Genomic DNA, 115,343 nt, shown 5'->3' on the forward strand with positions numbered 1-115,343 from the left:
TGTCAGCCAGGGTGTTTAGCCCCCGCTCCATTCCCCGGCGAGCTTCCTCATCAAAAGCAATAATCTTGCTCATATGCTTCTATTCCCTCCATCGCGACGCTATTGCGCCACGCGGTTAGATCTTTCGCCCAGCCTTGATGCCCGCGACGGACGAGGACGAGGCTCCGATCCTGTCTCGAAGTCTCGCCCCCTCACCAAGAGCTTGGTTTTATCACTCTCTAGGTTCGAGTGCTAAATATGATTCTGGCACTCTCCTAGGTCAAGTGCAAACTTTAGACACGAAACGGCGCAAAATATCCTAAGAGAGAAAACAGACAGCCTAAGCCAACAGCGACCGCAAAGATAAGGAATATCCCGCTAGTCAATCAAATAGATAGCAATATCGGAATCTCCGATTTGGTAGCCACCTTCTTTAGCATTTTTAACTATAGAAATCCCCGCAAGTTGTGCAGCTTCCTGCGCGGCAGCTTTATATTCGTCACCGTTATAAAGCACCGTAGAACCATCTAAACCGCGAGCCTTAGAATTGGTAGCCACCGGATTGGTAAAACCGCCAGATTGCAGCTTATCAGCGATTTCCTTTGCCCATCCGGAACGTTTGGAAGCGTTAAGTACCCGCACTCGCACTTTTTCCTTATTAGCCGCAGGAGCTGGGGACTGCGAATCATCAGAAGAACCCGGAGAAGCACTATCCTCAGGTTTAGCGATTTTCGTAGGAGCAGTAGTGGGAGTAGACACAGTTGCACTAGGAGCAGGAGAAGTTGTGGTAGTACTATCACTGATTTTGCCAGTAGTTTTCAAAAGCGCTACCCCACCCCAAGCCAACGCCGGTCCGAGAACTAACACGATTAAAATCGGCAAAAGGGCATGCCAACGTCTTACAGGACGTCGATGTGCACCCGATGGACCTATCTCGCTCATGGCATCAAATTCGTCTGGCGGAAACTCTTGTTTGCTCACATGCCTAACCTTAGCTGCATCATCACAATCGCCTCGCACCTGCCACGCCGATAAAGTAGATTTGTCCCTCATGGTTTATGTGCGTACACAGGGTAAAGTAGCAGCATGAGTAGCAACCTGGAAAACATTATGCACCCCTCCTGGGCCTCAGCCATGCAGCCAGCAGCCCCTAAAATTACCGAAATGGGTCAAATGCTGCGCAAAGAAGGTAACAATTATCTACCGGCTGGCGCGGATATTTTCCGCGCATTCACTTACCCGCTAGACCAGGTAAAAGTGCTAATCGTAGGGCAAGATCCGTACCCCACTCCTGGAAATGCGATGGGACTTTCGTTTTCGGTAAAACCAGGAGTACCCATTCCTAAATCATTAAATAACATCTTTCGGGAACTGCACGATGATTTAGGATGCGCCTATCCAACATCGGGAGATTTGCGCCCTTGGGCTGAGCGAGGAGTAATGCTGCTAAACAGGGTGCTGACGGTGATTCCTAATCAGGCTGGTTCCCACCAGGGACGCGGCTGGGAAGAGGTAACAGACCAGGCACTTTCGGCTCTGATAAAACGCAATCGTCCTCTGGTAGCCATCCTTTGGGGCAAACAGGCACAATCCTTAGCTCCCGCTCTTGGCGACACCCCCACCATTCAGTCCCCACACCCTTCGCCTCTATCCGCCTCCCGTGGATTCTTTGGTTCTCGACCATTTTCGCGCACCAATTCTTTGCTACAGCAAATGGGAGCTAGCCCTATTGACTGGCAACTTCCCTAACTCCTTATCCAAATCGTTACAATTCGCTGCGAACAAGATAGAGTAGCTCACGTGAGTTCGCACAAGAAGAATCCCGCGGTTTACTGCGGACGTATAGGGCACGCAATTAATCCCCCACGCCCCAGCAAGCTAAAGCGCTTTCTATCGGTGGCGGTTGTACTAGCAGTTTCCTTTGCCGTTACAGCCGCAACTCTCATCTATAGCGACCTCTCCAATCGAACATCTACGATAACCGTCGCTAAAGTCCTTAATCGAAACCCTCCAGATTCTTATAGCGGAAAACCTATTAACCTGCTGGTGATTGGCTCAGATACTAGAGATGGGAAGGAAAACAAAGAACTCGGAGGCGGCAACGACCCCACCGAACGTTCTGACACCACCATGCTTATGCATATTTCAGCTGACAGGTCGCGAGTAGAAGTAGTATCAATCCCCAGAGATCTGCTGGTTAATATCCCTCGATGCAAACTCGCAGACAATTCGCTATCCAAACCTCGAAAAGCTCAATTTAACTGGGCTTATTCCATAGGTTTTCAGGGAGGGAATCGCGCTACCGCAGTGGCTTGCACCTGGAAAACTGTTGAACAATTAACCGGTTTAAAAGTTGATGAATCCATCTTGGTAGACTTCAGCGGCTTCGCTTCCATGATTAACGCGCTTGGAGGGATAAACATCTATATCCCCACCGAGATTAAAGACCCCAACACTGGTTTAGATTTAAAACCTGGATGCAAGCATTTCGATGGAAAACAAGCATTGGAATATGCCAGGGTAAGGCATGGCGTTAAAGGTTCAGATGGTTCTGATTTACATCGAATCCAGCGTCAGCAGCAACTTATGGGAATAATGGCGCGCACGGCTTTGAACAAAAACATTCTCACTTCTTTAAATCAACTTTATGGTTTTCTAGGTAGTGGTTTAGCTTCCCTAACCGTATCGGAAGGCTTATCTTCAACTACCGAGTTGGGGGGATTAGGATGGTCGTTGCAGTCTATTAAGCCAGATAATTTGCGCTTCGTTACCCTACCAACCTATCCTGCTCCTTCAGACCCAAACCGAGTGGTAGTTAAAGAAAACGAAACCCGCCCTATTTGGGAGGCCTTTAAGAAAGACACCTCGCTGCCATCTGGTATCCAAGTTCGCGATGGGAATAACAAGGTCTACACTATTTCAGCAAATGAGACAGCTCCATCTAGCAAAGAACCTTCGAGTACGGCTACCGAATCGGCTTCCACTACTCCTAGCAAAAATCCTAGAAGCTCTAAATCTAGTTCAAGCGGTAAACAGGACAGTAAATCACCTAACATCGGTATTACTCCCGAAGAGTTAGCGCAACTACAACGAAAATGTGAAGCCGGAAATTAATAATTAAATCTGGATACCGATTAGGGAGAGAATACCTTGAGTCAGAATAATCCCCCACAGTCTTTTCCCCCGCCTAAAAGGTCACGCCGCCTCACGCAGTCAGATTCTCCGCCCTCCTATTCCCCGCAACAACGCCGGCCCCGTCCAGGGGTAGCTGGCAATCCCGCTGCCTTAGCGAAAAATGAAACCGGGCAAGATGACCGTTCTTTTCCTCCCTCTTTCAAACCTGTCTCGCGTCCCGCTATTTCTAAGCGTCTTAGAAATTCTGATTCCCAAAATGCTGCGCCCGCGTTCCCACCAGCGACAAAATTACCTACCCAAAATGCTTCGACCTCACGTTTTGCGGGTAGAAACACTCCGGTTCCCACCCGTATAATGAGCCAAAATAGCTTGTCGGAGGTCCCACAAAACCGCTCGGTTCCGGAAAAACGCGGTCAGTTAGAACCGATTCCCAGCCCGAAAAGACGCAAAACCAGGAGCTCTAGAATCGGAGCTAAAAGAATTATCGCAACAGTCGCCGTGTTGCTCCTAGTTTTCGTTATTACCTGGCCTTTTTACCTTTGCTACCTAGTGGATTCCCAGTTAAACCGGGTAGATGCCCTCTCGAATCGTTCTAGTGGCGAGGGCGAAACCTGGTTAATAGCCGGGTCTGATAAACGTTCAAACGGGGCTGATGGCGGCGTTAGTGATGCAACGAAAGGCGCACGTACTGATTCCATTATGCTGGTGCGCAAGGTGAACTCTACCGCCGAGGTAGTGTCTCTCCCCCGCGACAGCGCAGTTAATATTCCCGGACACGGTCTAAATAAATTGAATGCCTCCTATGCTTTTGGTGGTCCAAAATTGCTGGTAAAGACGGTGGAAGAGCTGAGCGGAGTAAAAATTGACCACTATCTTGAGGTCACTATGGGAGCGGTTACTCAGCTGGTAGATGCTGTGGGAGGCGTAGAGTTATGCCTTGATTATGACGTTGATGATCATGATTCTGGTTTAAAGTGGAAAAGCGGGTGTCATCAAGCAGATGGCGCTACCTCACTTGCGTTTTCCCGGATGCGACATCAAGACCCCAAGGGTGATATTGGCAGGGCAGAACGGCAGCGACAGGTGCTTTCTAAACTGTCAAGTTCTCTTGTTACTACTTCTACTTTTGTCAATCCCTTTAAGCAGCGCGACCTGGCTAATGTGGGTGCTCAGAACCTGACTACCGATAATGATTCCGGTTTGTGGGCATTGGGGAAGCTAATGCTCACGTATCGCAGTGCGACAAGTAATAACTTGACCGGAGCTCCCCCGATTTCCAAATTGGCTTATTACAAGGGAGGACATGGGGCGATGGTACAGCTCGACCCCAATAAATCCCCATCTTTTTGGAAATCCTTCCAACAGGGTACTTTACAGCCTAATCAATATCACCAGTTCAAATAGCGCTATTGGTTTTTTGCATCTTTAGGTTTCGAATAATACAAGGTAGTTACGATATCCTGAGCGTGATTGCCGAAATGCTTACCAAAAATAGTTACTCCCCCTTGGTTAGGAGAGCTAGGTTTACTAGCTATTTTTATAGATAAAAACGGGGATGAGTGTAAACGCAAATCGTTTAGAGTGCAGGCAGATATTTTCTTACCATTTACTGAGCTGTCTTCGTAATTGATTCTTAGATGGATTAGGGTTCCGTATTGGCTTAAGTTTGATTTCCACCAAGAGGGTGTCAATACCCCGCGGACGTCGGAGAAATTACCAGGCGCGGTCCATGTTCCCACTTCTACATCGTTGATTATAAACAAGATGTCACTTTTCCACTCATTATTAGAGCCAGGGTATTCGCTACATATCTCGATTGAAATATCAAGCATTTCCGGCCGGTGACTTGGCTCTAAAGGGTTTTGTAGACGGTACAATACAAACCCAGATGAAAACCAAAGCAGTTCAGCTCTTATTCGCTCGTTATAGGTGAAGCTACGAGGATCATCAATCACTCCTATGACATCATTTCGACTGGCTAGACCACAGGTTGGTTCAACTTGGAAATCTGAATAGTACCCAACTGGAGTCTTCTGGGTAACCCGTTCGAACGGTAGATATATTTTTGAAGGAAAAACTATTTCAGCGGAATCCACAGTCAAGTAAACTAGCTTTCGTCGCCGATCCCTATTGTTCGTATCATCTTTTACTTGAACCAATCCTGCTTGCCGTAATTGGCTTAGATGTCTAGATAGAGTTGTTTTACTAAGATGCAGACTTTTCGCTAACTCACTGGCAGTTGCCGGCTCCTGAGATAACTTTTTCAGGATGCTCAAGCGTGAATCAGAAGCTAGAGCCCGGTAGACCACCAGAGATTCATCGTCCAAACGAAGTTCCATATCCGACGCTCTCCAGGCTCTATGCGACTGATTATTAACTCTAGAGATTTTAACTGTACAGCTTGTTATTTGCGTTAATCTCGCGTAGTTTCTCCAAATCAAATTTGGGCTTACGGTCATAGGTTAGTAACCCATTTACTTCTTGCTCGACATCTGTTAGCTGGGTGTAGCAAAATCCCTGAACATCCTTGGAGGAATAAAGAGCCGAGATAAGTCTACGATAAGCCGATAGGAAATCTGAGTCGGAAGATACATTGAGGTAACTCCAATCCGAAGCCTGATCAGTGGCAAATCCGATACCACCACATTCCGTGATAAGAATGGGCTCCCCTTTGTAGTCGAATCCATTAGCATACACTGGACGTCCACTGATTAACTGTGAAACCAGCGTTTCTTTCGATTCTAGATTCTCGCGAAAATCCGTAAATTCGGAATCGACTACGCTTCTACCAAATCGATAATTGTGAATTGCGCAGATATCAGTGATGGTCTGATCCCATCCATCATTAGAACTAACTAAACGAGTGTTGTCGAGCGAGTGTAAAAAATGGTACAAACTCTGAGCCCAATGCTGCTGACTCTCGTCAGCATGAATATTCGGCACTCCCCAGCTTTCATTTAACGGAACCCACGCAACGATACACGGATGATTGCGGTCTCGCAGGTACGTTTCTTTCCAAGAATCAAGGATAGCAATTTGTGATTGTGTGGTAAACAGGGGGGTAGAAGAGCATTCTTCCCATACCAGATACCCCAGCTTGTCCGCCCAATAAAGAAACCGAGGATCTTCTAGTTTTTGATGTTTGCGACATCCGTTAAATCCCATCTGTTTGGCGAGAGTAATATCCTGTCGATAGTCTGCGTCGCTAGGCGCAGTCAGTAAACTCTTAGGCCAATATCCCTGGTCAAGGATAAGTTTTTGATAGTAAGGTTTATTGTTCAAATATATGATTCCATTTTCAGAATGAATTTTACGCATTCCAAAATAGCTTTTTATAAAATCTCGTTCACGTTGTGAATCAGAATCTATCAGGGTTAGTTCGACCGAAAACAGATTAGGATATTCCGGACTCCAAATGTACTCCTCAGGACCGTGGAATCCTGTCTTGAAAATATCAGACTGCACAATATCAACGGTTATCTTTAGCCTATTTTCGATACACCTGGTGCGAGTTTCTGTCACCAATAGGTCGCGGTAATAGATTCTTAAATCTATCCAGTTATTTTTATTCTGGTTTTTTAACCCAATAGAAAGCTCGACAGAGCCCTTATCCACATCAGGTTTCATCCCTAGGGATTCGATATGTTGATGTTCTACCACTTCCATCCATACCGTTTGCCAAATCCCACTGCTGCGGGTGTACCAAATTCCCTTAGAACAGGACTCCCAAAACTGCTTTCCCCTTGGTATCTCCTGATTTTCCAGCGGATCATAGACTCGTAGACAGAGACTTTGAGAGGTCTCTTCCTTAAGGAACGGAGTGATATTGACTGAAAATGGGGTTTCACCTCCAGTATGTTCCTTAACTAGTTGTCCGTTAAGAAACACCTTTGCTTGATAGTCAACTGCTCCAAAATGAAGAATCAAATTCTCTTGCGGAGATAACTCGGGAAGCTCAAATTCCCGTTTATACCAGATAATGTCATGTCGATCTTGACAGTTAATACCGCTTAGTTCACTCTCATACACAAAAGGTACATTTATTTTCCTATCAAAAGGCTGGTTTGAAAGATACCAGCGTTGCTGCAATCCTTTATCTTCGTCATCAAAGCAGAAGTTCCAAACACCATTTAGGTTTATCCAGTTTTCTCTTTCAAATTGCGGACGAGGGTATTCATTGCGTAAGTAGTTCAAGGGATTTCTCCTATTTATTTAATGCCGCTAGTCATATGCAGCGCTTCCATAAAATATTTCTGAGCAAAAATGAATATGCCTAGCATTGGTAGCAGGGCTACCAATGCTCCAGCAGTAGAGATTCCCGGATAGGTCTCATATTGTCCTTGCAATAGCTGTAACCCAGGGGTTATAGCCATACTCTCTACATCAGTAAGCACGATTGATGGCCATAAAAAGTCATTCCAAGCTGCCGTAAAAGTAAATAATGCCACTACTGTTAGCGCAGGTTTTAATAGCGGCATGATTACATGCCAATAAACTTGCAGATGATTTGCTCCATCTATCCTAGCGGCCTCATCGAGCTCATCAGGTATCGCTTTGGCAAACTGGTGAACAAGAAAAACGTTATATACGCCTGCTGCACCTGGCAATATCACGGCTAGAGGAGAATTCAACAGTCCTAAAGTGTCTACAATTTTATAATTGGGAATTAAGCTAAGGACGGACGGAAACATCATAGTCGATAGCAAGAATAAGAAAAGTACATCCCTACCTTTAAAATTAACTCGAGTATAACCGTAAGCAGCCAACGAAACTACTATTAATACCAAGAGAGTTTGACCCACTGAGATTATTAATGAATTGACGAACCAAGTTAATACAGGAGTCTGCTCATTGGAACCTAGTAGCTCGATATAGTTAGCAAGAGTAAATTTATTTGGAATCAGACTAAAACCACTAGAAATAATTTCATTTTTTGATTTAAATGAAGTAAAAAATGCCCAAACTACAGGAATAATCCATAGGACAGAAAGAGCTAGAAGCACAACTCCCGCGAAGAGTTTTTCAACGGTTTTAAACTTCATGATTTACCTACTTTTGACAGAGTCTTAAAATGATGAGCTCGACTGCGGAAACCAGGATAATAACTAGACCTAATATCGTTGCCATCGCTGATGCCATTCCTGCAACCGGCACTCCGGATCCAAACGCATTCTGTTGAATGCTCATAAGTAGAACCTTCGTGGATTCATTCGGACCACCATTTGTCAGCATTAGAGGTTGACCGTATACATTAAACTGCAGAACGGTGGTCGTGATAACTGTGAAAAGCATTGGTAGCTGGATACTGGGAAGTTGAATTTGGCGAAGTATACGTAGATTTGATGCTCCATCAATTCTAGCCGCATCAATTTGTTCTTGCGACACTCCACCTAGAGCAGCAATGTAAATTATCAGGTTTTGCCCTATACACCACCATACAGTAACTAATATCAATACAATCCAAGCGTAAGGCTGTGTTTGAGTAACATTAACATCAACACCAAACCATTGGGAGAGCGGGCCATAAGAACGACTTAACAAGAATGCAAAAATTAGCATGACAGCTGATACTGCAAACATGGAGGGAATATAGAAAACTGCTTGAAAAATCTTTTTTAATCTTTTTTGTGTTTGCAGCATAAACGCAAGCATCAGAGGAACTACTATGCAAAGCGGCACTGTAAATATAACGAAAACTAGCGTAGCGGATAGCCCCTTAACCAGTTGTTCGTGAAATATAGAATTACTATCGAATAGGAGCTCTTTATAGTTAGCAATTCCCGCCCAGCTGGGATTATCAAACAGAGACCAGTCAGTAAATGACGCGTAGATTCCATATAGGACCGGAATCAAAAAGAATAATATAAATAAAATGCTATGTGGTCCTACGAACAGAGCCGCCCATAGTCCATTAAGCATATTGCTCTTACACCTGCTTAGTTCGGATTTCATAAATATAAACCTATTTATCTATTGACCTGTTTTATTGCTTGTTTGTCGGGTGAGCTTACTTGAAGTCCACCCGACAAACAGGTATAAGCGTCATTTCTTCATCTTTTGCTCAGCAATTTTCTGTATTTGCTGCATTGTTTGTTTAATCTCGGCTTTACCGGTAATCATGTCCCATGCTCTCGCATCAATCTCGGTGTTTACGTAGCTGAGTCCAGGAGTATTGATTACCTGCACAGCTTTGGCAATTTTCTCCTGTTTTAGCAAGAAAGATTGCGGCATACTTGCATATTCCGGATTATCTAACATGGCTTTGGCCGAGGGATTGACCCCTGACTTAAGCATTTCTAGTTGGTTAGACTGCAACCATTCCATAAAAGCGACCATGCCCTTTTGTTTCTGTTCTGATCGTCCATTTTTATTTTTAACGATCACGTATTGGTCAGCGCCTGAACATTGAACCAGGTTCTCTGGATTCCACTGGGGAACGGTTGTTTCTCCCCAATCGAAGCTAGCATCTTTAACTGTGGAGAGTTGCCATGTACCCTCTGGCATAAAAATCAGCTTACCGTTCATGAATAGCTTGATTGCTTCTTTACCGTTTGGAACCATATAACCCACTTCATTAAGCTTTTTTAGCTCCTCAAAAACTTTGGTGGAAGTCTGGTTATCAACCGAGATGCTGCCGCTACCATCTGTCCATTTACCGCCCATTTGGAGATAAAGATTGTCGTAGTTTTGGAATGGCCAGGAGTTAGAGTATGAATAAATACCATCCGCTTTTGCGGCAGCACCAGCTTTTTCAATTTCTTCAAAAGTGGCAATACCGTCATCCATTGCCCCTGGTACATATTTTTTAACTAAATCCTTGTTGTAATACATAACCCAGGTTCCCATGGTTCCCGGAATGCCATATTGGGAGTTCTCAACCTGACCTGCTTTCCAGGCGGCAGGCAAGTAAGCATCATTTCTTAGTTTTGTACCTTTAATGAGCTCATCCCAAGTTTCCAAAATACCCTGACTCTGCCAGGAAGGAACTTCCTCGGAAGCCACCCAAGCTATATCAGGAACATCCTTTCCGCTACGAGCGGTAGTAGCTAGCTTCGCGTTAAAGGTGTCTTTCTTCATCGTTAGCATCTTTACTTTTACGCGCGGATTAGTCTTGTTATAAGCGTCGAAAGTAGTTTTTGCCGCCTTCGCATCGGGGCCAGTAACCTGACTCCATACAAGTATCTCTGAATCATTGCCTTTTGAGGTACTACCCCCACTGCTACATCCACTTAACCCGCCTACGGTTAGAGCTAGTGCACAAACTGTTGCAAGTTTCGCTATCTTTTTCATCATCACTCCTTAGTGATTAGGTTTTTCCAATGCCACGTTGCATTCACCGTCATTTTCGCATCAATCTGCTAAGAAATAACTCAGTTTCGAGCCATATTAGGTGCGATTTTTTGCAATTATCTTTCTTAAAACACACAGATTTAATACGATAGTTTGCTTTTCATACAACTAGATAGAAGATAATTCTTGATTCTGAGACAATCGGAAGCTAATCGTGACGGCGCGAAATCTCTACCGGAAATCCTTAGGTTTTAAGATATAGAAGATTTCCTACCTGTTATCATCACTGAAAACACCAAAGAGATCGTTTAAGTAGTCGAGATTTAGAAAATTTGGGGCTAATACCCATTCTGACATTAGCCCCAAATCTGCAGTACCTTAGAATCCCAAATCATTGGTATCTTCAAACACTACAAGCGTAGAAGAAAAAAATTTTTCCGGGGTTGATAGAAAGTATTCCTATCAACCCCGGAAAAGATAGAGAACGGGACTATATTTGCTGTTTATAGTCCTTCAATTTTATCTGGACCTGCCTGCCAAGCACTCCAGGCAGATTCAAGAATCTCCTTGACTCCGTATTCTGCTTTCCAATCCAAGTCAACGCGAATCCGGGTAGTATCCCCGATTAGCTGAGCAGGATCCCCGGCGCGGCGAGGCTGCTCATCGGCTTGGAAATCAATCCCGGTAACCTGTCGCAATCCCTCTACAATTTCTTTTACGGAAGTACCTTGCCCAGTCCCCACATTGAAAGTATGGTGTTCCATCTCTTGACCGGAAGCGACATAATCAAGAGCATGTAAATGTGCTTCAGCCAGGTCTTTTACGTGGATATAGTCGCGCACGCACGTACCATCAGGAGTGTCATAATCACTACCAAAGATAGCTGGGTGTTTGCCCTTTGCCAGGCGTTCAAGCACCATCGGGATTAGGTTAAGTCGGGCAGGATCGCCCAAATCGTCCCAGCCGGATCCAGCAACATTAAAGTAGCGCAAACCAATCCAACGCAGCCCCCAGGCGCGTTCACAGTCCGCCATCATCCATTCCCCAATCAATTTGGTTTCCCCATAGGGATTGATGGGTTTACCGGCAAGTTCTTCCGGCACCACTGGTACATCTGGCTGCCCATAGACTGCCGCTGAGGACGAGAAAATCATTTGCCGAACTCCGGCATCACGCATAGCGGACATCATATTGGCCAGTCCCCCAACGTTCTGCTGGTAGTACCACATGGGTTTTTCTACCGATTCCCCCACCTGTTTACGCGCAGCAAAATGGATAACTGCCGTGACGTCCTCGTCAATGAGAGTTTGGAATAAAACCTTACGAGCCCCGGAGCTGGCAACATCAAGTTGTACCAGTTTCGCGTCCCCAATCCGGGTAGGACTACCGTAGGAAAGGTCATCAACGACTACTACCTTTTCTCCGCGTTGCTGTAAGAGACGAACCACATGGGCGCCAATATAGCCGGCACCTCCCGTAACTAAAATACTCATAGCTACAGACTACCGCAGATGACGTTAGCCGTTACCGAAATACAAAAGTTTGCCACAAACGAGGAAAGATTATCCAGATTTCAGACTTTAAAGTTCGTTAATAATAAGTTAGAATATACTCAGGTTAGTTGGATTATACCTGCGGCAGGGCGGGAGGTGATTTCGGATGCGCGATGCCACGTCTAAGCGCCGTATTGCAGTACAGGCAGCCTTAGCCATACTGGCACTGCTAATCATCCTGGGAGCATTAATTATTTCCCCCACCACCTCAATTGCGGGATCGACCAAACCTACCTATGAACTAACCTTGACACCGGTGAACCCGCAACCTACTACCGCCACTACCACCACCGATTCCTCCTCCGAATACGAACCGGTAATGCCCGGTCCTTCACCTACCCCTACCTTTAACGGGCCGCGCATCATCCTTTCTCTCCGCCCGGTTCAACCCGGACCGTCCCCAGTTCCAACTTTTAACCCCACCCAATCCCCCTCCGACACGGTACAGCCAGTGGGGGTTGCTCAAGATTTACGACGCGCCTCTGCTTCGGGTTCCTTTGCCTGTGGGCTGCGCACCGATGGCACGGCACGCTGTTGGGGGGTTAATGAATCTGGTCAGCTAGGTATTCCAATCACGCGCCAACCCGCTATTATTCCGCAAACAATAGCGAATCAGCCAGTGAAGTTCACGCAGATTGCCACGGGCAGGGAGCACACCTGTGCTCTTGGCACCGACAGCTATGTTTACTGCTGGGGCGATAATGCTTATGGGCAACTAGGACAGGTTCGTCCCCGAAATGAACTTTCTGGTTCTTTTAATCCTCTCCGAGTTAGCTCCTTACCCGCAGATACGGCACAAATTTCTGTGGGAGGACGCCATACCTGCGCTCTTTCCAACTCCGGGGTACTGACCTGCTGGGGAGCTAATGACATGGCTCAGATTGGCAACAGTACCAACATCGGCAACCAGCTCAAACCAGTCGCGGTAATGACCGAAGTAAAAGAGGTCGCTACCGGCAATGACCACACCTGCGCCCTCAGGCAAGATTCCACCGTGTATTGCTGGGGGGTCAATTCCCGTTTTGATGCTCGCAATGATCTCCTAACTCTTGGCTATCAGCTGCGCCCCACTCGGGTATCAGATATGAAGTTCACCTCCCTGCGGGCAGCCGGTGATTACTCCTGCGCTATCGCCGAGAGTAAACGGCTTTATTGTTGGGGGGTCAATACTGATGGACAGGCTGGCAAACCCGGAAATGTCATGGCGAGAGGTGCGGTTTCACAGCCGGAACTGGTGAGTGCTCTACCCCAGGTCGGACAAGTTTACTTAGGGAATTACGGGGCTTGTGCCGTTACTACTGGCGGCAGCACCTACTGTTGGGGACGTAACGATTTTGGACAACTCGGGTCAAACATTCCTCTAACTTCCCGTGTAGGTCTAACTGACACTCAGCTCATTGGAGCTGCTCCTAGTGTCAGCGGATTAGATTCTTATATGAAACCGGGTGAGCGTTCCACCTTGTTTATGGGCAGCACTTTCACCTGTATGCTGAACAAACAAAACGATATGCGTTGTCTTGGCAACTGGGCGCAGGGTCAGTTAGCTGACGGTCGCCGTACAGACAGACTTTCGAACCAGCGTACCGCACAGCTAACCCCGGTTTATTCACGCCTTTAACTTTTAGTTGTGCAAAAAGTATTAAGCTATTTTCGCGCCCCTGGTCGCCTGGTTCGTATTATTAAGTTCTGCCTGGTTGGAGGAATGAACTATCTGGTGGATATTTCAATATTCAACCTGTTGATGCTAGGTGTTTTTTCTTCCCATCCCCTTACCTCCAAGATTCTAGCTGCCGGGGCGGCTACCGTTTTTTCTTGGATAGTGAATCGGTACTGGACGTTCCGCCATAAACGTACAAAAAATCCGCTACAAGAGTTCATGGGTTTCGTAGTAGTGAACGGTTTAGGGATGCTTCCCGCCGTTATCTGCTTGGGAGTAAGCCACTATCTACTAGGCTTTACCTCTCTGTTGGCAGACAATATCTCTGCCAACATTATCGGTCTGGTGCTAGGAACAATCCTGCGTTTTTTCCTTTACGAACATACTGTTTTTACCGGCAGCAGCGAATAGGTTCTTATTTTCTACCGTGATAACTCCTCTAGGTAGTTGGAACCACAAAACTATCAGGGTAATACCCAAAGTATCGGTATCCCAGACCAGGGAATACCAACTACATCTTGCAATCTTTAAGCGCGACCCTATCTGCATCTTTGTTCTGACATTTATTCATTGATGGTGGCAGATAGCACTCTAAAGCGCTAGGGTGGAATCATAAGTCTACTTGGCTTGACCGACCGCGCGGTCGGTAGATAACAACCTTTCATCAAAGGAGAATCACATGGCAGAATGTTGCTGCAAAAAACCTGTTACCGTAACCGTTACTGGTGCTGCCGGTAACATTGGCTACGCCCTCCTATTCCGTATTGCTTCTGGCGCTATGCTCGGCCCCAATCAGCCGGTAAAACTGAACCTGCTAGAAATCCCGCAAGCAGTTAAAGCTGCCGAGGGAACCGCAATGGAACTAAACGATGCCGCCTTCCCGCTACTTGCTGGGGTAGATATTTACGACGACGCTAATAAAGCTTTTGAGGGATGCTCCTATGGTTTGCTAGTTGGAGCACGTCCGCGCGGCAAAGGTATGGAACGCGCTGACCTTTTGGCCGCTAATGGCGGTATTTTCGGTCCGCAAGGCAAAGCTATTAACGACCATGCAGCTGATGACATTCGGGTATTAGTAGTAGGAAACCCGGCGAACACCAACGCCTATATTGCTTGCAAGTCCGCTCCGGACGTACCGGCAGAGCGTTTCACCGCTATGATGCGCCTAGATCACAACCGCGCTATCTCCCAGCTAGCCGAAAAGACCGGCGCGGCAGTCAAAGACATCAAGAAGATGATTGTGTGGGGTAATCACTCCGCTGACCAATACCCTGACCTCACCTTCGCTACTGTAGACGGCAAGCCGGCTCCGGAACTGGTTGATGAGGCTTGGTTGGACGACTACTTCGTACCTACCGTAGCTAAGCGGGGTGCTGCCATTATCGAGGCGCGGGGTGCTTCTTCGGCGGCTTCGGCGGCTTCGGCGGCTATCGACCATATGCATTCTTGGGCTTTGGGAACGCCAGAGGGCGACTGGACCACTATTGCCGGTCCTTCTCACGGCGAATACGGGGTTCCTGAAGGCCTCATCTACGGTATGCCCGTCATTTGCAAAGACGGACAGTACCAGGTAGTGGAAGGTCTGGAGCTCCCCGAAAAGACCAAGCAGCATATCGTAGCAAACGCGAAGGCAGCTGAAGAGGAAATCGCTACCGTTAAGGAACTGGGAATCCTCTAGACCTCTTTTTGCTTACCAAACCCTTTGAGGTCGGGTAGAGCCAAAATAGTGGGGGGTTGGGCAAAGTGCCCAACCCCCCACTATTATTTTTCAGGACAACTGATTAAGACCAGGAATAACCGCCCAGCTCCCGTCAGCTAGATTTTCTCCATTGGCGCTAGACGCAGCAGTAACCGTTTAGTTACGCCCCCCGAAAACTCCACTTTTGCGCTCTTGGAACGCCCGCTTCCCTCAATCGAAATCACAACGCCTTCCCCGAACTTGTCATGGCGGACACTATCTCCAGTACTCACTCCCACAGCTTTCCCAATTGAAGCATTTGCATCGGTACGTGCCCCCAGCTCGGTTCCCAACCGCTTCACCTTCCCCGTCTGCCTACGAGTAACCTTACCGATACCTCCCGCTCCAAAAGCCGGGGTACTAGCTTCGTCCTCTCGATACCTGGAAGCTCCTTGCTGTTTACCATAGTTGCTGCCGCGATTGCCATAACTACCGCTACGTCCTCGGGAAGTATTACCCCAACTATCACCCAAACCCCAGGCAGAACTGGCTGAGGAAAAATCAAACTGAGAATTGTTCTTAGTTAGCTGCTCCGGCTTATCTAGCAAATCGCTTGGCATATCTAGCAGGAACGGAGAAAGCGGCTGCCAGCGACTTTCACCCCACATTTGCCGGTTATGGGCAGCAGTCAAATACACTTTCTGCTGCGCACGGGTAATCGCCACATAGGCTAGGCGGCGCTCCTCCGCCATCTCAGCAGCTTCTCCCAAAGCCCGAGAATGTGGGAAAGTTCCTTCCTCCAATCCCGTCACAAACACCACCGGGAACTCTAGGCCCTTCGCCATATGTACGGTCATTAAAGTAACCTGTCCTCGCTGGTCACCGGGCAGTTGATCCGCATCGGCCACCAGGGCAATCCGCTCTAAGAAATCCACTAAAGTACCCTCAGGTTCGTCCTGACTGAATTGGGAAGCCACGTTATAGAACTCCGAGAGGTTATCCAGGCGTACCCCGTCCTGCGGATCTTTAGATGCTTGCAGCGAATCTAAATAACCGGAGCCGGTGAGCACTTTTTGTAAAATATCCTTTAATGGTTCGCCTTCTACATATGCCTTTCGGGCTTGAACCAGGCAATCCCAAAACTTGGCAATATTTGTGCATGCCCGCGCCGGTAAGCCGGTAACTTGCGTAGTTTTGGAAACAGTTTCGCTTAAACCAGACAGATTAGGGTCGAGGCTCAGCTCGGGATACTGCTCACCTAACTCTTGAAACCAAACCAAAGCGGCAGCCCTACCAGGAGAAATATCATAAATATTCGCTGCGGCTTGGAGAGCGTCCTGTGCCTTGTCTCCCAATGAACGTTTCGGAGTGTTAATCACCCGGAAGAAAGAAACCGTATCGTCGGGGTTAGCCACCAACTGCAGATAAGCGATAGCGTCTTTGATTTCTTTTCGTTCATAGAACTTGGTGCCCCCAATAATCCGGTAAGGAATACCGGCGTGGGTCAAAGTTTCTTCCAAGAGGCGCGAATGGGCGTTAATCCGGTAAAAAATCGCAATATCTCCATAGGTATATTTACCGCTAACCAGTTTATTGATTTCTTCAACCACACCGAGAGCTTCTTCGCGGTCACCGGAGGATACCCTGACCCCCACTTTTTCGCCCTCACCTGAGGCAGTCCAGAGTCTCTTCTTGTGTCGAGTCTTATTATGGGAAATAACTGCGTTCGCCGCCGCTAAAATATTTCCACTGGAACGATAATTTTGTTCCAGGTAGACGGTGGTAGCTCCGGGGAAATCTTTCTCGAACTCTTCAATATTACGGACGGTTGCTCCGCGAAAAGCATATATAGACTGGTCAGAGTCTCCTACTACGGTCAGTTCTGCCGGAGTTACTTGCCCGATAGCGCTGGCGCTATTAACGTCTTGAACAGCGTTATCTACGGCTGCTCCGGACACTCCTGCCAGTAGCTTCACCAGAATATATTGGGCATGGTTAGTATCTTGATACTCATCTACCAGGACGTGACGGAAACGGTGACAAAAACTCGCCTGTACCAGGGAATTCGTCTGAAACAACTGTACCGTACGCATGATTAAATCATCGAAATCTAGGGCATTTGCGGCTTTAAGGCGACGCTGATAGATGGGGTAAACTTTCGCTACCACTTCTGCATCAGCACCTAGACCAGCAGAACTAACATAAGTGTCCGGATCAATGAGCGAGTTTTTCAAATCAGAGATTCTTCCTTGAATCTTTTTCGCCGGAAAACGCTTGGGGTCTAATTGTGCTTCTTTCAAAATCATGGACACTAGACGGGTTGCATCCGCCTGGTCATAAATAGTGAACGAGGATTTTAGACCAGCAGCATCCGCATATCGCCGTAAGATTCGCACGCAGGCAGAGTGAAAAGTTGATACCCACATTTTCCCGGCTTGCTCTCCTACTAGGGAGCTGACCCGTTCGCGCATTTCTGCGGCTGCCTTGTTAGTAAATGTAATCGCTAATATCTGTTCTGGACGTGCGCGGTCAGTAGCCAACAAATAGGCGATACGTCGAGTGAGTACCCGCGTTTTTCCTGAGCCTGCTCCTGCCATTACTAACAGGGGGCGACCATAGTGCTCTACCGCTTGGCGTTGGGGTTCATTTAACCCGCTCACTATGTCTTCGGGGCTGGAGGCAGGGGCGGGCGTAGCGTTGCCAGCAGCAAAAACCCCGCCGGGTAGCACGGTTTGGGACGTGGGAGTATCAGCAGAAAAAAGGGCGTTAAAATCTATCATTAAACCTGGTTATCGGAGAAAAGTTATCTAGTTAGCAGACCGGCGCGACGTAGAACCTGGTTTTGTTCTTCCTCGCGGGCATTCCAGCCGACTGCTAGATATTTAAGGGACAAAGTGTCGATACAGAGAACCGATACCGATATTCCGGAATCAGTCTCGTAGGCTACCGCAACGATACGAACATCTTCTAGGGAGACGATATCTATCGCGTTCACTGGATGGGAGGTAAAGGGCACGATTCCCAGCAGCTCAGAAGCATAATCTAGCATGGAGCGCACAGTACCCTGCCCGTTTTGGTTGCGCGCCACTGATAGCATGACTCGCGCCTGTTCTGTATGTTCAGGGGCAGAATAGAAAGCTCGTTCTACCGCTGCCGGAAGCGCACTGCCAAGCGCTTTTTGTTCAAGTTGGGTGGTGAAACTACGCCCGCCATCCTTGGAGCCGTAAGCGTTAAAGGTAAATCCACTTTCAGTTTCCTCTACACACCCCAATACCAGACTGCCGTCATTTAGCTCGGTAATAGTAGCTTGCACTACGGTTTCACCAGCTAGTTTACCGGCCCACCAGGAAATTCCCTGATCGTCAGAGCAAACTGCGACCGCTCCTCGCCTGCCATCACTATCAGTAGCTATCGCCACATAGGCGAGCCTGCCAGTCCAAACTCCGTTACGAACCTGCAAACCGTGACCATAGGCGGTACGCCGGGAAACCCAGTTTTGATCACCATCAACCAAGGTAGTCAAATCCCGGTAACGCCAGGTATCGCCCTCGTCATCGGTGAAAGCTACTGCAATCCGATTCTTGGAGTCATCTTTAGCGGTGCGCGTAGTTACCGCAACGAAAACCCGCCCGGTAACCTGGGAAATAATAATCTGCGGGGATGTGAAACACTCACCCGAATCCGTATATGTTTCCTGGTCAAATAGGACTCGCGGTTCTTCCCAGCTGATACCGTGGTCACTGCTGCGGGTGTACCACACTTCGCAGCGTTGATTGGGGATACGTTTTTCGAAAGCGAGAATTAGTTTTCTGCCCGGAGTGCGGTCAATCGCGGGAGACCCGTAGACAGCATCGGCACTAGCTGCGCAAATATCCGCAGTTTTCACCCCATGTACCGGGATTTTACGATTCGGCTCGCTGACCGATTCTGTCTGTGACTGGGAGCTTGAGTTTTCTGTGTCCGAGGAAGCGTGGGAGGATTCTTCCTGGGGCACCGCGGAATCAGTATCAGCGGATTTAGGGGTTTCTCCAGCCCCACCCTCTGACGTAGTTTCTGTAGGTTTTTCCTGAGCGGACGCGGAATCTGCGCCACTAGAGGAGAACGAAGAAACAGGTTTTGATTCCACGTCACTGACGCTGTTATCTTCTAAAATCACTACCCCGGAGGATTCATACACTTTGCGTTCCTGCTCCGGTTTATTTGTATCTTTAGTGGCGCTCTCTAGAGCCAGAGGCAAGGAGGAATTGGGCTCGCCATCACGAGCCGAAGACCCTCGAAAGAGCCTTTTTAAGCGTTGCCAAAACCCAGCCACGTCCCTCTCCTTTTACCCCTCAGTTATGCCAGTCTGGCTAGTTCCTCTTCTATAATCTCAGAATCTAGTTTCTCAAACACGGGTTTAGGTTTAGAAACTGTGTTTCCAATCTTAACCTCATGTCTACCCCACTGCGGAACATCACCGTAATCACCCGTAATAATGGGATAGTTGAAATCTGAGCCATCTTCTCTAGTTTGGTCTAAATCAGTTACTTCTTCAATACGAGGCATGGGGGCAATCTGCCCTTGCCCGCCAAATACCCGGTCGATAGCATTGGCCGAGGACGGCAAGAACGGTGAAAACATCAGGTTCAGGTCGGCAATAACCTGTGCCAACACCCATAATATCGTGTGTAGGCGCTCCTGAGTATCCGGGGTTTTCAATTTGAAGGGCTCGGTAGATGCCACATATTGGTTAGCTAAAGCAACCAGCCGCATAATCTGCTGCAATGCTGCCTTTTGCCGATGGGTTTCAATTAGCTGTCCTACCGCAGCAAACCCGGCTTCAACCTGGTCTAAGAGCTGTTTATCCTCGGGTTGTAACTGTCCAGGCTGCGGAATCGCTCCCACTCGTTTATGGATCATCGAAGCCACGCGGTTAACCAAGTTCCCCCAGGCAGCAACCAATTCGTCATTGGTGCGGCGCACGAACTCTGCCCAGGTAAAGTCAGCATCCTGGTTTTCGGGACCAGCTGCGGAAATAAAATAGCGCAAGGCATCGGCCTGGTAGCGCGAAAGCATATCCCGCACATATATCACCACAGATTTAGAGGTAGAGAACTTTTTACCCTCCATAGTTAGAAATTCAGAAGAAACCACTTCGGTGGGCAGGTTGAGCCGCCCCATTTCACCGGGCTCGCCGCCGCGCTCGCCCTCGCCGTTATATCCGAGTAGCTCCGCTGGCCAAACCTGGGAGTGGAAAACGATATTGTCTTTGCCCATAAAGTAATAGGAACGCGCCTGCGGGTCATTCCACCATTCCCGCCAACGTTCTGGCTGACCGATGCGCCGCGCCCACTCGATACTGGCAGATAAATATCCCACCACTGCGTCAAACCACACATATAGGCGCTTGCTGGGTTGGTCTTCCCAACCGGGAACCGGTATCCCCCAGTCAATATCGCGGGTCATAGCGCGCGGCTTAATTTCCGCCAGAATATTTTTGGAAAAGCGGATTACGTTAGGTCGCCAAGTTCCCGAGGCTTCGCGTTCATCGAGCCATTTTCCGAGGGCGTCCGCGAGCGCGGGCAAATCCAGGAAATAGTGGGAGGTTTCCTCAAACTTGGGGGTTTCCCCATTGATTTTTGAAACCGGGTCAATCAAATCGATGGGATCGAGCTGTTTACCGCAGTTGTCACATTGATCTCCGCGGGCTCCGCCAGCTCCGCACAGCGGGCAGGTACCTTCGATATAGCGGTCAGGTAGCGCCCGGCCATTGGAGGGACTAATCGCGGCCATGGCTCGCTTTTCAATCAGGTAGCCATTGTCACGCACCTGCGCAAACATGGCTTTGGTAACGGCAATATGATTGCCGGTAGTGGTGCGGGTGAACAGGTCATAGGACAGCCCTAGATTCACCAAATCCTCTACGATTAGCCGGTTATTGCGGTCAGCGAGTTCTTGGGGTGAAATACCCTCTGCCTCTGCCTGCACCAAAATCGGGGTACCGTGTTCATCGGTTCCCGACACCATTAGCACCTCATGTCCCGCCATTCGCATATAGCGGCTGAAAACATCGGAGGGGACGCCAAAACCGGCTACGTGTCCAATATGACGCGGACCGTTGGCGTAAGGCCAAGCAACAGCGGATAAAACATGAGTCATACCTCTATCCTAATGCCCCATTGCCGGAAGCAAAATATACCTAAAGACCTGGCTATTTTCGCTCCGCAAGCGCCTGATTATAAAGTTCCTTGGAACTGAGCCCACTTTGGGCTGCTACCGCTTTAGCGGCGTCTTTTAGTCTTTCGCCGTCCTCTACCCGGTCAAGGATGAGCCTGACTGCTTCCGTAGGCGTCAAGGGAGTGCGCGGCGCGGCTCCTGCCACCACCAGCACGATTTCTCCGCGCACCTCTGTTGCTTTTTCTTTAAGTTCGCCAAGACTGCCCCGCCACACGTCCTCGTGCATCTTGGTGAGTTCCCGGCAGACCGCAGCGGAGCGTTTTTCCCCAAAAAGCTGGGCCAGTGCCTCCAAAGTTACTTCCAAACGTCGAGGAGATTCCAAGAAAATCATGGTGCGTTCCTCGCTAGAAAGCTCCTCTAACCGCCGCCTTAGGGCAGTTTGTTTGCGTGGCAAAAACCCTTCAAAGCAAAAACGATCCGTAGGCAACCCGGAGAGGGCGAGGGCAAGCAACGGCGCAGACGGGCCAGGCAGGACTGTCAGCGGCACCCCGCGCGCTATCGCCACCTGCACAATCACATATCCGGGGTCAGAAACCGTAGGCATTCCCGCGTCCGTTACCAACAGAACTCGCTGACCATTTGCGGCGCGGGAAACTATTTGTTCGGCTTTGCCCTGTTCATTGTGTTCATGACAGGAAATTAGGGGGGCGTGCCGAGTTACTCCCAGACGCTCGCGCAGCAGCCCAGTGCGGCGGGTATCTTCGGCTGCAATCAGGTCTGCCTGTTCAAAGGCGCTAATCAGGCGGGGGGTAGCATCGGCTAGATTACCAATTGGGGTGGCAGCTAAAACAATAGTGCCAGCGTTCCAGGATAAAGGTTGCACTCTCACAATTATGCCCTATCCGGTTAATATCTAGATATGCAAGCAATGCCCGGTCGTCCCGCTCCGCCCCCGCCAGTATCGGTGACAAAGGTTTTAGCTAACACCAACCGGGGACAAGATAAGAGTTCCAAAGCTCCCCTTTGGACTGCTATCACCTCACTGCCGGGACTTTACCTGCGAGGATGGCGTGGACAGCGAAAGAATGAAGAAATCGAGGCTCAGCGCGCCTGGATAGTTACGGTGATTGTTTGTGCAATAGGGGCAATTTTACGACTACTGCGTCTTGGTTCGACCCGCAAACTGATTTTCGATGAAACTTACTACGTTAAAGATGCCTATTCCCTGTGGCATTTTGGCTATGAAACTAACTGGCCTAAAGGGGCGGATACAAAGTTTATTGCCGGCGATTTTTCTACCCTTTCCGCAGATCCCGCTTTCGTAGTCCACCCTCCGCTGGGTAAATGGATTATCGGGCTGGGGATGAAGATTTTTGGCTGGTCTAATCCTTTCGGCTGGCGGATTGCGGCCGCTATTTGCGGGATAATAGTGGTTTATCTGACGTGTCGCCTAGCTTGGGCATTATTTAACTCTTGGATTTTGACCGGGATTGCCGGAATGTTTGTCGCTACTGATGGGGTAGCAATTTCGCTTTCTCGGGTGGGTTTGCTCGACGGAATTCTTGCCGCATTTTGCCTGGCTGGGGTACTTTGTGTGGTCTACGATCAGCAACAGGTACGCGAGCGTTTAAGCCGTAATCTTTTAGGCGCAAACCTAGGTAATGACCGGGTAGGGGTGCGCTGGTGGTTAGTGCTGGCGGGAGTTTGGTTAGGGTATGCGTGCGCGGTGAAATGGTCCGGGCTTTACCTGCTGGCAGTTTGCGGGCTTTTCGTTTTCGCTCGAGATTTATCTTTACGACTGTCTGCGCTGCGGTTAAACCCCCTGGCGCTATCTAAGGATTACCCGGCAGTTACCGGGAAAGGTCGCGCTTGGTTGGGAGCTATTGTACGCGGAGGGCTTCCCGCCTTTGGGCAATTAGTTGTGGTAGCTATTGCTGTATATTTTGCGAACTGGTGGAACTGGTTTGCTCACCCCAAGGCTTGGGGACATGGAAAAACCGCAGCCGCTACTGGTCATTCTTCCTGGTTAGACCCTATTTCTGATTACTTCACCTATATGAGTGAAGTGATGAAGTTCCACACTGGGGTAACCAGTAAACACCCCTACCAGTCCTATCCGTGGCAATGGCTGATTAATCAGCGCCCTACCTCGATGCTGTTTGAAAAACCGCATGGCGATAATGGGGATTTCACGGTGGAAGCCATGTCCTCGCTGGGTAACCCGATGCTGTGGTGGGTGGGAGTAATCGCCCTGGCAGTGATTATTTACTGTACCTTCGTTCGCCGCGACTGGCGTGCGGGAGTAATCCTGGTCGGCTACCTGGGACTATGGTCGCCCTGGCTCCTGTACTGGTATCGCACCATTTTCATGTTCTATATGGTGGTATTAACCCCATTTGTAGCCCTCGCGGTTACCTATATGATTGGTTTGCTACTCGGTCAGCTGCGCGCCCTTCCCCAACCGGTCTTAGCCGCCCGCGACCGTTTAGTTCCCCCTAAGCTTCGCACCCCAGATATCGCGGTTTCCATGGGGATTGCTCTGGTTATCGTGATTTTATTGGTCGCCGCTTTCTTCTACCCGGTAGTTAGCGGGATGCCGATTCCCTATTCACATTGGGGTTGGCGTATGTGGTTTAGCTCCTGGATTTAGTGCCCCTCACCTCGTCTGTTAAGCCTTTATCTCGACTGCTTAATAGGAGGAGGCCAGCTAAAACCCTAGGGCAAGATTGACAGGGCGATACCGTCTAAAATATCGGTTTCTGAAGTTATTATTTCTTGCAAACCGCTTCCGTCCGGTTCGATTTCCCCGTTTACCCGTTCGATAATTCGTGCCCACACCAGCGCACCTGCGCCGATAACATCGGCGCGTCCGGTGGGCATATACCCCAGGGCAGCGCGCACGGTAACCGGCTGATTCATCATCCAGTTACAGGAACTCAGCATTTGCGCGGGCGTTATCCGCGAGCCATGGATTTTTTCGGGCTGGTATTCTTCTAAGCCGAGGGCGTGGGCGGTAATGGTAGTGACCGTTCCGGCCACCCCAATCAGGGTGCGAGCGCGGTCTAACCCTAGTTTTTTATCTGCTTCATCTATCAGCTCATCAATGGCGGAAGTGGCTTTTATTAGGGCTTTCGCCATGCCGGGAGTCTGGCGGGGATCTAGGGAGCCATCCCCGCGTTTAGCCTCGGCAATCACCGGCGCCAGGTAGCGTTCAAATATACGCACCGAACCCATATTGGTGGAAATGGTGTCTATTACCTGCCCGCGTTGACCTAAAACAAACTCGGTAGACCCGCCCCCGATATCTACCAACAGTACCGGCTCGTCCTCGTCTTTAAAGGAGGAGGTAGCACCCGAAAAGGATAGGGTTGCTTCTTCGTCTCCGGAAACCACCTCGGGGATTACCCCTAGGCGTTCCTTAATCCCGGTGAAAAACTCCTCCCGATTTTTCGCGTCCCGGCTGGCGGAGGTGGCAACGAAACGAATCTTGTCCACCCCATATTTGGCGATAATCTGTGCGTATTCTTCTGTGGCGGTAAAGGTGCGTTCTAGGGCTGCCGGTGCGAACTGCCCGGTTTTATCGATCCCCTCCCCCAGGCGCACTATCCGCATTTCTCGAGATAAAACGGTCAGCGGCTCGCTGGGATTCTCCCGGCGAGCAATGATTAAACGAATCGAGTTGGTGCCACAATCAATACCTGCAACTAATGCCATAGCCCTATATTTTCACGGATTCAGATTCCTGACTAACAGGAGAGTTGAACGAAAACTATGGGTCGAAAGTATTTCTTGCCGAGATAGCGATGCCTAGACGCGCCCGATTATCGATGGGAAAACCTGCGACTATTCACAGTAGCAGTGGTCGCTGTCCCACAGGGCGGCTGCTTTCAGGTCAGCTAGCGCTAAGTCACCGATGGGGTTTACTTTTTTGCCGCAAGCGAGGGTTTGGGCAGCGAGGGCGTGGAGGCATTTGACCCGTTCGGGCATTCCGCCTGCGCTGATGCCTGCGATTTCTGAGACTTGCCCAATTCCAGTTTCTTCGCCTAGGGCGTTTCTAGCTTCGATATAGGAGACGTGAGCGCGGCGATACGCCTTAGCGACATCTTCATCCTCGGACAGTAATTGCTGATAGTCAGCCATTTTCCCGGAGGCTTCCAAGGTGGATAGGGCGCGCACCAAGCTGGGGAGGGTCAAATACAGGGTCGTAGGAAACGGAGAACCATCCTCTAGGCGCGGAGCGGTTGCCACTACCGCGGGCCGGCCGCATACGCAGCGCGCAGCGACTCCCACTACCCCCCGAGGAACCCTCCCTAACTGGGAAGATAAGGTTTCCAGGTCGGCAGGGGTGGCTTCGTCAAGTTCAAAACTCATTTCTTTTTTGCCGTTTCTTGTTGAGGGGTGGCTCCTGGGGCGGGTTGCGGACGAGTTTGAGTCGAGGATTCTTTAGAGGCTGTGCTTTGCCCCGCCATTTTCACCGAGTGGGTTACTTCTAAGTACCAGGGGCGAGCCGGCAGTTTCTCTAGTTTTGCTTCCTGGCGTGCCTGATAGTCTTTGCCGGGATCCACCACCGCATAGCGGGTTTCACCCGGTTTTACGTAACCGAGGCGCTCGCGCGCCTGCTGGGTTAGATAGTCTGAGTTATCCCACAACTCTAATTCTTTATGCAGTTCTCGGTTTTCTTGTTTCGCCGCCACCAGTTGTGCATGTACCTTGTTACGTTGTTCCAGCTGGCTTACCAGGTCAAACAAGGGCGCCCCCACCAGTAGCAAAAATATGGAGGCTACCACCAGGATGCTACCCACGGTTACCGAAAAGCGTGAACCTACTTTGACCCGCCGGTTTGCCGCTTTAACCATCGGGGAACGTCCCCGATTGCGCTTAGCGGTGCGCACCAAAGGAGAAACTGACCGGAAGGCAGAGCCCTGCTTGCGGGTATTCTCTCTTTGTACACTTTTAGGCGGTTGCGGAGACTTCACGCCTTCATTATTTCATCATTATTGACAAATAGCGCTCCGGCGTTCTGAGAGGTCAAGTATTCAGCGCGATTGCTATTGCTCCTTAGTGCGTCGCCGAACAATCGCCATTCCCGCAGCCCCGAGCGTTAAAGCTGCGAAAGCTGCAATACCTGCCAGGCTACCAGTAGTAACCAGTGAACCCCGATTCTGTCTGACCGCTGTAGTCGGTTTGTTGGGGTTCTTCTGCTTCCCATCAGCGACTGTTCCGCTGTCCGGCTGAGTCGGATTGTCAGAGGGAACTGTTCCCGGTTTCTCGGGGTCAGTGCCTGGCTTAGGATCATCCTTCTGATCAGCGGTAAATGTCCACTTCACAGCGCGGGTAGCCGCAAATGAATAATCATCACTAGCGGTAGCGGCAACTGTCACCGATTTACCGGGAGCCACCGTCTGATTTTGCGCGTCATAGCTCACGCCGACAGTGGTGGGAATCTGAAGATTTCCAGTGTCACTGGCAAATTCAGGGGTGGCGGGCACCGTGAATTTCCATTCGGTGGTGGCGCTTTCTCCCAGCTTGTAACCGGCTTTCGCTTTTAGGGTCACCACCACGGGGCCAGCCGGATAGCTATCAGCTAACGGGGCTCCATTAACCAGATATTCGATACCTTCAACCTGCGGTAAAGTAACTTTAGCGGTAACTTTGTCTCCTGCCAGGCTCAGGGCAAATCCTGGAACTTTACCTTCCACATATCCTTTATCGGTTTGCGGATCTTGACCCGGAGTTGGAGTATCAGGGTCACCGGTAGCAGTTCCCGGTTTCACGGGGATAACTTCCGTATCTACTGTGCGATCAATATAGGTGATAGTGGGGCTAACGAACATCGATGGTTGGGCGGGCGTTCCGGTAGATTCAGCAACTACCCGCACATAGTCCCCTTTAGAAACCCGTATAGCATTCGCATCATTGGCGGTGAAATTAAATTCGCCATCCGGGCGAATCTCTTTCTTTTCTAAAGTCAAAGAACGTTTTTCACTTCCATTAACCAGCAGTTTCACGGTGACTGTTCCGCCGGTAGCATCGCCTTGACGCAAGAATGGTTCCGCAGGTTTACCTGCCGCCGCATCCTTTACTTTGAAAGTAATATAACCGGTCTTGGGAGCCCGCCACGCCATTGCGGTTGCGCCCGCAGACGTCGGGGAATCAGAAAGCAAACCGTAGAGAGTGCTCCGGTCGGCGGGAGCTAGTTGGGCGCCGTTAATACCTGGCCCGTAATACTGGTCTACCTGCCAGTTCGGCCATGCAGGGTCAGCTTTATCGATATTTACCCATTTACCATTAGCGCCTGTCTGCTTTTGCCCAAACCAGACATTTCCCTGCACGTTATGGGTGTAGTCATCCAGCCAGCTATACACGTTATCTATCGACAGCGGGAACTCGCTGGTAACTTTGCCATCTAAAGAGGTAATCTTTAGTTTCATTCCCGCTGCCACCAGGGCGTCCTCTGCCTGAGCGTTACCGGCAGCATCAACTATTTGCGCTTTACCCTCAACAGTCAGGTTAGAGAGCACTTCCGCAATCGTGCTGGGACTCTTTTCCGTTGAGGGAACGTGAATAGTATTTCCAGCTTTATACGCACCATTCTTGCTGGGTACGGTTTCTCCGTCAGTTACCTGATAGGTGGTGCTAACCAGTTTTGCAATATCGGTAACGGTTGCTGGCGGGAGTGGTTTTTGATCGGTAGAGACTGCCCCAATATCAAATGGGTTGGCAGTGCGTCCAAAGAAATCAGTACCTAAAGCAAAGCCGTTATCGTCAACTATTTCTTTACCTTTCCCAATTGCTGGCGAGTTAGCGGCTAGTTTGTAACCATCAAATACCGTGGTCTTGGCATCCGCTTCGGCATAACTTAACCCGGGGAAATAGTGGGGGCGTGCTTTCATATCAGTGGCAGCATCACTGGGAGCTTTCCCCGGATCTGCCAGTACCGCGCTGCCTTTACTTACTTTTACGGGATTGCGGTCGCTAGCGGGATAGTTAGCGTAGTTGTAGTAAAGGTTATGGGAGTAAGTTACCTTGGCATTCCCATCAATATCTTTTGGATCCCAGGTGATATGTCCTAGGGGATTCCAAGATTCAGTGCGGGGTTGGGCACTCATATTGTAGAAAATATTATTTTCTACTTTCATCGTTCCTTGCTGAGCTTGCGCAGGGTGCAAAATCGAGGATCCTGCTTTCAAATAGAAAGTATTGTTGTAAACATGCGCATTCGGATACTTTCCGCTATAGCCTCCATCCCAAAAAGTTGGTGAAAGCGCCCCGAGGGAATCATTTTGCGCAATATTGAAACGGAAGGTGGAGTTTGCTGCCTGATCTCCGCAGAACATCACCGTTCCCCCAGAGTTATTGGCGGAATAGTTGTACTCGTAGACGGTACCGTCACCTGAGTCCGCATCCCAGGGCATTCCGTCACCGTTACCTTTATCGGCATTTTGGGTATTGAAACCCTCGTTGAAGCGGAATACGGCATCTTTTGATTTCCACGGCCAGATGGAGGCGGCTACGCGCCCTCCCGTCTTAGCAAATTTTCCGGGAGTATCTTTCGCAAAAAGATAATCGGTAGTGTTCATCTGGGTAGCAATCTCGGTGGCTACATTGCTTTCAACTACTGGCTTATACCCGTACATGGCGGTAATCGCGTCACCACCAATATTCTTAATATAGTTATTGCTGATTACCACATTTGTGGAACCATACTTGGTGATGACTTCACCAGGAATCTGTATACGACCATCAACGGCAACGCTGGCGTAAGCACTGTAAACAGCGGCTATCCCCCAGCGTCCGGAGTTTTCTACCCGGTTATTGATAATCTGTAAATCATTAAACCGGGGATATCCTTTTTCGGGTTTGTCCAAGGCAGGCTTAAATCCCGGAGTCTTACGTTCAGCCGCTGGTTTCATCTGGTCGCTGGCGATTAGGGAACTGAAATAAATCGCACCATTAACGCTGTGTTTATTGTAGATATTACCTTTCACATCATGGACGTAAAGGTTCTTTAGCACCACATGATCTAAGGTTCCCTGGTTTTGCGCAATCCCGGCAATCCCGGTGCGGTCAAGGGCGCAGTTATCGTTATAGGCGCACCCGTTTTCTTTTCCGCTGCCATCTTCGAGCCGTTTATTGGTGATTTCTAGGTCGCTAAGCTCGATATTTTCGGCGTCTTTTAGCATTACGGTAGAAGAAACCGCATCCTTAGCCAGATAATGCTGACTGTGTCCCAAGGTCAAACCATAGTCAAGTTTCCACTGTCCCTGACCATTGGCGGCAATTACCGGTTTATCGCCCTCGCCATATGCCGAAATCACCAGGGGCGCTCCATCACTATCTGCCTGGTAGGCACAGGTAGTGCCGTCATTAAACTTGAAGGCTTTATCGCCACTGATACACAGATGCTGGTTGTTAAAGACATCCCCGCGTTTTAACAGAATCTTGTCACCGGCGTGCAGCGTCAGTTTATTGACAGCCGCCAAGGTCTTAAGGGGTTTAGCCTCAGATTTTCCATCATTAGCGTCATTACCTGCTGCGCTCACGTAATAGGTAGTGGCAGGAATAATTTCCGCCTTCACCGGGGCAGCCACTGCCGGCAACTGAGACAGGGCAACCAAACTGGTGGCAAGCACTGTGATACCGGTAGCTTTAGCAAGTTTCTTCAGGTTCATCTTTCCCCTATCGCCTGCTGGGTAACCAGCTCTATTTACTGAAAGTGTCTTTAACGAAAGCAACTACGCTTTCTTGATTTATCACCGTTTCCATACCCTGAACCTGTCGAGCTAACAAGTCGTAATAAATCTGGGTACGAAGATCAACTTTGACGCTGGGTGAGATAATCTTCCACTTTTCTTCTTCCGAGGAAAGCTTAGCAATTTCTTCACCAAAATCCCAGGCGTTGGCCAAATAGTGATCTTTAACCTGCCGGTCGCTAACCCCCATCCCGGGGGCTTGTTCAGCATTAATATATTGGTCGCGCAGACCGCTGACGTATTTCGAAAGATAAACCGATAACTCTGGTTGCTCGCCCTCGAAAGCCGGATTCCTCGCGGCGGTTGCGGCCTCGCTAGGGGTGCTCCCTTCTCGCCAAGACTGCAGCACCTCTTCCCAGGTGGGGGTGTTCATTTGTCCCCCTAGCACCGCCTGTCTATAGGCAGCGTGCTGCCCTTCTAATAAATGTACAGCCAGGCAAGCAGCATATTCAGCCGGTTTGCTGGCGCTCGCGCAAAACTTTTTACTGGCACGCGAATACGCTTTTTGCAGTACCAGCTGTTTACGTTCGTTCTCGGAGTTAGCGCTGGGGGCAGCGTTTAGGCGAGTACATTTAGCTTGATTTTTTTGCCAAAAGTCAGCGCCAATAGAGTTTTCTCCGCTGGCGCAATCAGCTATTACCTGGGATTTAACCTCTGAGAGGGCGTATTTAAACTCGGCAGCGCTCACCTTTTGCCCGGCGATACTCACCCCTGGCAGTTGGGGTTTTTCATTTCTCGCTTCGGTATCTGAGCGAGATATCCACACAGCCCAGATAACAGTCCCCACCAGAGCGCAAACCGCTACCCCGATAAGTAAAGCGACATAAACCGCCCTCCCTCTAGGAAACCTAGACAGGCGTTGGCGCTGATTCTTTAATTGATTTTTGGCTAAAGCGGTTTTGCCGGCGCGCGATTTCATAGGCGCTTAAAGCGTAACGCTACCCCCGCACCCGCAAATAACGCGGCCGCAAACAGATACCCCCAGGGGGAAGCACCGGTGCGGGCAAGATTGCCTGCGGTAACGTCGCTAGCGGAGGATTGGGGCTGAGGGCGATTCTTCGACTTATCCATAGAACCTGGCGTACCCGGCGTAGTCGGGTGAGCCTTTCCGGGGTTACCGGTAGGGTTATCCGCTGGTTTATCACTAGCTTCCGGTTTTGGAGTCTCAGTACCTGGTTTCGGAGTGTTGCCACCGGGGTCTGGAGTCTCGCCCTCACCGGGTTTGCCGGGCTGGCTGGGATCTACTACCGGAGGTTTAGGTTTATCGCAATCCAACTTTTCCCGAGTCGGCGCAGTCCAGCTCCAGATTGTTTGCGCTCCAGCAGGAATGACATATCCCGCTTCCGCTTCGGCTTTGATCCGCAGAGTTTGTCCGTAATCATAGGTGAACGCCCCATTGGCTTGGGGGGATATTTCTTTACCATTTACAGTCACTGTATAGCGCACGCCCTCTTGTAGTTTTACCATTCCAGAGGGCTTTACGCTGCAGCTAACCGGGTCTTGAGCTGCGCCATCAACATTTGAGGAAGCCGCAGGGGTTACCAGTTTGGCTGCGGGGTCATAGTAGTTCAAAGCGGCGATTCTGCGCCCATTGGGAGCGGGAATTCCCGATTCTTTCAGCAAGAACTTGCCTAGCAGCAATTGCCCTTTATGGTTCAGGCTGCCCTGACCATCGACAATGTCACTATAGTTAGTGTTCTTTGCTTGCAGCTTTTGGAAGTATTGGTGGGCGGCAATTGCCGGTACTTCCTCGTCGGCAGCTATCTGTAACATCTCCGCGGCGTATTGGTCGGCCTCGGCGCTGGCTTCAGCAGGCGTAACTAGCACTACGCGGATTCCGTCTGCCTTGGCCTGGGCAACCAGCTGTTTGATATTGCTCTTAAAACTGTCAAGCGTTTCATAGGGCTGCCCGGCGGGATTTAGCGCATCGGGTACGAGGTATAGCACCTGTGGCTTATGACGTTTTACCTGGCTGTCATATGCGGCTAGCATTTTGGCGGTGGTCTGCCCCGGATAGGACGAATTCACTACGAAACGCGAGCGAGCGGCAAGCTGCAGCCCGCTAGGGTTAGCGTCACAACTTTTACCGTTACATTCCCAGCTCACCACTTCGTCAAAAACTTCGGTGGCGGATTTAGCGGAAATATCGCCCTCGCCCCCATAGATAGTATCCGAACCTAAAAATACCCAGGTGTTGGGGGTGCCCTTACCATTATGGATAAAGGGAGAAATCACCGAATTAACCGTAGGGGCACCGGCCTGTTTAGCTATTTGCTGTTCGCTCAATACCTGATTCGAAACCGCTGCGTAATCTAATACTCCGGAAAATGAGCTCTCGGGAGTGGGATTTGTCCCCACCCGCGCCGCGCACAAGGTTACATAATCTACCGAGAAGTTATTTAAGGTGAGGGCGTTAGCGCCGCCAACTCCCGTACCTTTCAACGGCAGTACTTTTACTCCATCAAGATAGTAGTCGGCAGTACCGTCAGTAATGTTTACGCTGACAGTATGGAATTTTCCGTCAGCGACGATGGGTTTTTGTAACGTGAAACCGTCAAGATTACCGGTTTTGAATTGACGCTGAACTTTAAACTTTCCACCCTCCGCAATATCGAGGCGCAGCTGCAGATTAGAGTCCTTATCAGCAAAGGAAATAAGGGTTCCGGTCTGGGTGGAGGTGGCTTTGAAACGCACCGTAAAGTTCTGTTTGTCAAAGAGTGCTACCTGAGCGGCTTCGTCATCTTTTATCTGCGGGGTGCAAGATTCACTGGTGGTCTGAGCGTGATTGAACACCAGGTTTGCCTGGTGTGGAGGTTGTTTGTTTAACGCTTCGGGTACGTTTTGCGTCACTGGCACCTCGGTTAGGGGACTTCCATAACGCTCTACGTATGCTTTGGAAGTATTGGCTAGCGTTGAATTTTCATTCCAGATATTCAACTGTTTTACCAGGAATTTCGCCCACTCGAGATAGCCTTGCGCACTGGGGTGTACTCCATCGGCTTGCATCCAGCCGTCAGAGTTATCTGGCGTGTGCTCAGCTTGCCAGAATTTTTGGACATCCAGCAGAATCACTTTCTTTTCTGCTGCCACCTCCCGGACAGTCTGCATCCACGTATCGAAAGAGGCGTGTCGCCCGTCAGTGGGATAGTTTTGGGTTTGCAACACCGGAATTGCACCGGAGGCGCGAATCTGATCGATAAAGTATTCGAGATTTTGTCGGTAAGTATTTTGTTCAACCCGTTCCTTGGCAGGGGCATTTACCGAATCGTTCATCCCCAAAGCCAAAAAGACTACGTCAGCGCCTTTATCAAGGACAGATTGTTGGAAAGCTTGACGCAAATACCGGGTAGTAGAGTTAGCCACCCCGGTATTCATTACTAAATCGTTAGTGCGTCCTATGCCATTAATGGGGGTCGAATGTAGATACGAGTTGAAATACTCGCTGAAGCGCCGCAAACCTTCACTGGTATTAGCGCCATGAGTTATGGAATCACCAGTAAATAGCCAGGAAATAGGGTTTTCTTGCGCCAGTTTGGCCTGTAGTTTTTCCCAATCAGCTAAGGACTCGTTAGCTGGGGAAGCGGTATTTTCCGGAGTATTGGCTTTAACCTGCGCCGGTACGGACAGTGCTGATGGGACTGTTTCAGCCCAGGCTGGGGCAGCAACCCCTACCCCGATACCAGACAAAAGCATCGCTAAAGTTACGCTAGCTGCCGCTAAAGACTTCTTCATCTTCATATATCCCCAGTATTCTTCGCTATCTGGCACTCGGGTACTTCATTCACGCAAAATGTTTATGCCCTAAAGCGTCTTTCCTGCGAGATTCGGTAACGAGTTATTCGGTCTTAGGCTTCCTTGCTTATTACTTTTCTAACTGTAACCTCACTTTGGGTGCAAACCCCAAAAGCGCATGATTACCCCACAATGCTATCAATACTTTTTACCCGAAGGAATGACCGATACCGGCACGCACCCCGGGGTAGACCAACAGGAAACAATCCCCCATACCGCGCCCGCTAAAGACGATAAACCAGGCTATTATTCTTGTTTCCCACAGGGAGAGACCGGTTGCACTCCGGGGGCGACCGCATTCCATTCCTGCCTGGTAATTTCCTTACCCACCGTCTTGCAAACCTGTTTGCGTGCCTCCGAAATGGAATGGGGGTACAAATTAGCCATCCCTTTATCCCCACCAATCAGGTAACCAGCGGGGGTATCCGCGATAGCGTAGGGAATCTGGTTTATCTGGACTGAAAGATAAAGATTCTTTTCCGGAGAATCAATACTCCAAACCCAAAGCTTTTTATCCGAGGAAATACCAAATAGATATTTTTCGTCCAGGGTAATATCCAGTTCATTGACGGAAGCCTGCAAACCTCGTATCTGCGCTACCAGCCGCGGTTTCCCCGGATCTTTTACATCATTAATCGTAATTCGTCCTCCGGATTCACCCACATATAAATATTGGCGTTTAGCGTCGTAATAGAAGGCAGAAGCCAAGGATTCGGTCTTGATAGTACCTACCCTTTTAGGGGTGGCATCCATAGTAAATATCGCTACAGAAGCATCCTCGGCAGCGGTAGCCAGCAGTCCCGTATTACCTAAAATCCGCATTAAATAATGCTGTCCTGGCAGTTCTCCGTACTGTTTCCAGCCGGTACCCTCCCAGTTAAGCAGGTAAACACCCAGCTCATCTGCTTTGGCGACCGCTGCGGTTTTATGGTCGCTAGACAGGCGGATTTCCCCCAAGAATTCATCACCAATTTTGGAAACAATAGGGCTTCCAGCACCGTCTTTACCTAATGGCCAAGTTAATAGTTCCCCAGATTGGGTACCGGTAACTAGAAACTGACCGTCCTCGGCTATCTCGGTGCGAGTAGCCGATTTTAATCCGGAGGGCATAACCGGATCTTTCATGCGCCGTAACCCATCTTTTTCGGTTTTGAAAAGGGCGGGAGTTTTTAAACGCCGAGAAACAAATACCCAGTTTTTTCGGTCAGTGTGAGAATCAATTAGATATCCGCCTTCATTAATAAGTGGCAGCACTGATTTGGGCCAATGCCGGAGCTGACCGTCTACGCTGCCAGTAATAATACGTCCTCCAACTTTGGTGGCAGCAGTGACTATTTCTCGTCCTGGCAGGGAGGTGAGTTTACGCCCGGAACGATCCCAAATGGTGGTGGTAGTATCCGAGCAGCCGACGATTATCTTATCTTCGTCATATTCCAGGGTGTTCACAAAAGAATAGAATCCGTCCAGGCTGGCTAGGCTGTCGTTGTTTCCTTTGGCTTGCCAACGGCGAACTTGACGGCTGGTGAGCGCCACCCCGAGTTCTTCTCCGTCCGGAGAGAACTTTATATCTAGGGCGGAGCCTTCGCCAACAGCAAGCTGTTTGCTGTTTTGACCATTCAGGTCACGCAGATAGATTTTCCCGGCTTGACCGCCGTAAGCGATTTGCTGCTGATCTGGTGAAATCGCAAGAGCGGTCACGGAGGTTGGGGTATCCAATTGGAATGAGGACGCGGGTTTGGGTTTATCAATCTGGTCTAGTTCCCACAAATTTACTTTTCCATTTAAAAAACCAAACCCTAAATACCGATTGGTTATAGCAACCGAGTAGGCTACGTCCTCTGCCCCAAATTCGGCGATTCGGCGGGGCTTGGCAGTTATATCCCATAGGGAGGCGGTTTTTTGCCCCCCGACTGCCAGTAGGTTTCTACCTGCTATTTCTTTTAGCGCTAGGGTAAAAAGCTGTCCTTTACTTGCCGAGAAAGTTTCGGGTTTTGTTTTTATGTCTCCGCCGCGCCAGAGGCTAACTATCCCTTTGGAATCGGCACGCGCGATTACTTCGCCGTCCGCGCTACCGGCAACTCGCACTGTCCCGCCCTCGCCGAAGATGCGTTCGGGGATGGGGACGGCGGTGGTTTCTATGAGGGCGGATCGGGCTTCTCTAGTGTTGGCGATATTTAGACCTGAGAGGGCGAATTGTGCCGCTAGATTGGTGTCAGAGGCTCCTAATTCCCGCGATATTAGCGCCATTTGCCGAGATTCTGCGTCTTTTTTGGAGGCGATTGCTTGTTTTTGATAGTGGGATGCTTGGAAAAATCCAGCTATGGTGGCTACTAATAGCACCCCGGCAACTGCGGCAATAATGGTAACCACTTGATTGCGGTGTCGCAGGGTTTTGATTCGTTTTTTCTGTTCTTCTTTTTGGCGGTTGGCTTCATGGCTGCAGGCAGCCAGGAATTGTTCTTCCTGATTAGTGAACGCAACCTCATCAGGGATTTCTCGGTTTTCCCAAGCATAATATAGGGAGGGGCGTAACGCCTCGGGCGAGTTGTCGGATTCTACCCACAGCTGGGAGGCAATCTGAATTTGGCGAACTAAACCTAGATTAATCCGCGACTCTTCAATCCACCCTTTTAGTTTTCCCCAGTTCGACAGCAGGGTGTCGTGGCTTATTTGGGTTGTGGCAGCATCAATTACTACTAAACGTTCACGACTTAAGCGTTCCAGGAGGTCAAGATAATCTTGCGGTATATCTTTGAGCGCGATTACCCGCCGGGTAACCTGTCGCTGCCCAACAGCGACCATTGATAGCAGCAAGGAACGGAGCTGTCGGCGTTCCTGGGTAGATAGTTTTTCGTAAAACTCATCGGCGAGTTTTTCTAAGCTCCCTGCTAATCCTCCTACTAATAGGTAATCACTAACGGTTAGCACCGAGTTGTTAGTGGATTTCCAAATCATTAGTAGCAGGTTTGATAGCTGGGGAAGCACGCTTGCTTCCTCGGAGGTAGATTCTTGAATTTGCCGCAGTAACAGCTCTTTTAGCTCGGGGGCAATTTTTCGTCCCGCATCGAGGGCGGGTCTAGAGATTATTTCTCCATATTCGAGGACGCTGGGTGGGGTAACTATCAGCGGATTGGAGAGGGCGGGGGCAAAGCGGGCATCTTGTAAAAGTACTTCTAAGGCATCTGAACGCACTCCCAGTACCAGGATTTGGGTTTTTGCCACTTCGTTCAGGATGTCTAATGCGACTTTGACTTGATCGGGGTGAGCATTAGTGAAGTCCTCAAGTTGGTCTACTATTAATAACGAATTTGCAGGTAGATTGGAGGCTTTGGAATCTAACAGTGTTTGTTGCTTTTCAATAACTTCCCCCATTGACAGTAGACAGGGGTAATACTTTGCTAAGCGCCCTGAGGATTCGCACGATTTACCTACTAGACCAGCTGAGAGGAGCGAGGTTTTCCCAGACCCAGAGGCTCCTAATACCACCACCAGTTTGTTTCGCTTGCTTTGTACCGAAATAATCGCATTTTCTAAATCTGTCAGAAGTTTATCGCGACCATAAAACACGCTTTCGGTAAGGGCATTGTAAGGTGATAGTCCCTGGTAGGGGCAGCCAATCCATCCCTGTTTCGAGTGGGAGAGGGTTTCTAGGGTACGCTGCCAAAACTCGGTGTCTTCACTCGGGGTTAGCAAATCAAGGTCTTGTACCAGTCGCATGAAGCTGCTACGCAAAGCGGGAGTGGGAAGATGTGCTCCCTGGAGCCAGCCCTGCAAAGTGCTGGGTGCTAGGTCTAGTCGTTTCGCAAGGTCGCGAATGGAATATCCTTTTTCACCCGCTGCCGACTTTGCCTGCCGGGCTTGATTCAAAATGGTTGCTAATTCCTGGGAAGAATATATTTCGAGCATCACTACACTTGTTACTAGTTTCCTACGGCGTCTATTGATTCTAGTTGATTCTGATTAATAAACAGCCGTATTTTTCTAGGGTTTTAGTCCTAGATATTTTTGCGGAGCGCAAAGTTCAATCAGGTTCGGTCATGTACGAACCTGGAGATAAAAATAGGACGCACAACGCTTCTACCTGCCCGTACATCATCTCACTTATCAGTCTGAACCAAAGGACACTAAGCGCAAAAAGTTGTTTATTCTAGCAAATATCCCCCCCCCCGACAGAGGGTGTCTAATTTCTAAGACTGGAGAGGAAAATGGTTTTCGACATAGCGGTATTGGATGAACAACCCGCGATTGCCTTGGGGATAAGTGAGGTGGTTTCTTCCCGAAACGACTTGCACTTTCTGGGAGGTTTTAGCACCGTAAGCGACTTCTTAGCTAAGTATCCCGAGCCCACCAACAAACAGAATCAGCAAATCACGGTAGTTTTAGCTACTCACTTATCGGACAACTCTAATCCCCTAGATAATCTAGATAGCCTTTGTACCCTGGGATTTCGGGTTATATCTTATCTGCAACCCGCAGAGAGCTCTTTAGCCTCTCAGATTGGGAAGCGCCAGTGCTGCAACCAGGCAATATATAAAACCGAGCCGCTAACCAGTTTAGTTAGCGTTTTACCCCATGATAGACAGTCTCCTCTTAACTCCTCGGAAAACAAGTTTTCCGATTCTGCGCGCCACCCGCACTCTAACCACCTAATCCTCAGCCCCAATGAGCGACGAGTTTTAGAACTATATGGAGCCAAGGGACTCCCCGCTAAAATAGTTGCCCGCCAACTGGGTCTAACCAGGAATACCGTAAATACTTACGTCCAACGGATTCGCCGCGCCTACGCCGCCCAAGGACGTGCCGCAACATCTCGTATGGATTTGTTTCACCGCTTCCACGAGGACTTTCCCGACTATGAAGATGCTGATGTAAATCTGGGCTAAACCAAAACATGAAAAAAAGGGGTGGGTCGAAAGAAATATCTTTCGACCCACCCCGGATGTTTTAAGCTAATCGCCTATCGGTTGTATAGGCATTGCAAACTAGGCTTTAAAACGCGGGAATGCGTTCCGCCCAGCATATACAGCAGCCTCGCCCAGCTCGTCCTCGATACGGAGTAGCTGATTGTACTTCGCTACCCGCTCGCTGCGTGCCGGAGCACCGGTCTTAATCTGACCAGAGTTAGTGGCTACCGCCAGGTCAGCGATAGTTACATCTTCGGTCTCGCCACTGCGGTGAGAAGTCATGGACTTATAACCGGCACGGTGAGCATCCTCAACCGCCTGTAGGGTTTCAGTCAAGCTGCCGATCTGGTTTACCTTAACCAGCAGAGCATTAGCTACGCCCTCTTTAATGCCACGAGCCAGACGCTCCGGGTTGGTTACGAACAGGTCATCGCCGACCAGCTGAACCTTGTCACCGATATGCTCGGTCAAAGCTTTCCAAGCATCCCATTCGTCCTCCGATAGCGGATCCTCGATAGAAACAATCGGGTACTTGGCGACTAATTCGTCGTAGTACTTCACCATGTAATCAGTGTCGCGAGGCTCGCCCTCGAACAGGTACTTGCCATCTTTGAAGAACTCGGAAGAAGCCACGTCCAGAGCCAAAGCCACATCTTTACCCGGCTCGTATCCGGCTTTCTTAATCGCCTCACAAATCAGGTCGAGAGCTTCCGCATTGGAGTCCAGGTTGGGGGCGAAACCGCCCTCGTCACCCAAACCAGTCGATAGACCGCGATCTTTAATAACGCCCTTCAAAGTGTGGTAGACCTCGGCGCCCATACGGAGAGCTTCCGCGAAAGAGTCAGCACCAATAGGGGCAATCATGAACTCTTGAATATCCACATTGGAGTCAGCGTGAGAACCACCGTTCAAAATGTTCATCATCGGAACCGGCAGCACGTGGGCATTAGGGCCACCCAGGTACTTGAAGAGGGACACCCCTGCTTCCTCCGCGGCGGCATGAGCAACAGCCAAAGAAACACCCAAAATAGCGTTAGCACCCAATTTGCCTTTGTTAGCAGTGCCATCCAGATCCATCATCATCTGGTCGATAGCGCGCTGATCAAAAGCATCTTCACCGATTAGCTCTGGGGCAATATCATCCATTACCGCATTAACTGCATCCTGGACACCTTTACCCAGGTAACGACCTTTATCGCCATCCCGACGTTCTACGGCTTCAAAAGCGCCGGTAGAAGCCCCGGAAGGAACGGAAGCGCGGGCAGAAGCCCCCGAATCCAACAGTACTTCCACCTCAACGGTGGGATTTCCCCGAGAATCAAGAATTTCACGGGCATTAATAGCAACGATTAGTGACACGGTCACGCTCCTTATAGATTTTGTTGATCACTTAACTACAGTCTACTGGAAGTAAAGGACGTCAGCAGGTTGCAAAAGTCCCTTTTTTAGGTGCTGACAGAAAACTTAGTTTCCACCTTGATTCGCCTGAGGAACCTGGTTACGCAAAGTCTGTTCGGCGTTAGCAATTCCTTGCAGATTAACTCCCGCTGTTACATCTGGCTCCACCACCGGTATCCCGGTTTGCCCCGCTAAAACCTGGGTTAGCACTTTGCTGGTTTTCATGCCCTGTGTCTGTTTACCAGCCTGTTCATAGGCAGCCGAGAACTTTGATTCCAGCCGCTTAAGTAGTTCGGGAGAAACAGCGCCCTGCTGGGCATCAACCGAAAACTTTTGCAAGCGCAAAAAATCAATCGTAGAGGCAGAAAAATCCCCATCTAGTAAAGCGCCTTGTTTTACCTGTCCCTCTACCCATTTGCGAATATCGCTCTCGGTATAACCAGCCTGGTTACTAAGTTCCTGCTTGGCAACTTTAACTACCGGCGCCGAGGACGCAAGATTAACCGGTAACACTTTTCCGCCCTCTAAAGCCGTCCAAACCGCTTGCGGATAAACGTCAGTTCCAAGGGCATTATTAACCTGTGAACGTAGCTGACTCACCTGGCTGACCTGCCCAGATTGTTGCGCAGCTGTCGGGCGCGCCGCGTTCAGTTCCGCAGCGACCTTATCTGCCGAAAAATCATCACCAGCTTTCCCAGAGCTAGCTCCACAAGCACTAAGCCCCATTCCCAGTAAAGCAACGCCAGCGCCTATGCCGACAGCTCGAATCAACTTGTTGTACATAAATCTATCCTTCTTCAGCAGATTCCTACTTTTAGCTTACCAATAGCGAGGACGTACCGGCATTTTCGGTGTCCTAGCGCCTATCCGAAAAGCTTTACCCAATTTCAGCACTGTTACCTGAAGCTTTCCCAAAAGGAGTAATCACATTGTCTAATAGTTTCTCTACCCACTGCGCTAAAGGTTCATCATGCAGCGCCCCCTGTCCCATTTTTTCTCCCTTAGGAGCTGGCACCAAAATCTGTCTAACTGCCGGTTTAATCACCGTTCCCGGATGCAGCCGCTTTATCCGCAGCATTTGTGAATCTGCTAGCTGCACGGGAGCCAAACGCACAAAACGTCCCTGTGCCACAATTTCTTTAATCCCTAGGGCGCGCGCAGCCATCCGCAGCCTAGCCACCCTAAACAGTAGCTGAACATTTGCGGGCGGCGCTCCGTAGCGGTCAGTCATTTCTTCTTTAACCGCCTTTAACTCACTTGGCTGGCGCACATTAGAGAGTTTTTGATACATCTCTAGGCGCAAACGTTCTGACTCCACATATTCGGGGGGAATATGGGCATCAATTGGCAGTTCAATCCGTACCTCAGATTCGTCCTCATTATCGTTAGGTTCATCTTTAAACCCTTGCACCGCCTCGGAAACCATCCGGATATACAGGTCAAAACCAACCCCGGCGATATGTCCGGACTGTTGTCCACCGAGCAGGTTTCCGGCTCCGCGAATCTCCAAATCCTTTTGGGCAACCGCTGTCCCCGCCCCTAAATCAGTATTAGCGGCTATGGTTTGCAGACGTTCTTGTGCGGTTTCAGTTAGCGGTTTATCGCCCGGATAGAAGAAATAGGCATAAGCGCGTTCCCGCCCGCGCCCTACTCGTCCTCGTAACTGGTGTAGTTGGGAAAGCCCCATCCGATGTGCCCCGGAAACAATCAAGGTATTAGCGTTGGAAATATCTAGCCCAGTTTCCACAATCGTGGTGCAAACTAGCACATCAGCCTGGTGGTTCCAGAAATCAACCATTACTTGTTCCAGTTGCTTTTCATGCATTTTGCCGTGCGCCACCACCACTCGCGCCTCCGGAACAAGCTCACTGATGTGGGCAGCTACGCGGTCGATGGATTCGACTCGATTGTGGACATAAAACACTTGCCCATCTCGCAAAAGTTCCCGCCGAATCGCTGCTTTCACCTGTTTATCATGGTGGATACCAACAAAAGTTAATACCGGATGGCGTTCTTCAGGCGGGGTTGAAAGGGTCGAAAGTTCGCGAATCCCAGTCACCGCCATTTCTAAGGTACGCGGAATCGGGGTGGCCGACATAGAGAGCACATCCACATTAGTGCGCAGGGCTTTCAAAGTTTCTTTATGTTCGACCCCGAAACGCTGCTCCTCGTCAATAATCACTAACCCCAGGTTCTTGAACGCTACTTCCCCAGTTATCAGGGAATGCGTGCCGATTACCATCTCAATTTCGCCATTGCGCAGCGCGGCTTTAACCTCCCGGGATTCTTTGGGGGTAGAAAAACGCGACAGCTGCCCCAGTCGGATAGGAAAGGGGGCGAAACGGTCACTAAAAGTCTCGAAATGTTGTTTTACTAGCAGCGTGGTCGGCACTAGCAAGGCAACCTGAAATCCTTCTTGGATAGCTTTGAAGGCCGCGCGTACCGCCACCTCGGTTTTCCCGAACCCTACATCCCCGCTGAGCAGCCTATCCATGGGAATCGGTTTTTCCATATCTGCTTTAACTTCATCGATGGTGGCCAGCTGATCAGGAGTTTCGTTATATTCAAATGCGTCCTCGAGTTCCTTTTGCCAGGGAGTATCGGGACCGAAAGCGTGTCCTTTGGTGGCCTGACGGGCAGCGTAGAGCCTAACAAGTTCCGCCGCGATTTCCCGGGTGGCTTTGCGGGCGCGATTCTTGGTTTTCGCCCAATCCGCTCCCCCCATTTTGTTAAGCTGCGGGGTATCCGAGTCGGCATAGCGGGAAACCAAATCCAGTGAGTCGGTGGGGACATAGAGCCTATCTGCGGCTTGTCCGCGCCGAGAGGGAGCATATTCGAGAACCAGATATTCACGAGTGACCGCATCTTGACCTTTACCGATAGTTCGTTTAATCATTTGCACGAACCGTCCCACCCCGTGTTGGGTGTGCACCACATAGTCTCCTGGTTTTAGGGATAAAGGATCGACTATGGTGCGCCTGGTGCGACTGGCAAGTTTGCGGGGAGCTTGCGCCGAGCGCGGGGCGCGTCCGGTCAGGTCAGCTTCGGTCAGTAACAGCAGTCGCGAAGATTTTAAGGTAAATCCACTGGCGATTCTGCCGGTAGTAACTTTGACACTGCCTTTTTCGGTTTCTAAGGACGTATCTAGGGTTTCTACTGTTTTAGCCCTTAGCCCCGCCTCGGTTAGGTTAGCGGCGAATCGGCTAGCCAAGCCGCGTCCTGAACAAGACAAAACCACCTGCCAACCGGCGTTTAGATATTGATTTAGGTCTTTTACTGCCTGGTCAATATGTCCGCGATAGCCTTTCGAGGCTCGTGCCCCCAGATCGCTTTGTCCACTATAGACATAGGTAGGACGGGTAGTTTCGCTCAAACCATCTGTTTGCGCAGCGGTGTCGATTTCTGTCTTGCCGGTTAGCTCTATTGCTTCTTCATCTGTAGGGTTAGCACTGTTTTCCTCCCCGGATTCGCTGGCTATTATTTCAGCACTGGGCAGTCCGGTTAGCTCCCACCAGCCTAAACCTTTCTCACGTGCCTCTTGGTTGAAATCGTTGAGGCTTTGCAGCGCCCGGGAAGCGTGGATAGGGATTTTTCCTCCGCCAGCGGCGGCTTGCCAAGCTGCTTGCTCGAATTCTTGGGAGGTTGCCAAAAGATCGGCGGCTCTGCGAGCTACTTTGCCCGGTTCGTCAATCACGATGGTGGTGTCCTTCGGGAGCAGTGAGGTCACAGTCTTTAACCCGCCGACCAGTACCGGAGCTAAGGATTCCATGCCTTGTACCGGGATTCCCTGACTGATTAGCTCTAACATATCGGCTACGCCCGGCAGGGAGGATTGCAGCTCGCTAGCGCGCTGCTTTACCTGGTCGGTTAATAGCAGTTCCCGGCAAGCGGGAGCCCACACTCCACTGGTGCTTTCTTCGATAGTTCGCTGGTCAGAGAGGGAAAAATAGTTTACTTCCTCTAGGGTGTCTCCGAAGAAATCTAGACGTTGCGGGTGGGGCTCACCGGGGACAAACACGTCGAGGATTCCTCCTCGCAGCGCGAATTGTCCACGGGAAGCAACTAAATCGGTTTTTTCATATCCCAGTTCCAGTAGCCTAGTTGCCAGCTCTTCTAGAGGATAGTCTTCGCCCTCGGATATTTTTAGGGGTTCAATTTCGGATAACCCGGCTATTACCGGTTGTAGTAATGCACGAATGGGGGCGGTGAGGACGCGAATTGCTTCTGCGCGTTCTCCCGGTTTTTCGGGGTGAACGAGACGGCGTAACACGGCGATTCGCTGCGCCATAGTGTCGGCGCGGGGAGACAGGCGTTCGTGGGGCAGAGTTTCCCAGGAAGGAAAACGGGCCACTTGCGGCATATATCCTGATATTTCTGCTTCTGCTTGTTCGGCTGCTCTCCCCGATGCGGTTACGTACAAGATTAGTCCCCGCGAGTTTGGCGTTTTGGTTTGCGCTGCGGCCGCGGCTAGAGCCGGTCTGAGTCCGGGGGGACAGTATAGAGATTTAGCGCTAGTGGGGTGGGAAAAGAACTCTTTAGCTACCGGTTCGTTAGCTATTTTTTCGACAATGGCTTGCAGACTCATCGTTCCTATCCTAGATGAGAGCGCTGCCGAGTTCCCTATCGCCTCTAATACGTACAGTTGAAACTGTTTACGACCGCACCTTCACAAATGGGATAGGACGTGTTTAGGAAGTGTAAACGTCGAAGTGGTTGCCCCGGGTACCGCGGTCATAGACCTTCCCAGGTCCTCCAAAGGGAGTGTTTATAACCGTGCCTTTCGGGGCATCATTGGCGAGCACGATATAGCCGTCCGCGTCAGCTACATAGCCGTTAGCATTAACGTGGCGACCGGGAATCCGCAGCCCCCCACCGGGGAGGACTTTTTGGGAATAATAGGTGAATTTGTATCCACCCCAGTGAACTACACCGGCTCTACGTAAGGCTGCCAGTGAGTATTGCGCGCTGGAAGCACTGGCTCCGCCGGTGTTTGCCCGGGTAGCAGTTTGGGGAGTTTCGCTGCTTACCGTGCTGTTATTATCGGTTTTTTCGGTTTTAGGGGATTCGTCTAAGACTTTAGCGCTAACTTTTTCAAAACCGTATTCTCCGCTTGCCTGGGCTACCGGGTTGGTATCGGTGATGGTTTGCGCTGTTGTTTCCGGTACTGGCTGTCCGGCCGGTAGCGAGGAGGCGTGAATAGCAACTGCACCGGAGGTGCCGAGTGCTCCCGCAATAACAGCGGTAGCCAGTCCCACTTGCCAGAGTAGATGTCGGAATGGTTTTTCCTTTTGGCTGTGACGTCCCACGATTTTCCCATTCAGTAGACAAATCACCTGACCGGTTCGACCAGGCGAAAATCAGTCTAAACCAATATGCAACCATTTCGCTACCAAATCGTTATATTCGTAGCGACTGCCACAGTTTTAAGCTATAAACCCCTACCTAAACTTTGTGCCCCGCCGGGATTCCGGCGGGGCACAAAGGTAAGCTAGTAAACGAATTCCCAGAAAAGAATTCGCTTGAAACTGTCAGTTAAACTTGGGTGCTCATCTTGGCAATCATCATCAAGAACTCCGCATTAGAATTGGTGCTCTTGAGTTTAGAAAGCACAAATTCGCTGGCTTGCTGCGGCTCTAAGGCGCTGAGCATTCTCCGCAGCTTCCAGGTAACTTGCAGTTCTTCCTTATTAAGCAGCAGTTCTTCGCGGCGAGTACCCGAGGCGTTCACATCGACCGCGGGGAATAGGCGTTTATCAGCCAGCTGGCGCGACAGGCGCAGCTCCATATTGCCGGTGCCTTTAAACTCTTCGAAAATAACTTCGTCCATCTTGGAGTTAGTTTCCACCAAGGCGGTAGCCAGAATGGTTAGCGAACCACCGTTTTCGACATTACGCGCTGCCCCAAAGAATTTCTTGGGTGGGTAAAGCGCAGAAGCGTCCACACCACCGGACAGGATTCGTCCCGAGGGCGGAGCCGCCAAGTTATAGGCACGCCCCAAGCGAGTAATCGAATCCAGCAGTACCACCACATCTTGACCCAGCTCCACCAGGCGTTTTGCCCGTTCAATTGCCAGTTCGGCTACCGAAGCATGATCAGAGGCAGGACGGTCAAAGGTTGAAGCAATAACCTCACCCTTTACCGTACGCTGCATATCGGTGACCTCTTCGGGTCGCTCATCAACCAGCACCACCATCAGGTGACATTCCGGATTATTAGTGGTAATCGCGTTGGCAATCTGCTGCAAAATAATAGTTTTACCGGCTTTAGGAGGAGAAACAATCAACCCGCGCTGCCCCTTACCAATCGGGGCAATCAGGTCAATAATCCGCTGGGTGGGATTCTTAGGATTGTTCTCTAGACGCAGCTGCTCATTCGGGTACAGCGGCACCAAATCTTTGAACTGAGTACGCGCCCTGGCGTCCTCGACACTCATTCCATTAACGGCATCCAAACGTACCAGGGCATTGTATTTTTGTCGCCGATTATTATCGCCCTCTTTCGGAGGACGAACCGCGCCCTGTACCGCATCGCCGGAACGCAATCCCCAACGGCGTACCTGCCCCAAGGTGACATAAACATCGTTAGGACCGGCTACATAGCCGGAAGTACGTACAAAGGCATGGTTACTTTGCACATCCAGAACCCCCGCGATTGGCAGCAATTCTTCATCATTTTCTTCGCTGTCCTCTTCGCGGTTATCAATTTTAACGCGACCAGCACGCTCGGTACGATTATTTTCATTCCAATTATCGTCACGATGCCGGTTGCGGTCACGGCGCCGGTTCCGTCGTCCGCGCCCCCGACCGTCACCACGGTCTTCATCATCAGCATTAGGTAAAGCAATTTCGTCTACTGAACGCGGTGCGTCCTCGCCAGATTGGGCAGACTTGTCTTGATTACGAGACTTGCGGTTGGCTTGCTGTGCCAAATCCTGTTTTAACTGTTCTTTCGCGTCTTCTTTTGCGTCTAAATCTTGACGCACAGCACCGTGACGGCGCGGTTTACGCCCTCGCATCTGTCTTGGCTGACCGGACAGTGTCTCTTTATTATCAGATGCCGATTCCCCTGATTGGGTAGCTCCAGCATTTGCAGACTGAGCGGATTGAGCCGCGGTAATTTTTTCGATTAGCTCATTTTTACGCAGCCTAGAAGTCCCACGAATCTGCAGTTTTGTTGCTAATGCTTTTAGCTGATCTAGTTTCATAGCACCAAGCTCATTAGCATTCTCGTTTGTGCTCACAAACTTTCCTTTTGAATGTAGGTATGACGCAAACGCGTCTGGATAATTTTTACCGAGAAAAATCGGCGTGAGTTTTGAAGACTAGAACTAAGCTTTTCAATCGGTATTCCGCTGATTGCTTTCGCCTTCGTGCATTTAGCCTACCAGGATTTTGCAGCAGTAGGTAACTGCGACACAGTGAGCCTGACCATTCCCCTATTTACAGGGATTTTAGTTATAGTTCCCGCACCCCGCGCGTATCTAACTCTAGGGTGCGCACTCTCCAACCCGCTTTCTCAGCTTGCGATTTCACCTGATCACTTACATTCGCTAGCACCAGCACGCAAGGGCCTGCCCCAGAAATAACCGCCGGTAACTGCTGAGCACGCAACCAATACATTAAATCAACCGAAGCGGGCATAGCGGCACGGCGATAGTTTTGATGTAAATAGTCCGTGGTGGCAGCCATTAACAGCTCAGGATGATTTTCCAGGGCGCACACCAGCAGCGCCGCGTTAGCCACATTTTTGGCGGCATCCACATGAGGAACTTGTTCCGGAAGCAAAGAGCGCGCCTGGGAAGTATCCAACTCGAAATCCGGGATAAACACGGTAGGTCGCAAATCGTATTGATTCTTGATTTTCAGTGCCCAGGTTTTTGGAAACTCACTTGCCAAAACCGGTTTACTCCCCTCAGATTCCCCTGTAATTTCTTCCTGTTCACCTGCCCCCATTTCTAAAAATGGGGAGCTAAGTTGCCGGGTAGTGGCAGTTTCCTCGCTAGAAGTACCCTCGATTCCGGATACGGTAATCCCCCCATAAATCGCCGGCGCCAAGTTATCGGGATGCCCCTCTAGATAGGTCGCAATTCGCAACATAGTATCGTTATCAAGCGCTTCCGGTTCGGCAATAATTGCCCGCACCAGGGCGAGACCACTAACGATTGCAGACGCTGATGAACCAAGACCGCGCGATTGGGGAATCTGATTTTCTTGCCACAGGGACACCCCCACTTGGGATGCCCCTACCGCATCTAGCCCCAAGCGGATAGCCCGCACTACCAGGTGATTTTCGTCCTCCGGCAGTTTGTCTTTGCCTTGACCCCGCACGTGCACCTGGGTGGCTCCGGCAGTAGCGCGAAAACGTACTCGATCGTGCAGGGAAAGCGCTAGTCCCATACAGTCATATCCCGGCCCCAGATTAGCCGAGGTAGCAGGAACTTTTACTTCCGCTTCGTCCTTAACAATCCGCATCTTGTTTGCTTCCGGTTACTTCAAGTCGAGGGCGGTGAGGGCGGCCTCCAGGGTGGGCGCGATTACCTGCGGGTTAATATCGCGATCGCCCAGAGCAGTCGCGGTATCTTTCAAACCGTTACCGGTAACCGTACATACAATTGTCGCATCCTCGGGTACTTTACCTGCGCCAGCAGCCCACAGCAGTCCCGCAACCGAGGCCGCGGAAGCTGGTTCCACAAAAATGCCGGTATCGGCTGCTAACCGTGCCTGGGCAGCTAAAATATCTTCATCACTGACCGCAGTAATAAAACCGTGGGAATCGTCCCGCGCTGCCGATGCATAATCCCAGGAAGCCGGGTTGCCGATTCGGATGGCGGTCGCCACGGTTTCCGGGTTGTCAATCGGGTGTCCAGCCACGAAAGGCGCAGCCCCTTTAGCCTGGATACCCCACATTTGCGGAACTTTACTGGCGCGCGCCTGCCCTAGTTTAGTTTCTTTTTCCAAGGAGGCGTCGGTGCGCCGACCAGCGTATTCGTTATATCCCATCCAGTAGGCGGAAATATTTCCGGCATTTCCAACCGGGAGAACATGAATATCGGGAGCATCCCCCAAGAAATCAACAATTTCAAAAGCCGCAGTTTTTTGTCCCTGCAGACGGTAGGGGTTAATCGAGTTCACTAAAGCCACCGGATAGGATTCGGTGAGCTGGCGGGTGATGGTCAGGCACTGGTCAAAGTTTCCATCCACTGCCACCAGTCGCGCCCCATGCACAATTGCTTGCGCAAGTTTTCCGGCAGCAATCTTCCCCGCAGGCAGGATTACCGCGCATTCCAGACCAGCCTTTGCCGAATAGGCAGCGGCCGAAGCCGAAGTATTGCCGGTAGAGGCACAAGCCACCATTTTTTGCCCACTAGAGAGCACCTTGGTAATGGCCATGGTCATACCGCGATCTTTAAAAGAGCCGGTAGGGTTCATTCCCTCGACCTTGATATAGACCCGCGCCCCCACCTCGTTAGACAAATCATCGGAATGAACCAGCGGAGTGCCGCCCTCTTGCAAGGTGACGATTGCTTCGTCCTCGCTAATGGGGAGCCAATCGCGATATTCGTTGATTATTCCCTGCCACAGATGCGCCATCTTGCTAGCCCTCCATACTGATTACTTGAATTACTCGGCTCACCGGCTCGGCGGCTTCCAAATCTTTCACCGTCAAGTCTATGTCTCCCGCACTAGCCCAGTCACTTGACAAAGAAACAATCGCTTTCCCGGATTTAGCGTCACTGCGCTGGCGCACCTGTTCTATAGAGATGCCGCGACGAGCAAAAATTCCTGCTACCTCGGCTAATACCCCGGTTACATCCTCGACTTGCAGCCGGATACTGTACTTGGAACTCACTTGTTCGGCCGGCATTTGCGGCAAATCTGCATACGCGGATTCACGCGGGGCGCTCCCCCCGGATACCAGGTGGAACGCGGCGGCCACCACATCGGAAAGCACGGCGGAAGCGGTCTGTACCCCGCCAGCACCTTGACCGTAGAACATTAGTCTGCCCGCGGCCTCGGCATCAATCACAATCGCGTTAAAGGCTCCCGCAATGCTCGCGAGCGGATTTTCTGGTTTCACCAATACCGGCTCTACCCGGCAGGATACACATTCGCGTCCTTGTTCATCTTGCGCCAGCTGGGCAATCGCCAGCAGTTTAATGGTGCGCCCCGATTCTTTGGCGTCGGCAATATCGTCCGCGGTAATACTACGAATCCCTTTCACCGCTACCTGATCTAGGGAAACCCGGGTGTGGAAAGCCAGCTGCGCAAGTAGGGCGCATTTGGCGGCAGCATCTAAGCCATCAATATCGGCGGTCGGATCCGCTTCGGCATATCCGAGTTCTTGGGCAGTAGTAAGCGCTTGCTCGAATGACCAGCCTTTCTTTTCCATCTGGTCAAGCATGTAGTTGGTGGTGCCATTAACGATGCCTTGCACCACTTGGACACGGTCTCCCGCTAAAGATTCACGCAGGCCATAAACCACCGGAATGGCGCCAGCAACTGCGGCCTCATAATAAAGGTCGGCTTCACGCTCGCGGGAGAGGTCGAACAGTTCCGGACCGTGTTGGGCGAGGAGGGCTTTATTCCCGGTGACCACAGATTTTCCAGCTTCGAGGGCGCGGGTAATGTAGGTGCGCGCTGGCTCAATCCCCCCGATTAGCTCGATTACCAGGTCTGCCTGGTCAATCAAGGGTTCCGCCTGGTCGGTAAGCAGGTCGCGGCTAATAAAATCGGGGCGCGGAGCCGCCAGATTATGTACACAAATACCGATAATCTCTAGGCTGGCTCCGCATCTAGCTTGATAATCAGCGGCGCGTTCTTGCAGTAAACGCACTACTTGCGCCCCCACAGTTCCGCACCCAAGGACCGCTATTTTTACCGCTTGCTTCATATTCACCCTCTTTTCAGCACTTTCGGCAGGGTTTTTACCCGCCGGGGTTTTCTACTCTAACGGTTATTGGTATTCGAGCGCTCCGAAGATTTATCACTGAGATAAACCGGGAATTCCGGTATCAAGTCGCAGTAGGTCATCCACGGTTTCTCGGGCAACGATATAGCGCGGAGCCGCTTTACGACTCAGCCCGACTACCCCGGGACGGGGAACCATATTATAGTTCGAGGCCATTGCCCGCCCATAGGCGCCGGTAGCCGGAATTACCAGTAAATCACCCGCGTGAATATCAGCGGGGAGGGCAATTTCGGGAACTAAAATGTCTCCAGATTCGCAATGCATTCCCACGATGCGGCAGCTAGCAGCGGGGGCATCAGAAAGGCGCGAAGCTAGGGTCGCCACATATCCGGCATCGTAGAGGGCGGGGCGAATATTGTCGCTCATACCCCCGTCTACGCTCACGTATTTGCGGATACTCCCGTCCTCTAGCTGCACATCCTTGACCGTTCCCACCTGGTACAGGCTGACGCATACCGGACCGGCTAGCCAGCGCCCCGGTTCAATCGAAATATGGGGAATGTCGGTGCCTGCCTGCTCGCAGGCTTTCTTTACCGAGGCCGCCAGGGAGCGCGCATATTCACTGGCGCTGGGCACGTCCTCGCCCTGATAGGAGATAGCTAGCCCCCCGCCCAGGTCAACTTCAGGGACAGCTTCCCCTAGTTTTTGCACCTGGGCGCGGAATGCCAGCAACCGGTCGGCTGCTACTTGGAAAGATGCTAAATCTTTGATTTGGGAGCCGATATGGGAATGCAGCCCCACTAGCTTTAAATTTGGGGCAGCAATAATCTTTTTGACTGCCTGGAGGGCGGCTCCTGAGGCCAGGGAGAGGCCGAATTTTTGGTCCTCGTGGGCAGTGGCGATAAAGCTATGTCCCCCGGCGTGCACCCCAGTGGTTACCCGCACCATCACCGGAGCGGTGGTGTTTTCGCTTTCGCAAAGAGACTGTAATAGGTCGATTTCGCCCAGGGAATCTACGATGATCCGCCCAATACCGCGGCGCAGCGCCAAGCGCAAAGATTCGAGGGATTTATTGTTGCCGTGTAGCCCGATTTTCTTAGGGTCAGCTCCCATCGCCGGATGGAGTGCTACCGAAAGTTCCCCCAGGCTGGCGGTATCTATCCCCATACCCGCCCTGGTGATGGCTTCCCCTAAAGCGGTGCACAGGAAGGCTTTGCCCGCATAGTTGACGCTGGCACCGGAAAACCCGTAGCCTTCCCAGAACTCTTCCGCCATTGCGCTGGAAATGGTTTCGGCGCGGGCAGCGAAATCATCCAGGTCAAACAGGTAGGAGGGGGTGGCGAAATTTTGCGCCAGGTCAGTTATTTTTTGTCCGGCAAAAGATAACTGTCCGTCCTCTTCTCGCCGGGTTCCCCACGGCCAGAGCACTGGATTTTCGGCAGGTTCAGGACAAGTGAGCATCGGGAAACCTTTCAAGGATTCAGATTGGTGGGCAACCGCGGTTACATTCGCTAAATTATTGCCAAGCTGACAACTCTTTCAAAACCGTCCATTAAGAAAGACAATCCCTATGGAGACGATATTATTTGCTGGTGGTACGCTCCCTTCCACCACTGCCGGTCAAACACTAATTCCAGCAACCGGGGCGGTCTCGCCTCTCTTCTTATCGGGTAGCGTTGTAAATCGTTTTAAGCATACGGATGCGCTGTTCAAGAGGTGCATCCTTAGGCACACAGATCTTTGCCCCTAGGTACTTCGCTCCCCCTCGTATTGCAGCCTTTGAACATCTAGAAATTTCTTCTTCACTCATGAGTGAGCTGGGTTCATCCGGTTGTGAAGGAAGGTGACCATCAATCCAGGCATACCCGTAAGCACATTCTTGAGAACCGGCACCTGAGAAAAATACTCCCGCAAGTACTCCAGACTGTCCGGCTTCTAGAATGTGCTCGTAAGGAGTTGCGGCACTTCTACCTTCTACGGCAGATCGACCCCAGTTAATGTGAATTTTGAGTCCCAGGGTTCGGCAAATCTCGATTTCTTCCTTAAGCGATAAAAAACCTTTTTCGGGTGGCTGCTCCTTAATGAAACGGTCACAGTGCTCCACCACGATCGTTGCTCCGCCCCAGTCCAGTTCTTTTAGTTCTTCAAGGGATGTGCGAAAAGCGCTTGCATCTGCTAGACGGGTAGGTGCGGAATGCACTTGCACCTTACTCACTGCGACATGCCCTAAATAATCGGAAAGCTCTCTGGCTACCTCGGAAATTTGCTTAGCCTGGGCAATAGCGAGGCCGCGTCCTTCTTCATCCGCACAGGCGAGACCGAATAAAGGATTTTTTCCAAGATTCTGCATCGTGCCGGGAATCGCGGTGATTGTGTTCGAATCCCATTGAGGACACAGTCGCTCTGCCAGCCAAGTAGCATTATCGGCAAGATCACCAGGATAAGGAATTTCAATTCCGTTTACCCAATCAAGTTGTCCAAGTAAGCGATAGTACTCATCTTGTTTATTTGTATCCGGCATGGAGGCATATGCACCGACTATGAATTTCTGACTCATAGTTATCTCTTTTCTTAAGGAAGCTACCTTGCTTCCAACTATAAAATTTGTCTGACAAGATGAAATATTAGTTGACAAGCATAGGAACAGCAACAGCGGTGGTGTCGTACACTTCAAATGGATTGTAGGCAAACAGGCAGTAGCGATCTTGCTAGCACCTTGTTTAGTTTCAGCACCTAGATAAGCTCCGCCCGCGGCAGCTAGCGGCGACTGCTGCATTCACACTGATTTTTAGGATTTTATTCCGGGTAGTTGCAACTTGAAGCCCCCAATTGGGGAACGTGTAAAAAATCTCGCGATTTTTTTACACGTTTTTTCGATATGTAAAACTGCTTTACATATTTGAGCGAACTAGCGTCTTGTTAGAGTTGGCGCAGATAGCCAAGCTCACGAGCTTCGCCAAATATGCGATTCTAACTGCTCGGCTTGGTCGCGTCTGACATAAATTACGGCAATAATATTGACTTCCTTAGTGTCATCATTGACCCAGAAGTAAATGTAATAGTTTTTAACTCGAATTTTACGGAAACCCATATCACGCCAAGGCTTCTCTTCGATTAGTTTCACCCGATAGGGCATGTATGACAGCGTGGATATTTCTTTTTGCAACAGTTCCAATAGTTTTTTCGCGATTTCAGGCTCTCGCAGGTCTACCGCAATATAGTCTCTGATAAGCCTCAGGTGTTGTCGCGCTTGGACGGTAACGCGGATTACATACTGCTCCATTAAAGATTTTTGCCCAATTCGTCGAATACTTCATCCATTCCGAAGGAGTCTCCCGATAACGCTTGGGAGTACCCCGTGCTCATGAGGGCGTTAAACCGTCTTTCATCCAAAGCGTCACGAGAGGGAAGCTCACTGGGGATAGTTACGGGAAAAGGAATCCCATTGTGCATGATGATTTGCCGATAAAACATATCAATCGCGGTCCCGCGAGAAACCCCCATAGTGTCCAAGATTTCTTCGGCCTTAGCCTTCACATTTTCCTGAATACGAACATTCACACTTGCGGTTTTCACTACTGCCACTCCCCTTCCTTACCTTTACCATCAAGATAAGTATATGTGTCGCATATTGCAACATTTATGCAGGGATTTTTAATCCTCAAAAGAAGATTTTCCAGGAAGTAATATAGCAACACAGTATTAAAATTCAATCCCGTATTTTCTGCTACTTTGTGACAAAGCGCGATAACTTTGGCTCTATTCATGCACAATCTCCATGATGTCTCTTACCCGGTTCTCTATCCGCATCGCGCGCGCTATCTTCCACAAAAGATGAATATCTTTGTTTCGATATTTCGCGTAACCCTGGATTGTTTTAACGTAAGTTTCCGGATCCATATTCTTTTTATGAGCGATAAAATCGCATACTATCCGCTCATAGCCATAGATTTTAACTGGATTGCCACAGCTGGTGGAGACGCAAGTAATGCCCATTTTGAAAATATCTGGGCTCACGTAGTTTATAGAAAGCCATCGGGGTGGATTATTTATCTTATAGCTGTTTTCTACCGTAATCTCGATGACATCTGGAATCTTATCTGTCTGCCCCAGCAAAAAGAGGGCAGTTTCGTAAGAAAAAACGGTTTTCTTAAACCTATGCTGAAGAATAAAGAGCTCGTCATACTCGCCCTCCGGGCGCCCGTACAGCCCCCGCGCCAAACGAATTAGACGTCCCTCCCTGACCATCCGCGTCAGGTAAACAGTGGGGACACCTTGCTCCCTGCACTGAGACGCCGTAATTACGCCTTTTCGTGCGTCAATACAGGCCAAGATTCTATCTTGATAATCCACACCAGCACTTGTTGCGTTCACACTGAAACTTTATAGTTTTTTCAGTGTAGATACAACAATAAGTTGCGATAGGGAGGCGCTGCTTGCAAGCCAGGGTTATCAGCAGCTAGCAGCTTCTCCGCCAAATTTGTGGTTTACCCCGGTCAGGGAGTGGTGCCGGCTTGGTAAAGGGTGAACAGATGGGCGGTGATTTTGGTTTCATCACCGGCAAAGTCCACCCCGTAGGCGGCCTCCACTGCCCGATCTAGCTGGGCGTGCGCCCGGGCTAACTCGGGATAGAGGAAATCATTATCCGGGTCATAAAGCTCCGCCAAGGTAGCCGGGGCATAGGCTTTCCGCTTTTCGAGGACGAGGGCGGCGGCCTCCTCAATTGCTCGCTTTTGCTCCGCGGTGGGGTCAGGCCAAATAAAGGTGTTATAAACCAAGGTGTTCGTATAGCGATAGTCGCTCTTTAACCGCCCGGCAACTGCCCGCATCCAGGCGTTATGGAACTGGGAGGTGAGGACACCGAAATGATATTTACTTCCAGTTGGCACGAAATAAAACTGATTGCCGGGGATCATACCGTTATCAACGAACCCAATAGGTACATACTTGCGGCGTTCAGAGGAAACCACTGGGAACCCAAGATAAGTTCCGTCCCGGAATTTTCCGCAGGGACGCAACAGGTGCGGACGATCTGCCAGCTTATAGGCGTCGCCTGTCGGGGTTTGCTGCTCACGCCAGGCTCGGCAAGCCTCAATATGTTTGCGCACTTCCGGCACTTTTTTCAGTTCCGCCCCGGTAATCTGCGGTAACCAGAGGCAATAGCGGTCGATGCCTTTTATAAATTCTGCCCCCATAGAGAAGGGGCGAATCCATTTTTCGGCTGCTGGTTCTTTGGCGAGCAGCTCGTCACGCTGCTGGGCGGAAAGCAATAGATTTTGTCCGTCAGTAGGCTGGAAGCCCTTTGCCATGTACGGCACATCAGAAAGCGGTTTCATCTGCTTGTCTACAAACACATCTGGGGCAGCAGTCAAATAGCCGTTAATATGTTCTACCTGGTAGCGGCGAGACTCCCCCTCTTTAGGATGCTCAAAAAGATATTTCGGATGCTCATCCTGATAAGAAAATCCAATAATCACCACATGCACATGGGCTTGATTCTCCGCTTCGTTCCCCCAAACGAAACTGCGGTGGGCAAAGTTAATGCGAATCCCGTCCTCAAACAGCGGTCGCCAAAGCGGGGTAACCTGCTGTCCTTGGCAAATACTGTTGGTAGACACGAAAGCCGCCCGAATCTGGGTGCCGCGCATATAGTCGGCAGCTTTCTGATACCAGCAGGCTACATAATCCAGTACCCCCCCCCGCTTACCAAATAAGTCCGCCCGATCTTGCTTTTGCTCCGGGGAGTGATTGGAGTAGCCAATAAACGGCGGGTTGCTGATTAAAAACGAGCACTTCTCGGCAGGAAGCAGCTGCTCCCAGTCCATGCGGATCGCATTCGCCAGCACAATATTGGATTCATCTTGCAGTGGTAAATCCGCTACTTCCCGCTGCAAAATCGCCGCCGTTTCCCCATTAGCCTGCAGCTCGGCAATCCACAGCGCAGTGCGCGCCACCGCGACCGCAAAATCATTGATTTCAATCCCGTAGAACTGTCCCAGATTCACTTTTATCTGGTTAGTCGCGGCGCCCTCTTGCTCGAATTCCCAAGCTTGTTGTCCTCGCTCTAGCTCCGCGATTACCTGGTTTTCCAGGCGGCGCACCTCGATATAGGTTTCGGTCAGGAAGTTTCCAGATCCGCAAGCGCTATCCAGCCAGGTAAAACTGGCTAAACGGTTTTGGAAAGCCCGCAGTTTCGCCCGCCGCGACCTATCGGAAATCCCCGGATCAGAAAGAATCCCCTCTAGCTCATTCTTTAGGACGTCAAGGAACAGTGGATCAATCACCCGATGGATATTTTCCGGGCTGGTGTAGTGCATTCCTCCACTGCGGCGAGTTTCCGGGTTCAAAGTCGACTCAAACACGCCCCCAAACACAGTGGGAGAAATCTGTGACCAGTCAGTTCCTTGCGAAACCTCGTTAAGTAAAAGGTCGCACAACTCCTCGGTAAAGTTCGGAATCTCTAAAGCTCGCCCGGTCTCTCCCGCCAACGAGGAACGAAAAACCGTAGCCCCGTCCCCGGCACTAGCCCCTGCCAGTGCGTCCTCTCCATCATCAAATCTCGTAGCAACACCAGTTCCAGCAGCAGAATCGCGGAACAGTCCCCCATTCACATAGGGGAAAACCGCCAGTTCTTCCTCCAGATAGGGATCTCGCTGTTCAAGTGGGGTATCTAGCACTTTGAACAGGCGTTGCAACGCTCCCCGGGTTTGGGAAGCGGTAAAACCCCGCAGGTAACGCAGCAGCGCGTCCTTACCAAATAGCCCCGCGTCCTCGGCAAAAAGACAGAACACTAGCCGCACACAAAGCACATTTAGGCAGTGCTGCGACCAGGCAGAATCTGGGTCTTGGTATTGCTCTAATAGGCCGCGATGCAGCTTGCCAATCAGCTGTCCGGCACGGATTGAGACTTGGCGTTCCTTTTCCGTGCGCGAATATGCCGGGTCAATCAAAAAATCGAGCAGATACGACTGTTCGGGCAGTTCCGTTAACGAAAACTCGATATAGTCACCGGCAGGGTCATCCTTGTTGAGGTCATGAAGACGGAAACACTCGAAGTTGCAAACAATAATAAAATCTGGGCGTTGCCGATTCGGCAGGGCATCCGCATAGCGTTTAGCCTGCTGGAACGGGGTAACCATTTGCCTTTGACGCAGCTCACCCCGATCTAGGTTCACTCCGGAAGATTTTTGTTCCACAATGGTGCGTGCCGAGGGAATCACCACATCAATAAATCCGCCCGCCCGCGTGCGCTGCTCGAAGCGACACTTGGTGGAAACCTCGCGCATCCCCAACACGTCTTGCAGCAAGGAAAGCCAAAAACTGTGGGTTTCGCCCTTTTCGTAGCCGTGACCTGCCCATTGCTGCACGAAAAGTTCCGCCGCCCGCCGCCGGCTACCTACTCCACTCACCACGGTTTCCTTTATTGCCTAACGTCACCGTCACCAGTCACGCTACCTCGCTTTCGTTACCCTGCCAGCCTACCCGCAATCCTCCGGTTTTTTAGCCGACTTTTCCTTTGCACTGGTTTTATAAAGGCGTTTGTAGGCATGGCGCAGCAGCTAGATTTTCCTCGCAGAGGTCTAGATTGTTTGTTCCGCGAGTGTCGTTTTGACTCCGAGGGTCGGGGTGTTGAGCAAAGCAAACTTATGCGTTATCACGCAAAGACATTTAGCTGTTCTGGGTGGGCGAAGATTCTTCGGTCATATGTAAATCAACCGCTACTAGACGGCGTTTGTAGGCGCGGCGCAGCGAATTACGCAAAGGCATAAAACCAATCAACACCACGGCAAGAATCGCCCAAGCTGCTGCAATCACCAGCCACAGCCCACCGCGAGCGCCCGCTACATCCACTACGGAACCACCAAGCCACGCACCACCAGAAATACCTAAAGTGAAGAAAGTATTTAGCCACGCCATCCCCTCGGTGAAACGAGCAGGAGGAACCACCTGAGACAAAATATTGGTGGCGTTAGTCATGGTGGGTGCATAAGTCGCACCGGTTAAAGCTAAACACAACCCCAAAATCCAGGGATTGAAGGCGAAAAAGAAAGTAGAAAAACCAATTGCCATTAAGGTGATTCCCCCCAAGAACAAGCGCAAGGCGCTAATCCCCCACTCTTTAGCCCCATAGATCACCGCAGAACTAAAAGAAGTCACCCCAAACATGGCCAGCAGTAGCCCTGAAATCTGGGCTACCCCTTGCTCGCGACAAAACGCGACCACCGTCAAATCCAGACCACCGAAAGTAAAACCGCAGAGCATAAAAATCAGCCCCAAAATCACCATGGCTGCCGATTTCATCAACGGTTTAGCGTCCTGGTCGCTTAAATCAGATTTAGCGGTCACCACTGGTTCAGTAGCGCGCTGCGATAAAAACCAGAACCCACCAATACCGGAAGTAAGCAAACAAGCCACAATCCCCGCCGCGGGGTGAACCACGGTGGCTAGCACCGTGGCGATAATCGGGCCGAAAATAAAAATCAGTTCATCAACAGCAGCCTCGAAAGCATAAGCCGTATTTAACTTACGCGACCCCGCGAGCAAATGCGTCCAGCGCGCCCTCACAAATGCCCCGAAAGAGCCGGTAGTAGCCCCCGATAACAGGGCAAATAGGTAGAGCGTCCAGCGCGGAGCATGAAATAACGCCGAGAGCATCAAAGCCAACAGTAAAACCAGGGAACAGGCAACCAGAGGGCGTAAAACTTTGGCTTGCCCGTAACGATCCACTAGCCGAGCCTGAATTGGGGATGCCGCCGCCATCGCGATAACCACTAAAGCATTGACCTGTCCGGCCAGTGAATATTCCCCGTAGAGGGTGGAAATCATTAGCAGGGTGGACAGCCCGGCCATCGCCATCGGGAAACGCGCTACCGCTCCAGCGAGCGAAAATCTAAGAGCGCCAGGGTAGGAAAAAATCTCCCGATAAGACTTGAACATATTCCCTAGCCTACTGTTTTAGCAGTTAGTAGTTAATTTACGAGGCGGTGAAAATGGTTACTTCCGCCCCTTCAGCTTTTACCGGCACGCCCTGCCCCCCTCTCCCTCTTAAAATGCGCATAACGCCGACTTGCGGAGCGGGGCTGGGTAATCACAAAACCCCACCAAGCCCGTTAAACTACCGTTATGGGGTTGTCGAATAATCGGCTTTGGAGACGCGGGTGCACCGCATTAGTGATGATCGGGATTATCTGCACCGTTACCCTCGGATATATCGGGCACCCCGTATTTGCTTGTCAAGTTTTCGCCCTAATGCTGCTGAGCTTAGGGGTTTACCGGCTGCTAGACCGTTCCCCCAAAGCCTGGTGTGCAGTACGCTCCTGGTGGCTTGACTGTATTGCCCTGTTTTCCCTGTCCATAGCCCTGTTTATTCTCGCCCCTTACGGCGGGATTATTATGCCGACCGGGCTTTAAGCGAGCGACCCCATCGGATCCCAGGCGGGCAACACTATCGGTGCTTCCTCAGAATCGAGGACCGCGCGATATTCTTCAGGCAGACGGTCACGGTGAACCGCGATTTCAAATACGTATTCGTCAAACCAGGAATCATTCATAGTATAGAATCCCTGGTCGGCGCGATCTTCACAGCCCCAAGAGTTTTCCACCCGCCAGCGGCGCGGAGCCCCATCCAGCATGTCCACCCCTACAAACAACATGGCGTGAGTCATTAGAGATTCATGGGAGAGCAAACGTTCTTCCTTGTCCATCCCAAAATCCACTCCATAAACCGCGCCATAGTCATAGAGATTCTTATCCCACAGTGACAGTTCCCTATCTGCCTGCTGCTCGGTGTCACAACCGAACCACACCGGTTTTCCGGCCTGCAATACCGTAGCCGCGCAATCTTTCATTACCTGGATGGGGACGTTCAGGTATCGTACCGGGTCAGCGCCCAGCACATTGCCCAGGCGATCGACGGTATAGGTCTTCCCATAGGGATTGGCTTCGCGCGGATCATTCACCAAACACACATAGTTACGCAGGTCATTGACGATATATTTATCGGCAAACTCTTGCGGGGTAACTTCTCCCAGCCGCTCGAACTTGTTGTCTTTATCGTTATATTGCCAAACAAACTTTTCCGGAGGAGTCCCCAGGTGGATATTAAGAATCCGGTGGACTCCTTTGAGCAGTCCCGCCTTTACCTCCCCGACAGTTTCCGGCTGGTTGTGCGCGGCTTTCCGCACCGCGAGGGCGCCCTCCCGCAAGTAACGCTCCAAAATCCGATCCATGTTTTTCGAGTTCGAGGAGGATTCAGTTTCCGGCATTGCCCACTTGGGCACTACCCCGTATTTGTCGACTAGCGCCACAAACATATTCCACTGGCCACCGTCCCCAATCGGGTCAGACAGCAGGTGAGCCACTGTACGGTCATCCAGGTCGCGATCTGCGAGGGCGATTTGGGATTCTAGGAAGTAGTTAGCTTTTTCTAGTTTGTCCCAATAGAACAGGTACGTCTGCGAGAACTCAAAATTTTCTACGTTTAGGCGTTTAATCATCGACGAACGCAGCAGGTTTAGACCGGCGAACAGCCAGCAGCGTCCCGATTTCTTTTGATTAGCGACCGGCCACGCATCTAGCTTGTGAGACATGGAACGGTCAGCGAACGCAACTACCTGGTGATTTTGTGCCACTTGATCAATATCGGTGCTGGTTACAGCATTTTGCATCAGTTTTCCGCGTGGGTCTGCCGCAAACTCTTTACGTAGCTCTAACAAGGTTTCGGCAGTTAATGCCCGGTTCCGTTCGCTCACTGTTCCTCCTATATTCGGGCGCTATGCGCCATTTTCTAGGGTGAAAACCATTTAGATAGCTACCAAAATGCTGCCCTAAATCCCGGTTTCACCTTTTCTTTCTTAGTTCCAAAATAGCCCATCGTCCCCGCTTAGTTAATTTAGAGTGTTCCATCTCCCGCAACTGGAGGTTGCGTGTCCTATGGCGACAGGTAGTAGCTTTCGATGAGGACGAGCGAGAGGTATCCTCGGAAAAATCCAGTTTGCCAAGCCTTTATTACAGGTAGCTTACTTTTCGTCCTCTAAATCCGATAATAATTGTTCAACCTGCGTAATCCATAACCTCCCAGAAATATCGGAGGGCATCCGCCAATCACCGCGCGGGCTAAGCCCCAGCCCGGCGCTCACCCCCGGCCCGCCGGGTACGCAAGTCCGTTTGAACTGGGAAGTAAAGAAGCGGCGCAAGAACTCGCGCAGCCAGCGCAAAATAGTTTCCAGGTCGTATTGGTGACGGTCTGATTCCGGCAGATCTGCCGGCCAAACCCCGTTATCTTTATCCCGCCAGGCTTGCCAGGCCACATAGGCAATATCGCGGGGAGTGCGCCCTAAAAGCAGATGATAGAGGAAGAACTCATGTAGCTCGTATGGGCCAATAGTGTCCTGGGTGGATTGCAGTTTTTCCCCGCCTCCCGGTATTAGTTCCGGGGAAATTTCTTGCGCCAAAATATCTTTCAGCACTTTGGTACAAGCCTCGCCGAACCGGTTTTCCCGGCAGGCCCAGCGAATCATAGTTTGCAACATAGTTTTCGGAATCCCGGGATTAACCGAATAATGCGACATATGGTCGCCCACCCCATAGGTGCACCACCCGAGAGCCGCCTCCGATAAATCTCCAGTACCAATCACCAGTCCACCCTGATGATTAGCAATCCGGAACAGATAATCGGCGCGCAACCCTGCCTGCACATTTTCAAAAGTAACATCATATTGGGCTTGCCCATCAGCAAAAGGATGCCCCATATCGGCGAGCATTTGCCGGGCAGCAGGGCGAATATCGATTTCCTCGCATTTGATACCTAAGGATTCACACAACCTATATGCGTGAGATTTTGTTCCTTCCGAGGTGGCAAAACCGGGCAGAGTATAGGCCAAAATTTGGGACTTTTCGAGACCGAGCCGGACGGCAACCTCGCTGCACACCAAAAGCGCCTGGGTGGAATCTAGACCGCCAGATACCCCCAACACCATTTTGGGGTTCCCGACTGCCTGTAAACGTTTTTTCAACCCGTAAACCTGAATCTCAAATGCTTCTTTACAGGCTTTATCTATATCCGCAAGCGAGGTAGGCGAGAACGGAAAGCGACTAGGGGCAGGAGTGAGGGCAGCACCCGCGTCCTCGCTGTCTAAAGGCAAAGTATCATCATGTTTCGCCCACGGGTCAAAGCTGACAGCCGAGCCAGGAGCGCCAACCCCCAAACGAATATCGACTGCCCAATACTTTCCAAGCTGACCTACCTGGGCGGGGGCAAACCCGCTTTCTCGCTGCCTACGATTGGCGAGGGCGGTCAGATCAATATCGGCGAGGGCGATTTGGGTATCAACCGGGAAAAGCTCAGTTTCACAAAGCTTACGTCCGTCCTGGTAGATAAAGGTTTGCCCATCCCAAGCCATATCTGAAGATGATTCCCCGTTTCCGGCTCCCACATAGGCATAGGCACAAATTCCGCTATGAGATGTCGCTTGCGCGAGCATCTCCCGCTGCGCACTTCTACCTAAACTTGCAGGATAGGCAGCCGGATTACAAATCACACTAGCTCCGCGCAAAGCCAAAGACATTGCGGGAGGATTAGCCGCATAGGCATCGCTTCCTACCTGCGCCGCCACTGCCAAGCCGGGCACGTCCTCGACATTAACAATTCCGTTTCCAACCGGAGCCTCACTAGCCCCTGGAATCTGGGGGGCATGCCAGCTCGCATCTGCAGGAAGGTGCGCCCCGGAAGTAAAGCAGCGATGCTCATCCATTTCTTCACACAGGAAAACTTTCGGGGTGATAGCAACCACTTTGCCGCGGGCAAGGAATAATGCGCAATCATAAACCCGTCCCTCCAGACGCAAAGGAGCACCCACCACGATTAACTGCGCGCAGTCGGAAGTCGCTTTTACCAGCAGCTCAACCCCTTTTTCTACCGCATCTAGCAAGCGTGTTGAAACCGCTAAATCACCGAGGGTATAGCCGGAAATACTCATTTCTGGAAAAACACATACACAGGCACCCTGCTGAGCAGCTTTTCGGGCAGCTGCTGCAATGACTGGTACGTTTCGATCCACTTCAGCGGGCAAGCTGGGGATGCTGATAGCAGCCAGGCGGGCAAAACCATGTGAATATGGGCTAGCAAAAGTCATATCCACATTATTACACCCACCGCATTTTGAGCCTGGCTAAACAGAGCGGTCTGCTCGCAAGAATGTAATCAGCATCAAAAATAACTGCGTAGATTTAGCACACTTACGGGTAAATGTGTAGAATCGTTGAAGTCCAGCCCCGATAGCTCAGTGGATAGAGCGTTCGCCTCCGGAGCGAAAGGCCGCAGGTTCGAATCCTGTTCGGGGCACCAAATATTTTCTGCGAAATTATTCCCCTATCTGCTAGTTGCCATCCCTACTTACTGCATAGCTAACTGCTTAAACTAGCTGAAAACTGCCAGTTGCTTGTCTTTTTCTTTCTAGGACGCGCGCAGAACCGGGCGTCGTGCGGGGAAAGGTTTTTCCTCCTGCCCAAAATCCGGAAAAACCCCAGGTTTTCCGGATTTAACGCCCGCCCAACCTACTCGGATAAAACCTTTCCCCGCACTCACTAAAGCACGTCGTCTAGTCAAAGCTCTGTGAACTCGAGACAGGACAAAACTTTGCCAAATGAGCCAACAGTCGATAGCGCGTTAGTCACGGTTATGTATTAATGATTTAGATTTTTTTAGGTCTAATTTTTTTGAGCCAGTTCTTCTTAAACTTCCCGATACCGCCGAAGAACTTATTGTAGGTTCCGCCATTTTCTTTCGCTCCATATTTTATGGCGGCTAGTTCGATAGTACATAGATAATCTGCTACTTGTTCCAGACGGTAATCGGTCATAGAAGTTTTCCGGCGTTGAACCGTATGTTTTGAGAGCATAGCCAATATTGCCTGATCCAAAGACTGGCTAACAACGTCTTGACCATTGTCGTAATAAACTTTAATAACATTGAAGGATTGAAAGTAGTCTAAATGTTCGCGTAAAAATTCTGTTATATCCCGTTTCATACGGGTTTCTAATTGCTCATCATCCACAATATCTTTACTTCGATATCGAAAAGTTACATAGGATACTGGCAAACGCCGAACTAATGTCGCAAAACAGGTAAGAATCCTCTTTCTCTGATGTATATCCAAGTATCGATATTGTCCATGTCCATTTAGCAAGGGTTCGGAATGAAATGGAATATTAGGTAAATCCGAAAATAAAAGCCGAGATTCATATTGGCTAATACACTGCTTAATGTCTTCTGCTTGCTCATGAAAAACAAGAGTCAATAAGTAATAGCGAGAATTTGCGTTTCGATCTCCGCTTTCATCCACGAAAATGCTTAGCTCGCGCATCATCGCACTCCTAGTTAAAAAGCCGGGGGACTCCCCCGGCACTTGGAGGTAGCTTACAGCCACCAATTTCATTTTATCTAAACTGGCATCATTAACACAATTAAACCACCAAATCGGCGGAAATTTCCTTTTAGAAACTTTTTATCCTGAGGTCGGGCGGGGAAAGGTTTTATCTGAGTAGGCTAGGCGCGCATTAACTGGCGTTCTCACTTAGAGTGGAAATAGCCTGGAAACTGCCAGATTTCCCTTTCGGCAAGTGTCCCTGACAAGGAGCAACAATGCGCAAGTTCGCTTTTTTGGATTTAGACGGAACCATAATCGACCACAACCAGGTGATTAGTTCTAAAGTAAAGGAAGCTATCACCACCGCCACTGCGAACGGACACAAAGTATTCATCGCCACCGGTCGTTCCTATCCGGAGCTTTACCCTTTTCTATTCTCTCTGCCGTTTTCTGGGCTGATAACCGCCAATGGAGCATACGTAGAAGTTGGAGAGCAGGTGTTAGCCAGTCATTCTATCGACCAGGACGGCATCTCCGAATGGATGGGTTATTTTCGCCGCTCTGGTGCTAGCTGGCTTTGGCAATGTCGAGACCACTTTTACCCCTCCGAAACATTCCTGGATTTTTTCCGCCTCTCCGGCAAATCAGAGCGCGCCGCCAGCGGTGACTGGTCTGCTTACCTCGAACAAATCATGCCCTATGTGACCAACGGAACTCCCAGCTCAGCAGAAAAATGCGTGTTCTACCTATCCCCGGAAGCGTCCTCTAGCGTTGAAGAAGCCCATAGCCTGTTTGGCGATCGCTATATGGTCATACCTGGCTCTGTTCAGGTACGAGCAGGTGAAATGGTGGAAGTAGGGGTAAAAGGGGTCAATAAAGGCAGCGCTATGCGGGAAGTCCTCCATCACTTTGGCGCAGACCCCTCTCAGGCGCTGGCGATTGGAGATTCCGCAAACGATTTCGAGATGATTCAGGAGGCAGGTACAGGTATCACCTTAGAGGGCGGGGTGAACAAGCTGTTAGAGATAGCGGACTGGGTTGCTCCCTCGATTGCAGAGGACGGGGTGGCGGTAGCCTTTGAACGTTTCGGACTGTTAAATCCGGCCTAAACATTTTCTACCGGATTTCGGCTATTGCCCATGCCTTAGCATCTTCTCTAACCTAGCTGCCCCCCTCCTTAGCTGTGACGGGTTCTATATTCGGCTTGAGGGCGCGCCCTATTTACTAAAAGAACTTGTATCCTCCAAGGTCAGCAAATGTAAAGCCTTTACCGGTAGAAACATTTACGCAGGTCACGTCGGCACCACCGAAAGTACACGCATATTTACCGAGCTGAGTATATTGACCTGTTCCCAGTGGCTGCAGATCGAAGCGTTTACCACTGTTATCCCGCTGACCAGATTTCACGTCTTGATATAGCGGAGTAGTGCCATTAACGCACGCTCCGATACCACTCGAAGAATCCCATACCCCCAACACCGAGAGCCGCAAATCCCCCTGTTTACATTTACCTACATTGCCAGCCGCATTAAAGTTACTGGCAGTAGCGCAAACCACTCCGCTGCCACTGGAAAGCGCCCCGGAAGCGTTCGCTGCTAAGGGAATCAGGGGTGGCGGGTTATCTTGGAGTTTCTCCGCAATCGTACACACCACAATGCCAGACTGGGAACGGAAAGTTACCCGATGCTTATCTCCATCTAACTGGGCAGGCGTAACCGGTTGTGCCGATAAAACCTTTTTTACCTGCTCGGTTTGAGCGGTAGGAATTGGGTCTGGTTCCTTGGCTAATACGGTTTGGGTGGGGTTGGTTTGAGTTCCCAAGGGAATAGCAGACGGCACTTCGCCAGTAACCAAACGAAAAATCTGCCAACTAACCAAACCGATTAGAGCCAAAACAACCAGACCATACAGCAGCCACCACGGAGAACGCCGGGTATTGGTAGAGGTCTCTTCTTGCACCGGTGGCTCTCCTGCTTGCTGGGGTGGGATGCTGATAGTTTCCTGAGCTAAGGTGGCGGTTTTAGGCGGCGTTGAAGTATTTGCTGGTAGCGCCCCATACACTGCGGTCGGAGTCCCATAAATATCGGTATCTATCCCCTGTAGGTTATCCCGATTACCACCCTGAGCTGGCGGGGCAGCGAGGGTTGGCGGGTTTGGGGAAAGCGACTTATTTGGGGAAAGGGATTCGCGCGGGGAAGTCTCAGAGGAATCGGTAAAGGAATTCTGGTTACTTTGGTTGAGTTGTTGCTGATAAACCGGGGGTGTATCGACCGGATTCAAAGAGGGATTCCCCGGGGTCTGCGGTATTTGCGCCCTATTTGCAGAGGGAGGAATAGCTGGTTGCGGCGGATTGTTTACGCTGCGAGGGGGAAAGCGGCGCGGAAGAGAACCACGACTATCACTGGATTCTTGCAATCCGTCATCTTGCTGGTTGTAGAGATTATTACCAAAGGGTTGATTATTCATACCAGCCACTCCTCATTTACGTCCGCACTGCGTCCTTTAGAGAGCAAAAACTGGTTGAAATGCTTGGCCCATTGGCGATGCTGACCCCGTTGATATTCTTGCAGCTGACGTAAATCCATTTCCCCGAGCTGCGGATAGGCAGTGCATATCGCCCTCAATACAGCGATAGTTTGCCGCACATCTACCAGGGCATCATGCAAGTTATCTTCCCCGCGCACCTGATAAAAATCCGCGAGCGCTCCTAGGGTTCGTTTCCCTTTCCGATACCTGTCCAATGCTCTATCTAGCACCAAAGGATCAATTACCGGCAAGAAATCTACCCGTTCCCCCAAGGTAGGTTGCCCCAAACGCACCAGATGATTATTAAGTAATGGCAAATCAAAGCAGGCATTGTAGATAACCACCGGGACTTGGGCGTGTGCGCAGGTCTCTAAAACTTTAGCTACTTCGATTACTACTTCATCTAGCGGTCGCCCATTTTCTTTAGCATATTCGGTGGAGATTCCGTGGACATCTTGAGCTTGCTTGGGGATAGGGATTCCCGGATCAGCTAGCCAGGTACGTTCCCTAGTTTGACCATTTCTCCATTCCACACAGGCAGCAGTTACTATGCGGTCAGTTGCGGTATTTACCCCAGTGGTTTCGGTATCGAACCCCATAAACGGCCCGTCAGTCCAGCTCACCGCTACTCCTTAGCTTAATCGCGCCTTGTGTCCCTGCTTTTCAAATAATACGTGTTATTTAACCGTGGAATGATAATTGGGGGCTTCCGCCGTCATTTGTACATCGTGAGGATGGGATTCGCGCAGCCCAGCTCCGGTAATTTTCACGAAACGACCACGTTTTTTCAAAGTGGCAATATCGGGAGAACCGGTATAGAACATTGATTGTCGCAGTCCCCCAATCAGCTGATAGAGTACCGCCGAGAGGGCACCGGAGAATGGGACTTGCCCCTCGATTCCCTCGGGAACGATTTGGGAGTCGCTGGTTACTTCCGCCTGGAAGTAACGATCTTTGGAATAGGATTTTCGCCCGCGCGAACTCATTGCCCCCAGCGAACCCATACCCCGGTAATGTTTGTACTGTTTACCATTGACGAACACCAGCTCACCTGGGGATTCTTCACATCCAGCTAGCAGTGAACCTAGCATTACCGTGTCCGCTCCTGCCACCATGGCTTTGGCGATATCGCCTGAGTATTGCAGACCACCATCGGCAATTAGCGGTACTCCCGCCTTTGAACAGGCCTGGGCAGCCAGGTTGATGGCGGTGATTTGAGGTACGCCCACCCCGGCGACTACCCGGGTGGTACAAATAGAACCGGGTCCTACCCCTACTTTTACCGCATCCGCGCCCGCATCGATTAGGGCTTGCGCGCCCTCGGCAGTAGCTACGTTTCCGCCGATAATGTCGATATTGGCGAAATCTGGGGAGGCTTTTAGTTTCTTAATCATCTCCAGGGCTAGCTTTGCACCCCCGTTGGCGGTATCAACTACCAGTACGTCTACTTCCGCCTCTGCGAGAGCCTCGGCACGTTCCCAAGTGTCTCCCCAATATCCGAGGGCGGCTCCCACCCTTAAACGTCCCTCTTTGTCTTTAGTGGAGTTGGGGTATTGTTCGGTTTTAACGAAATCTTTTACCGTAATCAGACCGGTCAGGCGACCTTCATCGTCTACTAGCGGGAGTTTCTCAATCTTTTTTTCAGCCAGTAATGCCCGAGCTTCGTCTCTAGGCATACCTTTGCGTCCGGTAGTTAGTGGCATCGGGGTCATTGCTTCGCGCACTGTAACCGTTCCCCATTTTTCTGCCGGTATAAAACGTAGGTCACGGTTGGTAATGATTCCTTGTAGGTGACAATTTTTATCGACTACCGGCAATCCGGATACCCGATAGTGTCCGCATTCCTTATCCAGTTCCAGCAAGGTCGCATCGGGGCTGATAGTCACCGGGTCGGTAATCATCCCTGATTCCGAACGTTTAACTTGACGCACCTGTGCAGCTTGCTCGGCAATCGGCAGGTTACGATGCACGATTCCGATTCCGCCTTGCCTAGCGATTGCGATTGCCATATTGGCTTCCGTCACGGTATCCATGGCGGCAGATATTACTGGCGTGTGCAGGGTGATTCGTTTAGTTAGCCTGCTGGAGGTATCTACCTCAGAGGGAACTACATCAGTGGTTTCGGGAAGCAGTAAAACATCGTCATAGGTGAGCCCTTCGAGGGCATCAAGGTGTTCGGTAATCACCTTTTTAAGATTAGCCCGAACAGCCAGGCTGTCGCTACTTTTGTCCGCTTTAGCGTCTTTTTTCCAGTGCTTTTACCCTTAGATGTGATTTGTCTAACCGCTAGGTGGTTCTTTACGTCTGTTCCCTTGATAGTTTTATCTCTGGTTTTGTCGCTTAGCGGCTTGGATTTATCGACAAGGGCGAGGGGGGAAGCGAGGCAAAAATGAAGAGATTTATCCTCAGCACACGCCTTCGCTATCAGCATATTTAAGAATCTACTTGGAGCCACATAGCCTATTCACGATTTATTAACCACTATTTCAGCAGATAATCCTGGCTTTTTCAGACAACGGTAAGCTACGTCCTCCATACTGAGGACAAGTGATATAGGCACGAGGTTAAGGAGTATTGATGGGTTACATCTCTAGGCTTCCCGGACCGGTAGCTGACCTGTGGGAATGGCAGTACCAAGGCGCTTGCAGGGATTTGGATACTGAACGTTTTTTCCATCCTGAGGGCGAACGCGGAGGAACTCGGCGTCGGCGCGACGAGGCTGCGAAAGCTATCTGCGCAAAATGCCCGGTAATTAACCAATGCCGAGAATACGCTTTAGCAGCTCATGAGCCTTACGGCGTTTGGGGTGGTTTAACCCAAGAGGAACGTCGCACCTTGATTCAAGAACAGCGCGAATTAACTCAAAGGCGAACCGCCTAATCAACCCTAACCCCAAATAAAGGGAGTCGGCGGGAAAATCCCGCCGACTCCCAGGGGTGTTCTCGAAATAGCTTATGAACTAGAGCAGTGAGCGAGCGAAAGCCACCAAGCTAATACCAAGGATTAGTAGCTATTGCCGACTCAACCAATCAACCTGTCCGGTTCCCTCCCCTTGTAGGGAACCGGACAGGTGTATTTAGCGTCCTAACTAGGCGGTAGCGTCCTCTCCAGAACCCTCGATATTCTCTAAAGCCACCACGCGGCCAGCCTCCAGGCGGGCAACCGCCACCCGGAACGGCGAGCAAGACACGTAATCCAAACCGGTCTTGTGGAAGAAATGAATCGATTCAGGATCGCCACCATGTTCACCACAAACACCCATCTTCAGCTGTGGCTTGGTAGAGCGACCGCGACTGACACCTTCCTTAACCAAACGACCCACACCATGAGTATCAATCGTTTCGAAAGGAGAAGTCCCAAATACGCCCTCTTCAATGTACTTGGGGAAGAATACGCCCTCACAATCGTCGCGAGAGAAACCCCAGGTAGTCTGAGTGAGGTCATTAGTTCCAAAGCTGAAGAAATCAGCCTCTTTAGCCATAGACTCGGCGGTAATCGCAGCGCGCGGAAGCTCAATCATACAACCAATCGGGATATCCAATTGCACGCCAGCTGACTGAGAAATCTCGTCAATAATCGCCTGAGCGCGGTCACGGATAATTCCCAGCTCTGTAATTGAGCCCACCAAAGGCACCATAATCTCCGGGCGCGGATCCAGACCCTGCTTCTTCAAATCTGCGGCAGCAGACACTAACGCATGAATCTGCATTTCAAACAGACCCGGCATCCACATACCCAAACGTACCCCGCGCAAACCCAGCATCGGGTTAGCTTCATGCATCTTCCGAACCGCGGTGAGCATCCGCTGGTCATCCGGGTTTACCTTGCCTTCAGCTTTTTGCAGAGCAACTTTAACCTCTAAGCCAGTCAAATCTGGCAGGAATTCGTGCAGCGGAGGATCAATCAAGCGAACCGTCATCGGCTTGCCGTCCATGACTTGCAGCATTTCCACAAAATCTTGCTGCTGACGCTGACCCAACTGAGTCAGAGCATCTTCCCGATCAGCCGAACCTGGCTCCGAAAGGATAGCGTGTTCAACCAGAGGACGGCGATCACCTAAGAACATATGCTCTGTACGGCAAAGCCCAATCCCTTTAGCTCCAAATTCTACTGCGAGCTGTGCGTCCTGCGGATTATCGGCATTCGCGCGTACCTGCAAGCGAGCACGTTTATCAGCCAGTTCCATCATCCGGTCTACGCAACGCACCAAATCCTGCAAATCAGCATCGTTGTCACAAGCCTCAAGACCCGCAGTTAGACCGCTCTCTAGATAAGTAGTTACTGGGGAGTCCTGAACCGGAACCGCGCCCTCGAATACTTCACCAGTCGCGCCGTCAATAGCAATCACGTCGCCCTCGTGGAAAGTCTTGCCATCAACGGTCAAAGTCCCGGCTTCGGCATCAATCTCTAGAGCTTCCGCGCCACAAACACAGGTCTTGCCCATACCACGAGCCACTACCGCGGCGTGGGAAGTCTTACCGCCACGCGCCGTAAGTACACCCTCGGCAGCGACCATACCGGCTAAATCATCAGGATTTGTTTCCCGCCGCACCAAAATACAGGATTTACCAGCATCCTTTGCAGCCTGTGCTTGCTCGTTATTAAAAGCAACTCCACCAACAGCAGCCCCCGGAGAAGCCGGCATACCGCGAGTTAGCCTGACCCGCACGGCATCATTATTGAACTGGGGGAACATCAACTGGGTAAGCTGTTCACCACTGACGCGCTCTAGCATCTGATCCTTGGTGATTAGACGTTCCTCGTTAAGTTGTACCGCAATCCGGAAAGCAGCAGCCGCTGTCCGCTTACCCACGCGGGTCTGCAACATCCACAGCTTGCCTTTCTCGATGGTGTACTCGATATCGCACATATCCTGGTAGTGGGTTTCCAGTTTGCGCATAATCTTGATTAGCTCATTGTAAACCGGCTCGTTTACCGTCTTGAGGTGGGAAAGAGGCTCGGTATTACGGATACCGGCAACCACGTCCTCGCCCTGCGCGTTCATCAAGAAATCTCCGTAAACACCTGATTTCCCAGTTGAAGGATCCCTGGTAAAGGCCACGCCGGTTCCGGAATCATCACCCATATTCCCAAAGACCATGGTGCAGATATTCACCGCTGTTCCCAGCGAATTCGGAATCCGTTCGCGGCGACGATAAATCGCTGCCCGCTCGGTATTCCAAGACCTAAATACGGCTTCAATCGCCATATCCATTTGGGTACGAGGATCTTGCGGGAAATCATTCCCGGTCTGTTCTTTAACGATTTGTTTGAACTGTGCTGTCAAATCTTGCAGGTTTTCGGCAGTCAAATCCACATCGGCCCGCGCGCCAACTTTTTCTTTCATGGAATCGAGCGCATCGGCAAATAAATCGCCGTCAATATCTAGCACTGTCTTGCCAAACATTTGCACCAGGCGGCGGTAAGAGTCCCAAGCGAAGCGATCGGAGCCTGACATCTTCGCCAGCCCTTGCACCGACTCGTCATTAAGTCCCACATTGAGGACGGTCTCCATCATTCCGGGCATCGAGAACTTCGCACCTGAACGCACTGAAACCAGCAGCGGCTCATCTTTGTCTCCGAGGGTGCGTCCTATTTGATCTTCTACCCCACGCAAAGCCTGAGTTACTTCCGGAACTAGGCTTTCAGGCACCTCGTTATGCTTGAGGTATGCCCGGCAAGCATCGGTAGTAATCGTAAAACCGGGGGGAACGGGCAAACCCAGATTGGTCATCTCTGCCAGGTTGGCACCTTTACCGCCCAGCAGGTCTTTCATACCTTTGTTGCCCTCGGCGAACATATAGACATATTTTGCCATAGGTTAATGGCCTCCATTTGTATTCCATTTGCGCTCTTTAAGCGATTCTTTCGTTTTTATCTTAGCAGCTAAAAAGCCCCGTCTAGTCCTTCGGTCCTCCATCTAGAACGACAACCCCAAATTGTGGTTATATTTACGAGGACGCGCGGGGAGTTTTCCTTTTTCTTAGGTATTTGTCTGGTAGATAACCCCGGTAATCGTACCTCTGCCAGCGGGGCAATAAATCCGAGGCTTCTAATCCTTTAAACTGGGGGTTATGTCAGTGTATCCCCCTAGGAGGCAGCGTCCGATTTCTCGCGCTCACCGCGCGCGGCGTCGCTCGGATTGGAATCTATTGATTCGCGCCTCCTCATTAGCGATTGCGCTGGCTATTACCTTTATTTTGATTCTCTCGGCAATGCCACGAGCCCCGAAAACCGCACAAGCGCAGCCGACTGCCCCTACTTTAAATTGGACCGCGGTTCCCTTACCTAGCAATGAGCAGCAAAAGAAAGAAACCCAGGTTCCTTTGAAAGTTAGTGGCGAGCTGGCTGGTGGGGAAACCTCAAAAGATGTCCCCCAGTCAGGTTCGGGTAAAACTTCGGTAGTGCCTGGCACATGGCCTGGCCGTGGCACTGGCAAAGTCTACTTTTATCGGGTAGAGGTCGAAAATGGGCTGCCCATTACTGGTGAAACGGCTGCGAAAAGCATTCACGCGATTTTGAATGATCCGCGCGGGTGGGGCGGAAAAGATGGGAGTGTTTCTTTTACCCGCACCGATGGTCAGGCAGATTTTCGGATTGTTATTGCTAGTCCCTCTCTCACGGATAGACTGTGCGCCCCTCTTACCACCAACGGGGTTTCAAATTGCCGAAACGGCAGTAATGTGGTGCTTAATGCTCACCGTTGGATTGGAGGAGCAAAAATGTGGTTTAACAAGGGTAAAACCTTGACTGACTACCGCATTTACGAAGTATCCCACGAGACCGGTCACTGGCTGGGTAACGGTCACCTGTTTTGCCCGAAACCCGGAGGTTTGGCTCCCGTAATGCAACAGCAAAGTTCAGATGGTGGAGATAACCTAGGTTGTATCCCTAACGGCTGGGCACACCCTTAATCTTTAGGACGCTTAGAGCGTTTTTAGCGCTCTTTCAGCCCGATTTCATGCGGGTATGAAAAGATTTAGGTATGAGCGTTTTACTATCCATTGGTTTTATTCTGTGTGGCGGGGCTTTGATTTTCCTGGCGACTCGCAGCGTTCGCAATTTAAGCTCCCGCGAGAGGGCGCGGAAAGTCCATTTTGAACGAGAGATTGGCAGTGTTGATAACCTGCTCGCCACCTCGCAAGCTGACCGCGATAAATTACGTCAGATGAGGGACTCGGGACGTCTCCAGCGCTGGGACGCGATTCGGGACGTGATGCGCGAAGAGGGCGTGCCCGAGGACGTTGCCACCGAATTTATTGACCGCCTCTAGTGCTCTCTGGTTTTTAGGTTTCAAGAGCGGTTTACCCCTAATCCCGGTCGAAAGTTTCACCGCAACTTGATTTTTGGTTTTACTGGAAAATTTTCCAGTAGTTTTCAAGTAGATTTTCCAGTAGCATATTTACGCAGGTAGCCAGGAAGATTATCGTGAGCTACTAGAAAAAGAAACTTTCCAGTAGCTTTCAAGTAGATTTTCCAGTAGCTAGAACGATGCCCCGGGCAAGGGAAGTTCGCATTTTTAGATTTAGGTAATCCGCGCTTCCTCGTCTATTTCAAACGCCAAGTTGCCCGCGGGTCGCGCACACTTTTACCTTGCCAAGAGACTAATCCCAGGTCTTTCAAATCTTTTAAAGCTGCTCGCGTTGTTGGTCTGGTAAGCAACGCAAACTGCGCGATATCACCGGTCCCTCCGGAGCCTCCAAGGGCTTGCAAAGCCGATAATACTGCTGTTGCACTGCGCGATAGTCCCGTCCTCTCCCCAGGAAGTCGCGGCTGATAACGCAAAGTTAAGACTACGTGCATAGGTTCTTGCCGGTATTCCGGATTAGATAATCCGGACTCATTCATCTGTGAAAAAATACGCTTAATCCCCTCCCCCAGCTCCTGGGCATACCCCAGGTCACAACAGGTGCGGGCAATCCTAGGATTTATTGCGTATCTGGCTATTTCTAGGGGCGCTTTAGCGACAAGCCTTCTATCTCGAAAGCTACCCGGGTTGCTAATTTCAATCCGATTATCAAATATCTCAACCCTGATTCCATCCCCCATCAGGTCATAGGCACGATGTATTACCGCATTAACTAAGCCTTCTAACCAGGCTCCTTGAGGAATCACCGGTATGTCAGCAAATTTACCGTCTTGCCCCAAGGCGCGACGTCGGGGTATTACCTCCTCAATCCACTGCACCGCCTGGTCAATCGCCTGAGGTATAGGCAGTTCAGTCCGCCTGTCAAAAATTATATTTTGGCTTTCTCCAGTCAAGCGTTCATTTCCTTGAAAACGACACACCCGGACATAGGCTCCCGGTAGGAGTGCAAGCGGAGAATCAGCGAACAGTAAATATGCTGCATTATTGATGCGTCCGTCTTTGTCGCAAAGCGAACGCGAACGAAGCAGGTGCTTTTTTCCGCGGCTAGCACCAGTAGCTTCTAGGAAAGGGACGATATTTTTCTGAGGTAAATCAGCGAAGGTGAGGTCGCGGACAGTTTCCGCTTCAAATTGCCTAGCTCCCCGGTCATACTGTAGACGGCGAATTTCATCCAAGCTCAGACGCAACGAACGGTCGCCACGGCGGAGGTAGCAACTATCGTCAGTGCCGCGATGCACCTGGTCACTAGGAGTTACTAAAAAAGCTAAAACAAATCTAGAAGCACCATCCTGGCTAGTAGTTGCTATTTCCTTTACTTCACAATCAATCGGCGGACTGCAGAACTGAGCACTGGGAGTCAGGCGCAGCTCGTTAATCTTTTTTGTGAACCGATTTAAATCCTGAATATTCCGGTCTTTAACTCCCACTATTGCCGTACCGCCCTCAGCATTGGCAAATGCAATGAGAGTGCGAGCCAACATTTTTGGGGAAACTTCTATCGCTTTACGTTCAAACCACTGATCTTCGTCCCGCAAACACAGCTGTCTAGTGCGTTCCTTTATATTGGAAGCAAGAATAGCGTCTATATTGTTCGGTGGCATACCTAGAGTATAAACCTGTCAAATAGATTTTACTGGAAAATTTTCCAGTAGTTTTCTAGTAGATTTTCCAGTAGCCTATTTGCGCAGGTAGCCAGGAAGATTATCGTGAGCTACTAGAAAAAGAAACTTTCCAGTAGCTTTCAAGTAGATTTTCCAGTAGCTAGAAAATCAGGTGGCAAACGCAGGTTAAGAGGTCACCCACTTCAACAGCCATACAGCTAGGAAATGCGATCCACCAAAGTATCAGCAAATTCTTCCAGCGCCGCCTTAACTTCTTTATCCTCCAAAGAAGCAATCGCTGCTTTCGCGTCCTCACACCAGGAAAAAGCCAATTGCCGCGTGCGCTCCAACACCGAATGTGCCCGCAACATTTGCACTACTCGTTCCAACGCCGCGTCCTCGCTAACCAAAGCGCCTCGGCTGAGCTCCCCTAAAATCTTTTGCCCGTCCTCATCGAGAACCCCGCGCGCCGCATCCTGCCTCAGCAACAAAATCGGCATAGTATCTACGCCCTCGCGCAAATCCGTTCCCGGAGTTTTCCCGGAATCTGCGCTGTCAGAAGATAGGTCGATAACATCATCGGCCAGCTGGAACGCAACCCCAATCTTTTCCCCGAACTGGACGACCGCTTCGACCACCTCGTTGGATGCCCCAGCAAGCTCCGCCCCAAAACGAGCAGACTGGGCAACTAAAGAACCTGTCTTGTCAGCTAAAACCTGAATATAGAAATCTACCGGATTTTGGTCATCGTCAGGACCAAAAGTTTCATTCAGCTGACCGCGACACAACCGATCGAAAGTTACCGCGTGCTGCAACACTGCTTCCGGCCCTAGACTAGCAACTACCTGGGAGGCGCGAGCAAAAACCAAATCCCCCGCCAAGACTGCGCGGTTATTACCCCAGATGCGCTGCACAGCGTTCACTCCGCGTCTGGTAGGAGCAGAGTCCATCACGTCATCATGGTACAAAGTTGCCAGGTGGGTAAGCTCAACCACCACGCAAGCACGCAGTACTTCCTCGCTAAAAGACTGCTTACCAAGGCAAGAGCACAATAGTACCAGCGCAGGACGCATCCGCTTGCCACCAGCCCGAGCCAGGTGTCCTACGATGTCGTCCAGGACTCCGCGATTATCTGACAGTACCGAATCTAGGCGAATCTCCACTTGGTTAAGACCATCAGATATTTGATCTTCAAGTTGGTCGATACGCTGCTGAGAAAAGTTACTCACGGGATAACAATAGCGGTGTTATGCAAAATATCTAGAACCGAGCCTGGCAAAAGCCCCAAGAGCACAGTCAAGAAAGCACAAATCCCAATCGCCACGTAGGTGATTTCTGCGTGTGGAGCAACGGTAGTATTCTCTGCCACCGAATCTAGGAACATGATTTTACCTAGACGGAAATAGTAGAAAGCAGTAATAGCCGAAGCAATCACAGCGCAGATAACCAGCGGGGCTGCGCCTCCTTGTATACCGGCGCTGAAAGCTAGGAACTTCCCCATGAAACCGGCAGTCAAGGGAATACCGGCAAAAGACAGTAAGAACAGCATCATGCAGCCAGCCAAAACCGGGTGAGTCTTACCGAAACCAGACCATCCCTTCATCGAATGCTGCTCTGCGGTAGCTACGCCGTCCTCATTAGTTACCCGAACCAGGTAAATAATCGCAAATGCTCCGATAGTGGCAATCCCGTAGGAAAGCAGATAGAACAAGACAGCGCCATTCGCATTTAACGCCCCCTTGGTGAAAGCAATCAAAATGAAACCAGCATGGGCAATCGAGGAGTAAGCCAACATCCGCTTGATATTGTCTTGCACCAAACCGAAGAATGTCCCTACCATCATGGTCAAAATAGCGACTGTCCATAGGAACGGCTTAAAGCTGCCCTCAACCTGAACCACCACGGTCGAAAAGAACCGTAGCATCGCTAGGAAGGCTGCCGCTTTGACCCCGGCAGCCATGAAACCGGTAACCGGGGTGGGTGCGCCTTGATAAACATCTGGCGTCCAAGCATGGAAGGGAGCCGCCCCGATTTTGAAGAGCAAACCTACCATCATCAAAGCCGCGCCGGTCAGCAGCAGGGCAGGTGAAGCAACCTGATAGGGAATCGCTAGCGCCAACTGGTCAAGTAGTAAAGAACCGGAGTATCCATAGAGCAAAGACATTCCCATCAGCATGAATCCAGAGGCAAAAGCTCCTAGAACAAAATACTTCAGGGCAGCCTCTTGACTGAGCAGGCGGCGGTAACGCGCCATAGCAGTCATGGCGTATAGCGGCAACGAAATAATTTCTAAGGCTACGAACAGAGTCAATATCGAGTTTGCCATGGGAAATAGCATCATGCCACCAAGAGAAAACAGGCTCAGGGGCAAGACTTCGCTGCGTTGATAACCGCGCCTTTCAGTTTGTTCTTCCTGGAAAGATCCCGGAATATCGGACGGTTGCCCCGCGAAAGCAGAAACCCGGCTGCCGGTGCGATCAATCATTGGTAGTAGCGCCAACAGCCCCACTATCAGCATCAACAGCTGCGAGAACATTGAGAACCCATCTACAATCAGTTCCCCGCGCACCAGACGCACACCACTTTGCAGATTGAAAGCTCCGAATGAAGGGGCAAACGCCAAGAGCGCAACCGCAACTACCGCGATTGACCAGCCGCATTGCACCCCCCAACGCTGTTTAGCCGGTACGAATGCCTCTAAAAGAATCCCGATAACTGCCCCGGAGAGCACGACCAGTACCGGAGCCATTAATGCCCAGTTAAAACCGAGATCGCTAATACTTTCAATCACGGCAGCATTGGTTAAAGTCACTGTCCGCTCCCTTCTACTTGCGAGGACGCATCCTGGGTAATAACCACCTGATTGGCTATTTGCGACATGGGATTAACCAGTGGCTGCGGATGCAGACCGATGATTAACATCAGCACTATTAGTGGTGCCGCAACTCCCCAGCGTTCCCGCTGATTCATGTCACTTATCGATTTGCGATGCGCAGGGGCTTTACCTGTGAAAATCTTTTGATAGGGCAAAAGGACGTAAACAGCACCTGCAACTACACCCACCAAGCAAAGAACCGATGCCCAATGATAAACCTTGAAAGTACCGATTAGTACCATTAGTTCCGGAACGAAACCGGACAAACCAGGCAGTGCGATTGCCGCCAAACCCGAGATTAGGAAAGTACCGGCAATCAACGGGGTAACTCGCTGCATACCGCCATAGGCTGCGATTTCTTGGCTATGCCCACGTTCGGTGAGGAATCCACCAATCAGGAACATACCGGCGATTGATAGACCATGTGCAACCATATACACCATGGCTCCTGCCAGCGCCACCGTATTACCTACATAAATAGCCATAACCATTAGTCCAAAGTGCGCCACTGAGGTGAAAGAAATCAGACGCATCAAATCTTTTTGCGCCAAAGCAGCCAGCGAACCCCAGATTACGGAAATTACCGCCAAGATAACGAAAACTAAGGCAGCCCGTCGAGACGCATTTGGGAAGATAGTTAGGCACAAGGTAATCATGCCGAAGGTACCTATCTTGTCCAAGATTCCTACCAACAAGGCGGAGGTTCCCGGACGGGCGTTCTGGGCGGTGTCGGCGAGCCAAGTGTGTACCGGCACCATCGGCGCCTTTACCGCAAAGGCGATAAAGAAAGTAATCATTAACGCCATTTCCACGCCGGGACTAGCTTGTAACTGTCCTGCTAGTTTTTCCAGCAGGAACAAATTAGCGTGCTGCTCATTAGAGGCAGCAGCCAGCGGAGAGTAAACATAGACTCCCACGATTCCGATAAGCATGACAAGTCCGCCGGCCAAGGAATAAAGCAGGAACTTCATAGCGGCTGCTTTTCGTTTTGCGCCATTACCGTAGCGTCCAATCAGGAAGTACATGGGCACAAGCATGGCTTCGAACGCCAGGTAGAACACGAACACGTCACGTGCTGCGAAAATCAGCATCATAAATGCCAAAGTGGCTAAAGTTAAACCCACGTAGCCGGCATCATCATAGCGACCTTTTCCGTCCTCTAAATCGCGTGCCGAAGCAATCAACACAATCAAAGTGAGCAACGCTGACAATACCAGCATCGCTAGTCCAAGACCGTTTACCCCCAGAGCCCATGAGACCCCGAGGGCGCGAATCCAACTGTGGGTTTCCGCAAACTGGTAGACGGAGGCTTTACCGTAGTCAAAATTCACAGCCAGGTAGATAGTACCTAACAAAACCAAGGCAGCTACTGACAATCCAATCTGGCGAGATGCAACCCGGGTAGGTTTAATCAGCCACAGCGTTAATGCCGCTAGCGCCGGTAACGCTACCAAAAGCGTTAGTACCGGGAAAGTTGAGTTCAGGATTGTGATTCCCATTTATGTTTTCCTCCTGCCCCTAAACCAATTGACTTGCGACCACTAGAATCAGGGCTAATAGTACGCCGCCCAGAATGTAGCTTGCGTAAGCGCGGATATACCCGTTTTGTACGTGGCTTACCGCGCGCCCAAATGCTTGTGCACACCAGGCAATCGCGCGCACTAGTCCATCAATCACGCCGCGGTCAGCCGCGCCTACACCGGTGGTCACGAGTTGGGCGGGTAACATCGCCACTGACTCGTTAATAGTGTCTTGGTATAGATCAACGCGAGCAGCTTCTACCAAAACGTTAGAAGCTGGTGCTACTTTCGGAACTTCACGGCGAACATACATTATGAATGCTAATGCCAGACCACAAAGTACCAGCAGCAAAGTGACTATTGAAATCAGATTGTGCGAGATAATCGGGTGATGGGATGCCATCATCGCCGCCTGAGTACCAGTAACCGGTTCTAACCAATCGTTGAATTTATCGGTGAATCCCAGCACCATCCCAATACCCAGCGAGAATACCGACAATACCAAAATCGGCCCGTTCATTAGCCAAGATGGCTCATGCGGGTGAACCTCACTGCCACCGTCAAGTTCGCTCGTCCACCGTTTTTCTCCATGGAAAATCATAAAGAAAAGCCGTGACATATAGAACGAGGTGATTCCGGCGCCAATCATCGCTACTAGCCCGAAAATCCAGGCTCCAGTAGTCCCGAATGCTATTTCGTTAAAAGCAGCGGCAATAATGGGTTCTTTGGAGAAGAAACCAGAGAATGGAGGTATCCCCAGGATGGCTAACCAGGCAATCCCGAAACAAATCCAGGAAATCTTCATTACCCCTCGCAGGGCTCCGAAGCGGCGCATATCAACCTGTTCGTTCATGGCGTGCATTACCGAACCGGCTCCTAGGAACAATTGAGCTTTAAAGAAACCGTGTACAAACAGGTGGAAGATTGCCAAGGTCCAGCCAATAGGACCAAGTCCTGCACCGAGCATCATGTAACCAATCTGAGACATGGTGGAGGCGGCTAGTACCTTCTTCATATCGTCTTTGGCGCAGCCCACGATTGCTCCGAACAGTAAGGTAATTGCCCCCACGATTGCCACACATAACTGCGCAGTAGGTGAAGCCATAAAAATGTCACCCGAACGCACAATCAGATAGACACCCGCGGTAACCATAGTGGCAGCGTGAATCAAAGCCGAAACCGGAGTGGGACCGGCCATAGCGTCTCCCAGCCAGGCTTGCAGCGGGAACTGTGCAGATTTACCACACGCGGCCAGCAGCAAGAATAAACCGATTGAGGTAGCCCAGCCAGCGGTCAGATTATCCGAGGGACCAGCTCCCAGAACGTCCACGAACCTCAGAGAGGAGAAGTTGGCGTACATAGACATCATGGCGAGCAGCAATCCCAGGTCACCGATACGGTTCATTACAAAAGCCTTCTTGGCGGCTACCGCATTGGCTATTTCGTGATTCCAGAAACCAATTAGCAGGTAAGAGGCGAGACCGACGCCTTCCCAACCAAAGAACAAAGCCACATAAGAATCTGAAAGCACCAGCGTCAGCATCGATGCCACGAAGAAGTTCAGGTAGGCGAAGAAACGACGCCGATTTGGGTCGTGTTCCATATAAGCAACGGAATAGACATGGATTAGAGAACCTACAAACGTCACCAGCAATACGAAAGTCATCGAAAGTGGGTCAAGTAAAAGATTCCAGGCAAGCTCAATCTGGTCTTTGCCACTGCCTGCCTTGAACCAGGTAAAAACAGGAGCCAGAATTGAGCGCTCAGCTGGGGCACTGCCAATCATCTGACAGAAGATAACAAAACCAATCAAGAACGAAGACCAAGAAGCGGCAACTGCCAACCAGTGACCCCATTTATCGGTTGCACGTCCACATACCAGCAATAGCCCCGAAACTACCAACGGAATCGCGACCATCAGCCAGGCGTAGGACGCAAACCCGGTAGCTGTTACCTTGCCTATTTCTTCGGTTGTGGCTAGCAATAACGAATTCATTATTCCTTTTACCCCCTAGCGTCCCATCAAACGCACTTCATCGACCGAGGTCGAACGGCGCGTCCTAAAAATAGAGACGATAATAGCCAAGCCAACAACCACTTCTGCTGCCGCTACCACCATGACGAAGAAGGCCATCACTTGCCCTTCGATGTTTTGATGCATATTTGAGAAAGTAACCAGCATCAGATTGCAGGAATTCAGCATCAGCTCTACCCCCATCAGCGCGATTACCGCCGAATGGCGTACCAGGACGATTACCGCACCAATAAAGAACAAAATAGCTGCCAATACGAGATATGAAGTCAAAGACATTATTTGCTGACCTCCCCTTGGGTGGTATCTGAGTCGGGTTCAACCGCAGGATTACCAGGATTGTTACCCTCAATTCTGACCGTGAACACCCGCGTCTGGGGAGCATTCAATCCGCTCGGGGCTTCCTGTCCGGACATGCCCCAGGCTCCGGATTTCGTGACTGCTTGCGAGGCGGCAATGGAGTGCACTCCTTCGCCCGGATTCCCACCGAGGTCGGCTCGAATCTTCTCAACTACGTGCGGCGCTGCTTCCCCTAGGGAACGGTTGGTATTACGCGCCCTCAGAGCCGGGGATACCGAGCTGATAATGGCACGCTCGTCCTCGCCGGAAATAGCGGGAACATCAGTAGCGTTACTGGTCTGGTAAACACCGGGCGCAGGCTCTTGACCGGGATGAATGCCGAGTTTATCGTAGTCATCCATTCGTGCTTGCGCCGTTTCCGGTTGCTTAAGCATCTTGTGAAGCCTATCCCCGTGGGTAAGCGAAACTGCCGCTACCACCGCAATTATCAGCAGACAGCCGATTATTTCCATAGTGTAAATATGCTCGGTGAACAGGCTCATCGCGATTTTAACCGGGTTGGAATCGGTAGCGCCCTGGACGGAGGCAGTAGCCATCTGCGGTACTTCGCCGTATTTTGGCAAGTATGCCTTAAGGAGCATTACCGCTACGATTAGCGCCCCGAGACCACCAGCTCCAATTGCGCTCCAGCGCAAGAAACGGCGAGTACGCAGGTAGTTATCAGAGGCGGCAACCCCCACCATCATAATGATGAACAGGATTAGGGTCATGACCGCACCGGTATAGACCACTACCTGCACCACCCCAATAAAGTAGGCTCCCTGCGAGGCGTACATCATTGCCAGGCAGAGCATTACCCCCACCATACATACCGCAGAGTGAACTGCGGTTCGGCAAAACAGCACGCCGAGCGCCAGCGCCACCATGATTACCGCTGCAACCCAAAAGAATACGGTTTGTCCCGTACTAAAATCTGTAGCTGCGGCTTGGGCTAGCAATGTCATTGCTGAACCTCCTTAACCCTCGACTGTGTAAGAGTCGGATCTTCTGGACGGTGCTCGCGAACCCAGTCACGTTGCGCCTGGGTCACGCCGGTCACCTTCCCTCGGTAATAGTCGCCATCGGTGGTTCCTTCCACCATGGGATGAGGAGCTGCGAGCATTCCCTCCTCAAGGGGAGCGAGAATCTGGCCTTTTTCGTAAATCATGTTTTCGCGATGGTAATCAGCCATCTCGAATTCATTACTCATGGTTAGTGCCCTGGTGGGACAAGCCTCCATGCATAACCCACAGAAAATGCAGCGCAAATAGTTAATTTGATAGACCTTGCCATAGCGTTCCCCGGGCGAATATTGCGCCTCGGGAGTATTGGCAGCGGCCTCTACATAGATGGCATCCGCAGGACAGGCCCAGGCGCACAGTTCACAGCCAATACATTTTTCTAATCCATCGGGATAACGATTCAGCTGGTGACGCCCATGGAAACGGGGTTGGATATGCGGAGCTTCGTAGGGATACTGCTCGGTGACCGTGGGACGGAAAAACGAACGGAAGGTAACCCCAAATCCGGCAACCGGTGCAAAGAATTCACCAACCGGACCTTTAGGATCGGGCTCAAAAATCATATCGTCCCTGGTGGGATTACGTTTACTCATCAGATTCTCCCCCTTTAGCAACCAGGTAATCTTCATCTGCGCCCACATTTGTTAAAGCACGGGGACTGGGAGGTAACGTTTGCCCCGGCATTGGCGGCACCGGATAGCCCCCAGCGAAAGCATCAAAGGGCGCACTGGCGGCATACTCTTTAAGCTCTTGTTGTTCTCGGGCTTTGTTATCTGCCTTAATCCCTGTTATCCAGATAAGAACGAGGGCGAATATAAAGATTGCTGCGATGGCAATCATTCTTTGCGAAATAGTGCCGATACCGTAGAGGCTGACTACTCGCATAACTACCACCACTACCATCCAGGCAATTGATACTGGCAGCAAAATCTTCCATCCCAGCATCATCAACTGGTCATAGCGAACCCGCAGCAAGGTACCACGCACCCAAATCATGAACCACATGACTGCCCATACTTTGATTCCAAACCATAGGAAAGGCCATAGTCCGCTGTTGAGTGCGCCCCCCAAGATTGCTTCCCCACCGGGGAAACGCCAACCACCCAGGAACAGCGTCACGCAAATCCCCGATACGTTAAACATATTGATGTATTCCGCCAGGTAGAACCAGGCGAACTTCATTGAGGAATACTCGGTCATATGCCCCGCTACGATTTCGCCTTCACATTCGGGCAGGTCGAAAGGTAGACGGTTTACCTCTCCCATCATCGAGATTATGTAGATTACGAAAGCGGGGAACAGGGCAATACACCACCACATAGGCGACTGAGCAGCCACAATCTCCGAAGTTTTCATCGAACCGGATACCACGAACACGGATACTAAAGACATTCCCATCGCTAGCTCGTAGCTGATTACCTGTGCAGCAGACCGGGTTGCACCATATAAAGGCAAATGTCCGTTAGAGGCCCAACCTGCAAGAATAATCCCGTAAATTCCCAGACCCGCGACAGCTAACATATAAAGCACAGCTACATCAGAGTCGGTTAGCTGCAAAGGTGTTGAGAAGTTACCGATATGCAGACTCGGACCGAAGGGAATCACCGCGTAGACACAGAACGCACAGGCAGCGGTAACGATTGGAGCCATTAGATAAAGAACTTTATCAACCTGTCGTTTGAAGATATCTTCTTTGGTCAAAAGCTTAATGGCATCGGCCAATGCCTGGAAAAGACCGAGCGGACCGTGAACATTAGGTCCTGGTCTGGTCTGAATACGACCTAGACCACGCCTTTCCACCCATAGCGCCATAATTACGCTGATAATCAACCAGAACACGATAAATACCGCCTTGATAAGCGTTATCCACCAAGTGTCATTACTGAAATCAGCGGCGCCAGTACTATTTGCGCTTAGCAGAATTGCTGTATTCACTGCTGTACCTCCGCAACGGGCTCCAATTCGACGAGGGCGCCACTGCTAACGCCCAAAGACTCATGTACGTGACAGTGAGCAGAACATTCTGGCACCCACACCACGCGCTGTGGCATATCGGTTAGCACCACCGGAAGCTGGATACTCCCCTGGGCTGTTTTCAGATTTACCGCCCCACCGGCACTGATACCAAACTCTTTCGCTGTTTCCGGACTGATACGCGCAAACGAAGCGCGCCCAGCTGCTTGCATATCTGCTGCCCCGCTCTGCAAAAGACCCTCGTCAATTAGGGGCTTATGGCAGGTAATAACAACTTCATTAGCTTGAGGAGCAAGTAAGTCAGCGGGCGTAATTGGCTCGAATGACACCCGAGAACCATTCCAATCAAGCAATTCGTTAGCTTCGGCGTAAATTGACTTCAGAGAGTCTATCCCCAGCTCGATTCCCATTACCTGTGCCAGTTTGTTTAGCACTTGCCAATCGGGCATATCTTGAGAAACCAGGGCTTGCCCGAAAGGCCGCAGCCGTCCTTCCCAGTTAATGAAAGTGCCAGGTTTTTCCGAAACCGGAGCTACCGGAAACACTACATCTGCTGCTTCAGCTGCGGGAGTTAAATTGATTTCCAAAGAAACCACAAAGGGGCATTGCTTTAGAGCTTTGTCCGCTAAATCCTGGTCTGGCAGGTCACGTAAATCCAATCCCCCCAACACCAGCGCGGACAGTTCTCCACTAGCAGCGGCCTGCAGGATTTGTTGGGTGTCGCGTCCCGGCTCAGCTGGTAGCTGCTCGCCCCAGACCGCAGCCAAATCATTGCGAGCTGCACTGTCATGTCCGTTCCGCCCAAAGGGAAGTAAACCAGGTAATAGACCAGCTTCCACCCCGCCACGCTCTCCGCTGCGGCGCGGAATCCACGCCAGACGTGCTCCGCTCCGAGCAGCTAAATCATTAACCGCACTGAGCAGACCAGGCACTATGCCGGCACGTTCACCGACAACGATTACTGCGCCCTCGTCCTTAAGACCCGCAAATACCGTACCGAAATCACCCTCGGCATCGGCTTTTACATTAGCAACTACTTCCGGTTCGGTTCCAGGAGCTGCAAATAGCACTGTAGCTGCGGTTTTTACCGAAGAGGGCGAAGCAAAAGGTGCTACAGTAGCCACTTTTACGCTGCCTTTTCTGACCCCTTTACGCAGCCGGAGAAATACCGCACCGCATTCGTCCTCGGGCTCAAAACCAACCAGGAGCACTTGACCAGCTTTTTCCAGGTCATCATAGGTAACCGGCATTCCAGCGCCCGCAAAATAGGCACCCAAGAAAGATTCTTCTTCTCTGCCAGCTGTGCGGGTACGCTGATCTATATCGTTAGTCCCGCACACTACCCGGGCAAACTTTGACCAGGCGTAGGCGTCCTCGAAAGTTAGCCGTCCTCCCGGTAAGAAACCAACTTTGCCCTTGCCAGCTGCGGATAATCCCTGGGCTGCACGTTCAAAAGCATCAAACCAGGAAGTTGGAACTAACTTGCCATCTTCACGTACCAGTGGAGTTTTAATCCGAGACGGTTGGAACTGCCACTCGTATCCGAAACGATCTTTATCGGTAATCCATTCCTCGTTTACCTGCAAATCCTTTTGCGCCATCCTGCGGGTAATCACCCCACGACGAATGTCGGTACGCAGCGCAGAACCGGAAGCGTCCTGTTCGGTTACTCCTGGCGTAGAAATCAAATCAAAAGGACGTGCCCGGAAACGGTAACGTTTCGAGGTTAATGCCCCTACCGGGCAAATCTGAATAATGTTGCCTGAGAAATAGGAACTGAAAAGTCTACCTGACTGATCTTGCTCATCTGCCCCTGCCCCCCGAGCAGCTAGAGAGGAAAGCGGAGCCGGTTTTCCATGCGAATCCGACAACGCCTGTGTTTCCGGGTCGAGGCGCAGCTGCGGTTTTGAACCGTCAGAATCGGAGATTCCCAGGGTTTCCTGGTCAAAGGCGCCAACATTTTCACCCATGAAATCGTGGTCGTCACACGGAGAAGAACCGCCGCCACGTCCTTGCAAAGCGATAAAAGAGTCACCAGCAATCTGGTTAGCGAATCGTACACAACGCTGACAGAGCACGCAGCGTTCCCGGTCGATTAGAATCTGACCGGTTAGTTCCACCGGTTTGGGCCACAGCCGCTTTTCATCTATAAACCGGCTGCGCAACGTACCGTGCGACATCGCTTGATTCTGTAGCGGACATTCCCCGCCTTTATCGCAAATCGGACAATCTAGGGGATGGTTAATCAACAGGAACTCGGTAATCCCATGCTGGGCTTTCTCCGCTACCTCCGAAGTGGCAGCAGTTTTGATTTCCATGCCCGCCATCGCGGTCATGGTGCAGGCTGGCTGGGGTTTGGGCATAGGACGAACCACCCCGTCACGCCCCGGCATTGCTACCTCTACTAGGCATTGCCGGCAAGCTCCGGCTGGATCTAGCAGTGGGTGGTCACAAAAACGGGGAATATGGATTCCCAGTTTTTCGGCTGCTCGAATTAGGAGTGTCCCCTTGGCGACCTCGATATCCTGACCGTCAATATTAATTTTGACTTGTTCACTCACAGGAGGCCTCCTTCGTTAAAAACCTCCGAGGCGGCGGGCGGAAATGCCTCCCACCAGGGAGTGGTATAGCCAGCTTCGAATTCTTTACGGAATTTCTCGATGCCGCTCCGAACCGGGGTAGCCGCGGCATCTCCCAGGGCGCAGAAGCTACGTCCCGCGATATTACCGGCGATATCGTAGAGTAAATCCACGTCCCCCTCTTGTCCTTTGCCGGCCTCTAAGCGGTGCATTATCTGCTTCATCCAATAGGTACCCTCACGGCACGGGGTGCATTTACCACAAGATTCATGCTGATAGAAGTCTGTCCAACGGCTAATTACCCTGACTACGGAAGTAGTTTCATCAAACACTTGCAGGGCGCGGGTTGCCAGCATCGATCCGGCGGCAGCTACGTCCTCGTAGGTCAAGGGAACATCTAGGTCAGCTTCGGTAAAAAGCGGAGTTGAGGAGCCACCGGGGGTATAGAACTTTAAGGTGTGCCCCTCACGAATCCCGCCGGAGTATTCCAGCAGCTCGCGCATGGTTATGCCGAAAGGAGCCTCATAAAGACCGGGGTGTTTAACATGTCCCGACAGGTTAAACATACCGTAACCCAGGGATTTATCTTTACCCATTGAGGCATACCAATCAACCGAATTTTGAAAAACGGTAGCCACCTGAGCCATGGTTTCCGCGTTATTGATAACGGTAGGACGGGCATAGAGCCCTTTAACCGCGGGAAATGGCGGTTTTAGCCGCGGGTGACCCCGCTTGCCCTCTAGGGAATCCAAAAGCGCGGTTTCTTCGCCGCAAATATAAGCACCAGCACCGGCATGGGCGATAAGTTTCAAATCTCCCAACAGCCCCGCATCTTCAGCTTCTTTAATTGCCACTAATAGGCGGTTATAGGCGTGAACTACTTCGCCGCGGATATAAATAAAAGCGTGCTTACAGCCAATGGCAAAACAGGTGATGGCGACCCCCTCGATTACTGCATGGGGGTTAGCCAAAATCATGGGGATATCTTTACAAGTGCCTGGCTCAGATTCATCGCAGTTCACGGTCAGGTAACGCGGACCGCCATCATCGGGAGGCAGGAATGACCACTTTAGACCAGTACCGAAACCGGCACCGCCGCGCCCTCTAACTCCGGCTTGCTTAACTGCTTCCACAATTTCCGCCGGTTCCAGGTGTTTAGCTTTTTCTAACCCGCGGTAGCCACCAGTTTTCCTATAAGCCGCTAGCGTCCAGCTTTCAGGCTCGCGGTACTGTTTGGTAACGATGGGGGTCAGCGGAACCCGGCGGATTTCAGACTTTAACTTTTCGCTCACTTGCCTGTCTCCTTGTGCTCAGCAGAGGAGTGTTTCTTGCCCACCGCATCTGTTCCGGCGGCATTTGCAGCCTTACCTGACTCGGTTTCATGAATCTGGGTTGCATCTGATTTTTCAAACTGTTCCGGATCGGGAGCTTCCATTCCGTTTTCTTCCGCAACTTTGAGTCCCCACAAACTGGCGGGACCGGCTGCCACGCCCTGATTTGCGGTCTGGGTATTGGGGAATCCAGCCAAAATGCGACTGGCTTCTTTAAAGGTAGGAGCCGTCTCGGATCCGCGCGTAGGACGAACCGGTTTGCCCGCTTTGATGTCACGTACCAATTGCACGGCGGATTGGGGAGTCTGATTATCGAAGAACTCCCAATTAACCATAACTACCGGAGCGTAGTCGCAGGCAGCATTACATTCTAGAGCTTCTAAAGTGATTTTACCGTCCGGGGTGGTTTCATCATTTCCGACCTCTAGCTCTTTTTCTAGGGTCTGCATAATAGTGTCTCCGCCGAGGACGGCGCAGAGGGCGTTAGTGCACACCCCTACGGTGTATTCACCGTTGGGATGGCGTTTGAATTGGGTGTAGAAAGTCGCAACCGCGCTGACTTCTGCCCGCTGGCAGTTCAAAATATCGGCAATTAATCCGATACCGTTGGCAGTTACATACCCGTCTATGCTTTGCACCAGGTGTAGCAGCGGAATCATCGCGCTACGCTCATGTCCCTTGGGATAGCGGGCAATGATTTCCGCAGCTTCGGCGCGGAATTTTTGCTCAATTTCAGGGTTGTAATAACTCATTAGCGATCTACACCTCCCAGTACGGGATCCACACTGGCTAGCGCCACAATCAAATCAGAAATCGTGCCACCTTGAGCCATTAGGGATAAGGATTGCAGGTTAGCGAAGCTGGGGTCACGGAAATGTGCTCGATAGGGACGAGTGCCTCCGTCAGAGACCACGTGTACCCCCATCACGCCTTTCGCGTGTTCTACTAATTGGGTTGCCTGACCGACTGGCGCTCTAAACCCTTCGGTTACCAGCTTAAAGTGCTGAATTAATGACTCCATGGAGCTGCCCATAATCTCTTTGATATGTTCAGGAGAGTTACCTTGGCCGTCAATACCTACGCTTAGCTGAGCCGGCCACTTAATTTGTGGATCGGAAATCATTACCGGGTCGCCCTCGGTTTCATCAAGGCGATCTAGTACCTGGTAGATAATCTTCAAGGACTCATAGCACTCGTCGAAGCGCACCACGGTTCGGTTGTAGGCATCGGATTGGTCGGCTACCGGAACATCGAAATCAAAGTTTTCGTATCCACAGTAGGGTTGCATCTTCCGCATATCCAGGGGATACCCGGCTGCCCTAACGGAAGGACCGGTCATAGACATTGCCATATGTGCAGATAAAGGCAAAACCGCTACATCGCAAAAACGCGCCTTGAAGATGGGGTTTTGTAAGGTCAAATCCTGTAGTTCGTTAATATCGCGCCGAGTCTTTGGTAATAGGTCGCGAATATATTCAGTGCACCCGGGAGGTAAATCCTGGGCGACGCCACCGGGACGAATATAGGCGTGATTCATACGCAGACCGGTTACTTGTTCAAAAATCCGCAGGATTTCTTCGCGCCCTCGGAACCCGATAGTCATCATGGTGGTGGCGCCGAGCTCGTTACCACCAGATGCGATAGCAACAATATGGGAAGCTATCCGGTTAAGTTCCATCATCAGGATACGAATTAGGTTTGCCCGCTCTGGAACCTCAGCGGTTTTTTTCAAAACTTTTTCGACTGCCAGGCAGTAGGCAGCTTCTTGGAAGAACGGAGCCACATAATCCATGCGGGTACAGTAGGTCACGCCCTGTGTCCAGGTACGGTATTCCATGTTCTTTTCGATACCGGTATGCAAATAACCGGTACCTACCCGCACGTCACGAACATATTCCCCGTCTAGCTCTACAATTAGGCGCAGCACCCCATGGGTAGAGGGGTGAACGGGCCCCAGGTTCATGACGATGCGCTCGTTGGCGAGCTTTTCGACTTCGGAAGCCATCTCTTCCCAATCGCCACCTTGCAAATCGTATTGCGGGGTGTCCTTGGTAATTAGATTATCGAGGGCGGATCCGGCTGCTCTTAGCAGCGGGCTGTTTTCGCTATCAGATACGTATTTCATTTAACTGTATGACCTCCGCGAATCGGCGGGCGGAACTGTAGCGCCCTTAAATTGCACCGGAATACCGCCTAGCGGATAATCCTTCCGCTGAGGATGACCTACCCAGTCATCGGGTAGAGCAGTTCTACTAAGCCCGGGATGACCGGTAAAGATAATCCCCATCAAATCCCAGGTTTCCCGTTCCCACCAGTCATTTCCGGGATAGGTGGCTACCACCGAGGGAATCCGAGGGTCAGATTCCGGACAGGTAACTTCCAAACGTAGTTGGCGGTTGTGGGTTGCCGAATAAAGCATATAGACGGCGTGCAGTTCTCGCCCTTTATCGTGCGGATAGTGCACCCCGTTCACCCCAAGACACAGCTCAAAACGCAGATCTTGATCGTCGCGCAGCCATCTGGCGACCTGCGGCAGGTGCTCGCGGGAGATAAAAATAGTCAGTTCATCATTATCGACTACCACCCGCTCGATTACCTGCGCTATTTCTAGCTCAGATTGTTCGATAAGCTCTTCTAAAATCTCTACGACCTCATCGAACCATGACCCATAGGGGCGGGGACTTTCAGCGGGCATTTGCCGTTGTAGTTCAATGTCTCCAAAACCGGTAGTGTCACCATCATCATGCACCCCGAATAGACCGTGACGAATACCCATATTAGAGCCAGCAGCAAAGCCACGCGGGGCGCTAACCTCAACTGCTACCGGCCCGTCCTCTACATCGGAATGCAGGACTACTGTCTTGTCGTCTTTACTCACGCCAACAGTCCTTTCATCTGGGAAGTAGGAGTCGCTGCCAAAGCTGCTTGCTCTGCTTTACGGGCAATCTCCAACCGTTCTTTTTGGGTGATGGGGGTGCGGTAATGAATCTGATCCCACAGCACCATAATTGCATGAATCAGGGCTTCTGGGCGGGGAGGGCATCCGGGCAGGTAAACATCTACGGGAACTACGTGGTCACAGCCTTGTACCACCGCATAGTTATTGAAAACCCCTCCTGAGGACGCGCAGGCACCCATAGAGATAACCCACTTGGGCTCGGGCATGGCATCGTAGCAGTTCCGAATAATCGGTGCCATCTTCCAGGAAACCCTACCCGAGACAATCATCAAATCAGCATGGCGGGGCGAGGCACGAAATACCTCCATCCCGAAACGGGAAATATCGAAACGAGGGGTTCCAGTGGCCATCATCTCGATAGCGCAGCAGGCTAGACCCATAGTTACCGGCCAGAGGCTGGCTTTACGGCTTAGACCCATGAATTTATCTAGGCTGGTAAGCGCGACTCCTGCCGGTATCTCATTATCAAAAGACATGCTTTACCTCTCTCTTAATAGTCCAGTCCGCCCCGGCGCCACTCATAAATGTAGGGCACCAGCACCAAAACGATGAACAACAGAATGTCGATTAGTACCGGAATGGCCATCACTTGACCAAAGTGACTTATCGATACGGCAAATGGATACAGGAACACCATTTCCACATCGAAGACGATAAACGTCATTGCGATTAAGTAATACTTAATCGGGAAACGTCCCCGCGCGTCCTCGTGAGCATTAGAGTCAATTCCGCATTCGTAAGTACCCAGCTTTACCTGGTTTTTACGTGCCGGTCCGAGGAGCGCGGACAGTACCAAACCGCCCACGGCCAGCACAATCGCTACCGCGCCCATTATTAACAGTGATGCCGATGGACTCATTTGGTCTCCACATCCTTCTTGTCTGCCCAGTCATCTCTGAACTGGCAACTGCCGTAGTTTCCGGTTCTTTTCCGGCTCAAATCTTCTATCTCAAAAATAATCCTCATGATGGTTTTACCACCTTAGTCAGAATTTGTAGCACCCGGTCGGAGGCTACTCCACTGCGACGTTCATAACCATCAGAAAGCATTTTATGGACAAAACGCATCAACGCCGGTTTGTCCAAACCATATTTGGTGCAGGCGTGCATAATTTTCGGGTTTTCGATTAGTCGCACGAATACGCGACCTAGACTGTAGTAGCCCCCATATTGATCTTGCAGGTCGCGAGGATATTCCTGGAGGGCAAGTTCGGCTTGAGCGCGCGAGGTACGACCTAGTGCCTGGATTAAAGCATCGGCTGCGCGCCGCCCGGCAAACATTGCCGGAGCGATGCCCTCTCCGTTGAATGGCGACACCATTCCGGCAGCATCCCCAACCAAAAGTAGCCCATTTTCGTAAGCCGGTTTACGATTAAATGCCATCGGCAAGGGCGCTGAACGCAGCGAACCAATCATCTTTTCTTCGCTGAGCCCCCACTGTTTCGGCAAGTTAGCTACCCAGCGATTAAATATCTGTTTATAGGGCAAATTGGTTGATTGTGCACCCGAAGATACCGAGCCTAGCCCCACGTTTACAATCCCGTCGCCCATCGGGAATAGCCATCCGTAACCGGGCAACAGGTTTGAATGACCGGGCTTACCGTCCCACAGTTCCAGATGGGACTCCATCATTTCTTCGTTACCGCGGGGGGAATAGAAATACGCCCGCGCCGCCACCGCCATAGGGCGATTATTGAGGGGAGTTCGTCCTTGCCGGGAGGCTAAACGAGCATTTGCTCCCGTGCAATCAACCACGTAGCGAGCACGGAATTCACGATTCTTTTTTTGCCGAGTTTGTGGCTCGCGCGCGATTGCGCTTACCCCGCAGGCGTAACCGTCAGCGTCTGTAAGTAGGTCTTGTACGGCGGTGTTTTCAATTAGCCGAGCACCGCAAGCGACCGCTTGCTGAATAAGTCGCTGGTCAAGCTCGGTTCGCTTGCAAGTAAGCCCATAGGAGGGAAGCGAAGATTTTTCAGGCCACGGTAGGGTAATTCGATGTCCCCCACCAATTACACTGAGCCCTCGATTGACCTGCCATCCCTCTTCAACCGGGTTAATCCCCATTGCCAAGATTTCTTTTACCGCTCCCGGGGTTAGACCGTCACCGCAGATTTTGTCCCGTGGGAACGCAGATTTTTCTAGGACGAGGACGTCTATACCGGCTTTAGCGAGGTGATAGGCAGTTGCAGCCCCGGCAGGACCAGCCCCTACGACCAGCACTTGACACTGATCTTTTGCAATCTTAGTTGCCATGCCGGTTTGCCCCCTCCCGCAGTGTAGGCGTCCTCTTGACTAGATGGACTTAAACAAGTTTAACCAGGTTTTAGGCACGCTGCGCGCACCCATACTAGGCTAACTTGCTTTCTTATCTGGTTGAAGTCAGAGCAATTTGTGCTGGCAGAATGAAAATCCCACTATTTTGTTCATTAGAATCCCGAATCGATTAAGCAAGTTCTTCCTTACCTAATTCTAACTGCGTGCCTAATCGCGGTGATTATCTTGACGGTTCTACACGTTTGCATAAAACCGCTATCCGCCCTATTTATAGGCTCGATGAATCGCCACCGCACCTAAAGTTAGATTGCGATACGAGACTTCACCCCAGCCGTTTTCCTGAATCAGCTTTCCCAAGGTTTCTTGATTTGGCCAATCCAAAATTGAGTCAAACAGGTAGGTGTAGGCATCCGAATCTGAAGAAATTAAACGACCCGCTACCGGCAGCACATTTCGCATATAAAGCTCATAAGCTTTGGCAATAAACGGCGACGGGGGGGTAGAAAACTCCATAATCGCGAGCTTTCCACCCGGTTTCGTAACCCGCGCCAGCTCTTGTAAAGCAAGCGCAGGATTATTCATATTCCTAAACCCAAAAGAGCAGGTAACGGTATCAAATTGTTCGTCAGAAAAGGGCAAATCATGGGCATCGCCAACTATAAAGTTGAGCTCCGGATGTCGCTTTTTGCCCTCCGCCACCATCCCGGGAGAAAAATCGCAACAAGTTACCTCGGCTCCCGCGCGATAAAAACTGAGTGAGGACGTGCCGGTACCCGCCGCAATATCTAAAATTTTCTGCCCTGGGCGCGCAGCCACAACTTTAGATAGGCAGCGTCGCCAAATCCGGTGTTGCCCAAAAGTCATAAAATCGTTTGTCAAGTCATAACGGGCGGCCACCTGGTCGAACATTCCGGAGACTTCGTCCGGTTGCTTATCTAAACCAGCCGCTAACTTTGAATAGTTGTTAGTCAAAATGATTCCTTCCAAATAGGACATTTGCCAGGTTAGTCAGAAATAGTCTCAGTTTCCACCTATTGATCTAATCCTTTAAGTTCCAGTCCCCGCCGCCTAGCCTTAACCTTTTGGAGAATCTTGCTGATTCGCGAGCGACGCCTAAAATCTATCACCGGCCAGCCGCGTTGAAATGCCCGCACCCGCAACCAAATATCAGGATTAATCGCCGAGGGTTTACCCACTAAAGTCAGCAGGGGCATATCATTATCGGAATCTGAATAGGCAAAACATTGAGTAAGGTCGTATCCACGTTCTTTAGCCAATGCTATTACTGTTTCTCGTTTACCTTGGGAATGCATTAGCTCAGATGCGAGCTGTGGTTGGTAAACACCGTCTTTAACCGCAATCTGGGTACCGATACCTCCGGTTAGCCCCAGGCGCTCGGCCAACATTTGCGGTAGCTCTGCGGGTGCGGCTGAAATCAACCAAATATCGTGACCGGCAGCCAAATGGCGTTTGATTAACCCTTGCGCCTGAGGGAACAGTTTTTTCTCTAATAAATCGCATACCTGCTCAGAGATTGCCATTATCTCTTGGCGTGAATGTCCCGCCATTACTCGCAAAGCTCGATTTTTTACCTGTTCAATACGATTTTGATCTTCCCCTAGCACAACGTACATGAAAGCGTGACGTGCTGCGAAGAACAGGTCGGATACCCCAAAGAATCGGTGGCGGAACAACTCGCGGGTGAGTATCCAAGAGCTGGCTCCCCGAATTACGGTTTCGTCTACATCAAAGAAGGCTGCTACTCTCGGTTTCGCTTTCACGTCTCTACCCTACCTATTTGGCGGCGCTCCTCGCACCCAGTCTTATGCAAGATTGGTTTGTTAGAGTGGTGTCTATGCAGAAGCTGACCACGATTCATTTAATGCGCCACGGGGAAGTGGATAATCCTGACGGGGTTCTTTATGGACGTTTACCCGGTTACCATCTAACCGACTTGGGCAAGCAAATGGCGCAGATGAGCGCGGAATATCTATTGGAAAAAGGGGCTTATTTAGAAGCGATTGTTTCTTCTCCCCTAGAGCGAGCAGTAGAGTCAGCAACTCCGGCTTCCCAACTGTTTGATTTACCGATTAGCACCGACAAGCGTCTGCTCGAATCTATGAATATGTTTGAGGGCGAAGTGGTCAATGGCAACCGCGCCGCCCTGTTTCACCCGCGGTACTGGCCTCGTTACCGTAATGTGCTGCGTCCGTCCTGGTGTGAGCCTTATGCGGTTCAAGCCAGTAGGGTTAGGGAGGCGGTGCGTTCAGCTTTACATTCGCCGATTAAGGATTCTTCCCGCTTGGGACACTCGGATGATGGTTCGCAAATCCGGGAAATCTTACTGGTATCTCACCAGCTTCCTATCTGGGCTTTTCGCCTTTTTGTGGAGGGTCGCCCGCTTGCGCATCTGCCTAACCGGCGTCAATGCTCCCTCGCTTCTCTGACTTCTCTAACGTTCCTTGGTAATACCTTGATTTCTTTGGATTACTGTGAACCGGCAGCGCCTTTGCTCGCTCGCGCCAGCGATATGGTGCCTGGCACTTCGGCTGCCGCTTTAAATCAAGGTAACTAGACCCTGCCTAGCTGGATATTATCTTTATCGGGCTGCACCTTAGGAATGTAGCCCGGTTGAAGCGGTAGAGCTTTATTCCGGGGAGGACGCTTCTTCCGGAGGGTTGCTGCCCGAACCGGTCTCGCCCTCGTCACCTTCCGGCGCGGGGGATATATCCCCACTCGCAATGTTATCTTCAATGCTACCGGTGGATTTTTGGTCGTTAGCAGCAGGGGGTTGGTTTTTCGTGGCACGTTTTTTTGCTTCTTCTTCCGCCTCGCGTGCCAGACGTTCCCGCCGCATTTTTGCCTCAATCGAGAACAGGAAATCGGGGTTATCATCAGGAGCTTGCGGTATCTCCGGTTCGCGCGATTCGGAACGCTCGACGCCACCCCGGAAGATTTCTAGCGGATTTTTAGGGATTTCGACTCTCCCATCAGAGGTTTCGGCTTTACTAGCCCAGGAAATGACAATCCAGGCTAAGGGACCGAGTAGCGGTAACAGAATAATTATTAGCAACCAGAATGCCCGTGGCAGCCTCCCAGGTAAATCTGTTTTAGCTGTGCGTAAGCAGTCCACCAGCGCATACACGGCTAGCAGAATTTGTACCAGGGTAATAACTACCGCAACCATGTTCTCAAGCCTAGCAACAACCGAGCTTTTAGCCACCTATAGCCCCAGATAGACCCATCCTAAACCAATCGCCACCCCATAGATTAAGGTGATTTGCCCCACTTGTTTCAGGGTTTTTATTAGTTCTTTTCCGCTAGCTCCGCGCAACACTGTTGCCATTGCCAGACTCATCAAAATCGCCATTACCACCCCGAACACTATTGCAATCCAGCGAAGATTAAATGAGACTACCCCCAAAATCAGTGCCCCATAAAGGTAGATAGCGAACAGGTATCTTGAGGACTTATCTCCCAACTTCACCGCTAGCGTATTTTTTCCGCTTTGGCGGTCGCCAGCAATATCGCGAAGATTGTTTACTAATAGCAATGCGCAAGAAAGCAACCCAATCCCGCTGGCCGCCGTCCAGGTACGCCAAGGAAGAGAGTCGGTTTGCACCCAAATAGTGCCCTCGGTCGCTAATAAACCAAAGAAAACGAATACCATGAGTTCCGAAATCCCAGGCAGATAGCCGTAAGGATGTTTGCCACCGGTATAGAACCAGGCTGCTAGCACCGCCAAGGCTCCGAGCAGAATCAACAGGTAGCTTCCTGACCAAATACACAGCCCCAAACCAGATATTGCCGCCAAAAAATAGCAGCTGATAGCGGCGGCTAGTACCGCTTTGGGGGTAGCTAAGCCCTGCCCGGTAAGGCGGGTAGGACCAACCCGTTTCCCGCTCGAGTCAGTTCCGCGAATCCCATCGGAATAATCATTAGAGAAGTTCACTCCCACCTGGAAAGATAACGCGACCAGTAGGGCGAGCAGAGATTTACCTATCGAGGCTTGCTGCAAACCAATAGCCGCCCCTATTCCCATTACTACCGGCGCTAAGGACGCGGGCAGAGTTTTAGGACGGGCAGCTTCAATCCATTGCGAACCAGTAGCCATGGATTACTAGATTCCTTTCTTTAAATTCCGATTTAAGTCTCGTATATTCACGCACCCAACGTTAGTGCGCGTCCTTTGCACAGGTGGCTGTCCCCTTTTGGGGCTATCTAATCCAGGCTTCCCCGGCTGCTACCCGGCGCGCCGCCAAGTCCCGACAGGCACCGCGATCTGGGTTTCCTTTCAGGTCGAGCGGGATTTTGTCTACCAGAACGAGGGCGCGCGGAGCGTGTGCCCGGTCGAGCTGCCCGGTAACCAGCGAACGTACCAGCATAGCTAAATCTGTAGAAGGTTCTGATTCGTCCTCGGTCGGAATAGTTGATTTATGAGGGTAATCGCCTCGGTCACCGCGTTGCGTATCTGCCGGTATCTTTGCCGCCGCAATCTCCATTTCCTCCATATCACCGTCCAAGTCCTCAGGTAATCCCACTGAGGCTGCTTGCCCACTATTGGCGGTGGGGAAATATATTTCTCCCTGTTCCGTAGGGTTCGCTGTACCCCGAGCTACCTCGTAGATTCCCGCTGGTAACTGTCCAGTCTCGGCGGCAGCAACCACATCGACATCGGCTCCCCTGATTTTGGCTGCCATGGCAGCCATTGCTGCCTCTAGGGGGGTTAGCTGCGCAGAGGAATCTTCTTCCCCTTCAGCGGGTAGACCCGCTAATTTTCGAACCTTCTCGGAATCAACCTTGACTTTTGGTTGCTGAGAGAACAGAGGGGAGTTTTCGGATTTAACTTCCAGATTATGCTGGGGATTTAGGAGCTGGCGAGCAACATCAGCTGCCGGTTCGATTACGGCGGTCACCAAGGAACCCCATTTGGAATCGGGAACCCCAACTACCACCACCTGTTCGACTTGCGGCAAATCGCGAATAACTCGCTCTACTAGGGAAGCTTGGATACGTATGCCCGCACTAGAGATTACATCCCGTAACCGCCCATCAACTTCCAGACGAGGCCCGCGCATATGACCGGCATCTTTAGAGCGAAGCCAACGTTTGCGTCCTCGGGAAACAAAATCAACCTCGCCCGGTGTACCCAGGTAGCCGAGCATCATGCATATCCCGGAAAGCCAAATCCTATCCCCGATAGTTGCGACATGAACTCCCGCGACTGGCTGTCCCTCCAGGACGCATATCCCGCATGATTCAGGAATTCCGTAGGCTTTAACAATCTCAATACCGGCTTCTTTAGCCGCCCGCGCCAGGAGGTCGTGGCTGGTTAAACCGGTAACCATCAGAGAAGATACTGCCTGAAGGTCAGCGCGCTCAGCCGGAGGAATTTCTAATAGCTCCCCCAACTGGGTTTTTGTAATCTGCATATAGATGGGTGCTTCATCCCGACTAGAACGGTCTTTCGCTCTTTCTACCGCACGAAGTATCTCTTTGACGCTGGCAGGTCGGGTTTTGGCTGCAATAATTGGCGGGATACCCACCGCGATAGCGCGCGCAAGAGTCATAATCCCGTCAATTTCAGTTGCCGGGGTGGCTAATATCCATCTACCTGGTCTACCTACCGCCGCATTAACCGCATCAGCCATAGTTTTAATAGCAAGTTGCGAGTAGCAGATAACCGAGCCGGCGGCGGGCGCTGATAAAGCTAATACCGCTGATTCAGGCAGCGCTTTACGCCGAGTCTCATATTCTTGAAGTTCAGCCGGAAATGCCGTGTTTTGCGGGAATGGGAACAGAATCTGTCTTACCTTGACGGAGGCGCGGTGAGGGTTTTGGGAAGTAACGGCGGAGGAGCTTTCTTTGCTTCCTATAAGTTTGGCTAGCGCCGAAAGTAGCGTTGAGACATCCGCCGGGGAATCACCTATCGGCAGGTAATGAAAAGGAGAAAGGATTTCCATTGCGACTTCCTGAAAGTAAAGTTGTATCGACAGTTATTCTAGCCTGTTATTAACTTAGAGTTCTTAAAGCAGCGTAGCCAAATAACTAGCTAAAACTGCCACATGGAAACAAAATATGGTTCGTGCCACATTATAAAAGATTAGGTTTCTTTTATTTTTCAGGTATACTGAAGAGAGCCGGTCGCTCCGGCTATTTTAGGGGAACGTGTGTCAAGATAACCCCCTAAACTACAACCTAGAGTCGGTTTCACATATGCGCAGGAGGGAGCGCGTGAAACCGACTCTAGGCATTTATAGGCTGCCGCGGCAACCATGCCCTCAGCACCGGAAAACCCCAGGTAACACCGTGAGCTAATCCAATAGCTGGGAAGCTATCAGCTCTAAGACTTGCGAGGAACCTCCAGATACCCGCACGTCAGCCAGAGAATCAGCGGCAGTAGCTCCGCGATTAATCACCGCCACTTTCGCTCCAGTCCCCCAGGCTTCCCGCAACACCCACAGCCCAGTTAAAACAGCCAAGGAAGTTCCCACCGCCAGCACCACATCGGCTTCCCGCGCCGCTGCAAAAGAACGCTCTATCGCCTCGCCGGGTAGGGATTCTCCGAAAAAGACGATTCCGGGTTTAATAGTCCCGCCACAGCGCGGACAGGAAAGCAGGTTAAACTGGCAGGCACGCGCCGCCTGCTCATCGGCCGCCGCCAGGACTGCCACATTTTTGGGGTCAGGGTCATCCTTTACATCCGGATTAAGTTTACGCAGCTGGCGGTCAATATACTCACGTGAAAACACTGCTTTGCAGCCTAGACATTGCACTTCCTCGAAACTGCCATGCAGCAGCTGCACATTCTTACAACCTGCTTTGCGGTCTAAGCCATCTACGTTTTGGGTGGCGATACAATTAACCAGCCCCGCGTCCTCTAGGCGTGCTAAAGCCCGATGTCCGGGAGTAGGCTGCAGCCGCGCCACAGTTTTCCAGGTTTCCTGGTTGCGGCGCCACACCCATTTGCGCCAATAAAGCTCGCCTAAAAACTGATCCATATCTACGGTAGGCATTCCCGACGAACCGGTGCCACGATAATCCGGAATCCCCGCATCGGTGGACATCCCTGCCCCCGCAACCACAATTGTTTTCTTGCCCGCCATCAAATCGGCAATGGCCAGGGCTCCTGCTTTTTCATCAGTAATGAACTCGCTCACGTTTTGCCTCCCGCCCTCAGATTACCCCGTTTAGAGGACGAACACCTCGGACGAAGCCGATTAACAGCTTTTAGAAACTTTCGGTTTAGTTTCTAGCTACATATAGCAGGTATTTTGCAGGTCTTATAGGAGAGTTAATCCCCCAGCTTCCTAAGTATGGGAGTATCGGACAGAACCCGAAACTTTCAACTATTTTCAATTCAGCAACCTATTTGGCTTCTCAGCCCGCTACAATTAGGGAAGATTCTTTATTGAAATGACCTAGTAATGAAGGGACGGATACCGCCGTGCGACCCGTACACATTCTGATTCTGTTACTCGTGTTGATTATCATTTTTGGAGCTTCCAAACTGCCTGATATTGCCCGCAATATCGGCAAATCTGCAAAAGTTCTCAAGTCGGAACTTTCTGACCTCAGCGAAGATAGCAGTAACAAGCAGGTAGCGGCAGAACCTCAAAACCCGCAAATCCCCGCCGCACCCCCCGCTAGCTCTCCTGGTGCAGCTTCCCCCTCGTCCTCTCAAACCCCGAATGAACAAACGGAAATAGCTAATCCACCGGAAAACAAATAGCCCCCCTCGCCCTCTATGCCGGGACAAAAAAAGACTAATCCACAAGCCCGTATGCGGGTAAGCGAACACCTGCTGGAACTGCGTAAACGCTTACTTCTAGCGCTATTAGGTATCTTTGTAGCCTCAATCGGAGGGTGGTTTTTAGTTACCCCCACCTTGAATTGGATGCAAGAGCCATTGCGTTCCGTCAGCGAACAGGCACCGCAACTAAACTTCCAAACTATCGGTGCCGCATTTGATTTGCGGATTCAGGTTTCCCTGTGGCTGGGAGTATTGATTTCTGCGCCCTGGTGGATTTTTCAAATAGGAGCGTTTATCTCTCCGGGGCTGAAGCGAAAAGAAAAAATCTATATCGTAGCTTTCGGTTTAACTGGTCTTTTACTTTTCAGTGGGGGCGCTTTATCTGGTATTTGGATTATCCCCAAGGCGGTAGCAATCCTTAATTCTTTCACCCCAGAGGGCGCGGTAATGCTGCTGCGGGCGGATTCCTATATCACCTTCTTTATGCGAATGGTTTTAGCGTTCGGGCTTTCTTGCCTGGCTCCCGAAATCTTGGTGGCGCTGAACTTTGCGGGAGTAATGAAAGCTAAAAGTATGTTGAAAGGTTGGCGGTGGGCAGTGGTACTGGCCGCTGTTTTTTCGGCAATCGCCAATCCCCTACCTACCGCCTGGCCAATGATTGTGCAAATGTCGGCGCTGATTGGGCTTTATCTTTTGGCAGTAGGCATATCTGCGTTCAATGATTGGATACGGGGCGGTGGCAGCCTAACTAGGCTCTTCAACAAAAAGCGGAAAAAGTAAGCTGTCAGGCATGAGTATTACCGACCCGAAAGCCAGATGCAGTGCATTTCCTCCGGTTACTACCGAGGATAAGCTGATTGCTGATTTTACCCAAACGCTGCGAGTTCATTCTCGGGTGTTAGTAGGTTCCGGAGACGACTGCGCGGTACTGAAACACCCCGATGGGAACAGTGTAGTTTCTACCGATGTATTGGTAGAGGGAGTGCATTTTCGCCGTGATTGGATGAGCCTGGAACAAATCGGCAGGCGTGCTGCCGCCCAAAACGCTGCCGACATTGCGGCTATGGGGGCATCGGCCCACAGTGCTGTGGCCGCAGTTACGATTCCTAAAGATATGGGTAAAGCAGATATACACTCCCTGGCGACCGGTTTGGCTTGCGGGCTGGAAAGCTATGGATACGCCCTAGTTGGAGGGGATTTGTCTTCCGGGCCTTGTCTGCAAGTAGCGGTTACGGTTATTGGAGATTTGCAAGGACGCGCCCCGCTTTTACGCTCCGGAGCTAAAGCGGGCGACCTGGTTTATTTCGCGGGTAACCTAGGCGATTCTGCCGCCGGATTAGCCTTGCTGGAACGCTTTGGAAACCCAGATTCGGTTAAATCCGTCCTCCCTGAGGAGTTAGTCCAACTCGCGCAAGAAGTTATTTCCCGCTACCAGGTTCCGGTAATTCCCTCCTGTCTAGCTGCCCAATTAGCTGCTAGCGGAGCGCACGCCCTTATGGACATTTCCGATGGTCTCAGCCGTGACGGCGCTAAAATCGCTGCTGCTTCCGGGGTGGTTATCAATTTGCAGACCGCTAAGTTAGCTAAATATGCGCAGCGACTGGCGGGACTGGCTCAGGTTCTTAATAGGGATAGTTGGGATTGGGTACTGGGAGGCGGCGAAGATCACGGGTTGCTGTGCAGTGCTCCTCCCGGTTTTTCAGTTCCCGGTTTTACCCCTATTGGCGAGGTGGTAGCCTTGCCCGGAACTGGAAAGTCTCTAGGCAGTACCAACGGATTTGAATCCCTAGATATCGACGATACTAGCTTTTGTGCGAAGAACGGCGACATTGGTAGCAAAAATGGTGGAGCGTTCCTATTAGTGGATGGGAAAAGCAGCTATCAGAGCGGATGGGATCATTTTGCTTCCGAAAATAAAGCTAGCTAAGACGTGGTGGCTCCGACCGGCATCGATCCGGTGACCTTTCGATTTTCAGTCGAACGCTCTCCCAACTGAGCTACAGAGCCTAGGGTCGATAAGACCTGCGACCCAGACGGGACTTGAACCCGCGACCTCCGCCGTGACAGGGCGGCGCGCTAACCAACTGCGCCACTGGGCCATATTCTTTTATGTTTCCACCTTCCGGCAGATCGTACCCCCAACGGGATTCGAACCCGTGCCGCCGCCGTGAAAGGGCGGTGTCCTAGGCCTCTAGACGATGGGGGCCTCGCGGCCTGGTCCAAAGACCTCGGCTCAGACTTGAATAACTTTACCGGGCAAAGGCAAGCAAAGGCAAAGCGATTTCCTATGAAGCCTCTCACAACTGCGACCTACCCTCTATTTTACTCTTCAAGAACTGCATTTTTTAGCCGCAAACCGTAATCTAGAGGTATGCAGCTGCACCCTTGGGAGGCTTCCCCGTCTGACGAAACTGTCGAGCAAGTATTCGACTGGCTAACCAGTCTGGCCGGTATGGGGATAGGGGTAGTCGCCGGGATTATCTTGGCGCTAATCACTACCGCAATTTTGAAACTACTCGCCAGGCGCGAGCCACTCACTAAACTGATTCTCGACCGCGCCACCCGCGCCTTTTACCTGACGATGATTATCCTCGGTGCCTATTTGGGCTGGAAATACACTACCTCGGGTCTAAATATCGAGAGTTCGACTGGCATTGGGCGGTTTAGCCATGGACTGCTGATAGCGGTTATTTTGGTATTAACGTTCCTCACTACGCGCATCTGCTATCTGATAGAGGACGTGGCGGTCAAAGCTAACCAAGATAAGCCTTCTCGCAACCGCTCTAAGATGCTTACTCAGGCGCAAGTTATTCGCCGGGTTTTACAAGCAGTTGTAGTGGTAGTGGGAATTGCTAGCGCTATTTTGACTTTCCCCTCAGCTCAGGTGGCAATGAGCTCTATGTTAGCTTCTGCCGGTGTCGCCTCGATTGTGGCTACCTTGGCTGCTCAATCTACTTTGGCTAACGTGTTTGCTGGTTTACAGCTCGCCCTATCGGATGCTCTGCGGGTAGGGGACAAAGTTCAGGTTCCGGGGTTAGACGGCACTAAAGAACTGGGGACAGTAGAGGAAATTACGCTTACCTACGTGGTGTTGAGCCTCTATGATGAGCGGCGAATGATTGTTCCCTCTACGCATTTCACCCAACAGAAATTTGAGAATTGGACACGCAAACATAGTCAGCAGTTAGGGATAGTGGAACTGCAATTGGATTATTCCGCGCCTATCGATTCGATTCGCGCTCAAGTTGATTTATTGCTTTCCGGCACCGAACTTTGGGATGGTCGCAGCGCTAGCGTCGAAGTCTCTGATATGAGCCCCGATTGCCAGACAGTCCGGATTTCTGTTTCCGCTGCCGACAGCTCTAACCTTTGGATACTTCGCTGTTACCTGCGAGAACAATTAATTCAATGGTTAGTGAAAGAAGTCCCCTGGGCGCTAGTTTCCCGCCGAATTCAACCGCAAGAGGTTCGTTACCTGAGCCGTGAACGTTCCGATGAAGAAGTACACCGCCTGGCACGTAAGTTGGCTGGCGAAAACAATCCACAGAAAGGTTAAGATTCCAAATGAGTAACTTTGATCCTCACACCGCGAGCGAGGCCGATTGGCGTCAGCGTCTAGACGCAAACGAGTATCACGTTTTGCGCGAAGCAGGTACTGAGCGCCCCGGAACCGGAGAGTATCTCCATGAAAATCGGGAAGGAATTTATCGTTGCCGAGCCTGTGGGGCACAGCTCTTTAGCTCCACCACCAAGTTTGATTCTCATTGTGGTTGGCCCGCATTTTTCCGACCCGAGGACGCAGCAGTCACCTATCACCAGGATTCTTCGCATGGGATGATTAGAACCGAGGTGCGGTGCGCTAACTGTGAAAGCCACCTGGGGCACGTATTCGAGGACGCTCCCGATATGCCTGGGGGGCAGCGCTATTGCATTAACTCTATCTGCCTAGACTTCAAGGCGGACGATAATGCGGATTATCAGCGCTAATCTGCAACATGGCACTCCTGCTAAGGGCGTAGAGCCGAGCCAGGATTGTTGGCGCGATTTGGCTAAGCAGTTTGCTTCTTACCAAGCTGACGCTATTTGCCTGCAAGAAGTTGATTTTTATCAGCTACACACTGGTTTTACTAACCAAACTCGCGCCCTTGCCCATGCTTTAAGTCAGGAAACTGGGACTAGCTGGCATTATCGTTTTTTAGGGTTTTTTGCCGGTCAGGTAGTTTTAGGGGTGCGCTTGCCGGTTGCGCTTCCCAAATCTGTAAAGACAAATCTATTTAACCCTTTTCGCGCTGACCGTCCTTTGGTTGGTGGATACGGGCTGGGGATTCTCACCCCGCATCCGGTGCGCCGCTGGGTGAGTGCAAAACTGGGAGCAGCTCCGCCTCGCATCACTATTAACGGCTGGGATATGCGCAACTGGAGTTTTTATGGGGGACAAACCCGCAACCTATTAGGGGCAGAGGTTTTAACTAAGCAGGGTAGCTTCCTGCTGGGTTGCACGCACCTGGAGTTAGGGTCTGTTACTGCGGCAAATCAGCTAGGTCGCTCTTGGCAGGGTTTATGTGCTTTAGCTGGTAGCGCTACCCCAGTGCTAGCTGGGGATTTCAATTTACGTAATGATGCGGTACGTGATATGTTTCCCTATTTAACTATCGCTGATGCTTTGACTTATCCTGCGAACCAACCCAGTTTTCAAATAGATCACGTTCTAGCACCCCCTCACTGTCAGGTTGTATCAGCCGAAAATATTAAAATGCCGATTTCTGATCACCGCGCCCTATTCGTGGATTTGAATCCATAGACACCTTCACGCAACTTAATTAGCAGGTGAAGGCTGGTTTTACAGCATTCGTGGCATAAGGAGTGCAGCTGATAGTTTTTTCATTACTAGCGATAACCTTGGACACTTCCTGCAGGGAAGTGTTAAACCGGAAAGGTACAACCAACGATTTACGAAGAGAAATCACGATTAATACAGGAGAAGATTATGGGTTGGATTGGTGCAATTATTGCTGGCGGTATTATTGGCGCTTTAGCTCGGCTATTTATGAAGGGCGAGCAAAACATGGGGATGCTAATCACCATTATTATCGGTATGGTTTCTGCGGGGCTGTCTGATTGGCTGCTCGTTAAACTAATTGGTGATGGTCATTCGGTAATTAGCTTCATTGTTGCGATTGTAATCGCGGTGGCTCTGATTTCCTTGTACTTGGGTCTGCGGGGACGCCCCAAGAATGGCTAGTCTTTGAGCCTTAGCGTTTGACACGCTGATAAGGATTTTAATCGAGGGCGGATTCGGTAAATTAGTTGCCGAATCCGCCCTCTTTTCCTGCTGGTTATCCCCAGTTATCCCCAGGATTAGGGTAAATACCCCAACTAACAATCTCGCAGCCTAAAGAGCTGCGGCAACACACAAAACCGCCCATACCCTCAAGGTTTACTTGAGGGTGAGCAATAATAATTTGACAGAACCCTTATAGATAAACTCAAGGAAAAAGTTATCCACAGATTTTATCCACAGGGTTGTTAGCTTATTTAATAACCGCTGCAAAAGCTGTGGAATAAACTTGTTAATAGATAATCCGCTACTCGTTGAGAGTACGTCCAGTTAAAGTTTCATAAATCTCTTGATAGCGATTAGCTGTCTGCTGCACCACAGATTCCGGAATCTCCGGGGGAGTTTGCAACTTGTACGGCTGCCAATGACATTCTTCAGAATCCACCCAGTCACGTAACATTTGGGAATCTAGTTGCGGGTTGGGTTTACCCACCTGGTAGCTATCGGCATTCCAAAACCGCGAAGAATCGGGAGTGAGAACCTCGTCTCCTAACACCACCGCCTCTCCGCCATAAGGCAGAGCTGAACCGAACTCAAACTTGGTGGAGCCTAAAATAACTCCCCGATCCCAGGCGATTTTAGCGGCTCGGTCATAAAGGTCTAGGGAATACTCGATTATTTTATCTACCCGTCCACTACCAACCAGGGACTGTAATGCTTCCCAAGAAACATTGTTATCGTGCCTACCCATCTGAGTTTTAGCTACCGGGTTAAACACTGGTTTGTCTAGTTTTTGATCGCGCTGTAAGCCCTCCGGCATACGCACCCCAGCGATTGTGCCTTTTTCTTGATATTCGCGCCATGCCTGCCCTACTAGGTAGCCGGATACGTGACATTCCAAAGGGTACATATCGAGATGACGGCAAATCATGGCACGACCCGCTACCATCTCGGGCACTGAGGAAGTAGACAGAAAATGATTTGGGATACAGTCCCCTAGCTGTTCTAACCACCAGGTCGTTAGCTGGGTTAGAGCAAGACCTTTTCCGGGAATTTCCGTAGGGAAAACCTGACCATAGGCGCTAAAACGGTCAGTAGCAACTATTAGAACCGTTTCTGAATCATAAGTTGATTGTCCCGCAGGGTAATAGATTTCTCGTTCTTTACCAGAAAACAGATGACGCCATCCACGCAGCGCCGGAGTGTTACTTGACGACATATTTATCATTCTTACATGTTTTATTTAGCTATGTGAGAGTGGGGGTTAAATGTTGAAAAGCCGTGTGGTTAAATAAGTATCGACCTTAACTATCAGGTACTGCCCAATTCGAGAGGTTACAACTTTGCATCAGCATTCTCCGACCACCGGCTCTACTCGTACCCGGCTAATAATCGCAGCTGCGATAACTTTTGGGGTGCTAGCCGCCCAGCTAGTCGGGGCAGTTTTATCTCATTCTTTGGCTTTAGCTGCCGACACCGGTCATGTGGCAATCGATTCTGTGGGGCTCTTACTGGCTGCTTTTACCGCCACTTTAATGACCCGCCCTAGTACGGACGCTCTAACCTATGGTTATGCCCGGTTAGAAGCAATTGCTGGCGGAATCCAGGCGGGCATGATTATCATCATTTGCGCTGTCATCGGATATGAGGGGATTGCGCATTTAATCACCCCTATTCCGGTTGATGGCACCCAGATGGCAGCCTGGGCAGTGGCGGGTCTGCTGGGAAACTTGCTTTCGATGCTGGTAATGGCGGGACGTCACCGGGATAACTTAAACATTCGCGCAGCCTTTTTAGAGGTGACCGTAGATGCTATTTCCTCGGTTGGGGTAATTGCTGGAGGGATAGTTACTCGTTTAACTGGGATTAACCGCTTTGATGCCGTTATTTCTCTGTTAATCGCTGCCGCCATGTTGCCCCGCGGCTATAAACTGCTCAAAGATGCAGGGGAGATTTTGCTTGACCGCGCCCCCAAGGAACTAAACGTAGCCGAGATTCGCCAACATATTTTGCGGGTAGACCATGTTACCGGACTTCACGACCTGCACGTATGGCCCCTAAATTCCCACACTGTATTACTGTCAGCCCATATCATCATAGCTAAACAGTGTTATAAAGACGGACACGCCCTCGAGGTATTACACCAGGTAGAAACCTGTATGAAAACTCATTTCCCACGAAAAATCGAACACTGCACTTTTCAAATCGAACCCGAAGGGCACGCTGCCCATGAACTTTTAAAGCATTAACCCCCAAAGGGTTAATCCCCCAAGCAAAGAGACTCCCCCCAAATCGGGGCTATTTGAAATCTGTCAAATTCTCAGGAACTCAACAGTATTACGGTTGCACATCCAGTTACCAAGGGCAATGGCAGCTCTGTCAGTTTTCTTCACCGCAAGATCGTATACCACCGCTCTGTCACCGGTTGATTGGGTTACTAAGGTCGTGGTCACAGTTGAGGGCGTGTTTTCCTGGTTACAGTACACCGTTAGAGCCTGCGACATTAGCTCACCTGTCAGGTGGTGGATGGCAATGGTTTGAAAATAAATTGTTTGACGTTTCCGTCTTGGACTTCTTTGGCGCTTACTCCATAAACATCGTGGATGAGTTCAGGAGTGAGAATATCCTCGGGGATACCTTGGGTGTGCAGGCGTCCATTTTTAAGAATAATTGCCTGGTCGCAGTAGCGGGTTACCAGGTTAAGGTCATGCAAAATTATGACGGCTGTATCGCTAACTTTCTTAATGATGCTAAGAATTTGGTGTTGGTACTTTACGTCTAGGTGATTGGTGGGTTCGTCTAGAAGCGTACATTTGCACTGTTGGGCGAGGGAGCGAGCAATTAGTACCCGTTGACGTTCGCCACCGGAAAGGGTATCCACGTAGCGGTCTTGTGCATAGCTCATTCCAACAGCGTGGAGAGCTTCTTGACAAATTTTTCGATCTGCTGCGCTATATCCTTGGATGTCTTTACGATGCGGGGATCGTCCCAGGAGAACAATATCGAGCACGCGGGTTCTTTCCATGTCATGCTCAAATTGGGAAACGACTGCGATACGCCGGGCAACCTGACCGGGACGCATTTGGTTTAAAGGTTGCCCACTGAGGAGAATTCTCCCCTCCGATAGTTTTTGTGCAGCGAACATAGCTCTCATGAGGGTAGTTTTCCCGGAACCATTAGGACCAGCGATACCTAAAATTTTACCTTGAGATACCTCGAAGGAGACCCCGTCAAGAACTTTGGTGTCACCGAAATGAACGCTAGCTTTTTCTATCGTAAGGGGAGAATCATTCATTCGTTTACTTTCCTAGTTTCTTGAGCTGATCAGCAAGTTCAAATGTTCCATAAATCGCGGTGGGGGAAGCATAAGCTACTGCGGATTCCGCGTAGATAATGTTGCCGTTTTTAACCGCTTTCATGTCCTTGAAACCAGGAATCTTTTCAAGTCGTTGCATTGAACTATCTTTGGTGGCGCCCCCCATTCCGGTGAGCAAGATGATTACATCAGGGTCTGATTTAACAAATGCTTCTGGAGCAATGGCGCCTTGGTGCGGATGATAGTTCGGGTCGATAGCGCTGACGAGGTTAAGGGTCTTATTTATTTCCCCCATGACTCCTTTGTTTCCGTAACTAAATAGTTCGGGACCTTCTCCGTAGTAGTAGGCGTAGGAAACTTTGCGTTCTTTACCGATTTTCTCATTACTAACTTGCTCTAGTTTCTCTTTAAGTTCCTTGACTGTGGCATCCGCTTTTTCGGAGGTGCCCATGATTTTGCCTAGCTGAGTAATCTCCGCCAAAGTAGTATTGAACGATTCATCGGATTGTTGATCTGTATAGAAGTAGTTACACTCGGTAGCATCTACAACGGCAGGGATTCCCTTTTCTGCTACAGCTTTCGGAGCGGTGGTTTCGGAACTGAATCCGCCACCATAAGCAAGATCAGGTTTCAATTTCATGAGTGCTTCCATAGAAATGGATTCCGTTGATAGCACTTTGATTCCGTCTGCTTTTTTACCTATCCAGGAGGGCGGCTCTTCACCCCATTCATTTGCGCGGCCAACAATGGATTTTTCTGCTCCGGCAGCAAATAGGTACGCCAAACCGGTGACTCCCATCGAAACAACTTTCTTAGGAGGGGTAGTAAACTTCGTTTCCACCCCACAGTTTTTAACTGTAATAGGTTGGTCAGAAGCAGCGCTGGACGATTCTTTTGTCCCGGAGCAGCCAGTGAGGGCGGCAGCTACAAGGCTTACACCCAGCAGGCCAGCCGCAATTCGTTTCTTGATCATCCTTTTCTTCCTTTCTATTTGGAATATTTCTTGATGAGAGCCATTAGCATAGGGGTCCCTACCAGGGCTGTTAGTATCCCGATAGGTAGTTCCGCTGGTCTTATAGCCACGCGGGTACAGGTGTCGGCAATGACGACGAGAAGTCCACCTCCCAGGGCAGAGATAGGTAACGCAGCTCGAGTGGTGGAACCTACCAGTTGTTTCGCGGCATGAGGGACAACTAGGCCCACGAATCCGATGGCGCCGGTAAGGGAGACAAGTACCGCTATAGTGAGAGCCACTATGAGGAATAGGAGGTTTCGATAGAGGCGAGGACTGGTACCCAGTGAGATTGCGGCATCGTCTCCCAGGTTAAGGATGTCAACCCGTCTTCCCCAGATGGAGAAGCAAATTAATGCAATAGTTACTACGCTGCCGGCGATGAAGGAGTCATGCCAGGTGGCGTTAGATATTGATCCGAGCATCCAGAACATTACCGATTTGGTTCCAGCCGCGTTTTTAGCCATTAGAGTTATCAGGCTGGTTACTGCCGAGAAAAAGTAAGTTACCGCCATACCTGCAAAAATAATGCGTGTCGGAGTGATTTTTCCTCCGGCAGAAGCTAGCAGGGTGACGAGCAGGATGGAGGCTACTGCTCCCAGGAAGGCACCGAACGTGATTCCCAATGCAGATAAGATATTGCTGGTTGTACCGAAAACTATGACGGCTGCTGCGCCGGTGGAGGCCCCGGAGGAAATACCTAGAATATAGGGATCGCCCAATGGGTTTCGCAGTAGCGATTGGGTTATTAGGCCGCATATACCCAGGCCGGCACCAACGATTGCTCCCAAAACAGCGCGGGGAAATCTCACCTGGCCGATAATCTGAGTGTCAACGTCAGTGTCAGTAGTTCTTCTCAGAGTGGCACCGATACCTTCAAGTGCTGCCGATAATGAAATATCCGTAGCACCCACAATTACAGCCACTATTATTGAGCAGACTAGTGCTAACGCTAAGATAATTCCGAGAATTAGGCGTTGCTTTCGATTCGTCAACATGGAGAACCTGTTGCTTTCATTTTTATTTCAGATGCTTTTTGGCTCAGATAGCTCCACAGCTTGCGTTCGTGGGCTATCCGCTTGCTGGGATCACATGCCCCCTCATGTCCGCCTTTGCTGGAATAACGCCAGTACGTTACTTCTCCTCCCAAATTATTTACCCGTTCGACTAGGGCATCTGCATGAGAAATAGCGGTGACTGCATCGTGGCAGTAGCCAATAATCAGCCAAGATGTGTTGCTTAAAATTTGGGGTGTGGTATCACAGGCTAAGGGATCTTCTTCTTTCATAAAGTTATCCCAATCAGCGGTTTGAGGATCCCCGTACTCGTCTAACCATTTACGACCTAAGGTTGTTTTCGGCAGGTCTTTCGTGCTGCTAATCGGGACGCGGCATATTACTTGGGATACCAGTTCTGGGTGGTGGATAGTGGTAATCGCTGCCAGCAGTGCTCCATGAGACATGCCGTGTACGAATGTAGTCTCGGGGGTACAAATATCTTGACGATGCAATTCACGAATAGAAGAGGCTATATCCTCCCTGACTTTGCGTCTTCCTGCTTTAACCCCGGCTTGGTGCCAAGCTTTCCCGTATTCACCGCCTCCTCGGGAGTGAATAACGGCAACGCTGTAACCACGGGTTAACCATTTTGAGTAAATGTCTGGACTGTAAAAACTGTGATTGTTCCTCCCGAATCCTCCGTAGATAAATACGATTGTCGGCTGTTTTCCCGCTAACGTTCCGAAGCAGTCTATAGGGATTCGGGTTCCGTCCTCACTATGGGCCCAAATCTGTCTGCAGGTAAATGCGTTGTCATTTCGGGAGGTGTCATTCTTAGCGAAAGTTAGTTCTCCAGTTTTCCGATCAAGTCGGTAAAGGCGGGGAGCGTTAATAAAGGAGGAGCCTTGTAAATAGAGCTCTTGGTCGAGCATTTTTATTGGTTTAATGTGCTGTCCTAGTGGGAATGATTTTCCAGATTTGTGGGTGATGACATCAAAAGTTTTGGTGTCGCAAACCA

The 115,343-nt window shown here is 50.7% G+C and carries 91 protein-coding genes and 4 tRNA genes (2 of these 95 cut by a window edge); 23 read left to right on the top strand and 72 right to left on the bottom strand.

Annotation, left to right across the window (positions count from 1 at the left end; translation table 11 throughout):
- Positions 1-73, bottom strand: partial view of a chaperonin GroEL gene (gene groL, locus QZT94_RS02335; protein WP_072510641.1) — the 5' portion only. Its footprint begins 1,559 nt before the window's first position; only the first 73 of its 1,632 coding nucleotides appear in the window; the start codon lies at positions 71-73; its stop codon lies beyond the left edge, outside the window.
- Positions 74-357: 284 nt separating this feature from the next.
- On the bottom strand, positions 358-960 hold the full coding sequence (locus tag QZT94_RS02340) for a LytR C-terminal domain-containing protein (protein WP_072510640.1): 603 nt from the start codon (positions 958-960) through the stop codon (positions 358-360).
- Between the two features lie 105 nt (positions 961-1,065).
- On the opposite strand from QZT94_RS02340, the gene QZT94_RS02345 reads away from it, so the two are divergent.
- The 3 genes from QZT94_RS02345 to QZT94_RS02355 are packed head-to-tail and all read left to right on the top strand — an operon-like array spanning position 1,066 to position 4,518.
- Complete coding sequence (locus tag QZT94_RS02345) at positions 1,066-1,728, top strand: uracil-DNA glycosylase (protein ID WP_072510639.1); 663 nt, start codon at positions 1,066-1,068, stop codon at positions 1,726-1,728.
- A 51-nt stretch (positions 1,729-1,779) separates the two neighbouring features.
- Complete coding sequence (locus QZT94_RS02350) at positions 1,780-3,093, top strand: LCP family protein (protein WP_270626198.1); 1,314 nt, start codon at positions 1,780-1,782, stop codon at positions 3,091-3,093.
- A 36-nt stretch (positions 3,094-3,129) separates the two neighbouring features.
- Complete coding sequence (locus tag QZT94_RS02355) at positions 3,130-4,518, top strand: LCP family protein (protein WP_296760705.1); 1,389 nt, start codon at positions 3,130-3,132, stop codon at positions 4,516-4,518.
- 2 nt (positions 4,519-4,520) lie between these two features.
- On the opposite strand, the gene QZT94_RS02360 is transcribed toward QZT94_RS02355, so the two are convergent.
- The 6 genes from QZT94_RS02360 to galE form a co-directional block, all read right to left on the bottom strand.
- Entirely contained in the window at positions 4,521-5,453 is a 933-nt protein-coding gene (locus tag QZT94_RS02360; protein ID WP_072510637.1) for an ArsR family transcriptional regulator, read from the bottom strand.
- A gap of 49 nt (positions 5,454-5,502) precedes the next feature.
- Positions 5,503-7,308: a glycoside hydrolase family 2 gene (locus tag QZT94_RS02365; RefSeq protein ID WP_072510636.1), complete on the bottom strand. Its 1,806-nt coding sequence runs from the start codon at positions 7,306-7,308 to the stop codon at positions 5,503-5,505.
- Positions 7,309-7,322: 14 nt separating this feature from the next.
- The gene (locus tag QZT94_RS02370; RefSeq protein WP_072510635.1) at positions 7,323-8,156 is read right to left on the bottom strand and encodes a carbohydrate ABC transporter permease; all 834 of its coding nucleotides are present in this window, start codon (positions 8,154-8,156) and stop codon (positions 7,323-7,325) included.
- 7 nt (positions 8,157-8,163) lie between these two features.
- Positions 8,164-9,033, bottom strand: a complete 870-nt coding sequence (locus QZT94_RS02375) for a sugar ABC transporter permease (RefSeq protein ID WP_270626196.1) — start codon at positions 9,031-9,033, stop codon at positions 8,164-8,166.
- Between the two features lie 123 nt (positions 9,034-9,156).
- Positions 9,157-10,407: an extracellular solute-binding protein gene (locus tag QZT94_RS02380; RefSeq protein ID WP_296760701.1), complete on the bottom strand. Its 1,251-nt coding sequence runs from the start codon at positions 10,405-10,407 to the stop codon at positions 9,157-9,159.
- A gap of 500 nt (positions 10,408-10,907) precedes the next feature.
- Positions 10,908-11,897, bottom strand: a complete 990-nt coding sequence (gene galE, locus QZT94_RS02385; RefSeq protein WP_270626194.1) for a UDP-glucose 4-epimerase GalE — start codon at positions 11,895-11,897, stop codon at positions 10,908-10,910.
- Between the two features lie 166 nt (positions 11,898-12,063).
- On the opposite strand from galE, the gene QZT94_RS02390 reads away from it, so the two are divergent.
- The 3 genes from QZT94_RS02390 to QZT94_RS02400 all read left to right on the top strand — a co-directional run bounded on the left by QZT94_RS02390 (position 12,064) and on the right by QZT94_RS02400 (position 15,292).
- The gene (locus QZT94_RS02390; RefSeq protein WP_296760699.1) at positions 12,064-13,575 is read left to right on the top strand and encodes a hypothetical protein; all 1,512 of its coding nucleotides are present in this window, start codon (positions 12,064-12,066) and stop codon (positions 13,573-13,575) included.
- A 9-nt stretch (positions 13,576-13,584) separates the two neighbouring features.
- Entirely contained in the window at positions 13,585-14,025 is a 441-nt protein-coding gene (locus QZT94_RS02395; RefSeq protein WP_296760698.1) for a GtrA family protein, read from the top strand.
- Positions 14,026-14,293: 268 nt separating this feature from the next.
- Positions 14,294-15,292, top strand: coding sequence for a malate dehydrogenase (locus tag QZT94_RS02400; protein WP_296760696.1), 999 nt, complete (start codon positions 14,294-14,296; stop codon positions 15,290-15,292).
- A 137-nt stretch (positions 15,293-15,429) separates the two neighbouring features.
- Here QZT94_RS02400 and QZT94_RS02405 read toward each other — a convergent pair whose 3' ends face one another.
- The 4 genes from QZT94_RS02405 to rsmI are packed head-to-tail and all read right to left on the bottom strand — an operon-like array spanning position 15,430 to position 22,337.
- Entirely contained in the window at positions 15,430-18,072 is a 2,643-nt protein-coding gene (locus QZT94_RS02405) for a UvrD-helicase domain-containing protein (RefSeq protein WP_296760695.1), read from the bottom strand.
- A gap of 23 nt (positions 18,073-18,095) precedes the next feature.
- Positions 18,096-19,604: a sialidase family protein gene (locus QZT94_RS02410; RefSeq protein WP_270626189.1), complete on the bottom strand. Its 1,509-nt coding sequence runs from the start codon at positions 19,602-19,604 to the stop codon at positions 18,096-18,098.
- Between the two features lie 23 nt (positions 19,605-19,627).
- On the bottom strand, positions 19,628-21,430 hold the full coding sequence (gene metG / locus QZT94_RS02415) for a methionine--tRNA ligase (RefSeq protein WP_296760692.1): 1,803 nt from the start codon (positions 21,428-21,430) through the stop codon (positions 19,628-19,630).
- A 52-nt stretch (positions 21,431-21,482) separates the two neighbouring features.
- Positions 21,483-22,337, bottom strand: a complete 855-nt coding sequence (gene rsmI, locus QZT94_RS02420) for a 16S rRNA (cytidine(1402)-2'-O)-methyltransferase (protein ID WP_296760691.1) — start codon at positions 22,335-22,337, stop codon at positions 21,483-21,485.
- 30 nt (positions 22,338-22,367) lie between these two features.
- On the opposite strand from rsmI, the gene QZT94_RS02425 reads away from it, so the two are divergent.
- Entirely contained in the window at positions 22,368-24,098 is a 1,731-nt protein-coding gene (locus tag QZT94_RS02425) for a phospholipid carrier-dependent glycosyltransferase (RefSeq protein ID WP_296760690.1), read from the top strand.
- A gap of 65 nt (positions 24,099-24,163) precedes the next feature.
- On the opposite strand, the gene QZT94_RS02430 is transcribed toward QZT94_RS02425, so the two are convergent.
- The 7 genes from QZT94_RS02430 to QZT94_RS02460 all read right to left on the bottom strand — a co-directional run bounded on the left by QZT94_RS02430 (position 24,164) and on the right by QZT94_RS02460 (position 37,899).
- Entirely contained in the window at positions 24,164-25,162 is a 999-nt protein-coding gene (locus QZT94_RS02430; protein ID WP_296760689.1) for a Ppx/GppA phosphatase family protein, read from the bottom strand.
- Positions 25,163-25,291: 129 nt separating this feature from the next.
- On the bottom strand, positions 25,292-25,819 hold the full coding sequence (locus QZT94_RS02435; RefSeq protein WP_024059538.1) for a DUF501 domain-containing protein: 528 nt from the start codon (positions 25,817-25,819) through the stop codon (positions 25,292-25,294).
- Positions 25,816-26,424: a septum formation initiator family protein gene (locus QZT94_RS02440; RefSeq protein WP_238128424.1), complete on the bottom strand. Its 609-nt coding sequence runs from the start codon at positions 26,422-26,424 to the stop codon at positions 25,816-25,818. Before QZT94_RS02440 ends, QZT94_RS02435 begins: the two co-directional genes overlap by 4 nt.
- A 72-nt stretch (positions 26,425-26,496) precedes the next feature.
- Complete coding sequence (locus QZT94_RS02445) at positions 26,497-30,120, bottom strand: right-handed parallel beta-helix repeat-containing protein (RefSeq protein ID WP_296760685.1); 3,624 nt, start codon at positions 30,118-30,120, stop codon at positions 26,497-26,499.
- Positions 30,121-30,151: 31 nt separating this feature from the next.
- The gene (locus QZT94_RS02450; protein WP_296760684.1) at positions 30,152-31,120 is read right to left on the bottom strand and encodes a hypothetical protein; all 969 of its coding nucleotides are present in this window, start codon (positions 31,118-31,120) and stop codon (positions 30,152-30,154) included.
- Positions 31,117-33,969: a GDSL-type esterase/lipase family protein gene (locus QZT94_RS02455; RefSeq protein WP_296760682.1), complete on the bottom strand. Its 2,853-nt coding sequence runs from the start codon at positions 33,967-33,969 to the stop codon at positions 31,117-31,119. The genes QZT94_RS02450 and QZT94_RS02455 overlap by 4 nt, the downstream gene beginning before the upstream one ends.
- Positions 33,970-34,239: 270 nt before the next feature.
- Positions 34,240-37,899, bottom strand: coding sequence for a hypothetical protein (locus tag QZT94_RS02460; protein ID WP_296760681.1), 3,660 nt, complete (start codon positions 37,897-37,899; stop codon positions 34,240-34,242).
- 299 nt (positions 37,900-38,198) lie between these two features.
- Between QZT94_RS02460 and QZT94_RS02465 the strand changes: the two genes are divergently transcribed.
- Complete coding sequence (locus tag QZT94_RS02465; RefSeq protein ID WP_296760680.1) at positions 38,199-38,876, top strand: sigma factor-like helix-turn-helix DNA-binding protein; 678 nt, start codon at positions 38,199-38,201, stop codon at positions 38,874-38,876.
- A 99-nt stretch (positions 38,877-38,975) separates the two neighbouring features.
- Here QZT94_RS02465 and eno read toward each other — a convergent pair whose 3' ends face one another.
- The 15 genes from eno to QZT94_RS02540 all read right to left on the bottom strand — a co-directional run bounded on the left by eno (position 38,976) and on the right by QZT94_RS02540 (position 60,139).
- Positions 38,976-40,256, bottom strand: a complete 1,281-nt coding sequence (gene eno / locus QZT94_RS02470; RefSeq protein ID WP_270626177.1) for a phosphopyruvate hydratase — start codon at positions 40,254-40,256, stop codon at positions 38,976-38,978.
- A 105-nt stretch (positions 40,257-40,361) separates the two neighbouring features.
- Positions 40,362-41,078, bottom strand: coding sequence for a hypothetical protein (locus QZT94_RS02475; RefSeq protein WP_270626176.1), 717 nt, complete (start codon positions 41,076-41,078; stop codon positions 40,362-40,364).
- Between the two features lie 94 nt (positions 41,079-41,172).
- Entirely contained in the window at positions 41,173-44,880 is a 3,708-nt protein-coding gene (gene mfd, locus QZT94_RS02480) for a transcription-repair coupling factor (RefSeq protein ID WP_296760677.1), read from the bottom strand.
- Positions 44,881-44,983: 103 nt separating this feature from the next.
- On the bottom strand, positions 44,984-45,601 hold the full coding sequence (locus tag QZT94_RS02485; RefSeq protein ID WP_296760676.1) for a hypothetical protein: 618 nt from the start codon (positions 45,599-45,601) through the stop codon (positions 44,984-44,986).
- A 226-nt stretch (positions 45,602-45,827) separates the two neighbouring features.
- A complete protein-coding gene (gene rho, locus QZT94_RS02490; RefSeq protein ID WP_296760674.1) occupies positions 45,828-47,534 on the bottom strand; it encodes a transcription termination factor Rho in 1,707 nt (568 codons plus the stop codon).
- Positions 47,535-47,748: 214 nt separating this feature from the next.
- On the bottom strand, positions 47,749-48,765 hold the full coding sequence (thrB, locus tag QZT94_RS02495) for a homoserine kinase (protein WP_296760672.1): 1,017 nt from the start codon (positions 48,763-48,765) through the stop codon (positions 47,749-47,751).
- 15 nt (positions 48,766-48,780) lie between these two features.
- Positions 48,781-49,884, bottom strand: a complete 1,104-nt coding sequence (gene thrC / locus QZT94_RS02500; protein WP_296760671.1) for a threonine synthase — start codon at positions 49,882-49,884, stop codon at positions 48,781-48,783.
- Between the two features lie 4 nt (positions 49,885-49,888).
- On the bottom strand, positions 49,889-51,184 hold the full coding sequence (locus QZT94_RS02505; RefSeq protein ID WP_296760669.1) for a homoserine dehydrogenase: 1,296 nt from the start codon (positions 51,182-51,184) through the stop codon (positions 49,889-49,891).
- Between the two features lie 93 nt (positions 51,185-51,277).
- Positions 51,278-52,663 carry a diaminopimelate decarboxylase gene (gene lysA / locus QZT94_RS02510; protein ID WP_296760667.1) on the bottom strand — a complete coding sequence of 462 codons (1,386 nt, stop codon included), beginning with the start codon at positions 52,661-52,663 and terminating at the stop codon, positions 51,278-51,280.
- Between the two features lie 202 nt (positions 52,664-52,865).
- Positions 52,866-53,759 (bottom strand): DUF4862 family protein, encoded by an 894-nt coding sequence (locus tag QZT94_RS02515; RefSeq protein WP_296760666.1) that lies wholly within the window; start codon positions 53,757-53,759, stop codon positions 52,866-52,868.
- A gap of 387 nt (positions 53,760-54,146) precedes the next feature.
- The gene (locus tag QZT94_RS02520; RefSeq protein WP_278620029.1) at positions 54,147-54,485 is read right to left on the bottom strand and encodes a type II toxin-antitoxin system RelE/ParE family toxin; all 339 of its coding nucleotides are present in this window, start codon (positions 54,483-54,485) and stop codon (positions 54,147-54,149) included.
- Positions 54,485-54,787, bottom strand: a complete 303-nt coding sequence (locus tag QZT94_RS02525; protein WP_278620028.1) for a type II toxin-antitoxin system RelB/DinJ family antitoxin — start codon at positions 54,785-54,787, stop codon at positions 54,485-54,487. Before QZT94_RS02525 ends, QZT94_RS02520 begins: the two co-directional genes overlap by 1 nt.
- A 174-nt stretch (positions 54,788-54,961) precedes the next feature.
- Positions 54,962-55,576 (bottom strand): type IV toxin-antitoxin system AbiEi family antitoxin domain-containing protein, encoded by a 615-nt coding sequence (locus QZT94_RS02530; protein WP_278620027.1) that lies wholly within the window; start codon positions 55,574-55,576, stop codon positions 54,962-54,964.
- Between the two features lie 122 nt (positions 55,577-55,698).
- Positions 55,699-58,611: a DNA methyltransferase gene (locus tag QZT94_RS02535; RefSeq protein WP_296760661.1), complete on the bottom strand. Its 2,913-nt coding sequence runs from the start codon at positions 58,609-58,611 to the stop codon at positions 55,699-55,701.
- A 259-nt stretch (positions 58,612-58,870) separates the two neighbouring features.
- Positions 58,871-60,139, bottom strand: a complete 1,269-nt coding sequence (locus tag QZT94_RS02540) for an MFS transporter (RefSeq protein WP_296760660.1) — start codon at positions 60,137-60,139, stop codon at positions 58,871-58,873.
- Between the two features lie 234 nt (positions 60,140-60,373).
- Here QZT94_RS02540 and QZT94_RS02545 point away from each other — a divergent pair, with 234 nt between their 5' ends.
- Positions 60,374-60,613, top strand: coding sequence for a hypothetical protein (locus QZT94_RS02545; protein WP_296760658.1), 240 nt, complete (start codon positions 60,374-60,376; stop codon positions 60,611-60,613).
- Here the strand turns inward: QZT94_RS02545 and QZT94_RS02550 are convergent.
- A complete protein-coding gene (locus tag QZT94_RS02550) occupies positions 60,610-61,953 on the bottom strand; it encodes a C1 family peptidase (protein WP_296760657.1) in 1,344 nt (447 codons plus the stop codon). The genes QZT94_RS02545 and QZT94_RS02550 overlap by 4 nt on opposite strands.
- Positions 61,954-62,220: 267 nt before the next feature.
- On the bottom strand, positions 62,221-64,335 hold the full coding sequence (locus tag QZT94_RS02555) for an NAD(+) synthase (RefSeq protein WP_296760766.1): 2,115 nt from the start codon (positions 64,333-64,335) through the stop codon (positions 62,221-62,223).
- A gap of 136 nt (positions 64,336-64,471) precedes the next feature.
- Here QZT94_RS02555 and QZT94_RS02560 point away from each other — a divergent pair.
- Positions 64,472-64,547 (top strand) — tRNA-Arg (locus tag QZT94_RS02560).
- 346 nt (positions 64,548-64,893) lie between these two features.
- On the opposite strand, the gene QZT94_RS02565 is transcribed toward QZT94_RS02560, so the two are convergent.
- Positions 64,894-65,568 (bottom strand): DUF3800 domain-containing protein, encoded by a 675-nt coding sequence (locus QZT94_RS02565; protein ID WP_296760655.1) that lies wholly within the window; start codon positions 65,566-65,568, stop codon positions 64,894-64,896.
- Positions 65,569-65,843: 275 nt separating this feature from the next.
- Between QZT94_RS02565 and QZT94_RS02570 the strand changes: the two genes are divergently transcribed.
- Positions 65,844-66,677, top strand: coding sequence for an HAD family hydrolase (locus QZT94_RS02570; RefSeq protein WP_296760654.1), 834 nt, complete (start codon positions 65,844-65,846; stop codon positions 66,675-66,677).
- Between the two features lie 115 nt (positions 66,678-66,792).
- On the opposite strand, the gene QZT94_RS02575 is transcribed toward QZT94_RS02570, so the two are convergent.
- The 3 genes from QZT94_RS02575 to guaB are packed head-to-tail and all read right to left on the bottom strand — an operon-like array spanning position 66,793 to position 70,277.
- Entirely contained in the window at positions 66,793-68,034 is a 1,242-nt protein-coding gene (locus QZT94_RS02575; RefSeq protein WP_296773147.1) for a hypothetical protein, read from the bottom strand.
- Positions 68,031-68,717, bottom strand: a complete 687-nt coding sequence (locus tag QZT94_RS02580; RefSeq protein WP_270626137.1) for an exonuclease domain-containing protein — start codon at positions 68,715-68,717, stop codon at positions 68,031-68,033. Before QZT94_RS02580 ends, QZT94_RS02575 begins: the two co-directional genes overlap by 4 nt.
- 54 nt (positions 68,718-68,771) lie before the next feature.
- Positions 68,772-70,277, bottom strand: a complete 1,506-nt coding sequence (gene guaB, locus QZT94_RS02585; RefSeq protein ID WP_079986000.1) for an IMP dehydrogenase — start codon at positions 70,275-70,277, stop codon at positions 68,772-68,774.
- Between the two features lie 394 nt (positions 70,278-70,671).
- On the opposite strand from guaB, the gene QZT94_RS02590 reads away from it, so the two are divergent.
- On the top strand, positions 70,672-70,974 hold the full coding sequence (locus tag QZT94_RS02590; RefSeq protein WP_072510580.1) for a WhiB family transcriptional regulator: 303 nt from the start codon (positions 70,672-70,674) through the stop codon (positions 70,972-70,974).
- Between the two features lie 208 nt (positions 70,975-71,182).
- Here the strand turns inward: QZT94_RS02590 and ppdK are convergent, their stop codons facing one another.
- Positions 71,183-73,912, bottom strand: a complete 2,730-nt coding sequence (gene ppdK / locus QZT94_RS02595; protein ID WP_296760650.1) for a pyruvate, phosphate dikinase — start codon at positions 73,910-73,912, stop codon at positions 71,183-71,185.
- A 256-nt stretch (positions 73,913-74,168) separates the two neighbouring features.
- On the opposite strand from ppdK, the gene QZT94_RS02600 reads away from it, so the two are divergent.
- Both QZT94_RS02600 and QZT94_RS02605 read left to right on the top strand, forming a co-directional pair.
- A complete protein-coding gene (locus QZT94_RS02600; protein ID WP_270626135.1) occupies positions 74,169-75,008 on the top strand; it encodes a DUF3152 domain-containing protein in 840 nt (279 codons plus the stop codon).
- Between the two features lie 71 nt (positions 75,009-75,079).
- On the top strand, positions 75,080-75,367 hold the full coding sequence (locus QZT94_RS02605) for a hypothetical protein (protein WP_296760648.1): 288 nt from the start codon (positions 75,080-75,082) through the stop codon (positions 75,365-75,367).
- Positions 75,368-75,642: 275 nt separating this feature from the next.
- On the opposite strand, the gene QZT94_RS02610 is transcribed toward QZT94_RS02605, so the two are convergent.
- From QZT94_RS02610 to QZT94_RS02700, 19 genes are all read right to left on the bottom strand, one after another.
- Positions 75,643-77,064 (bottom strand): ATP-binding protein, encoded by a 1,422-nt coding sequence (locus QZT94_RS02610; protein WP_296760646.1) that lies wholly within the window; start codon positions 77,062-77,064, stop codon positions 75,643-75,645.
- A gap of 218 nt (positions 77,065-77,282) precedes the next feature.
- On the bottom strand, positions 77,283-78,293 hold the full coding sequence (locus QZT94_RS02615; protein ID WP_270626132.1) for a polyprenyl synthetase family protein: 1,011 nt from the start codon (positions 78,291-78,293) through the stop codon (positions 77,283-77,285).
- Complete coding sequence (nuoN, locus tag QZT94_RS02620) at positions 78,290-79,876, bottom strand: NADH-quinone oxidoreductase subunit NuoN (RefSeq protein ID WP_296760645.1); 1,587 nt, start codon at positions 79,874-79,876, stop codon at positions 78,290-78,292. Before nuoN ends, QZT94_RS02615 begins: the two co-directional genes overlap by 4 nt.
- Positions 79,873-81,438 (bottom strand): NADH-quinone oxidoreductase subunit M, encoded by a 1,566-nt coding sequence (locus QZT94_RS02625; RefSeq protein ID WP_270626130.1) that lies wholly within the window; start codon positions 81,436-81,438, stop codon positions 79,873-79,875. Before QZT94_RS02625 ends, nuoN begins: the two co-directional genes overlap by 4 nt.
- Positions 81,439-81,457: 19 nt before the next feature.
- The gene (gene nuoL / locus QZT94_RS02630) at positions 81,458-83,455 is read right to left on the bottom strand and encodes an NADH-quinone oxidoreductase subunit L (protein ID WP_296760643.1); all 1,998 of its coding nucleotides are present in this window, start codon (positions 83,453-83,455) and stop codon (positions 81,458-81,460) included.
- A 15-nt stretch (positions 83,456-83,470) separates the two neighbouring features.
- Positions 83,471-83,770, bottom strand: a complete 300-nt coding sequence (gene nuoK, locus QZT94_RS02635) for an NADH-quinone oxidoreductase subunit NuoK (RefSeq protein WP_072510573.1) — start codon at positions 83,768-83,770, stop codon at positions 83,471-83,473.
- Positions 83,770-84,795, bottom strand: a complete 1,026-nt coding sequence (locus QZT94_RS02640) for an NADH-quinone oxidoreductase subunit J (RefSeq protein WP_270626128.1) — start codon at positions 84,793-84,795, stop codon at positions 83,770-83,772. Before QZT94_RS02640 ends, nuoK begins: the two co-directional genes overlap by 1 nt.
- On the bottom strand, positions 84,792-85,445 hold the full coding sequence (gene nuoI / locus QZT94_RS02645) for an NADH-quinone oxidoreductase subunit NuoI (protein WP_270626127.1): 654 nt from the start codon (positions 85,443-85,445) through the stop codon (positions 84,792-84,794). The genes QZT94_RS02640 and nuoI overlap by 4 nt, the downstream gene beginning before the upstream one ends.
- Positions 85,438-86,787: an NADH-quinone oxidoreductase subunit NuoH gene (gene nuoH, locus QZT94_RS02650; protein ID WP_072510570.1), complete on the bottom strand. Its 1,350-nt coding sequence runs from the start codon at positions 86,785-86,787 to the stop codon at positions 85,438-85,440. The genes nuoI and nuoH overlap by 8 nt, the downstream gene beginning before the upstream one ends.
- Positions 86,784-89,387: an NADH-quinone oxidoreductase subunit G gene (locus QZT94_RS02655; RefSeq protein WP_270626126.1), complete on the bottom strand. Its 2,604-nt coding sequence runs from the start codon at positions 89,385-89,387 to the stop codon at positions 86,784-86,786. Before QZT94_RS02655 ends, nuoH begins: the two co-directional genes overlap by 4 nt.
- Positions 89,384-90,697, bottom strand: a complete 1,314-nt coding sequence (gene nuoF / locus QZT94_RS02660) for an NADH-quinone oxidoreductase subunit NuoF (RefSeq protein WP_296760639.1) — start codon at positions 90,695-90,697, stop codon at positions 89,384-89,386. The genes QZT94_RS02655 and nuoF overlap by 4 nt, the downstream gene beginning before the upstream one ends.
- Positions 90,694-91,488 carry an NADH-quinone oxidoreductase subunit NuoE gene (gene nuoE / locus QZT94_RS02665; protein ID WP_296760638.1) on the bottom strand — a complete coding sequence of 265 codons (795 nt, stop codon included), beginning with the start codon at positions 91,486-91,488 and terminating at the stop codon, positions 90,694-90,696. Before nuoE ends, nuoF begins: the two co-directional genes overlap by 4 nt.
- Positions 91,488-92,861: an NADH-quinone oxidoreductase subunit D gene (locus QZT94_RS02670; protein ID WP_270626123.1), complete on the bottom strand. Its 1,374-nt coding sequence runs from the start codon at positions 92,859-92,861 to the stop codon at positions 91,488-91,490. The genes nuoE and QZT94_RS02670 overlap by 1 nt, the downstream gene beginning before the upstream one ends.
- Positions 92,862-93,512 (bottom strand): NADH-quinone oxidoreductase subunit C, encoded by a 651-nt coding sequence (locus QZT94_RS02675; protein ID WP_296760762.1) that lies wholly within the window; start codon positions 93,510-93,512, stop codon positions 92,862-92,864.
- Between the two features lie 98 nt (positions 93,513-93,610).
- Positions 93,611-94,171 carry an NADH-quinone oxidoreductase subunit B gene (locus QZT94_RS02680; RefSeq protein WP_072510565.1) on the bottom strand — a complete coding sequence of 187 codons (561 nt, stop codon included), beginning with the start codon at positions 94,169-94,171 and terminating at the stop codon, positions 93,611-93,613.
- Positions 94,172-94,185: 14 nt separating this feature from the next.
- A complete protein-coding gene (gene ndhC / locus QZT94_RS02685; RefSeq protein WP_072510564.1) occupies positions 94,186-94,554 on the bottom strand; it encodes an NADH-quinone oxidoreductase subunit A in 369 nt (122 codons plus the stop codon).
- Positions 94,555-94,657: 103 nt separating this feature from the next.
- Entirely contained in the window at positions 94,658-95,947 is a 1,290-nt protein-coding gene (locus tag QZT94_RS02690; RefSeq protein ID WP_296760635.1) for a geranylgeranyl reductase family protein, read from the bottom strand.
- A gap of 285 nt (positions 95,948-96,232) precedes the next feature.
- A complete protein-coding gene (locus QZT94_RS02695; protein ID WP_363928421.1) occupies positions 96,233-96,940 on the bottom strand; it encodes a class I SAM-dependent methyltransferase in 708 nt (235 codons plus the stop codon).
- A gap of 59 nt (positions 96,941-96,999) precedes the next feature.
- Positions 97,000-97,749 (bottom strand): HAD-IB family hydrolase, encoded by a 750-nt coding sequence (locus tag QZT94_RS02700; protein WP_072510561.1) that lies wholly within the window; start codon positions 97,747-97,749, stop codon positions 97,000-97,002.
- 74 nt (positions 97,750-97,823) lie between these two features.
- Here QZT94_RS02700 and QZT94_RS02705 point away from each other — a divergent pair, with 74 nt between their 5' ends.
- Entirely contained in the window at positions 97,824-98,543 is a 720-nt protein-coding gene (locus QZT94_RS02705; RefSeq protein ID WP_296760632.1) for a histidine phosphatase family protein, read from the top strand.
- Between the two features lie 72 nt (positions 98,544-98,615).
- Here the strand turns inward: QZT94_RS02705 and QZT94_RS02710 are convergent, their stop codons facing one another.
- The 4 genes from QZT94_RS02710 to QZT94_RS02725 form a co-directional block, all read right to left on the bottom strand.
- Positions 98,616-99,191 (bottom strand): PLDc N-terminal domain-containing protein, encoded by a 576-nt coding sequence (locus QZT94_RS02710; RefSeq protein WP_296760631.1) that lies wholly within the window; start codon positions 99,189-99,191, stop codon positions 98,616-98,618.
- Complete coding sequence (locus QZT94_RS02715; RefSeq protein WP_296760628.1) at positions 99,192-100,082, bottom strand: 1,4-dihydroxy-2-naphthoate polyprenyltransferase; 891 nt, start codon at positions 100,080-100,082, stop codon at positions 99,192-99,194.
- Between the two features lie 103 nt (positions 100,083-100,185).
- Positions 100,186-101,931: a hypothetical protein gene (locus tag QZT94_RS02720; RefSeq protein ID WP_296760626.1), complete on the bottom strand. Its 1,746-nt coding sequence runs from the start codon at positions 101,929-101,931 to the stop codon at positions 100,186-100,188.
- Positions 101,932-102,282: 351 nt separating this feature from the next.
- Positions 102,283-103,074, bottom strand: coding sequence for a Sir2 family NAD-dependent protein deacetylase (locus QZT94_RS02725; protein ID WP_296760759.1), 792 nt, complete (start codon positions 103,072-103,074; stop codon positions 102,283-102,285).
- Positions 103,075-103,415: 341 nt separating this feature from the next.
- Here QZT94_RS02725 and tatA point away from each other — a divergent pair, with 341 nt between their 5' ends.
- The 3 genes from tatA to thiL are packed head-to-tail and all read left to right on the top strand — an operon-like array spanning position 103,416 to position 105,648.
- Complete coding sequence (gene tatA, locus QZT94_RS02730; protein ID WP_270626116.1) at positions 103,416-103,700, top strand: Sec-independent protein translocase subunit TatA; 285 nt, start codon at positions 103,416-103,418, stop codon at positions 103,698-103,700.
- A 15-nt stretch (positions 103,701-103,715) separates the two neighbouring features.
- Positions 103,716-104,501 carry a twin-arginine translocase subunit TatC gene (gene tatC, locus QZT94_RS02735; protein ID WP_296762598.1) on the top strand — a complete coding sequence of 262 codons (786 nt, stop codon included), beginning with the start codon at positions 103,716-103,718 and terminating at the stop codon, positions 104,499-104,501.
- Positions 104,502-104,511: 10 nt separating this feature from the next.
- A complete protein-coding gene (gene thiL, locus QZT94_RS02740) occupies positions 104,512-105,648 on the top strand; it encodes a thiamine-phosphate kinase (protein WP_296762600.1) in 1,137 nt (378 codons plus the stop codon).
- Between the two features lie 4 nt (positions 105,649-105,652).
- Here thiL and QZT94_RS02745 read toward each other — a convergent pair.
- The 3 genes from QZT94_RS02745 to QZT94_RS02755 all read right to left on the bottom strand — a co-directional run bounded on the left by QZT94_RS02745 (position 105,653) and on the right by QZT94_RS02755 (position 105,927).
- A tRNA-Phe gene (locus QZT94_RS02745) sits at positions 105,653-105,728 on the bottom strand.
- An 18-nt stretch (positions 105,729-105,746) separates the two neighbouring features.
- Positions 105,747-105,820: transfer RNA gene (locus tag QZT94_RS02750), tRNA-Asp, on the bottom strand.
- Positions 105,821-105,854: 34 nt separating this feature from the next.
- Positions 105,855-105,927, bottom strand: a tRNA-Glu gene (locus tag QZT94_RS02755).
- Between the two features lie 165 nt (positions 105,928-106,092).
- Between QZT94_RS02755 and QZT94_RS02760 the strand changes: the two genes are divergently transcribed.
- From QZT94_RS02760 to QZT94_RS02775, 4 genes are all read left to right on the top strand, one after another.
- On the top strand, positions 106,093-107,277 hold the full coding sequence (locus QZT94_RS02760; RefSeq protein WP_072510554.1) for a mechanosensitive ion channel domain-containing protein: 1,185 nt from the start codon (positions 106,093-106,095) through the stop codon (positions 107,275-107,277).
- An 8-nt stretch (positions 107,278-107,285) separates the two neighbouring features.
- On the top strand, positions 107,286-107,708 hold the full coding sequence (msrB, locus tag QZT94_RS02765) for a peptide-methionine (R)-S-oxide reductase MsrB (RefSeq protein ID WP_072510553.1): 423 nt from the start codon (positions 107,286-107,288) through the stop codon (positions 107,706-107,708).
- Positions 107,689-108,522: an endonuclease/exonuclease/phosphatase family protein gene (locus tag QZT94_RS02770; RefSeq protein WP_296762604.1), complete on the top strand. Its 834-nt coding sequence runs from the start codon at positions 107,689-107,691 to the stop codon at positions 108,520-108,522. The genes msrB and QZT94_RS02770 overlap by 20 nt, the downstream gene beginning before the upstream one ends.
- Positions 108,523-108,708: 186 nt before the next feature.
- A complete protein-coding gene (locus QZT94_RS02775) occupies positions 108,709-108,963 on the top strand; it encodes a hypothetical protein (RefSeq protein WP_072510551.1) in 255 nt (84 codons plus the stop codon).
- Between the two features lie 343 nt (positions 108,964-109,306).
- Here QZT94_RS02775 and QZT94_RS02780 read toward each other — a convergent pair whose 3' ends face one another.
- Positions 109,307-110,218, bottom strand: a complete 912-nt coding sequence (locus tag QZT94_RS02780; protein ID WP_296762607.1) for a phosphoribosylaminoimidazolesuccinocarboxamide synthase — start codon at positions 110,216-110,218, stop codon at positions 109,307-109,309.
- A gap of 124 nt (positions 110,219-110,342) precedes the next feature.
- On the opposite strand from QZT94_RS02780, the gene QZT94_RS02785 reads away from it, so the two are divergent.
- The gene (locus tag QZT94_RS02785) at positions 110,343-111,248 is read left to right on the top strand and encodes a cation diffusion facilitator family transporter (protein ID WP_296762610.1); all 906 of its coding nucleotides are present in this window, start codon (positions 110,343-110,345) and stop codon (positions 111,246-111,248) included.
- A 266-nt stretch (positions 111,249-111,514) separates the two neighbouring features.
- On the opposite strand, the gene QZT94_RS02790 is transcribed toward QZT94_RS02785, so the two are convergent.
- The 4 genes in view from QZT94_RS02790 to QZT94_RS02805 are tightly spaced (at most 14 nt apart) and all read right to left on the bottom strand, a layout consistent with a single transcriptional unit that may run on beyond the window.
- Positions 111,515-112,294 (bottom strand): ABC transporter ATP-binding protein, encoded by a 780-nt coding sequence (locus QZT94_RS02790; protein WP_072510548.1) that lies wholly within the window; start codon positions 112,292-112,294, stop codon positions 111,515-111,517.
- Between the two features lie 4 nt (positions 112,295-112,298).
- Positions 112,299-113,288: an ABC transporter substrate-binding protein gene (locus QZT94_RS02795; RefSeq protein WP_296762613.1), complete on the bottom strand. Its 990-nt coding sequence runs from the start codon at positions 113,286-113,288 to the stop codon at positions 112,299-112,301.
- Positions 113,289-113,302: 14 nt separating this feature from the next.
- Entirely contained in the window at positions 113,303-114,325 is a 1,023-nt protein-coding gene (locus QZT94_RS02800; RefSeq protein ID WP_072510546.1) for an iron ABC transporter permease, read from the bottom strand.
- Positions 114,319-115,343, bottom strand: partial view of a prolyl oligopeptidase family serine peptidase gene (locus tag QZT94_RS02805; protein ID WP_270626105.1) — the 3' portion only. 157 nt of this gene lie beyond the right edge of the window; the window shows 1,025 of its 1,182 coding nt (coding positions 158-1,182); its start codon lies off the right edge, out of view; it ends in the stop codon at positions 114,319-114,321. Before QZT94_RS02805 ends, QZT94_RS02800 begins: the two co-directional genes overlap by 7 nt.

It is taken from the genome of Varibaculum sp. (genome assembly GCF_008661855.1).
Taxonomy (GTDB): domain Bacteria; phylum Actinomycetota; class Actinomycetes; order Actinomycetales; family Actinomycetaceae; genus Varibaculum; species Varibaculum timonense_A.

Coding starts and splice junctions, on each gene's coding strand:
- QZT94_RS02345 (WP_072510639.1), top strand. CDS start 1,066: ATGAGTAGCAACCTGGAAAACATTATGCACCCCTCCTGGGCCTCAGCC.
- QZT94_RS02360 (WP_072510637.1), bottom strand. CDS start 5,453: ATGGAACTTCGTTTGGACGATGAATCTCTGGTGGTCTACCGGGCTCTA.
- QZT94_RS02370 (WP_072510635.1), bottom strand. CDS start 8,156: ATGAAGTTTAAAACCGTTGAAAAACTCTTCGCGGGAGTTGTGCTTCTA.
- QZT94_RS02375 (WP_270626196.1), bottom strand. CDS start 9,033: ATGCTTAATGGACTATGGGCGGCTCTGTTCGTAGGACCACATAGCATT.
- QZT94_RS02380 (WP_296760701.1), bottom strand. CDS start 10,407: ATGATGAAAAAGATAGCGAAACTTGCAACAGTTTGTGCACTAGCTCTA.
- galE (WP_270626194.1), bottom strand. CDS start 11,897: ATGAGTATTTTAGTTACGGGAGGTGCCGGCTATATTGGCGCCCATGTG.
- QZT94_RS02390 (WP_296760699.1), top strand. CDS start 12,064: ATGCGCGATGCCACGTCTAAGCGCCGTATTGCAGTACAGGCAGCCTTA.
- QZT94_RS02400 (WP_296760696.1), top strand. CDS start 14,294: ATGGCAGAATGTTGCTGCAAAAAACCTGTTACCGTAACCGTTACTGGT.
- QZT94_RS02405 (WP_296760695.1), bottom strand. CDS start 18,072: ATGATAGATTTTAACGCCCTTTTTTCTGCTGATACTCCCACGTCCCAA.
- metG (WP_296760692.1), bottom strand. CDS start 21,430: ATGACTCATGTTTTATCCGCTGTTGCTTGGCCTTACGCCAACGGTCCG.
- QZT94_RS02425 (WP_296760690.1), top strand. CDS start 22,368: ATGCAAGCAATGCCCGGTCGTCCCGCTCCGCCCCCGCCAGTATCGGTG.
- QZT94_RS02430 (WP_296760689.1), bottom strand. CDS start 25,162: ATGGCATTAGTTGCAGGTATTGATTGTGGCACCAACTCGATTCGTTTA.
- QZT94_RS02435 (WP_024059538.1), bottom strand. CDS start 25,819: ATGAGTTTTGAACTTGACGAAGCCACCCCTGCCGACCTGGAAACCTTA.
- QZT94_RS02445 (WP_296760685.1), bottom strand. CDS start 30,120: ATGAACCTGAAGAAACTTGCTAAAGCTACCGGTATCACAGTGCTTGCC.
- QZT94_RS02450 (WP_296760684.1), bottom strand. CDS start 31,120: ATGAAATCGCGCGCCGGCAAAACCGCTTTAGCCAAAAATCAATTAAAG.
- QZT94_RS02460 (WP_296760681.1), bottom strand. CDS start 37,899: ATGCTCGAAATATATTCTTCCCAGGAATTAGCAACCATTTTGAATCAA.
- QZT94_RS02465 (WP_296760680.1), top strand. CDS start 38,199: ATGGTTTTCGACATAGCGGTATTGGATGAACAACCCGCGATTGCCTTG.
- QZT94_RS02475 (WP_270626176.1), bottom strand. CDS start 41,078: ATGTACAACAAGTTGATTCGAGCTGTCGGCATAGGCGCTGGCGTTGCT.
- mfd (WP_296760677.1), bottom strand. CDS start 44,880: ATGAGTCTGCAAGCCATTGTCGAAAAAATAGCTAACGAACCGGTAGCT.
- thrB (WP_296760672.1), bottom strand. CDS start 48,765: ATGCGGATTGTTAAGGACGAAGCGGAAGTAAAAGTTCCTGCTACCTCG.
- thrC (WP_296760671.1), bottom strand. CDS start 49,884: ATGGCGCATCTGTGGCAGGGAATAATCAACGAATATCGCGATTGGCTC.
- QZT94_RS02505 (WP_296760669.1), bottom strand. CDS start 51,184: ATGAAGCAAGCGGTAAAAATAGCGGTCCTTGGGTGCGGAACTGTGGGG.
- lysA (WP_296760667.1), bottom strand. CDS start 52,663: ATGCTCACTTGTCCTGAACCTGCCGAAAATCCAGTGCTCTGGCCGTGG.
- QZT94_RS02515 (WP_296760666.1), bottom strand. CDS start 53,759: ATGAGTCAGAAATTCATAGTCGGTGCATATGCCTCCATGCCGGATACA.
- QZT94_RS02520 (WP_278620029.1), bottom strand. CDS start 54,485: ATGGAGCAGTATGTAATCCGCGTTACCGTCCAAGCGCGACAACACCTG.
- QZT94_RS02540 (WP_296760660.1), bottom strand. CDS start 60,139: ATGTTCAAGTCTTATCGGGAGATTTTTTCCTACCCTGGCGCTCTTAGA.
- QZT94_RS02555 (WP_296760766.1), bottom strand. CDS start 64,335: ATGACTTTTGCTAGCCCATATTCACATGGTTTTGCCCGCCTGGCTGCT.
- QZT94_RS02565 (WP_296760655.1), bottom strand. CDS start 65,568: ATGATGCGCGAGCTAAGCATTTTCGTGGATGAAAGCGGAGATCGAAAC.
- QZT94_RS02570 (WP_296760654.1), top strand. CDS start 65,844: ATGCGCAAGTTCGCTTTTTTGGATTTAGACGGAACCATAATCGACCAC.
- QZT94_RS02575 (WP_296773147.1), bottom strand. CDS start 68,034: ATGAATAATCAACCCTTTGGTAATAATCTCTACAACCAGCAAGATGAC.
- QZT94_RS02590 (WP_072510580.1), top strand. CDS start 70,672: ATGGGTTACATCTCTAGGCTTCCCGGACCGGTAGCTGACCTGTGGGAA.
- ppdK (WP_296760650.1), bottom strand. CDS start 73,912: ATGGCAAAATATGTCTATATGTTCGCCGAGGGCAACAAAGGTATGAAA.
- QZT94_RS02600 (WP_270626135.1), top strand. CDS start 74,169: ATGTCAGTGTATCCCCCTAGGAGGCAGCGTCCGATTTCTCGCGCTCAC.
- QZT94_RS02605 (WP_296760648.1), top strand. CDS start 75,080: ATGAGCGTTTTACTATCCATTGGTTTTATTCTGTGTGGCGGGGCTTTG.
- QZT94_RS02610 (WP_296760646.1), bottom strand. CDS start 77,064: ATGCCACCGAACAATATAGACGCTATTCTTGCTTCCAATATAAAGGAA.
- QZT94_RS02625 (WP_270626130.1), bottom strand. CDS start 81,438: ATGGGAATCACAATCCTGAACTCAACTTTCCCGGTACTAACGCTTTTG.
- nuoL (WP_296760643.1), bottom strand. CDS start 83,455: ATGAATTCGTTATTGCTAGCCACAACCGAAGAAATAGGCAAGGTAACA.
- nuoK (WP_072510573.1), bottom strand. CDS start 83,770: ATGTCTTTGACTTCATATCTCGTATTGGCAGCTATTTTGTTCTTTATT.
- QZT94_RS02640 (WP_270626128.1), bottom strand. CDS start 84,795: ATGACATTGCTAGCCCAAGCCGCAGCTACAGATTTTAGTACGGGACAA.
- nuoI (WP_270626127.1), bottom strand. CDS start 85,445: ATGAGTAAACGTAATCCCACCAGGGACGATATGATTTTTGAGCCCGAT.
- nuoE (WP_296760638.1), bottom strand. CDS start 91,488: ATGAGTTATTACAACCCTGAAATTGAGCAAAAATTCCGCGCCGAAGCT.
- QZT94_RS02670 (WP_270626123.1), bottom strand. CDS start 92,861: ATGAAATACGTATCTGATAGCGAAAACAGCCCGCTGCTAAGAGCAGCC.
- QZT94_RS02675 (WP_296760762.1), bottom strand. CDS start 93,512: ATGGGTATTCGTCACGGTCTATTCGGGGTGCATGATGATGGTGACACT.
- QZT94_RS02680 (WP_072510565.1), bottom strand. CDS start 94,171: ATGTCTTTTGATAATGAGATACCGGCAGGAGTCGCGCTTACCAGCCTA.
- ndhC (WP_072510564.1), bottom strand. CDS start 94,554: ATGAGTCCATCGGCATCACTGTTAATAATGGGCGCGGTAGCGATTGTG.
- QZT94_RS02690 (WP_296760635.1), bottom strand. CDS start 95,947: ATGGCAACTAAGATTGCAAAAGATCAGTGTCAAGTGCTGGTCGTAGGG.
- QZT94_RS02705 (WP_296760632.1), top strand. CDS start 97,824: ATGCAGAAGCTGACCACGATTCATTTAATGCGCCACGGGGAAGTGGAT.
- QZT94_RS02715 (WP_296760628.1), bottom strand. CDS start 100,082: ATGGCTACTGGTTCGCAATGGATTGAAGCTGCCCGTCCTAAAACTCTG.
- QZT94_RS02720 (WP_296760626.1), bottom strand. CDS start 101,931: ATGGAAATCCTTTCTCCTTTTCATTACCTGCCGATAGGTGATTCCCCG.
- QZT94_RS02725 (WP_296760759.1), bottom strand. CDS start 103,074: ATGGCGGGCAAGAAAACAATTGTGGTTGCGGGGGCAGGGATGTCCACC.
- tatC (WP_296762598.1), top strand. CDS start 103,716: ATGCCGGGACAAAAAAAGACTAATCCACAAGCCCGTATGCGGGTAAGC.
- thiL (WP_296762600.1), top strand. CDS start 104,512: ATGAGTATTACCGACCCGAAAGCCAGATGCAGTGCATTTCCTCCGGTT.
- QZT94_RS02760 (WP_072510554.1), top strand. CDS start 106,093: ATGCAGCTGCACCCTTGGGAGGCTTCCCCGTCTGACGAAACTGTCGAG.
- msrB (WP_072510553.1), top strand. CDS start 107,286: ATGAGTAACTTTGATCCTCACACCGCGAGCGAGGCCGATTGGCGTCAG.
- QZT94_RS02770 (WP_296762604.1), top strand. CDS start 107,689: ATGCGGATTATCAGCGCTAATCTGCAACATGGCACTCCTGCTAAGGGC.
- QZT94_RS02775 (WP_072510551.1), top strand. CDS start 108,709: ATGGGTTGGATTGGTGCAATTATTGCTGGCGGTATTATTGGCGCTTTA.
- QZT94_RS02780 (WP_296762607.1), bottom strand. CDS start 110,218: ATGTCGTCAAGTAACACTCCGGCGCTGCGTGGATGGCGTCATCTGTTT.
- QZT94_RS02790 (WP_072510548.1), bottom strand. CDS start 112,294: ATGAATGATTCTCCCCTTACGATAGAAAAAGCTAGCGTTCATTTCGGT.
- QZT94_RS02795 (WP_296762613.1), bottom strand. CDS start 113,288: ATGATCAAGAAACGAATTGCGGCTGGCCTGCTGGGTGTAAGCCTTGTA.
- QZT94_RS02800 (WP_072510546.1), bottom strand. CDS start 114,325: ATGTTGACGAATCGAAAGCAACGCCTAATTCTCGGAATTATCTTAGCG.